This window comes from Microbacterium sp. (assembly GCF_047607465.1).
In the GTDB taxonomy this organism is placed as follows: Bacteria; Actinomycetota; Actinomycetes; order Actinomycetales; family Microbacteriaceae; genus Microbacterium.
On sequence record NZ_JASGCY010000075.1, the window covers coordinates 1 to 95,746 of the forward strand.

The following is a 95,746-nucleotide window of genomic DNA, read 5'->3' on the forward strand; positions in this document are numbered from 1 at the left end:
CGCTGCGGGCGGGCGCGCCGCGCACCGGCGTCGTGCGCCCTGCCGTCTGGCGCACCGCCACCCCGCGCCCCGCCGTCGCGGCGTTCTGGCCGGCGTCCGCCGGATCCTTCCGCCCGTGTGCTCATGCGCCCGCTCGCAGACCCTCGGTGCGCTGGCCGCGCCACCAGTCGACGGCGTTCATCGGCCCCTTGCCCGCCGGCTGCACCCGGGTGACCGCCAGCGGTCCGGTGCCGGTGCCGATGAGGACCGCCGTCTTCGCGGCGGCGATCTCACCCGGCGCCAGCCGTTGCGCGGTGCTGGGCGCCGCCTCGAGCACCTTCACCCGGATGCCGCCGATGCTCGTGTGCGCACCGGGCTCCGGGGTGACGCCGCGGTAGCGGGCGTAGACGCGCTCGAGAGGTTCGCTCCAGTCGAGGCGGCCGTCGTCGAGGGTGAGCTTCGCGGCGATCGTGGGCTCTCCGACCTGCGGCACAGCCTTCGCTGTGCCCGCCGCGATGCCCGCGACGACCTCGGCGGTGAGCTCCGCGCCGTCGACGGCCAGGGTCTCCAGCGCGGCATCGGCGGTCGCATCCGCTCCGACCGCCACGGTGCGCGACGCGAACACGTCGCCGGCGTCCAGCGCCGGCACGAGCTGGAAGACGCTCGCGCCGAGCTGCGGATCGCCGGCGATGAGTGCGCGCTGCACGGGGGCGGCGCCGCGCCACGCAGGCAGGAGGGAGAAGTGCAGGTTGATCCAGCCGTGGGCCGGTGTCGAGAGCAGAGGCTCGCGGACGAGTCCGCCGTAGGCCACGATGACTCCCAGTTCCGCCTCCAGGGCCGCGATCCTCGTCGTCGCCTGATCGTCGAGGCGTGCCGTCTTGAGCACCGCCAGCCCGAGTTCTGCGGCGGCCTGGGCCACCGGCGACGGGGTGAGCACGCGCTTGCGCCCGAGCGGCGCATCCGGTCGCGTGATGACCGCGGCGACATCGTGGTCGGCGGCGAGACGGCGGAGCGTGGGGACGGCGGCCAACGGCGTGCCGGCGAAGACGAGGCGCATGAAGGTTCTCCGGATGGTCAGAGCTCTGGATCGAGGATATCGAGGCGGACCGTGAGCGCGATGCGCGACGTGCGCCCTCTGCCCCGACGCGCGGCGACCGCCTCGGCCACGACCGCGGCCCGCAGCGTCGCCGCCACGGCCGCTCCGATGCCGTACTCGAAGCGGACGAGCGCGCGGACGCGCGGCGGGACGTCGTCGGATTCGACCGGCACCGGGCCGAGGACGGCATCGGAGGGGAGGGAGAGCGCGCCCAGCGCCGTCAGCGCCCGCGCCACCGCCTCGCGGGTCCCTTCGACGAGGGCGACTCGCGCGGCAGGAGGCATATGCAGAGGTGCGCGCTCGGCGAGCTCACTGCGCGCATAAGCGGGATGGCTCCAGGTCGCGAGGGCACGGGCGACGCGGCCGTCGACGCCGACGAGGTGCACCGGCGCGCCAGGGGCGGCCAGCGCCGCCGCATTCGACCACCACCGCAGGCACGACTCGCCCACACGCAGATCGGGCGCCTGCAGCATCCGGGCGCCATCAAGGAGCACTACCGCGCGATAGCCGCCTTCGGCGAGCGGTTCCGCGCCCCGCGTCGCCACGATCAGCGCCGGCTTGTCCGGCACGTGCTCCACCGGGTGCGCACCGTCGGCGACGATGACCCGCACCTTCGGGAATGCGCGGCCGAGTTCGTCGGCGGTGCGCTCGCTGCCCGAGGAGGATAGGCGCAGCTGCGTCGACGAGCAGGCGGGACACGACCACGCCCGCGCGCCCCTGCCGCACCAGCCGCACACGGGGAGGGCACCGCGCTGCTTCGCGCCGAGGGGACCGGCGCAGTGCGCGCATCGGGCCGGGGCACGGCACGAGGCGCAGACCAGCGAGGGCGCGAAGCCGGGCCGCGAGACCTGGATGAGCACCGGCCCCTCGGCAGCCGCCGCCCGCGCCGAGAGGAAGGCCGACGAGGGCAGGCGCTGCGCGGTGGGGTGCTCCATCTCCTGTGGCGTGCTGAGCACCACGCGCGGCAGCACGCGACGCACGGCGGTCACCTCCTGCATCCACCCGATCGCGACGAGCCGCTCGATGTCGGTCGTGCGCGTATGACCGACGAAGAGCAGCGCGGAGTCCTCCTCGCCCTGACGGAGCAGAGCGACGTCGCGCGCATGGACATAGGGGGCGAGGGGTTCACCGAGAAGCGGGTCGCCGTCGTCCCAGATCGCCACGAGGCCCGCGCGCACCGGAGCGTACACAGCCGATCGATTGCCGACGACGATGCACGGCGCCCCCTCCAGCGCCCGCAGGAAGGCGCGGTACCGCTCGGGGTTCGTCTGGCGCGCGTCGAAGCGCACCACGCTCCCCACCGGCGCGATCCCACTGAGCGCGGAGAGCAGGCGGTCCAGGTCACGGTGATCCGGAACGACGAGCACGCTCGAGGTGCCTCTCGCGAGCATCCGCACCGCCGCCGCGGCGAGGAGCCCGGCCCATCCCGGAACGCCCCCGCACGCTTGCGGGATCGCTTCGACGGCTGCGCGGGCTCGTGTGTCGAGCACCTCGGCGAGCCCTTCATACTCGCCGATCGTCTCCTCCGCAGCCGCCGCGCACCCGTCGGCCACCTCCGGCGCGGCGGACTCAGCCGTCCACGTTTTCTCGACACGCACCTGGCGCTTCGGGATCACCAGACGCAAGACGTCGGAGGCCGATCCCGCCGCGCGGTCGGCGACGCGTCGAGCCAGGGTGTATAGGCGGGCCGGAAGGACCGGGACCGGAGAAACCACCGTCTCGACCTCCGACAGAGGGCGATCCGCGTCGTCCTCGTCGTCGATCTCCACGACGTACCCGTCGACGACACGGCCTGCGGTGCGCAACGGCACCTTGACCCGCACGCCGAGCGGCACATCGCCGAGGTGTGCAGGCAGCGCGTAGTCGAAGAGGCGGTCGAGCTGGGGCAGCGACGATTCCAGGAGCACGCGCGCGATGCGCCGGCTCTCGGTGCTCATCAGACCCCGGCGGCGCGGCGCAGCTCTTCGGCGCGGTCGGTGCACTCCCAGGTGAAGTCGGCGAGCTCGCGGCCGAAGTGGCCGTAGGCCGCGGTCTGCGCGTAGATCGGTCGCAGCAGATCGAGCTCCTCGATGATCGCCTGCGGGCGCAGATCGAAGACCTTCTCGATGGCTGCGGTGATCACGTCGTCCGCCACCGCTGCGGTGCCGAAGGTCTCGACGTAGAGCCCGACGGGGCGGGCGACGCCGATCGCGTACGCGACCTGCACCTCCGCGCGGTCGGCGAGCCCCGCGGCGACGACGTTCTTCGCGACCCAGCGCATCGCGTAGGCGCCGGAGCGGTCGACCTTGGACGGATCTTTCCCACTGAAGGCGCCGCCGCCGTGCCGTGCGGCGCCGCCGTAGGTGTCGATGATGATCTTGCGGCCGGTGAGACCCGCATCGCCCTTCGGTCCGCCGATGACGAAGGGACCTGCGGGGTTGATGTAGTAGTCGGCGTCGCTGAGCGCGAGGTCGAGCCCGGTCGTCGCCAGCACCGGGTCGATGACGTGCTCGCGCACCTGGGCACGCAGATCGTCCAGGGCGATGTCGGGGTTGTGCTGGGTGGACAGCACCACCGCGTCGATCGTCTTCGGCGTGAAGCCGTCGTAGCCCAGAGTCACCTGGGTCTTGCCGTCGGGACGGAGGAAATCGAGCAGACCGGAACGGCGGACGTCGGTGAGCCGCTCGGCGAGCCGGTGCGCCGTCCAGGCGGCCATCGGCATGAGCTGCGGCGTCTCATTGGTCGCGAACCCGAACATGATGCCCTGGTCGCCGGCGCCGAGCGCGTCCAGTCGATCGGTCGATGAGCCCTCGCGGTGCTCGTGGGCGTTGTCGACGCCGCTGGCGATGTCGCTGGACTGCTCGCCGACCGACACGCTCACCCCGCACGACGAGCCGTCGAAGCCGGTGTCGCTGGAGGTGTAGCCGATGCGGTTGACGACATCGCGCACGATGGTGGGGATGTCGACGTAGGCCTCGGTGCGGATCTCGCCGGCGACGTGGACGAGGCCCGTGGTGACCAGCGTCTCGACGGCGACGCGCGAGCCGCGGTCTTCGCCGATGAGCCCGTCGAGAATGCTGTCGGAGATCTGGTCGCAGATCTTGTCGGGGTGGCCCTCGGTGACGGACTCGGACGTGAACAGACGCAGCGCGCTCATCGGGGCTCCATGACGGGACGGAAGAAGGTGGTCGCTTGCAGAGTAGACCGCACCTCCGACATCGCGGAGGTGCGGTCCCGGGAGGTCACTCCGCGTGACGCAGGCGCAGCTTGTCCTCGTTGATCTCGTGCAGGGCGATCGTCAGGGGCTTGTCGTCGACGGACGAGTCGACGAGCGGGCCGACGTTGTCGAAGAGGTTGCCCTCGTGGAGGTCGGAGTAGTAGTCGTTGATCTGGCGCGCGCGCTTGGCCGCGTAGATGACGAGCTCGTACTTGGACTCGACGCGGTCGAGCAGGTTGTCGATGGGGGGATCGATGATGCCGTTGGTGTGATGTCCGGCCATGGTGGACCTCCTGAATCAGGCGACGGATGCGTCGCGAAGACAATGCTGGGGGCGCGCGTCAGCGCGCAGAGCCTGTAGACAATCCTACGACCTCCGCGGCGGCGGCGGCGACGTCCTCGTTGACGATGAGGTGATCGAACTCGTTCTGCGCCGCGAGTTCGACTTTCGCCGTGCGCAGGCGCCTGGCGCGCTCCTCCGCGTCCTCGGTGCCCCGGCCGACGAGCCGGTGCACCAGTTCGTCCCAGCTCGGCGGCAGCAGGAAGATGAGGGTGGCGTCAGGTTCGCTCCTTCGGACCTGCCTGGCCCCCTGCAGGTCGATCTCCAGCAGCACCGTCCGCCCCTCCGCGAGGGCGCGGTCGATGGGCGCGCGCGGAGTGCCGTAGCGGGACTTGTTGTGCACGACGGCGTGTTCGAGCAGTTCGCCGTCGGCGATGAGGCGGTCGAACTCGGCGTCGTTGACGAAGTAGTAGTGCACGCCGTCGATCTCGCCGGGGCGCGGCGCCCGGGTGGTCGCCGAGACGGACAGGTGGATCTCGGGGTTGTGCTCACGGATGTAACCTGCGACCGTGCCCTTGCCGACGGCGGTGGGCCCGGCGAGCACCAGCAGGTTGCTGCGTCCGCCGCGGGGTTCGAGCGGCGGGAAGCGCCCGTCGAGCCAGGCCTTCAGCACGGCGCGCTGGCGCACGCCGAGGCCGCCGAGCCGCTTCACCGGCGAGATCTGCAGGTCCGTGAGGATCCGATCGCGCTTGCCCTCGCCGATCGCCGGCAGCGCCAGCAGGAAGTCCGTGATCCGCATCGACCCATCCACCGATTCCGGATCGTCCGTCGCCCGCGCGAGCACGCGCTGCGGGGTGACCACCCTCGTGGTGAGATCGCGCTTGAGCGCGGCGCGCGCCCTGCGGCGCTCCACGGCGCGTCGCGCCGCGGCCACCCGGTCGACCTCGGGAACGGAACGGTGCTCAGGCACTTCTGGCCTCCGAATACTCGGCGACGCGCGCGTCGATGGCGGCGGCGAGGCCGTCGGGGCCCGCCGAGAGGATGCTCCGGCTCTCGCTCGCGATGACGGCCGGCCCCATGGCACCGAAACGGCCGTCGAGGTCGCGGGGCGTCGCGCCCTGCACCCCGAAACCGGGCGCGAGGATCGGCGCGAACGGCGAGAAGGCATCGATGCCGGCCGCAGGCCAGTCGACCGTCGCCCCGATCACGAAGCCGAACGGCGCCCACTCCCCCGGTGCGACGAGGGAGCTGTTGCGGACGGACACCTCGGAGATGATGCCCGCAGACACCGTCTCGCCCGCGGGCGAGAGCGAGCGCTGCAGCCCCGTGGCCTCGGGATTGCTCGTCGACGCAAGGACGAACACGCCCTTGCCCGTCGCCGCCGCGAGGTCGAAGGCGTCGGCGAGGGCGCCGACGCCGAGGAAGGGGTTCACCGTCAGGGCGTCGGCCTCCAGCGGCGCGCCCGGTGTCAGCCAGGCCGCCGCATACGCGTCCATCGTCGTCCCGATGTCGCCCCGCTTGGCGTCGGCGATGACGAGGAGGCCGGCCGCACGCGCTGCGGCCATGACCTCCTCGAGCGCGGCGATGCCCGCCGAGCCGAAGCGCTCGAAGAACGACACCTGCGGCTTGACAACGCCGACGCGATCAGCCGCGGCATCCACCGTGCGCAGCCCGAACTCCCGGACGCCCGCCGCATCCTGCCCAAGGCCCCAGGCATCGAGCAGATCCGCATGCGGGTCGATGCCGACGCACAGCGGGCCCCGCGCGGAGAGCACCGCGCGGACCCGCTCACCGAAGCCTGAGCTCATACCTGGGCCAGCCGATCGATCGCGTACTCCTGCAGGCTCTTCACGTCGAACCCTTCGTGTGCAGCATCCATTCCGCTCACCGCGGCGCCGAGCACCGCCATGGTGGTGAACAGCGCCTTGTCGGCGGCCACCGCCGCCGCGCGGATCTCGTATCCGTCGGCGCGGGCCGCGCCTCCCGACGGGGTGTTCACGATGATATCGATCGCGCCCTCGTCGATGAGGTCGACGACGTTCTTCGCGCCGGACTCCTGGGTGTCGCTGAACTTCTCCACGACCGTGACCGCAATGCCGTTGCGCGAGAGGATCTCGGCGGTGCCCTCGGTCGCGACGATCGTGAAGCCGAGCTGCTGCAGGCGATGCGCCGGGAGGATCACGGCCCGCTTGTCCGAGTCCGCGACCGAGATGAACACCGTTCCCGAGGTCGGCATGCCGCCGTATGCCGCCGCCTGACTCTTCGCGAAGGCGGTCGGGAAGTCGCGGTCTATGCCCATGACCTCGCCCGTCGAGCGCATCTCGGGGCCGAGGATCGAGTCGACCGTCTTGCCGTCGGCGGTACGGAACCGCTTGAACGGCAGCACCGCCTCCTTCACCGACACCGGCGAGCCGAGGGGCACCCGTGAACCGTCCTGCTGCGGGAGCATCCCCTCAGCGCGCAGCTCGGCGATGGTGGAGCCGGCCATGATGCGGCTGGCCGCCTTCGCCAGCGGGATGCCCAGGGCCTTCGATACGAACGGCACCGTGCGGCTCGCCCGAGGATTGGCCTCGATGACGTAGAGCACGCCCGCGCTGATCGCGAACTGCACGTTCAGCAGTCCTCGGACGCCCACACCCTTCGCGATGGCGAGGGTCGCGTCGCGCACCCGGTCGACGTCGGTGCGGCCCAGGGAGACCGGAGGCAGGGTGCAGCTGGAGTCGCCGGAGTGGATGCCGGCCTCCTCCAGGTGCTCCATGACGCCGCCGATGTACAGCTCGGCGCCGTCGTAGAGCGCGTCGACGTCGAGCTCGATGGCATCGTCGAGGAAGCGGTCGACGAGCAGCGGCTTGCCCTCCTCGATGATGACCTCGCCCGCGGTGCGCACGAAGTAGTCGCGCAGCGCCTCGGTGCCGTACACGATCTCCATGCCGCGGCCGCCGAGCACGAAGCTCGGGCGCACGAGCACCGGGTAGCCGATCTCCTCGGCGATGCGCACTGCGCCTTCGACGTCGATCGCGGTGCCGCTGCGCGGGGCGACGAGGCCGGCCTCGTCGAGCAGGCGCGAGAACAGCTCGCGCTCCTCTGCGAGGTCGATCGCCGCGGGGCTCGTGCCGAGCACGGTGTAGCCGGCGGCCTCGATGCCCTTCGCGAGTCCGAGCGGAGTCTGCCCGCCGAGCTGGCAAACGACACCGAGGATCGTGCCGCTGGCCGCCTCCGCGTCGAGCACCTCCAGGACGTCCTCGAGCGTCAGCGGCTCGAAGTACAGGCGGTCGGAGGTGTCGTAGTCGGTCGACACGGTCTCAGGGTTGCAGTTGACCATGACGGTCTCGAAACCGGCATCCGACAGCGCGAAGGACGCGTGCACGCAGGAGTAGTCGAACTCGACGCCCTGGCCGATGCGGTTGGGGCCGGAGCCGATGATGACGACCTTGGTGCGCTCGGAGGGGGCGACCTCGGTCTCGAAGTCGTAGCTCGAGTAGTGGTACGGCGTCAGCGCCGGGAACTCGCCGGCACAGGTGTCGACGGTCTTGTAGACGGGACGGATGCCGAGGCCGTGACGGAGCCCTCTGACCTCCTGCTCGGAGATCCCGCGGAGCTCGGCGAGCTGCGCGTCGGAGAACCCGTGCTCCTTGGCGTAGCGGATGGTGTCGGCATCCAGCTCCGCCGCCGTGCGGAGGGTCTCGGCGACCTCGTTGATGAGCACGATCTGGTCGAGGAACCAGGGGTCGATCGCGGTCGCGTCGAAGGCCTGCTCGATCGTGGCGCCCTTGCGCAGCGCCTGCTGCAGCGTGACGATGCGGCCGTCGGTGGGCGTCTTCGAGATCTCGAGGAGTTCCTCGACCGAACGATCCTCCTGACGCCAATGGAAGCTGGAGCCGCGCTTCTCCAGCGACCGCAGCGCCTTCTGCAGCGCCGTGGCGTAGTTGCGGCCGATGGCCATCGCCTCGCCCACCGACTTCATGGTGGTCGTGAGCGTGGCGTCGGCGGCCGGGAACTTCTCAAAGGCGAACCGCGGCACCTTGACGACGACGTAGTCGAGCGTGGGTTCGAAGCTCGCCGGAGTGACGCCGGTGATGTCGTTCGGGATCTCGTCGAGCCGGTAGCCGAGGGCGAGCTTGGCTGCGAGCTTCGCGATGGGGAAGCCCGTCGCCTTCGAGGCGAGAGCGCTCGAGCGCGAGACGCGCGGGTTCATCTCGATGACGATGATGCGGCCGTTGTCGGGGTTCACGGCGAACTGGATGTTGCAGCCGCCGGTATCCACGCCGACCGCGCGGATGATGTCGATGCCGATGTCGCGCAGCTTCTGGTACTCGCGGTCGGTCAGGGTCAGCGCGGGGGCGACGGTGATGGAATCGCCGGTGTGCACGCCCACCGGGTCGACGTTCTCGATCGAGCAGACGACGACCGTGTTGTCGGCCGTGTCGCGCATGAGCTCGAGCTCGTACTCCTTCCAGCCGAGGATCGACTCCTCCAGGAGCACCTCGTTCGTGGGCGAATCGTGCAGGCCGGCGCCGCCGATGCGGCGAAGATCCGCCTCGTCGTAGGCGAAGCCGGAGCCGAGACCGCCCATCGTGAACGACGGGCGGACGACGAGCGGATAGCCCAGCTGCTCGGCACCGGCGAGCAGCTCGTCCATGGAGTGGCAGATGACGGATGCCGCGACGTCCGCGCCCGCCTCGATGACGAGCTCCTTGAAGATCTGGCGGTCCTCGCCCTTCTTGATGGCGTCCACCTTGGCGCCGATGAGCTCGACGCCGTACTTGGCGAGGATGCCGCGCTCATCGAGAGCCATCGCGGCGTTCAGGGCCGTCTGACCGCCGAGGGTCGGCAGGATCGCGTCCGGCTTCTCCTTGGCGATGATCGTCTCGATGACCTCTGGGGTGATCGGCTCGATGTAGGTGGCGTCGGCGAAGTCCGGGTCGGTCATGATCGTCGCCGGGTTGGAGTTGACGAGGATGACCCGCACACCCTCCTCGCGCAGCACGCGGCATGCCTGGGTTCCGGAGTAGTCGAACTCGCAGGCCTGGCCGATCACGATCGGGCCGGAGCCGATGACGAGGACGGAGGTGATGTCGTCGCGCTTGGGCATTACTTGGCGTCCTTCTGGCTGGCGATGACCAGGTCGCGGAACCGGTCGAAGAGGTAGTTGGCGTCGTGCGGCCCGGCTGCCGCCTCGGGGTGGTACTGCACCGAGAAGGCCGGCAGGTCGAGGGCGCGCAGGCCCTCCACGACGTTGTCGTTGAGGCCGACGTGGCTGACCTCGACGAGGCCGTAGCCGTGCGGGCTCTCGAAGGTCCCCTCGATGGGGGCGTCGACGGCGAAGCCGTGGTTATGCGCGGTGATCTCGACCCGGCCGGTGGCCTTGTCGAGCACCGGCTGGTTGATGCCGCGGTGACCGAAGGTGAGCTTGTAGGTGCCGAGGCCCAGCGCGCGGCCGAAGAGCTGGTTGCCGAAGCAGATGCCGAAGTAGGGCAGCTTCGCGTCGAGCACTTCCCGCAGCACCGCCACCTGTCCGTCGGAGGCCGAGGGGTCGCCGGGGCCGTTGGAGTAGAAGACGGCAACCGGATCAATGGCGAGGATGTCGGCGAAGGTCGACGACTGCGGCAGGACGTGCACCTCGAAGCCGCGGGCGGCGAGGTTGTCGATCGTGGCCTGCTTGACGCCGAGATCGAGCACGGCGAGGTTGCCGATGCGCTCCCCCACGGCCGTCGTGACCGTCGGCACGTCCACCGAGACCTCGGCGGACAGGTTCTGCCCGGTCATCTCCGGGGCCTCGCGCACGAGGCGCAGCTGCTCTTCGGGGTCGAGGCCTGCGGCCTCGCCGGAGAACACGCCGCCGCGCATGGAGCCGGCGGAGCGGATGTGCCGGGTGATCGAGCGCGTGTCGATCGCGCTGATGCCCACGATGCCGTCCCGCACGAGGATCTCGTCGAGAGAGGCGTTCGCGCGCCAGTTCGAGACGACCCGCGAGGGGTCGCGCACGATGTAGCCCGACACCCAGATGCGACGGGACTCGGGGTCCTCGTCGTTCATGCCGGTGTTGCCGATGTGCGGCGCGGTCTGCAGCACGATCTGGCCTGCGTAGGAGGGGTCGGTGAGCGTCTCCTGGTACCCGGACATACCGGTGGCGAAGACCACCTCGCCCAGGGTGGTGCCGCGCGCTCCGTAGGCGCGGCCGACGTGGCGGGTCCCGTCTTCGAGGACGAGTACAGCCTTTTCGAGAGTCATGAAGCGGCTCCTGTGTCATCAGCGACCGGTACCAGCCGCTGCAGTTCTGCGATGAAGTTCTTCGGGTCGCCGCCGGCGACGCGGAGGTACGAGTCGACGACGGCCGTGTCGGATGCGGCCCACGCCACCCGCACGAGCCCGCCGGGCTCGACGGCCTTGTCGATGGTGACGCTCGCGCGGTCGACGCCGACGAGACGGGAGGCGGCGATGAACACCGTCGGGGCGCCGTCGAGGCAGAGCGCGAGACCGCGGTCCGTCACGGCGGCCTCGCCCTTCGCCCGGTACGCGAGCGGCGACAGGGTGAGCCGTTCCAGCGGCTCGTCGTGCCTCGTGGTCGACACGTAGAGCACATCGCGCCGATCCATCACCTCGGCGTGCTCGGGCACACCGAGCGGGGCGGAGAGCGTCGCGTCGCGTCGGAGGCGCGCGCGCCAGGCGAGCAGGATCACGACGAGCACGAGCGCTGCGAGGGCGATCATGACCCCGATGGCGACCTCGCGGCTCACCGCTGCCCGCTCCGGGTCGGACGGTCCAGCTCCGCGACCACCGCGGCGTCGTCGACCGTGAGCACCCCGCCGTGCAGCGTGTACTGCACGCGGCCGGGGAGGTCGCGTCCGAGGTAGGGCGAGTTCACGCTGCGGCCGTGGAGGTCGCCTTCGGTGAACACGCCAGCGACGGAGGCGTCGTAGAGCGCGAGGTGGGCAGGGCGGCCGACCTCGATCGGCGTGCCGTGCCCTGCGAGGCGTCCGATGGCGGCAGGCGCCGCGCTCATCACCCTGGCGACATCCGCCCATCCGAGCAGCCCCGTCTGCACCATCGACTGGTGCACGACCCGCAGCGCGCTCTCCAGGCCCACCATGCCGTTGGCCGCGGCCTGCCACTCGCAGCTCTTGTGCTCGCTCGGATGCGGCGCGTGGTCCGTGGCGACGATGTCGATCGTGCCGTCTGCGAGTCCTTCGCGCACGGCGAGCACGTCCTCCTCGCGGCGCAGCGGCGGGTTGACCTTGAACCGCGCGTCGTAGCCGCGCACGAGCTCGTCGGTCAGCAGCAGATGGTGCGGGGTGACCTCGGCGGTCACCGCGATCCCGCGCTTCTTTGCCCAGCGGATGATGTCCACCGATCCGGCGGTGGACAGGTGGCACACGTGCAGGCGCGAGCCGACGTGCTCGGCGAGCAGCACGTCGCGGGCGATGATCGACTCCTCGGCGACGGCCGGCCACCCGGCGAGGCCGAGTTCGGCAGACACCGTGCCCTCGTTCATCTGGGCGCCCTCGGTGAGACGTGGGTCCTGCGCGTGCTGCGCGATCACCCCGTCGAAGGACTTCACGTACTCGAGCGCGCGGCGCATGATCAGCGGATCCCAGACGCAGGAGCCGTCGTCGCTGAAGACGCGCACCTGCGCGCGGGAGGTCGCCATGGCGCCGAGCTCGGCGAGGCGCTCGCCCTTCTGCCCGACGGTGACGGCTCCGATCGGCTGCACGGTGGCGTAACCGGCCGCCTCGCCGAGCGCGAGCTCCTGCTCGACGACGCCGGCCGTGTCGGCGACCGGCGAGGTGTTCGGCATCGCGAAGACGGCCGTGTAGCCGCCGGATGCTGCGGCGCGGGTTCCGGTGAGGATCGTCTCAGATGCCTCGTAGCCGGGCTCGCGCAGATGCGTGTGCAGGTCGACGAGGCCGGGCAGTGCCACGAGGCCCTCGGCGTTGATGACCCGCGCGCCGGCGCGGCTGAGGCCGGCGCCGATCTCGGCGATGACGCCGTCCTCGATGATGATGTCGGCGCTCTCGGCGCCGAGAAGCTGTGCGCCGGTGATGACGAGAGTCTCGCTCACAGGTCTCCCCCTCGTTCGTCGTCTCGTTCTCCTGCCAGCAGCAGGTACAGCACGGCCATGCGCACGGACACGCCGTTCGCGACCTGTTCGAGCACCGTTGAGCGCTCGGAATCGGCGGCTTCTGAGGAGATCTCGAGCCCCCGGTTCATGGGTCCGGGGTGCATCACAATGCTACCGCTCGGCAGCGACTGCACGCGCAGGGCGTCGAGGCCCCATCGGCGCGAATACTCCCGCTCAGTGGGGAAATACGCGGCGTTCATGCGCTCGAGCTGGATGCGCAGCATCATCACCGCGTCCGGGCCTTCGGCGAGGGCATCGTCGAGGTCGTAGACCACGCGCACCGGCCACAGCGATACGTTCTGCGGCAGGAGCGTGGGTGGGGCCACGAGCGTGACCTCGGCGCCCAGCGTCGTGAGCAGCCAGACGTTCGAGCGCGCCACTCGCGAGTGCAGCACGTCGCCGACGATGACGATGCGCAGGCCCGCAAGATCGCGGCCGCGGCTGTCGGCGCCGAAGAACCGCTTGCGGATCGTGAACGCGTCGAGCAGCGCCTGCGTGGGGTGCTCGTGGGTGCCGTCGCCCGCGTTCACCACGCCGGCGGAGATCCAGCCGCTGGTGGCGAGCGTCTGCGGAGCCCCCGATGCGGAGTGCCGGATCACCACGGCATCCGCCCCCATCGCCTGGAGGGTCTGCGCCGTGTCCTTCAAGCTCTCGCCCTTGGAGACGCTGGAGCCCTTGGCGGCGAAGTTGATGACGTCGGCCGAGAGCCGCTTGGCTGCAGCTTCGAAGGAGATGCGCGTGCGGGTGGAGTCCTCGAAGAAGAGGTTGACAACGGTCTTGCCGCGCAGGGTCGGCAGCTTCTTGACCTCGCGCGACTGCGTGTCGGCCATGTCCTCGGCGACGTCGAGGATGCGCAGCGCCGTGGCGCGGTCCAGGGTGCGGGTATCGAGGAGGTGCCTCATGCCTCGATCGTCACCCCCTCGGCGCCGTCGTCCTCGACGAGGCGCACGTTCACGCGCTCGGCGCGTGCGGACGGGATGTTCTTGCCGACGAAGTCGGGGCGGATCGGCAGTTCGCGATGGCCGCGGTCGACGAGGATCGCCAGGCGCACGATCGCCGGGCGTCCGATCGACTGCAGGGCGTCGAGGGCGGCGCGGATGCTGCGCCCGGAGAACAGCACATCGTCGACGAGGACCACGGTCTTGCCGTCGATGCCCCCGGCGGGGATGTCGGTCGGATGTGGCGAGCGGGTCGGATGCTTGGCGAGGTCGTCGCGGAACAGCGTGACGTCGAGGGCCCCCGCGGGGACGGGCGTCTGCGCGATCTCGCTGACGAGGGCGGCCAGGCGCCGGGCGAGAGTGACGCCGCGGGTCGGAATGCCCAGCAGGACGAGGTTCTCAGCCCCTCGGTTGGATTCGAGGATCTCGTGCGCGATGCGGGTCAGCGCCCGCGACACGTCGGCGTCCTGCAGCACGGTGCGTGCAGCCATTCGCCACTCCCTTCTCCGCCTCACAGGACGGTGTTAAAGGTGGTGTGGATGCGTCCAGTCTAGCCGCCCCGGATCCCGCCCGAGAAACCGCTTCCGTCATGAGTCACCACCCCTGCGGTGGTGTCTGGCGCCGGAAGTGGTTTCTCGACGCCTGGGGTCAGGCTCCGACGACGGCGATGCCCTGCGCCGTGAACTGCGCGAGGAGCTGGGCGTCGAGGCCGGCATTGGCGAGCGGATGCTGATCATCCCGGCATCCGGAGAGAGCGGACCGCAGTGGATCTATCGGGCCGCCCTGCGCACGATCGATCCGGGTCGGCGATGCGGCCCCGAGTTCGATGATCCGTCGCGTGGCGCCTACACCGTCGAGCACGTGCGGCTGGACGACCTGCCTGCGCTGAACTTGCTCCCCGAGGAGGCGAAGCGGTTGCTGCTCAGCATCCGCTCGTGAGAAACCATTCCCGCCATGAGACACCACGTCCGAGGTGGTGTTTGGCGCCGGAAGTGGTTTCTCGGCATCTGGGTCAGGCGCCGACGACGGCGACGCCCCGCTCGCGGGCGGCGTCGGCGAGACGGCGGTCGAAGGTCGCGAGCGTCGCGCCGAGCTCGACGGCCGTTGCGAGGATGTAGGCGTCGGGCAGCTTGAGCCCGGTCCGGGCGCGCAGGCGTGCCACGCGCAGCGGCTCGTCGATCAGCTGACGGTGACGCTCCACACCCAGCCGCGCAAAGTCATCAAGCGCTCGCTGCTCCTCGCCCACCCGCGCGGGTCCCACCAGGGACTCGGCAAGAGTCACCGGATGCAGCATCAGGTCTTCCTCGGTGTCGAGGATGCCGAAGGCGGCCTCGGTATGCGCATCGGATCCGGCCCAATACGAGATCAAGACGCTCGCGTCGAGCACGATCATTCCGGCCAGTCCTTCCGAAGCTCCTCCAGATAGCCCGGAGGGTACGCGTCGGCATACGTGCCCCGGGTCTCCTCCAGCACCTTCCGCCGCGCAGCCCGACGCGCGGCGCGTCTCGCGGCGAGGGCTTCGATGCCGCTCTCGGCGAGACGCGCGACCAGCTCGGAGCGGGACGCGCCCGGCCACTCCTTCGCCGCCAGTTCGAGACCGGCGGCGAGCTCAGGGGTCTGCGTCACCTGGATGCGTGGAAGGGTCGTGGCCATGCATCGAGTGTACCGCCGTATGCCATAGTGGTACAGGTATCAGCATCCGCTCGTGAGAAACCACTTCCATCATGAGTCACCAGGTGAGAGGTGGTGTCTGGCGCCGGAAGTGGTTTCTCGGCGTCAGGAGGCCTCGCGCAGCGCCTCTTCGGTGAGCGGGCAGTGCTCGGCGCGGATCGGATGCCCGGCGGTCGAGAGGCACTTGCCGGTCTTCAGGTCCCACTTCCAGTCGTGCATGGAGCAGGTGAGGATGCCGTCCTCGTCGACCTTGCCGGTTTTGGTGAGGTCGGCGCGCAGGTGCGGGCAGCGCCGCTGCACGACCCAGTCGCCGATCTGCGCGTCTTCGGTCTGGTCGGTCTGCTCGGAGTACCAGTTCTCGACGTACTCGATGCGGTCAACCGACAGGCACTTGAGGAAGGTCGTGAGGAACTCGTTGAACTTGCCGCTGCGCCCGACGGAGAACTGCATCGAGAGGAAGATCGAGTTCGACCAATCGATCTCATGATCGCGGATGTTCGTCGACACGAGATCGGCGGGGATCGTGTACCAGTAGATGCACTCCTCGCCCGCGTACTCGCGGACCTTCGCCCGCGGGAAGTCGACGACCATGTCGAGGTCGCCGATCTTGAAGCGGACGTTGCCGCCGACGCCCAGGCGGATCGTGCGCGACTTCTTCAGCAACGGCTCCCACCACGCCTTGATCGCGGCGAGGATCTCATCGGCGGGCAGGACTTCGGCGCGCGAGGCGATCTCGTTGGTGATCTCCTGCTGACGCGCGGCGCGCTGCTCCTCGAGGTAGTCCCACTTCTCGTCGAAGATGTGCGCGATCTCGGCATCCGTGTACAGGCTCTGCGAAGTGGTGACCTCGCCGCCCTCCACCGTCACGACGGTGCCGGGGATGAAGAGCTGCCCGTCGTACTGCGGGGCGAGCTCCTTCATGTGCGCGAGGAACTGCTTCTGATCGGTGAAGATCGACTCGCCGTTGCGGCCGGTGCCGTTGAAATCGAAGAGGTCGTCACGCAGGAACATCGGAGGGCCCGCCATCGGGAAGACGTGCGGCGCGTCGACCTTCTCGATGTAGAACATCGCACGCTTGTTCTGGGCCTCGCGCTTGAGCTGGGCAAAGTTCTGCTTGGCGTCGAGCGGCAGATCGTAGACCATCGGCCACCAGATGGCCCCCGACACCTGCGTGAAGTAGGCGTCCGGCGTGCCGAACCGGGCGAGCGCGTCGAGATCGAGCGGATGCGAGTCGTTCTGGTTGAGCACGGAGCCCGTGCCGTCGTCGACGCTCAACGAGGAGTCGCCGATGGGGCCGTCGCTTGGTGCACGCAGCGGCGTGATCATGAGCTTCAGCTCGCCGCGCTCGATGATCTCGCCAGCCGGCGCGTTGGTGATGTTCTCGTACCCCAGCGCGCGGATGTCGCGTTCGAGGTCGTCGGTGGGGTACTCCGGCAGCAGGACCTCGATGTCCTTGCGGATGTAGCGCTCGAGCAGTCGCGGGTCGAAGTGGTCGCGATGACGATGCGAGACGTAGAGGAAGTCCGCTTCGCGACCGAAGCGCTCCCAGTCGAGCCCACGGTTGTCGGGGAACGGGAACCAGGAGCCGAAGAACGAGGGGCCGAGCACGGGGTCGCAGATGATGTTGCCACCGAGCGTCTCGATGAACATACCCGCGTGGCCGAGCCCAGTGATCCGCATTGCGCATTCCTCCCGAAGTGGACCACTCGAGTCTACCGGCGGCGCCTGGACGCATCCGGAGACCGGCCGTGACTATCCCGTTGCTATTCCTCGAAGAGGCCCCGGATGTCCTCTGCGGTGAGCGACTGCGCGAAGAGCTCGTCGTCGTCCATCACGGCCGTGAACAGCCGCGCCTTGCGCTGCTGCAGTTCGAGCACCTTCTCCTCGATGGTGCCGGTGGAGATCATCCGGTAGACGAACACCTGACTGGTCTGCCCGATCCGGTGCGTGCGGTCGATCGCCTGAGCCTCTGCGGCCGGGTTCCACCACGGGTCGAGGAGGAAGACGTAATCGGCCTCGGTGAGGGTGAGGCCGAACCCGCCGGCCTTGAGGCTGATGAGGAACACCGGCTGCTCCCCCGTCTTGAACCCGTCGATGACCTCCTGACGTCGGCGTGTCGAGCCGTCGAGGTGGGCGTACGGGATGCCGGCGTCGTCGAGACGCGCCGCGGCCAGGTCGAGGAAGGACGTGAACTGGCTGAACACGAGGGCGCGGTGGCCCTCGGCCTGCAGCTCGACGACCCGTTCAAGCAGGGTGTCGAGCTTGCTCGAGCCGATCTCCGCGTCGTCCTCGTCGATGAGGGCCGGCGCGAGACTGAGCATCCGCAGCAGTGTCAGCGAGCGGAAGACGATGAAGCGGTTCTTGTCGAGGTCATCGATGAGCCCGAGCACCTTCTGCCGCTCGCGCTGCAGCACCACGTCGTACTTCGCACGGTGCGCGGGGCTCAGCTCGACCTCGAGCAGCTGCTCCTGCTTGGGCGGCAGGTCGGCGGCGACGAGCTCCTTCGTGCGGCGGAGCATGAGCGGGCGGATGCGGCGGCGCAACTGCGCGAGGCGACGGGCCCGGTACTCCCCGCCCTCCTCGTTCTCGGGGACCTTGCCCTTCTCGATCGGCTGGATGTACCACTCGCGGAACTTCCGCGCCGACGGGAACAGGCCGGGGGCTGCGAGTTTGAGCAGCGACCACAGCTCGGAGAGGCTGTTCTCCATCGGCGTGCCGGTGACGGCGTAGGTCGCATCCGCCCGGAAGGTCGAGATCGCACGGTGCAGCTTCGTCTTCGGGTTCTTCACGAACTGCGCCTCGTCGAGGATGATGCCTGCCCACTCGATCTCGGCGAAGCGCTTCTCGTCGAGCCGGGCCACCGTGTAGGAGCTCACCACGACGTCGGCGGAGCGCGCGGCATCGCGCACCCCTCCGGCGCGGCGGGAGTCAGTGCTCTCGACGACGGCGACGCGCAGCTCAGGGGTGAACCGTGCGGCCTCTGATCGCCAGGTGCTGAGCACCGACGTCGGCGCGAGCACGAGGAAGGGACGGGTCTCCCCCGCTTCGCGGGTGTGCTGCACGAAGCTCAGCAGCTGCAGCGTCTTGCCGAGTCCCATGTCGTCGGCGAGGATGCCGCCGAGCCGATGGCGCCAGAGGAACGTCAGCCAGTCGTAGCCGGTCTTCTGATAGGGGCGCAGCTGCGCGCGCAGTCCCGTCGGCAGCGCGGTGGCCGGCACTCCGGTCGCCTGGCGGAGCCCCTCGGCGAGCGTGCGCCAGCCCACCGCTGACTCCGACTCGTCGGCGAGGTCCTCGAACTCCTCCCAGAGGTCGATCTGGTAGCGACTGATACGAGGGCCGGTCTCCCACTCGTCGAGTTCCCCCGCCTCATCGATGAGCTCGCGCAGGCGATCGAGCGACGGATGGGCGAGGGAGAAGTAGCCGCCGTCGGAGAGCAGGAGCTTCTTCTTGCCTGTGCTCAGTGCGCTGAACAGCGGACCGAACGGGATACTGCGGCCGTCGATCGTGACGATGATGCCGAGATCGAGCCAGTCGGCGTCGGTCGACTCCACGGTGGTGACCTTCACCTCCGGATCTCCGGTGAGCTCCCGGTACTCCTTGCGCCGCCCGCTGGTCGCGACCGTGACCCCGATCGCCTCGAACGCGGGCACGACGGTGACGACGAAGGCGGCGGCGTCGACGTCGTGGAAGGAGCCGGATGCTCGCAGGCGCGTCGCGCTGTGCTCCTGCCAGACCGTCTCGAGCGCGGCCCGCGCTGCGGCCTCGCCCTCGGCGTCGCGCACGGCGGCCGCGTTCCATTCGAATGGCACGGTGCCGAAGCCCTGGTAATCCCACTCGAATGCGTAGCTGACGACGTCGCCGCGTTCGAACACCACACGCAGCAGCGGGCGCGGCGCCGGGATCGCAGGCAGCTCGACGGACCCGTCGGTGCGCACCGGCGAACTGCGCGCGAGCAGCGGGTAGGCGTCGACGGTGAACGCGCGCTCCTCGTCGGCGGGGACCGCGATGGGCTCTCCCGCAGTCAGCAGCGCGTGCACCGGCGTCGACAGCGCTGCCTCGGCGAGGACGATCTCGATCTCACGCCCGCGGAGGGTCGCCGTGTAGAGCCCGCAGTGGCCGACGGGGTGCACGTCGGACTGCGGGAACCGGACGCCGTCGACGACGGCTTCGGCGGCGACGGACAGCCGCCCGGTCGCATCGCGGCTGATCCGCACCTCGAGCTGCGCCTCGTCGGCGAGGCGCACCGCGGTGTTCTTCTGCACGCTCACCAGCGGGATCCCGAGGGCGGCGCCGGTGCGCAGGTGCGCCCACAGCAGCGTCGACTCGACGCGGTCGAGCGTGAGCCACTCGCCGGCTGCCGTCGACAGCAGCGCGTCGCGCGAGATGCTGAGCAGGTCGCCGAACCAACGGCTCTGGGCGCGGGCGAACGTGCCGGCGTCGCGCCGCACGGCGTCCCATCCGGCGTGCCCCTGGATCCAGGCGCCGGTCTGCGCGCTGCGCATCAGCGGCCGGATCGCGAGCTGCAGCTCGCCCGTGGGCCCTGCCAGATCGCGCGGCGTCGCCGCCCGCACGACGCGGGGCGCCCAGTGGTTGCCGGGGCGGGCCTCACGATGGCGCAGCTCGAAGCCGAGCGCCAGCGCCTGCGCGTGCGAGGCGGGCGCAGCCGCGGTGAGCGACCGCCAGGAGGGCGCCCTGGGCGGCGGAGCCGCGGGCGGGAGCGCGGGGTCGGCTCTCGGTGCTACAGCCCCCTCCTGCCGCCGGTACTCGCGGACGTTCGACGCGAGCAGCGCCGCCACGACGTGCTTGCAACCGGATCCGACCGGACAGCTGCACCGGGTCGAGCGCACCCGGCGCTTGCCGCTGGACGCCGTGAACACGATGACGGTGACGTACTGGGCATTCCCGGATCCCCGGACGTAGGCCTCGAGCTCCTCGCGCTCCTCGTGCCAGACGAGGTCGAGCACATTGCCCTCGCGGAAGTACCCCAAGCCGCGCGTGTATCCGCCCGCATCCGTGATCTGCATGAGATCGCGGAGGTCGACATGGGGAGCGGGCATGCGCACATCCTTCCCGCAGCATCCGACATCGCCGGATCTGCGCCGAGGGGCCGGTCTCAGCTGGCGCGGGCCACCCGGGCCAGCACGCCGTGCACGAAAGCGCCGGAGTCGTCGGTGGAGAACTCCTTGGCGAGCTCCACGGCCTCGTCGATCGCGACAGCGGTGGGCACGGCGTCGTTGTACACGATCTCCCACACGCCGATGCGCAGCAGGGCGCGATCGACGGCGGGCATGCGCTCGAGCTTCCAGTCGCGGCTGTGCGTGGTGATGTGCTCGTCGATCTCGTCGCGGTGGTCGATGACGCCGTCGACGATCTCGCGTGCGTACAGCCACGACGCCTGGCGAGCCGGCTCGCTGGCCGCGCGCTTGGCCTCGGCGGCCAGGGTCGTCGCGAGCTCGTCCCCGCGCACATCGGCGGAGAAGATGATGTCGAGTGCGCGCTTGCGCGCCTTCGTCCGGGCGCTCACGCCTTACTTCTCGCGACCGAGGTAGTCACCCGTGCGGGTGTCGACCTTGACCTTGGTGCCGGTCTCGAGGAACAGCGGGACCTGGATCTCGTAGCCGGTCTCGAGGGTCGCGGGCTTGGTGCCGGCCGAGGAGCGGTCGCCCTGGAGGCCCGGCTCGGTGTAGGTCACCTCGAGGATGACGGATGCCGGCAGGTCGATGTACAGCGGGTTGCCGTTGTTGAGGGCGATCGTGACCTGCTGGTTCTCGAGCAGGAAGTTCTTCGCGTCGCCGACGGTCGCCGCCCCCACCGTGATCTGGTCGAAGTCGGTCTGGTCCATGAAGACGTAGCCGTCGCCGTCGGTGTACAGGTAGGTGTAGTCGCGGCGGTCGACGTTCTCGATCTCGACCTTGGCGCCGGCGTTGAACGTCTTGTCGACGACCTTGCCGGTGAGGACGTTCTTGAGCTTGGTGCGCACGAACGCACCGCCCTTGCCCGGCTTGACGTGCTGGAACTCGACGACGCTCCAGAGCTGGCCCTCGAGGTTGAGGACGACGCCGTTCTTGATGTCTGCGGTAGATGCCATGCGAAGAGGAGTTCCGTTTCTGAGTCTGCGGGGCTCGGAGGAGCCGACAGTCGATTCTACGCGATGAGCGCGGCCAGCTCCCGCACGGCGTCGGCGTAGCCGTCGACGCCCCGCCCGATGATGCGGACCGCCGCGACGTCGTGCAGGTACGAATGGTGCCGGAACTCCTCACGCGCGTACACGTCGGAGATGTGCACCTCGGCGAAGGGCAGTCCGATGCCGGTGAGCGCGTCGCGCAGCGAGACCGAGGTGTGGGTGAGGCCGCCTGGGTTGATCACGACGCCCGCGCAGTCCGCGCGGGCGGCATGGATCGCATCGATCAGCACACCCTCGTGATTACTCTGCACCGCCCGCAGCTCGAACCCGACCGAGGCCGCGGCCTCGGCTGTCAGCCGCTCGACGTCGGCGAGCGTGGCGGACCCGTAGATCCCGGGTTCCCTGGTGCCGAGGAGGTTGAGGTTCGGACCGTTGACGAGCAGAAGGCGGCGAGGGGCTGTCACGTCCCGCACTCTAGCAGCGGCCGCCGCATCACGTGCTCGCGGCCGAATCCCTCGGTGATCACCTCGCCGTCGCGCACGAACCCGTTGCGCGCGTAGACGGCCTCGGCCCGCGCGTTGTCGACGTGGACCTCGAGGACGAGCGCCGAGAGCCCGCGCTCCCGCGCCCACTCGGCCGCAGCCGCGAACAGCGCGTCGATGATGCCGGTGCCGCGGTGGCCGTCGGCGACGTACACGCCCACGACGAGCCCCGCGTCGGCGTGATCGTGGCGCGGCAGGACCGTGACGGTGCCGACCCACTCGCCGGCATCCGTCACCGCGACCAGCTGCGCGGCGGGCGCATCGCCCGATGCGCTCGCCGCGCGCTCCTGCCAGAAGCGGTCGGGCTGGGCCGCGGTGTTCTCCGCGGTGTCGAGGAAGGCGATGGGCGCCGCGTCGTCGGCCAGCGCCCGCAGCCGCAGCGCCTTGACCTCGCGCCAGTCGTCGGCGGTGATCCGCCGGACGGTGAAGCTCACGCGCCCACTTCCTGATAGGCGGCGAACAGCAACGACTCGTCTGGCGCCTGGAGCACGGTGGGCTTGCCGATCTCGTCGAGCACGATGAAGCGCAGCATTCCGCCACGGCTCTTCTTGTCCCGCTGCATGGTCGCCAGCAACTGCTGCCAGGCGCCGGCCCGGTAGGTGGTCGGAAGCCCCAGCGATTCGAAGATGGTGCGGTGCCGCTCCGCGGAGACGTCGGAGAGCCTGCCTGCCAGACGCGACAACTCGGCCGCGTACATCATGCCGACCGAGATCGCGGCGCCATGACGCCACTTGTAGCGCTCGGCGTGCTCGATGGCGTGGCCGAGAGTGTGCCCGTAGTTGAGGATCTCGCGCTGCCCGGCCTCGCGGAAGTCGTCGGAGACGACCTGCGCCTTCATGTCGATGGCGAGCTCGACGGCGCGGCGGAACCCGGGCGTGGTCGTGTCGACGGCCGCTGCGGGGTCGGCTTCGATGATGTCGAGGATCTCCGGGGCCCAGATGAATCCGGCCTTGACGACCTCGGCGAACCCGGCGGTGGCCTCGTTCGCCGAGAGGCTGCCGAGTTCGTCGAGATCGCCGATGACCGCGCGCGGCGCCCAGAAGGCGCCGACGAGGTTCTTGCCCTCGGCGGTGTTCACCCCAGTTTTGCCGCCCACCGAGGCGTCGACGAGGCCGAGCACGGTGGTCGGCACCTGCACGACCTGAACACCCCGCAGCCAGGTCGCCGCGACGAAGCCGGCCAGATCCGTCACCGCGCCCCCGCCGTAGCCGACGACGGCATCGGTGCGGGTGAAGTCGGCCTGCCCCATGACCTGCCAGCAGAAGGCCGCGACCTCGATGCGCTTGCCCTGCTCGGCGTCGGGGATCTCGGCCAGCAGCACCTCGCGCTGGCCGTTCGCGGTATCGGCGAGGAGGCGCTCACGGAGCTCGGCGGCACGAGCGGCCAGCGTCGGCGGGTGCACGACGAGGACCTTGCGCACCGTCGGGGCGAGAGCCTCGGACACCCGGTCGAGGATGCCGCGTCCGATCGTGATGTCGTAGGCATCCGTGCCCGTCACGCTGATGGTCGTCGTGCTCATCGCTGTTCTCTCCTCCATGCCGCGATCTCCTCGGCGATCCGCTGCATCGGGCGGCGGGACGTGTCGAAGGTCACCGTGGCCACCTCGTCGTACAGGTCGCGCCGCTGCGCGAAGATCTCCGTCCAGCGTGCCAGCGGGTCCTCTCCGGCCAGCAGCGGCCTGCCTCCGCCGATGATGCGTTCGGCGACCGCCTCCGGGGTCACCGTCAGGTAGACCACGGGATGCCGCCGCAGCAGCTCGCGCGTGCCGGCATCCGTCACCGCCCCGCCGCCGAGCGAGACGACACCGCCCTCTTCGAGTGCCACCCTGACCGTCTCGCGCTCCAGCGCACGAAAATGAGTCTCGCCGTGCTCGTCGAAGATCGCGGGGATCGGGCCGTGCGTCTGCACGATGCGCTTGTCGGTGTCGATGAACGCGATGCCCAGGAGCCGCGCCACACGTCGTCCGACGCTGGTCTTGCCTGCACCCATCGGGCCGACGAGCACCAGCGTCAGCGGCTCAGCCGCGCTCGTCATGCGCGATGAGCGCTGCCTCGGATGCCGGGGCGGTGCGCAGCTCGGCGGGGATGGCGACGAGGTAGGACTCGAGGTTCCGCTTCGTCTCGCGGATGCTGTCGCCGCCGAACTTCTCGAGCACGGCGTTCGCGATCTCGATCGCCACCATGGCCTCCGCGACCACGCCGGCGGCGGGCACCGCGCAGACGTCAGAGCGCTGGTGGTGGGCGGTGGCGTCCTCGCCGGTGGCGACGTCGATCGTGCGGAGCGCGTGCGGGACGGTCGCGATCGGCTTCATGCCGGCCCGCACCCGCAGCACGGTACCGGTGGACATGCCGCCTTCTGTGCCGCCTGCACGGTCGGAACCGCGCGTGATCCCGCCCTCGGTGGCGAAGAGCTCGTCGTGGGCCGCCGAACCCCGTCGGCGCGTCGTCTCGAAGCCGTCGCCGACCTCCACGCCCTTGATCGCCTGAATGCTCATGAGGGCCTGCGCGAGACGCGCGTCCAGGCGCCGGTCCCACTGCACGTGCGATCCGAGCCCGGGCGGCAGCCCGTAGGCGAGCACCTCGACGATGCCGCCCAACGTGTCGCCGTCCTTCTTCGCGTCGTCGACCTCGGCGACCATGAGCGCGGAGGTCGCCGGGTCGAAGCAGCGCAGCGGATCGGCATCGAGCACGTCGACGTCGTCCGGGGTCGGCACCGGCGAGCCGTACGGCACCTGCACCGGTCCGATCGACAGCGTGTGGCTGACGAGGCGGATGCCAAGCTCGCCGAGGAAGGAGCGCGCGATGGCGCCCAGCGCGACGCGGGCGGCGGTCTCGCGGGCGCTCGCGCGCTCGAGGATGGGACGGGCCTCGTCGAAGTCGTACTTCTGCATGCCGACGAGGTCGGCGTGGCCGGGGCGCGGGCGGGTCAGCGCCGCACTGCGACCGCGCGACTTGTCGGTGAGCTCGACCGGTTCGGGGTTCATGACCTCGATCCACTTCGGCCACTCCGTGTTGCCGATGCGCAGCGCGATGGGGCTGCCGAGGCTCTTGCCGTGACGGACGCCGCCGGAGATCGTCAGCTCGTCCTGCTCGAACTTCATCCGAGAGCCCCGCCCGTAGCCGAGCTTGCGGCGCAGGAGATCGGCCTGGATGGCGGCGGATGACACCGGGACGCCGGAGGGCAGTCCCTCCATGACGGCAATGAGTTCTGGGCCGTGCGATTCGCCGGCCGTGAGCACGCGGAGCATTGCTCCAGTCTCCCATGCGTTCGGAGCTTCCTCGTCTCCGTGACGTTCGACGCGCTACAGTGCGGCACGCATCGCCGCGATCACCGCGGCCTCATCGGCGAGCGGGAGCGACGGATCGCCGTGCGCGAAGATGCGGATCTGGCGCACCGCCTGATGCAGCAGCATCCCGAGCCCTGCGATGGCCTCCCCGCCGGTCCACGATGCCGCCAGCGCCGAGGGCCACGGCGAGTAGGCGACGTCGAACAGCGCCCCGCCGCGAGCGGCGAGCGGGCCGACGACCGCCTCGTCCAGCACCGTGCCGCCGGGGAGCGAGGCGATCGTGAGGTCGACGGCATCCGATGCCGCGTCGAAGGGCGCGATCGTCACGGCGACGCCGAGCCGCTCCCCCAGGGCTGCGAGGCTCCTGGCGCGCTCGGGGCGCCGTGCGCGCACGTCGACGTGCGTTGCTCCCAGATCCGACACCGCCACCAGAGCGGATGCCGAGGTCGCGCCTGCGCCGAGGAGGCGCACCCGCTCGAGCGCGACGATGCGGTGCTCCGCCAGTGCGTCGACGATGCCGCCGACATCGGTGTTGAACGCGGCGATCCGCTCTCCGAGCAGAAGGGTGTTGGCGACGCCGGTGAGCCCGGCGTGGGCGTCGCGGATGTCGGCGATGCGGAACGCCTGCTCCTTCAACGGCATCGTGAGCGACAGCCCGCGCCACGAGTCGTCGAGCGCGCGCACGGTCGAGGCGAAGGCCGCCTCGGTCACCTGACGGCGGTCGTACTGCCAGTCGAAGCCGAGCACCTCGTACGCGGCCGCATGCAGCTGGGGCGACTTCGAGTGGGCGATCGGGTCACCCCACACCGCCAGATGCGACTCAGGCACAGTACGGCTTGTTCTCATCGACCCGGCACCAGGCATCGAGCTGATCGACGGCGTCCAGATGCTGCTCGTAGGTGTCCGAGAACAGCGTCTCTCCGGTGCGCAGATCCACGGCGACGAAATACAGCCACGAGCCGTCGGCAGGGTCGATGGCGGCTTTGAGCGCTTCCTCGCCCGGCAGCGAGATCGGCCCCGCAGGAAGCCCATGATGCACATAGGTGTTGTAGAGGTTCGACGCGTCTTCGCGCTGCTCCGGCGTCGTCCACACGGTGCCGGTGATGCCTGCGCCGTACGCGACCGTGGCGTCCGACTGCAGCAGCATGTCGATGTCGATGCGGTTCAGGAACACACGGGCGATCTTGCGCATGTCCTCCGCCGACGGCCCCGACTCCTTCTGCACGAGAGCTGCGAGCGTGAGGATGCGGAACCGATCCTGTTCGGCGACGCCGAGCGCATCGAGCCGGGTATAGGTCTCGTCGACCATGCGCTGGAGGACGGCCTTCGCCGTCGCATCAGGGTCGAACGTATAGGTGGCCGGGAAGAGATAGCCTTCGATGCTCGGCGCCTCGGCGGGGATGCCGAACTGCGTGTAGTTCGCCGCCTCAGCGGTGAAATCGGCCTCGGGGATGCCTGTGGCGAGTGCGACCGCCGCGATGGCCTGCGCCGCGGTGTATCCCTCGGGGATCGTCACGGAGTTCTCGACGCGATTGGCTTCGTCGGTGATCGCAGCGAGCGCCGCGGCAGAGCTCATCTTCTCCTGCATCCGGTAGACGCCGGGATAGAAGGTCGGGTTGTTCCCGGACGAGATCAGATACTCGTAGAACGCCTCCTTCGTCTTCGTGACTCCGGACTCGTACAGCGTCGTGGAGATCGACTGGCCGTTGTCCCCCTCGGACACGGTCACGAACACCTCGGCGCCGGCCTGCCCCTCTTCCCAGTCCTTCGGTTCTCCCCAGCCCATCGCGTCGCTGATCTTGTCGCCGTAGGTGTTCCACACCCACACGCCACCGGCCGCGATGCCGCCGAGCAGCACGAGGACGATGATCAGGGCGACGACGCATCCGGTGCGGCGCTTCTTCCTGGGCGCGGCCCGATGCTCGTCATGCTCGCTGCGGAAGAGATCGTCCAGTCCCCCGCCGAGCGCGGGAACGCCCGGTTCTGCGGCTCCGGCCACCTCGGGTTGCAGCTCCTGCTGCTCGGTCTCGGAGAGCGCGGAGTCCATCGATGCCGCCGGATCCTCGACCGCCGGATCCTCGGCGGAGCGGGCCTCGGTCGAGAGGGGCTGGTAGCGGGAGGCCGGTGTCGTCGCAGCGGCAGCCGCCTCACGCGCGGCTCGGCGAGATCCAGGTGCCGGCGGGGCATCGTCCACCGTGGGGACCCGATGCGCCGGAGCGGGGAGATTCTCGAACAGGGCGCCGAGGCGGGCGTCCGGATCGTGCTGAGGGGAGGCGCTGTCGCGTTCGGGCATGCTCAGGGGGGCTCCTCATCGAGTGAGACCAGGGCGCCGGGCGGGTTCCCGATGCTCTTCTCGGTGTCGATCGCCTGCTGCAGCAGCACAACCGCGGCGACCTGATCCACAATGCTACGAGAGTTCTTCTGAGTCCTGCCCGAAGCGCGCAGCGCGGCGTGCGCGGTCACGGTGCTCAGCCGCTCGTCCACGAGGCGCACCGCAACGCCCGTGCGGGCCAGCAGCGCCACCGCGAAATCCCTCGCGTCGGCGGTCGAGGCCGTATCGGTTCCGCGCAGGTTCACGGGAAGGCCGACGACGAACTCCATCGGCTCGTACTCGGCGGCGAGCTGCGCGATGCGGTCGATCGACGCCTCGTCGCGCGGCACGGTATCCACGGGAACCGCGAGCAGGCCGTCGGGATCGCAGCGTGCGACCCCGACCCGTGCCCTGCCGACGTCGACGCCCAGACGGACACCGCGACGCCATGCGCTCACGCTGACTGCAGCTCCTGCGAGACGGCGTCGAGGGCGGCGCCGAGGGCGGCTGCATCCGTGCCTCCACCCTGAGCGACATCGTCGCGACCGCCGCCTCCGCCGCCGAGCACGCCTGCCGCGCGCTTGGCGAGCACGCCCGCCTTGGCGCCGGCGGAGCGAGCACCTTCGGTCGTCGCGACGACGACGACCGCCCGGCCGTCGACGACGCCGCCGAGGGCCACGACCGCTGCGGCGGAGCCGAGCCGCTCCCGCACGCCGAGCACGATGTCGCGCACGTCGTCGGCCGAGGCGACCTCTCCGAGCGACGTCGACGCCAGGAGGAAATCGCCCACGCGCACGGCGGCGTCGGCGATCGCCGGCACCTGTCCTGCGCGCTCCTTCGCCTCGAACTGGGCGATCCGCTTCTCCGCCGCCTTCAGGCTCGCGGCGAGATCGGCGATGCGCTCCGGCAGTTGCTCGCGAGGTGTCTTCAGCGACGTGCTCAGCTGCGAGACGAGTGCGCGCTCGGCGGCCAGTGAGCGGAACGCCTCCTGCCCGACGAGAGCCTCGATGCGGCGGTTGGAGGCACCGACCGACGACTCGCCGACGATGCTGACGAGACCGATCTCGGCGCTGTTCGTCACGTGCGTGCCCGCGCAGAGCTCGCGCGACCACGGGCCGCCGATGTCGACCATGCGCACGACGTCTCCGTACTTCTCGCCGAACAGCGCCATGGCGCCTGCTTCCTTGGCCTCGTCCAGCGAGAGGACGCGGGTGGTCACCTCGAGCGCGTCCTGCACCGCGTGGTTCGTGATCTCCTCGATCTCGGTGCGGGTCTGCTCCGACAGGGCCTGCGACCACGAGAAGTCGAAGCGCATGTATCCGGCGCGGTTGAGAGAACCCGCCTGTGTGGCGGTCTTGCCCAGGGTGTCGCGCAGCGCCGCGTGCACGAGATGCGTCGCGGAGTGCGCCTGGCGCGCGGCCCGCCGGTTGGCGGCGTCGACGATCGTGGTCGCCGCATCGTCGACAGCGACGGCGCCGCGGCTGACCTCCACCGTGTGGCTGATGAGGCCGGGGACAGGGCGCTGCACGTCCAGCACTTCGAGCTCGAACCCGGGGCCGACGATGGTTCCCTTGTCGGCGACCTGGCCGCCCGACTCGGCATAGAGCGACGTCTCGGCGAGCACGACCTCGGCGATCTGCCCCTCCACGGCGGTGCGCGCCGGCTGGCCGTCGATGAGGATGCCGAGCACGCGCGATTCGACTTCGAGCGCGGTGTAGCCGTCGAAGCCGGTCTCGCCGAGGGCGCGCAGGTCGCGGTACACCGAAACGTCGGCGAGCTGGCGCTTGCGGCTGCGGGCGTCGGCCTTGGCGCGCTGCCGCTGCTCCTGCATGAGCGCGTCGAATGCGGTGCGGTCGACCTGGAGACCGGCCTCCTCGGCGACCTCGAGCGTGAGATCGATCGGGAAGCCGTAGGTGTCGTGCAGCAGGAAGGCCTCCGAGCCGCTGAGCTGCGAGCCGCCGCTCTTCTTGGTCTCGTCGAGGGCGAGATCGAGGATCGTGGAGCCCTGCGCGAGAGTGCGCCGGAAGGCCTCCTCCTCGGCGAACGCGGCAGCCGAGAGGGTCGACCAATCGGACTCGAGCACGGGATAGGCCGACTTCATCGCATCGCGCGAGGCGGCGAACAGTTCGGGGAACGCCGGGTCGTCGACGCCGAGCAGGCGCATGGCGCGCACGGTGCGGCGCATGAGGCGGCGGAGGATATAGCCCCTGCCCTCGTTCGAGGGGCGCACACCGTCGGAGAGCAGCATGAGAGAGGAGCGCACGTGGTCGGCGATCACGCGGAAGCGCACGTCGTCCTCGTGGACCTTGCCGTAGGTGCGGCCGGAGAGCTCGACCGCGCGGTCGAGCACCGGACGCACCTGGTCGGTCTCGTACATGTTCTCGACGCCCTGCTTGAGGAAGGCGACGCGCTCGAGCCCCATGCCCGTGTCGATGTTCTTCATGGGGAGCTCCCCCACGATGTCGAACTCGGTCTTGCTGCGCACGTCGGCGACGAGCTCCTGCATGAAGACGAGGTTCCAGATCTCCAGGTACCGCGCGTCGTCGACGGCGGGGCCGCCGTCCTTGCCGTAGGCCGGGCCGCGGTCGAAGAAGATCTCGCTGTCCGGTCCACCAGGGCCGGGCTGACCGGTGTTCCAGTAGTTGTCCGCGCGCCCCAGGCGCTGGATGCGCTCCGGCTTCAGGCCGATGATGTCGCGCCAGATGGCCTCGGCCTCGTCGTCGGTCTCGTAGACGGTGACCCAGAGGTCCTTCTCGTCGAAACCCAGGCCCCCGTCGGACTCCGAGGAGGTCAGCAGCTCCCAGGCGTAGCGGATCGCACCCTCTTTGAAGTAGTCGCCGAAGGACCAGTTGCCCAGCATCTGGAAGAACGTGCCGTGGCGAGCGGTGCGGCCCACCTCCTCGATGTCGTTGGTGCGGATGCACTTCTGGACATCGGCGATGCGCGGATGCGGCGCCGGGACGACCCCGGTGAGGTACGGGATCATCGGGACCATGCCGGCGACCGTGAACAGCAGCGATGGATCGTCGCTGACGAGCGAGGCCGAGGGGACGATGAGGTGGTCGTTCTTCTCGAAGTAGTCGAGGTAGCGCTGCGCGATCTCCGCAGTGTTCATAGGTGTGCCGGGTGTCCTTGCGTGTGAACGGTGAAAGGGCTGCGGGTCAGTCGTCGGCGGGCTCGGTGAGCCGGGCCTCCTGCTCGCGGTACGCGTCGCCGACGATCCCCGTGAAGCGGTTGATCCTCGCGTCGAGCTCGGCGAGGAGATCATGGCCGCGCGGGTCCTTGTTCATGAAATGGGCCGCGACGAAACCGCCGATCACGCCGATCAGAAACCAGAGCATGCTCTTCATGCGTTCATCCTTGCCTTTGACCCGCGAGGGCGCGGTGACTCCATCGTATGCGCAAACGACAGGAGGCGTCGGGTCGCCCCGACGCCTCCTGCACTGAACGCTGGATCAGCGAGCTGCGTAGTACTCGACGACGAGCTGCACTTCGCAGGTCACGGGGACCTCGGCGCGCTTCGGGCGACGCACGAGACGCGCCTGGAGCTTGTCGAGCTCGACCTCGAGGTAGCCCGGGACCGGGGGCAGGACCTCGGCGTGACCGCCGGCTGCTGCGACCTGGAACGGCTCGGTGCTCTCGGACTTGGCCTTGACGTGGATGAGCTGGCCCGGCTTCACGCGGAACGACGGGCGGTCGACGAGCTGGCCGTCGACGAGGATGTGACGGTGCACGACGAGCTGACGAGCCTGTGCGGTGGTGCGGGCGAAGCCCGAACGCAGCACGAGGGCGTCGAGACGCATCTCGAGGAGCTCGACGAGGTTCTCACCCGTCAGGCCCTCGGTGCGGCGAGCCTCGTTGAAGGTGTTTCGCATCTGCTTCTCGCGGATGCCGTACTGCTCGCGCAGACGCTGCTTCTCACGCAGACGCACAGCGTAGTCGCTGTCGGCCTTGCGCTTGGTGCGGCCGTGCTCGCCCGGAGCGTAGGGACGCTTCTCGAGGTAGCGGGCGGCCTTCGGGGTGAGAGCGACGCCGAGGGCGCGGCTGAGACGGACCTTGCGGCGGTCCTGGGACTTCGTGGTCACGAAGCTGTCCTTCCGATGACGCGGTCGCGGCTCTCGCGACTCGCGGACGTATCGCCGCGTTCTGCCTCGAGGCGCACGCCGGGGCGCCGTCGAGGTGGGGTGTGAACGAGGAGATGCCCGAAAACTCGGTTTCGAGCCGCTCAAGTCTAACAGACCGGCGAACGGCCCCGCTGTCACCGATCGTCGAGGATGCGGCGGATCTTCTCGAGCCGCACGGTGATGTCGCGCTCGGCGCCGAGGTTCTTCGGCTGGTAGTACCGGCGTCCGTCGAGTTCGTCCGGCAGATACTGCTGCGGGAGGATGCCGTGCTCGCTGTCGTGCGGGTACGCGTAGCCGCGGCCGTGCCCGAGTCGCTTGGCTCCCGGATAGTGCGCATCGCGCAGGTGGATCGGCACCCGGCCGAAGCCGCCGGCGCGGATGTCGGCGATGGCGGCGTCCAGCGCCATGTACGCCGCATTCGACTTCGCCGTCGTCGCGAGGTACACCGTCGCCTCGGCCAGCGGGATGCGCCCCTCCGGCATCCCGATGAACGCGACGGCATCGGCCGCGGCGACGGCGATCGCGAGCGCCTGCGGATCGGCGAGACCGACGTCCTCGGAGGCGGAGATGACGAGGCGCCGCGCGATGAAGCGCGGATCCTCTCCGGCCTCGATCATGCGCGCGAGGTAGTGCAGGGCCGCATCGGGATCGGATCCGCGGATCGACTTGATGAAGGCGCTGATGACGTCGTAGTGCTCGTCGCCCTGCCGGTCGTAGCGCAGCAGCGCCTTGTCGATAGCCTGGGCGACATCGTCGGCGGTCACCTCGGCCGCAGCCGCCTCACCGTCGGTGTCGCTGTCGTCGTCGGGTTCGTCGTCGTCGCCGGCGCCGTTGCGGGAGAGCGCGACCGCGGCGGCGGCCTCGAGCCCAGTCAGCGCCCGGCGCGCGTCGCCGGAGGCGAGGCGGACGAGAGCGGACCGGGCGTCGTCGGCGAGGGCGACGGCGCCGGCGAGTCCGCGGGCGTCGGCGACCGCCCTGTCGACGAGCACGCCGATGTCGTCGTCGGTGAGCGGCTGCAGCGTGAGCAGCAGCGATCGGGACAGCAGCGGCGAGATCACCGAGAACGACGGATTCTCGGTGGTGGCCGCGATGAGGATCACCCAGCCGTTCTCGACGCCGGGCAGCAGCGCATCCTGCTGCGCTTTGGTGAAGCGGTGGATCTCGTCGAGGAAGAGGATCGTGGTCTGACCGTACAGGTCGCGCTGGGTGATCGCCTCCTGCATGACCTCGCGCACGTCCTTGACGCCGGCGGTGATCGCGGAGAGCTCCACGAACCGGCGCCCAGACGAGCGCGCGATCGCCTGCGCGAGCGTCGTCTTGCCGGTACCGGGCGGCCCCCACAGGATGATGGACACAGCGCCGGGCGCGGTCGCCGCGGGATCGGCCAGAGCGACGATCGGGGAGCCTGCGCGCAGGAGGTGCTTCTGCCCGGCGACCTCGGCTAGCGAGACGGGTCGCATGCGCACCGCGAGCGGGGTCTGCCCGGAGAGGAGCGCTGCTGCAGAGGTCATCGCTCCAGGCTAATGCGGAGCACGGACGTCGGCGACGCTAGGCTTTCAGGCGACGTCGCCGTTCACATCCGGTAGGGAGCACTGAGGTATGGCTGCACGCGGTTCCAAAAGCGCACAGCAGGCGCGCGCCCAGGCGGAGCGCGCCCGACTGCACGAGGCGCGAAAGGCCTGGCACGACCGGCAGATCAGCCGCCGGGTGCGCGACAACACGATCGTCGGCATCGCCGGCGCCGTGATCGTCATCGCGGCGTTCGCCAGCCAGGTGGTCCACGCGCAGGTCACCGCACCCGTGCCGTCGCCGACGCCGACCTCGACGGTCACCCCCGATGTGGCGCCAACGCCTTCTCCGACGGATGCCGTCACCCCGGTGCCGTCCGATGAGGCGACGACCCCGCCGGCCGGGTAGCGCGATGCGCACGGCCCTGCCACGACACACGGGCGCCGTCGTACTAGGCTGAGCCTCGTCCTTTCCGCCTCCCGCGGTCGTCCGCGCAAGGAGAATCATCGTGTCTGCCACCGAGCCCTCGAAGCCGACTCCCCCCGTCCCCGCACCACCGGTAGCGCCGCTGCCGCGCAAGCTCCCGGCGCAGCCCGTCGCCCCGGTCGCCGCTGCGGCTCCGGTCGCCCCCACCTCCTCCCCGGAAGAGGTCGCGAAGTGGGGCCGCGTCTCCGATGACGGCACCGTCGAGGTGCTCGAGGGCGAGACCTGGCGCGTCGTCGGGCAGTTCCCGGACGGCACCCCTGATGAGGCTCTCGCTTACTTCGTGCGCAAGTACGACGACATCGCGTTCAAGGTGCACGCTCTCGAGCAGCGCCATCAGGCCGGTGGCGCTTCGGCGAGCGAGCTGGCAACGCAGGCTGGTCACGTGCTCGAGGAGGCGACCGAGGCTGCCGCCGTCGGCGATCTCGCGGGTCTTCGCGAACGCCTGAACGCGCTCATCGGCTCGCTGGCCGAGGCCACCGCCGCCGAAGCCCAGGCGGCGAAGGAGCTCGTCGACGCTGCGATCGCCGAGCGCACCGCGCTCGTCGAGCGCGCAGAGGCTGTGGCCGCTCGCGACCTGTCGAAGGTGCAGTGGAAGCAGGTCACCAGCGAGATGGGCGAGCTGTTCGACGCCTGGCAGACGCACCAGCAGACCGGTCCGCGTCTGCCCAAGGGCGTCGCCCAGCAGCTCTGGAAGCGCTTCCGGGACGCGCGCTCCACGATCGACAAGCACCGCCGTGCGTTCTACTCCGAGCTCGACGACGCGCACAAGGCAGCGCGCGACGCCAAGACCCGCCTCGTCGAGCGCGCCGAGGCCCTGGCCTCGCGAGGCGTCGACGGGATCCCCGCGTACCGCACGCTCCTCGACGAGTGGAAGAATGCCGGCCGTGCAGGCCGCAAGGCCGACGATGCGCTCTGGGCACGGTTCAAGGCCGCCGGCGACGCGCTGTACTCGGCCCGTGCCGAGCAGGCCGCCGCCGAGGAGGCCGACTCCGCTCCGAGGATCGAGGCCCGTCAGGCGCTGCTCGAAGAGGCGAAGGCCGTCGCCGACGAACCGGACATCAAGAGCGCCCGGGCCCTGTTGACCCGTATCCAGCGCCAGTGGGACGAGGTCGGCCGGATCACCCCCCGCGAGAAGGAGCGCGCCCTCGATGATCGCCTCCGCGTCATCGAGCAGGCGCTGAAGGCCCGCGAAGACGTCGACTGGAAGAAGAACAACCCCGAGACGAAGGCACGTGCCAACGACATGAGCGCGCAGCTCGTCGAAGCGATCGAGAAGCTCGAGGCCGAACTCGCCGCGGCCGAGAAGTCCGGGGACAAGAAGGCGGCAAAAGCCGCGGCGGATGCGCTCGAAGCCCGTCGCGCCTGGCTCAGCGCCCTCGGCGGCTGAGCGGTTCTCCACAGATCGCGATGAACGCACCCGGACGCGGGGTGCATCGGCCACACTGGCCTGATGCACCCCGCGTTCCTCTATCTGCCCGGTCGTCGGCTGAGCATCAGCGAGTTGAGCGCCGCCCGCATCGACGGTGACGTCGTCGAGCTCGGCGAGCTCTACGTGCCGGCTGATCTCGTGGAGGGCGCCACCCTCCGCGCGCACGCGGTTCTCCCGATGATGCCCCCTGGCACCGCGGCGGCGGGCCCGACGGCGGCCTGGATCCACGGTGCGGGCGATGCCCCGCCGACCCGCCATCACGTGCAGCGCACCACGCCGCACAGGCCGAGAGTCGCCCGTCACCGGCGCCTCGTGTACCACGACCGGTGTCTGGCCGCGGAGGATGTCGTGATCCTCAGCGGCGTGGCCGTCACCACTCCCGAGCGGACACTGTGCGACATGCTCCTGGCAAGCGGACGCGACCCGGGGCTCGAGCCCTGGATCCGCGGACTGGCGGTGATCGCGCCGTCGACCGTCGAGTACGCCGGCCTGGCACTCAACACGCGTCGGCGGGTGCCGGGTCTGCACGCGGCGCTGCGTGCTCTCGACGCGCTCCGCGACGCGGGGCCGGTCAGGACGACGTGACGCGGTAGACGTCGTAGACGGCGTCGATGCGACGCACGGCGTTCAGCACGCGATCCAGATGCACGGCATCTCCCATCTCGAACACGAACCGGCTGAGCGCCAGGCGCTCGTCGGTCGTCGAGACCGTCGCCGAGAGGATGTTCACGTGGTGCTCGCTGAGCACCCGGGTGACGTCGGAGAGCAGGCCAGAGCGGTCCAGCGCCTCGACCTGGATCTGCACCCGGAACACGCTCTTCGTGGTGGGCGCCCAGGACACCTCCACGAAGCGATCCTGCTGGTCCTCGGTGCTCAGCGCCTTCGCGTTGACGCAATCGGCGCGGTGCACCGACACTCCGCTGCCGCGGGTGACGAATCCGACGATGGGGTCGCCAGGGACGGGGGTGCAGCACTTGGCCAGCTTGACGAGGATGTCGGCCGCCCCGCGCACGAGTACGCCGGAGTCGCCGGATCGCGGCTCGCGCGACGGAATGCGCCCGGGGATCTCGATCGTTCCGGTGGCCGTGTCCTCGGCCGCCACGAGCGCGGTGACCTTCTCGAGCACCGATTGCGTGGAGATGTGGCCTTCGCCGACCGCGGCATACAGCGCGGAGACGTCCTCGTAGCGCAGCTGCCGGGCGACCTCCGCGAACGAGTCCTGGCTCATCAGGCGCTGCAGCGGCAAATTCTGACGGCGCATCGCGCGCGCGATGGCCTCCCTGCCCTGCTCGATCGCCTCCTCGCGGCGCTCCTTGGTGAACCACCCGCGGATCTTGTTGCGCGCACGGGTGCTCTTCACGAATCCGAGCCAGTCCTGGCTGGGACCGGCATCCGGGTTCTTCGAGGTGAAGACCTCGACGACGTCACCGCTCTTGAGCTCCGACTCCAGCGGCACGAGACGCCCGTTCACGCGGGATCCCATCGTGCGATGGCCGATCTCGGTGTGCACGGCATAGGCGAAGTCGACCGGGGTCGCCCCCGCCGGAAGTCCGATGACGCGTCCCTTCGGGGTGAAGACGTAGACCTCCTTCGCGCCGATCTCGAAGCGCAGCGAATCGAGGAACTCGCCGGGATCGGCCGTCTCCGCCTGCCAGTCCGAAATGTGCGCGAGCCAAGCCATGTCGGCGTCGGAGGCCCGGATCTCGGCCTTGCCGCCGTTCATGCGCTCTTTGTACATCCAGTGCGCGGCGACGCCGTACTCGGCCTGCTGATGCATCTCGTGCGTGCGGATCTGGATCTCGACCGTCCGCCCCGACGGGCCGATGACCGTCGTGTGCAGCGACTGGTAGAGGTTGAACTTCGGCGTCGCGATGTAGTCCTTGAACCGACCGGGCAGCGGGGTCCAGCGGGCGTGGATCGCGCCGAGCACGGCGTAGCAGTCGCGGACGGAGGCGACGATGACGCGGATGCCGATGAGATCGTAGATGTCATCGAACTCGCGACCGCGCACGACCATCTTCTGATACACCGAGTACAGCTGCTTGGGCCGGCCGACGACATTGCCGCGGATGCGCAGATCGCGCAGATCGTCATCGATCTCCTCGACCACCTGGCGCAGGTACGTCTCGCGCTGCGGGGTGCGCTGGGCGATGAGGCTCTGGATCTCGTTGTAGATCTTCGGATGCAGCACCGCGAAGGACAGATCCTCCAGCTCCGACTTGATGGCCTGGATGCCGAGCCTGTTCGCCAGCGGCGCGTAGATCTCGAGCGTCTCCTTCGCCTTCTTGGCGGCCTTCTCGGGCGGGACGAATCCCCAGGTGCGGGCGTTGTGCAGGCGATCGGCGAGCTTGATGAGCAGCACGCGGATGTCCTTCGACATCGCGACGATCATCTTGCGGACGGTCTCGGCCTGCGCGCTCTCGCCGTACTTGACCTTGTCGAGCTTCGTCACGCCGTCCACGAGCATGGCGACCTCGTCGCCGAACTCAGCCGTGAGGTCGGTGAGCGCGTAGCCGGTGTCCTCGACCGTGTCGTGCAGCAGGGCCGCGGCGATCGCGCGCGGACCCAGGCCGAGCTCGGCGAGGATCTGCGCGACGGCGAGCGGGTGGGTGATGTAGGGCTCGCCGCTCTGGCGCTTCTGGCCCTCGTGCTTCTCCTTCGCGACGGCGTAAGCGCGCTCGATGACGGCGAAGTCGCCCTTGGGGTGATTGACGCGGACGGTGCGGATCAGGTTGTCGAGATCGTTGATCCTGGGCGCACGCGAGAAGATGCGGGGAACCAGCCGTCGCAGACTCGAACCCTGCGACGTCGAATGCGGTTCCGCCATCCGCTCTCCTTCTCACCGATCAGAACATCTTACGCGCGTCGTGGGGGGGGGGGCCCCGCACGACGACGGGGATCACACGGCGGCGGTAGTGGCCTTCTGGCGTGCCTCGAGGATCTTCGCATCGCGCGCGGCGATCTTCGGCTCTCCCTCGCGGAACAGCGAGTAGAGCGGTGCCGCCACGAACAGCGTGGAATAGGTGGCCACGAGGATGCCGACGAAGATCGACAGCGAGATGTCGGTGAGAGTCTCCGCGCCGAGCCAGAACGCACCGATGAAGAGGATCGCACCGACCGGGAGCGCTGCGACCACCGAGGTGTTGATGGAGCGGATGAGTGTCTGGTTGACGGCGAGGTTGACCGATTCGCCGAAGGTGCGACCGGACTGGTCGCCGTCCTCCGTGGTGTTCTCGCGGATCTTGTCGAACACGACCGTGGTGTCGTACAGCGAGTACGCAAGGATCGTGAGGAACCCGATCACCGCGGCGGGCGAGATCTCGAAGCCGGCCAGCGCGTAGACGCCGATCGTGATCACGAGCACGTCGAGCAGGCCGATGATGGCCGCGGCCGACATCTTCCAGGTGCGGAAGTAGAGCGCGAGGATGAGGAAGGTCAGTGCGAGGAAGATCGCCAGGCCCCAGAGCGACTGCCTGGTGACATTCTCGCCCCAGGCGGGGCCGATGAACGACGAGGTCACCTTCTTGACGTCGACCTCGAAGGCCTCGGCGAGGGCGATCGACACCTGCTCGGTCTCGTTCTCGGTCATCTGGTCGGTCTGGATCCGCAGATCCTGGTTGTTGACCGTCACGACCTTCGCGGTGGCGCCGGGGACGACCGAGTGGACGACGTCGGAGGCCTTCTCCTGGTCCGTGCTCGACGGCGACGAGACTGTGAACTGCGAGCCGCCGGTGAACTCGATGGAGAACTGGATCGGACGCAGCAACGGCACCAGAGCGGATGCCGCGACGAGGGCGATCGCGATGATGAACCACAGCCGACGTTTGCCGACGAACGGGAACGAGGTCTTGCCCGAGTAGAGGTTGTTGCCGAATTCGTTCATGGAGGCCATCAGTTCTCCCCCTCCCCGTTCGTGGTGTCGGTACTGCCGCCGGCGCCGGCCTGCGCCTCTGCGCGCTTGCGCTCGGCGATGGTCTGGCGGCGCTCGGCCTCGCCGCGGGCGCGGGCGTTCTTGGCGCCGCGTCCGCTGGAGGCTGTGACGACGCTGCGGTACTGGGTGCGCGCGCGGTAGACGGCGCCGAGCGACTCGGGGTCGAGGCCGGAGAGCTTGTGCCCCTCGCCGAAGAAGCGCGTGCGGCCGAGCAGCTGCATCACCGGGTGCGTGAAGATCACGAAGATGAACACGTCGATGATGGTCGTGAGTCCGAGGGTGAAGGCGAACCCCTTCACCGTCGCATCCGCGAGGATGTAGAGCACGACGGCGGCGAGGATGTTGATCGACTTCGAGATGTAGATCGTGCGCTTGGCTCGACCCCATCCGTCTTCGACGGCCGCGGTGATCGACTTGCCGTCTCTGAGCTCGTCCCGGATCCTCTCGAAGTACACGATGAACGAGTCCGCGACGAAGCCGATCGACACGATGAGTCCGGCGACACCGGCGAGCGAGAGGCGGAAGCCCATGCGCCAGGCGAGGATGCAGATCACGATGTAGGTGAGCACGCCCATCACGGCGATGGAGGCCACGATCACGGCCCCCAGGGCGCGGTACGCGAACAGCGAGTACACGGCGACGAGCGCGAGGCCGATGAGGCCAGCGATGAGGCCGATCTGCAGCTGCTGGGTTCCCAGCGTCGCCGAGACCGTTCCGGAGCTCTGCACGTCGAAGCTCAGCGGCAGGGCGCCGAACTTGAGCTGGTCGGCGAGAGTCGTGGCGCTCTCCTGGTTGAAGCTGCCCGAGATGCTCGGGCGGCCGTCGAGGATCTGCCCGTTCATCTGCGGGGCGCTGATCACCGAGCCGTCGAGCACGAACGCGAACTGGTCGCGCGGCGAGAGTCCGTCGAGCTTGTTCTGGTACAGGCGGATGCTGACCTTGCCGAAGGCTTCGGCGCCGTCGGCGTTCATGGTGAGATTCACGACCCACGCGCCGGAGGTCTGGTCGCGCCCGGCAGTCGCGTCGGTGATCGCCGTGCCGTCGAGCTCGGCAGGGCCGAGCAGGTACTTGGCCGTCCCTGTGGGGTCGCAGGCGACGATCGGTTCGTCCTTCGGCGCCTGGGCAGCGCCCGTCGACGGATTCGCGCAGTCGTAGGACAGGAACTCGGCCTGCAGCTTGTCGGTGATCCACGACAGGTCGCTCGCGTCGGTCGGCGTCGCCGTCGGCGTCGCGTTCATCGAGGCGTCCGGCGTCGGATACGGCGTCGTGTTGCCGTCCTCTCCGGTGAACGCGGTTGCGGCGGCCGTGGTCGCGAGCACGGCGCGGAACTCGAGCTGCGCGCTGGACTTGATGCGGTTGAGCGTCTCCTCGTCGGCGCGACCGGGGATCTGCACGACGATGTTCTTGCCGCCCTCGGTCGTGATGTCCGCCTCGGCCACACCCGAGGCGTCCACGCGCTGGCGGATGATCGCGGCGGCCTGGTCGAGCTGCTCCTGCGAGGGCGCGGCGCCGTCGGCGCTCTGTGCCTCGAGGATGATCTGCGTTCCGCCCTGCAGGTCGAGCGCGAGCTCCGGCGCCCAGGAGCTGGCGGGCTTGCCTGCGTCGTCCTGGAAGACGTACACGCCGAGGGCGTTGATGCCGAAGAAGACGGCGGTCACCACGAGCAGACCGATGAGAACCCGCCACGCATGACGGACCGGTGAGGAAGAAGCCACGTGCTCAGCTTTCTGACGTGCGTGCGCACCGACGCGGCGCGCACATCATGAGAGGGATTACTTGTCGTCCGCGCCGCGCTCGAGACGCGCCCGCGTCTGCTCGGCGGTCTCGATGGACGGGACCTGGTCCGCTTCTGCCTCGGTGTCCAGGGCATCCGTCACGTCGTCCGCGACCTCTTCGGTGACGGCATCCTTCGGCTCGACGATCCGCAGGATCGCCTGGCTGTGCACCTCGATGACGGTACCGGGAGCGATCTCCACAAGCGCGGGCTCGTCGAGGTCATCGGGGTTGTACGCGACGATCGTGCCGTACAGACCGCCCTGCAGCAGCACCTTGGCACCAGGGACCGTCTTGGTCGCCTTCTCCTCCTGATCGGCCTTCAGCTGCTTCTGCCGCTTGCGGCTGTTGATGAACATGAAGACGATGAGAACACCGAGGACCGGCAGCATGAGCAGTGTGGGATCCACCATGACGGATGCCTTTCATTCGCGCACACGCCAACTGCGGCCTGCACTTCGGGGGATGTGACGGAAGTCTTCAGCGATTATAAGTCATCGAACAGCGCGTCCTCGGCCTGGCGGACCACGCCGAGGTGGGCGTAGGCCTCGGGCATCGCCACGCGGCCGCGCGGGGTGCGCCCGAGGAACCCGATCCGCACGAGGTAGGGTTCGACGACGCTCTCGACGGTCTCCGCCTCTTCGCCGACGGCCACCGCCAGCGTGCTGAGACCGACAGGCCCTCCGCGGAAGCGTTTGACGAGCGCCTCGAGCACGGCGCGGTCAAGACGGTCGAGGCCGATCGGATCCACGTCGTACAGCTCCAGCGCCGCGCGGACACCGGAGAGCGATGCCGCTCCCCCGCTGTGCACCAGCGCGTAGTCGCGCACCCGGCGCAGCAGCCGGTTCGCGATGCGGGGAGTGCCGCGCGAGCGCCGGGCGATCTCGGCGAGAGCGTCCGGCGGAAGGTCGACGCCGAGCACGATCGCCGAACGAGCGATCACCTGCTCCAGCTCGGATTGGTCGTAGAACTCCAGATGGCCGGTGAAGCCGAAGCGATCGCGCAGCGGGTTCGGCAGCAGCCCGGAACGGGTCGTCGCGCCCACGAGGGTGAACGGGGCCAGCTCCAAGGGGATGCTGGTGGCTCCTGCGCCCTTGCCGACCATGATGTCGATGCGGAAGTCCTCCATCGCGAGGTAGAGCATCTCCTCGGCGGATCGCGCCATCCGGTGGATCTCGTCGATGAAGAGCACCTCCCCCGGCATGAGGCTCGACAGGAGGGCTGCGAGGTCGCCGGCGTGCTGGATGGCCGGGCCGCTGGACATGCGCAGCGGTCGGCCGCTCTCGTGGGCGACGATCATCGCGAGCGTCGTCTTGCCGAGCCCTGGAGGCCCTGCCAGCAGGATGTGATCGGCCGTGCGCCCCTGGATCGCCGCTGCCTCCAGCAGGAGCTTCATCTGCCCTCGCACCTTCGACTGCCCGACGAACTCGTCGAGGCTGCTCGGGCGCAGCGCGCCCTCGATCGCGAGCTCGGTCTCGTCGACGGGCTCGGTGGCGTCGCGCGCGTCAGACACGGGCCGGCCCCAGCGCCGCCAGCGCACGGCGCAGCAGCGGGGCGACGGAGGCGCGTTCGGCCTCGGTCGCATCGGATGCCGTCTGCGCGGCCGCTTCCGCGGCGACCCGCTCCGACCAGCCGAGGCCGACGAGGGCTGCGGCCAGCTGGTCGACCACGTCGTTCGCAGCCCCGCCGGAGGCAGTACGCTTCGGCGCCGTCGCCTGCACCTTGCCGGCGAGCTGCACGACGATGAGCTTCGCCGTCTTCGGGCCGATTCCCGAGACGCGCCGGAACGGGGCGTCGTCCTCAGCCGTCACCGCCTCAGCGATCTGGTCGACGGTGAGATGCGAGAGCACGCCGAGGGCGGACTTCGGGCCGACGCCGGTGACGCTGATGAGCAGGCCGAAGATCTCCAGCTCGCTGCGGTCGGCGAAGCCGTAGAGCGACAGGGCGTCCTCGCGCACGATGAGGCTGGTGTGCAGCAGCATCCGCTCGCCGACCGCAGCGGTGTGAGCGACGTCGCCGGGCACGGCGACACAGAAGCCCACCCCGCCCACGTCGAGGACGATCTGATCGGACGTCGCGTGCAGCACGACGCCATGCAGAGAGGAGATCATGCCTTCAGCCTAGACGCGCGCTCGTACATACGTTCGAGCGACACGCTCGGCATCGGCCCAGGCGCGCTGCGCGGGCGTGAGCGCGTCCGTTCCGCCGCCGGCGGGGGCGCCGCGGCGCCAGGCGTGGCACAGCGCGATCGCCAGCGCATCCGCAGCGTCCGCAGGCTGAGGCGGCGCATCCAGGCGCAGAATGCGAGCGATCATCGCCTGCACCTGCCGCTTGTCGGCCGATCCGTAGCCCGTCACGGCCGCCTTCACCTCGCTCGGGGTGTGGGTCGCGGCGGGAAGACCGGCCTCGGCCGCGATGAGCAGCGCGATGCCGCTCGCCTGCGCTGTGCCCATGACGGTGTGGCTGTTCTGCTGCGCGAACACCCGCTCGACGGCGACCGCATCGGGGGCGTGCACTGAGATCGCCTCGCGGATGCCTGCGGCGATCTGTGCGAGCCGTTCGCCGATCGGCTCATCGACCGGGGTGCGGATCACTCCGACGTGCACGAGCGATCCGCGGCGGGCGCGATCGACGTCGACGATGCCGACGCCGCAGCGGGTGAGGCCGGGGTCGATGCCGAGCACGCGCAACGAGGAGGAGGTCACCGCTCCAGGCTAGGCGTCAGCGCCGACACCGCAGGGCAGGCACGCCCTGTTGGCTTAGCCGAGGTGCGGCAACAGCGACCAGGACGCGCTTCTCAATCAGCAGCCGAGGCGCCCCCAGAGGACCGGGCGGCCAATCCTTCGGAGCCACCAACAGGCAATCAAGGCTCTGCCACACCCGGCCTACCACGGCCACACAACAACTTACGGATCGAGGCTTATCTCGCCGCTGTCGAGCGCGAGGCCGATGCCAGTGGCCGACTCGCCGCCATCGGCAGGCTCGGCAGACGCAAGGCCCGCGCCGAGCAAGAACAGCGGCAGCAGGCACTCACCGAACGCGAACGGCGACTCAGCGACCCGACCGGACGCGACCCACACCGCCACGACCCACGACGCGACGGGCCAGCACGCGGCCTATGGGCATCGGCAGCACGTCGCGTCAGCGGGACGTTCACAGCAGCCCCGCAACCCGAGACACAGACGCTCAGGGCGATTATCGGCCGTTGGACGTACACTTGCAGACATGACACCCGACACCCGGGCGCTGATCCGAGACGGCCTCGCGCTCGACGCCGATCAGCGCGCGGTCGTCGCTAACGCCCTGCTCGAAAGCCTCCATGATGCAGGCGACGCGGGCGAGGTCGATGCGGCCTGGCGCGCCGAGGCCACCCGGCGACTGGCCGAGGTACGTGAGGGTGCGGTCGAGCTGATGGATGCTGACGAGCACTACGAGCGTCTGCGGGCCTCGCTCACCGCATGATCCTGCCCCAGCGGGAGCACCCGGAGGCCGTCGCCGAGTTCGACGCCGCCGTGCACTGGTTTGAAGAGCAGGAACCAGGGATCGGCCTTGCGCTGATCGACCGAGCGCGGCAAGCCCGAAAAGACCTCGACCAGTGGCCGAACGCCGCACCGCCATTCACGACCGCTGACGATGGCGCCGTGATCCGCAGCAAGGCTGTTCGCGGATACCCGTACCGCATCGTCTACACGGTGGAGCCGGACACGATCCTGATCCTCGCTTACGCCCACGAGCGCCGAGAGCCGGGCTACTGACTCCACCGACTGAACGACTGAGCAGCACGACGGCGTCGCCGAAGCCAGAGCCTGGGCAAGCGCCACGAGTCACCGACACACTGGAACCGCGCAGACGCGCACGATCACAGGTGAGTGCGTTTGGCGAACCTTGGCTTACTCGTCGTTCTCGAGCTCCGCCTGCACTTCGGCGGTGAGGTCGAAGTTGCTGAAGACGTTCTGCACGTCATCGCTGTCCTCGAGCGCGTCGATGAGGCGGAACACCTTGCGCGCGGTGTCGGCGTCGATCTCGACCTTGAGGTTCGGGACGAACTCGACGTCGGCCGACTCGTACTCGATGCCGGCGTCGACGAGAGCGCTGCGCACGGCGACGAGGTCGGAGGCCTCGGTGATGACCTCGAACCCCTCGGCGTGCGGCTCGATCTCCTCAGCGCCCGCCTCGAGCGCCGCCATCATGACGTCGTCCTCGGTCGTGCCATCGGAGCCGACGACGATGACGCCCTTGCGGCTGAAGTTGTAGGCGACGCTGCCGGGGTCGGCGAGGGTTCCGCCGTTGCGGCTCAGCGCGGTGCGGACCTCCGCGGCGGCACGGTTCTTGTTGTCGGTCAGACACTCGATCATGAGCGCGACGCCGTTGGGGCCGTAGCCCTCGTACATGATCGACGTGTACTCGACGGCCTCGCCACCGATGCCGGCGCCGCGCTTGATCGCGCGATCGATGTTGTCCTTCGGGACCGAGGTCTTCTTCGCCTTGAGAACCGCGTCGAAGAGCGTCGGGTTGCCGGCCTGGTCGGGGCCGCCCAGCTTGGCCGCCACTTCGATGTTCTTGATGAGCTTCGCCCACGACTTCGCACGCCGCGCGTCGATGACGGCCTTCTTGTGCTTGGTCGTGGCCCATTTGGAATGCCCGGACATAGAGTCTCCCGCTCGTGTTCACCCCGGCGGAACGTCCCGCAGGGCATCGTCAAGTCTATCCAATCGGCGCAGACCCTCGCGGCGACCGGGCGGCGCGGGTCGCAGCGGCGCGACTGATCAGTCCTCGCCGGTGAGCGCCTGCAGCTCGCGCACGAGCGGGTGATCCGGGAGCCTCAGCGGAGCATCCGCCTCCGATGTCTGCCGCCAGCTGTCCCACCCCTCGTCGAGCGGCCACGAGCCGTCGGAGAGGAAGCGGGAACCCGCGGCATCCGCCAGAGCGCGCGCTCGGCGGACGGGTCATCTCCGCTGCGACACCGCGCTGAGGAACCGCTCGTGGAACCGGGTCTCCCCCGTGATCTCCGGGTGGAAGCTCAGACCGAGCAGGCCCGCCTGCTCGACAGCGACGACACGACCGTCCCCGAGAGCGGCGAGCACGGATGCCGCAGGTCCCACGCTCTCGACCACAGGGCCCCGGATGAAGGCGGCTCTGACGGGTCCTCCTTCGAGCTCCGGCATCTCGAGCTCCGCCTCGAAGGACTCGGCCTGCCGTCCGAAGGCGTTGCGGCGGACGACGACGTCGAGCCCGCCGAACGACTCCTGCCCCTCGATCGCGTCGACGACACGGTCGGCGAGCATGATGAGCCCGGCGCAGGTGCCGAGCACCGGCATCCCTTCGGCGATCGCGGCGCGGATCGGATGCTGCAGACCGAAGGTCCGCGAGAGCTTGTCGATGACACTCGACTCGCCGCCGGGGATCACGAGGCCTGCGACCTCGGCGAGCTCCTCAGGGCGGCGGACGAGCACGACATCGGCGCCGAGCCCCGCGAGCAGGGCGGCGTGCTCGCGCACGTCGCCCTGCAGCGCGAGGACGCCGACCTTCGGGCTACCAGCCACGCTCGGCGAGGCGGTGCGGGGCGGGGAGATCGGCGACGTTGATGCCCACCATCGCCTCGCCGAGCCCGCGCGAGACCTCGGCGATAACCTTGGGGTCGTCGTAGAACGTCGTCGCCTTGACGATCGCCTTGGCGCGCTCTGCCGGGTTCCCCGACTTGAAGATGCCGGATCCGACGAACACGCCGTCGGCGCCGAGCTGCATCATCATGGCGGCGTCCGCAGGTGTCGCCACTCCCCCGGCGACGAAGAGGACGACGGGGAGCTTGCCGGTCTCGGCGATCTCGGCGACGAGCTCGAACGGGGCCTGCAGCTCCTTGGCGGCCACGTACAGCTCGTCCTTGGGCAGGGCGGTGAGCGCGGCGATCTCGCCGCGGATCTTGCGGATGTGCTTCATCGCCTCCGACACGTCGCCGGTGCCGGCCTCTCCCTTGGAGCGGATCATCGCCGCGCCCTCGTTGATGCGGCGCAGCGCCTCGCCGAGGTTGGTGGCGCCGCACACGAACGGCACCGTGAAGTCGTACTTGTCGATGTGGTTGACGTAGTCGGCGGGCGAGAGCACCTCGGACTCGTCGATGTAGTCGACGCCGAGCTCCTGCAGCACCTGCGCCTCGACGAAGTGGCCGATGCGCGCCTTCGCCATGACGGGGATGGAGACCGCGTCGATGATGCTGTCGATCATGTCGGGGTCGCTCATGCGCGAGACGCCGCCCTGGGCGCGGATGTCGGCGGGCACCCGCTCCAGTGCCATCACTGCGACGGCTCCGGCGTCTTCGGCGATCTTCGCCTGCTCTGCGGTGACGACGTCCATGATGACGCCGCCCTTGAGCATCTCGGCCAGGCCGCGCTTGACGCGCGACGATCCGGTGGTGGTCTGTTCGGTCATGGAAGCTCCTCGGGTGAAACCAAACACATATTGATCTATGCCAAACACTAGCATCGTGCGGAACAACCTAGAATCGTGGCGAGGGCACATGAGCGACGACATCACAGGCACCACCGCGGCGGAGATCGCCGACTGTGTGCGCGGCCTGCGCGATCGGGGCGTCCTGCGCGCCGGCAGCGCCCTGCCCCCGGTGCGCGAGCTCGCAGCGACCCTTGGCGTCAATCGCAACACGGCGGTCGCCGCCTACCGCCAGCTCGCCCAGGCGGGGCTCGTCGTCAGCCGCGGCAGGGCCGGCACGATCGTCGCCGGCATCGAGTCCGTGCCGCAGGAGGGCTACTCCCCCGACACCGTACTGCGCGACATCGCCACCGGCAACCCCGACCCGCGTCTCATCCCCGACCCCTCCCGCGCTCTCGCCACCGTCACGGGTCGTCCGGTGCTGTACGGCGAGCCCGTGATCGACGCGGCACTCGACGCCTGGGCCAGGGAATGGGTCGCTGCCGATCTCACCGCCGACTTCAGGATCACCATCACCAGCGGCGCCGTCGACGCCGTCGAGCGCCTGCTCGCACAGGCACTGATGCGCGACGACGCCGTCGCCCTCGAGGATCCCTGCTTCCTCGCCAGCATCCACACCGTCCGTCTCGGCGGCTACCGTGCGATCCCGGTGCCGGTCGACAACGACGGGATGACGGTCGAGGGCCTGCGCGCCGCCCTCGACGCGGGAGTGCGGGCGGTCATCTGCACGCCGCGGGCGCAGAATCCGACCGGGGCGAGCCTCAGCCCACGCCGCGCCGCCGAGCTGCGGGCGGTGCTCACCGAGCATCCGTACGTCCTCCTCATCGAGGACGATCACTTCTCGATGCTCTCCCAGCGCCGGCACGAGTCGCTGATCGGCCCCGCGCACCGCAGGTTCGCCCTCGTACGCTCGGTGTCGAAGTTCCTGGGCCCCGACATGTGCCTGGCGATCGCCGCCACCGACCCCGAAACCGCCGAACGGCTCGCCATGCGGCTGAGCCCCGGCACCACCTGGGTCAGCCACCTCCTGCAACGGCTCGCCCTCGCCCAGCTCACCGACCCCGAGGTGCGCGCGCAGATCGCCGCCGCGGCCGCGCACTACGCCGACCGCAACGAGGCGTTCGCCGCGCGCCTGCGCGCGCACGGCGTCGATGTACCGGCATCCGACGGTCTGAGCCTCTGGGTGCCGCTGCCCCGCCCCGCCCGCGAGGTCGTCGAACGGCTGATGCGCCGGGGGTGGCTCGCCCGCACCGGCGACGAGTTCGCCCTCGCCGAGCGCAGCGAGCCATCGCGGCATCTGCGCCTCACGGTGCACGACCTCTCCGACGACGACGCCGACGCGCTCGTCGCCGATCTCGTCGCAGCTCTGCGATGATCGCTCAGAGCGGGCAGGCGCCCGCCCCGCCCCCAACGAAAGGATCGAGGAATGAAGGTCCTCTCCATCCAGTCCGCCGTCGCCTACGGCCACGTCGGCAACTCCGCCGCCGTCTTCCCGCTGCAACGCATCGGGGTCGAGGTGCTCCCGGTCTATACGGTGAACTTCTCTAACCACACCGGCTACGGGGCGTGGCGCGGTCCGCTCATCGCTCCGTCCGACGTCGCCGAGGTCATCACCGGCATCGAGGAACGCGGCGTCTTCGGCCAGATCGACGCGGTGCTCAGCGGCTACCAGGGTGGCGAGGGCATCGGCGACGTCATCATCGACGCCGTGGCGCGCGTCAAGGCCGTCAACCCCGACGCCCTCTACGCCTGCGACCCCGTGATGGGGAACGCGAAGAGCGGATGCTTCGTCGCCCCGGCCATCCCGATCCTGCTCCGCGACAAGGTCGTGCCGGTCGCCGACATCATCACGCCGAACCAGTTCGAGCTCGGCTTCCTCACCGAGACCGAGCCCGACACGCTGGAGTCGACCCTCGCCTCCGTGGACCTCGCGATGGCGATGGGGCCGAAGACGGTGCTCGTCACCAGCGTCGAGCGGCCCGACCGCGCGGAGGGCACGATCGAGATGCTCGTCGCGGATGCGTCGGGAGCCTGGATCGTGCAGACCCCGCGACTGCCGATGAAGGCGAACGGCTCGGGAGATGTGACCGCGGCGCTGTTCACGGCGCACTACGTCACCACCGGCAGCGCGAAAACGGCGCTCGAGCGCACCGCGTCGAGCGTCTTCGACCTGCTCTCGCTGACCCTCGAATCGGGCGAGCGCGAGCTGGCGCTCATCGAGGCGCAGGAGTTCTACGCCAACCCGCGCTTGCAGTTCGAAGCGAAGCAGGTGCGCTGACGGGGCGAAGCGCGATCAGACCGCCGGCCAGGCGTTCGCGACGGTCTCCCGCACCTCGCCCAGCAGCTGCGGCAGGGCCTTGGTCTTGGCGATGATCGGGAAGAAGTTCGAGTCCGACTGCCACCGGGGAACGATGTGCTGGTGCAGATGCGCGTCGACGCCCGCACCGGCGATGGCGCCCTGATTCATGCCGAGGTTGAAGCCATCGCACCGCGAGACCCGGCTGAGCACGCGCATGCCCGTCTGCGTCAGTGCGCCGATCTCCGCGACCTCTTCAGCGGTGGCCTGATCGTAGGTCGCGATGTGCCGGTAGGGGCACACGAGCAGGTGACCGGAGTTGTACGGGAACAGGTTCAGCAGCACATAGGCGGTCTTACCGCGCGCGACGATCAGCCGATCGGCATCCGCATGCTTCGGCGCTTCGCAGAAGGGGCATTCCTCGCGCAGGGGCTCCGGCCCCGCCTGGATGTACGCCATCCGATGCGGGGTCCACAGCCGCTGGAACTCGTCGGGGACCCCGACGAGATGCGCGGCGTCCTCCAACGACTCGCGCCGATCGGTCACGCGAGATCGCCCGCCTTCAGCACCAGCGCGTGCGCGGCGATGGCCGCGGTGATCCGCCTGACGGCATCCGCCACGGGCACGCCGTTCTCCTGCGTGCCGTCACGGAAGCGGAAGGAGACGGTGCCGGCGGTGCGGTCCTGCTCGCCGACGATGAGGATCAACGGCACCTTCGCCGTCGTGTGGTTGCGGATCTTCTTCTGCATGCGGTCGTCGGAGTGATCGACCTCCGCCCGCACCCCTGCGGCGCGCAGCTGCCCGATGACCTCGTCGAGGTACTCGCCGTACTGCTCGGCGACAGGGATGCCGACGACCTGGCTCGGGGCGAGCCACAGCGGGAAGTCGCCGGCGTAGTGCTCGAGCAGAATCGCGAAGAAGCGCTCGATCGAGCCGAGCAGGGCGCGGTGGATCATCACCGGGCGGTGCTTCAGTCCGTCAGGGCCCGTGTACTCGAGCTCGAAGCGGTCGGGCTGGTTGAAGTCGAGCTGGATCGTCGACATCTGCCAGGTGCGGCCGATCGCGTCGCGCGCCTGCACCGAGATCTTCGGGCCGTAGAAGGCGGCGCCTCCCGGATCGGCGACGAGTTCGAGACCCGAAGCGATGGCAACCTCGCGCAGCGTGTCGATCGCGGTCGACCACTGCTCCGGCTCACCGAGGAACTTCGGGTTGCCCTCTTCGTTCGTCGACAGCTCGAGGTAGAAGTCGTTCAGACCGTAGTCGCGCAAGAGGTTGAGCACGAGGTTCAAGTTCGTCGTGAGCTCTTCTTTGACCTGGTCCTGCGCGACGTAGACGTGCGCGTCGTCCTGCGTCAGTCCGCGCACACGCGTTAGCCCGGACAGCGTGCCGCTCTTCTCGTAGCGGTACACGGTGCCGAACTCCGCCAGCCGCAGCGGCAGCTCGCGGTAGGAACGTCCGCGCGAGCGGAAGATGAGGTTGTGGAACGGGCAGTTCATGGGCTTCAGGTAGTAGTCCTGCCCCTGACGCGTGACGTTGCCCTCGTCGTCGACGGTCTCGTCGAGGTGCATCGCCGGGAACATCCCGTCGGCATAGGTCTGCAGGTGGCCCGACGTCATGAAGAGGTCCTTCTTCGTGATGTGCGGGCTGTTGACGAGGTCGTAGCCGTTGCGCAGCAGATGCTTGCGCAGGTTCTCCTCGATCTCGTAGCGGATGATGCCGCCCTTGGGGTGGAACACCGCGAGTCCCGACCCGATCTCATCGGGGAACGAGAACAGGTCCATCTCGGCGCCGAGCTTGCGGTGGTCGCGGCGCTCGGCTTCGGCGATGCGCTCCTGGTAGGCGCGCAGCTCCTCCTTTGAGGGCCACGCCGTGCCGTAGATGCGCTGCAGCTGCGGGTTCTTCTCGCTGCCGCGCCAGTAGGCCGCAGCGATGCGAGTGAGATCCCAGCCGTTACCGATCATGCGGGTGTTCGGCAGGTGCGGCCCGCGGCAGAGGTCCTTCCAGACCACCTCGCCGTCGCGCGTGGTGTTGTCGTAGATCGTCAGCTCGCCCTCGCCGACCTCGACCGAAGCGCCCTCGGCGATCTCCGTTTGAATCCCTGCGCCTGCCGAAGGGCTCTTCAGTCCGATGAGCTCGAGCTTGAACGGTTCGTCGGCGAGCTCGGCGCGCGCCTCGTCGTCGGTGACGACGCGGCGCACGAAGCGCTGGCCCTCGCGGACGATGCGCTGCATCTCCTTCGAGATCGCCTTGATGTCCTCGGGGGTGAACGGCGTCTCGACGCCGAAGTCGTAGTAGAAGCCGTCGGTGACGGGAGGACCGATGCCGAGGTTCGCCTGCGGGTTGATCCGCTGCACCGCCTGTGCGAGGACGTGGGCGGTGGAGTGACGGAGGATGCTGAGCCCGTCGGCGCTGTCGATCGTGACCGGCTCGACCTCGTCGGCGTCGGTCACGCTGGCGGCGAGGTCCTTGAGGACGCCGTTCACGCGCATCGCGACGACGGATCGATCGGGGAACAGGGCGAAGCCGTCTTTCGGCTGGGCGTCAACAGGCACAGAATCTCCATCCAGGGTTCGGTTCCAGATTACTCGCTGGAACCGCGGGGCCGATCAGGCGCCGGCTTCGGCGGACGAGGCTGCGGGCGCGAAGATGATGATCGCCGCGCCCACGAGCGCGATGACCGAGCCGATCCAGTCCCAGGCCGTGGGTTTAAAGCCGTCGACGATGATGCCCCAGGCGAGGGAGCCGGCGATGAAGACGCCGCCGTACGAGGCGAGCACGCGGCCGAAGTTCGCGTCCGGCTGCAGCGCCGCGATGAATCCGTACGCGCCGAGCGCCATCACGCCGAGCACGGCGAAGAGCCATCCGCGATCCTCTTTGACCGCTTGCCAGATCAGCCAGGCCCCGCCGATCTCCGCTGCGGCGGCGAGGACGAAGAGGATGCTGATGCGCAGGACAGTCATGACGACAGTGTGTCAGAGGCAGCCGCGCGGCGGCGGTGAGCGGGCGGCCGTCTTTCCGCCGTCGAACGGTGCCCCCCAGACATCTTCAAGGAAACGAAAAGAACCCCCGGCTGAGCCGAGGGTTCTCGTCTGTGCGCGATACTGGGATCGAACCAGTGACCTCTTCCGTGTCAGGGAAGCGCGCTACCGCTGCGCCAATCGCGCCCGAGTGGGCTATTCAGTTTGTGTGAGGTGGCGACGGGATTCGAACCCGTGTAAACGGCTTTGCAGGCCGGTGCCTAGCCGCTCGGCCACGCCACCGTGTGGATTGACCCCACGTGCTGAAGGCCTTCCGAAGAAGGCCCCTGCACTTGAGCGGATGACGAGACTCGAACTCGCGACCCCAACCTTGGCAAGGTTGTGCGCTACCAACTGCGCTACATCCGCGTTGTTCCCGGTGGCTTGCCGCCCCGAGCACTTGATAAACATTAGCCGACGATCGGCCGTTGTCAAAACCAGCGGAGAATCTCGCGCGTGTCCGTCGATCTGGTCATCGGCGGCTCCGAGCGTCGGGTAGTATCGGTTGACGTACCCGCAAGGTACGGGCGATTGGCGCAGTTGGTAGCGCGCTTCCTTCACACGGAAGAGGTCATCGGTTCGAGTCCGGTATCGCCCACCACCCGGAGAGGCCTTCTGTCGCTTGGCAGGAGGCCTTTTCGCTGCCGTCATCCCGCCGCCTCGCCCCCTGTTGTCGCCATCGCGCGCCCCGGCGCACGCTGTGTGATCCCTTCTCCGGTCGCAACACCACCGAGGAGAAGGCCGGGAAGACTCCGCAACGATTCGCCGACATCGCGAAGGCTCGAGGCGTCGGTGGCCTGACCCCGATCGAACTCGAGTCCGCCATGAATCGCGGCCGGCTCTACGGCGCGATGGCCGCCCCGATGTCATCGAGCACTGCCGTCCAGTGCGCGAGCATCTGCTCGCGTTCGGCCGCGTCCGCAAGCCGCTCCTGGTGGAAGGCGATGGTCGTCCCGGTCGCCGCGGGCAGCACCGTGAGCTGCAGTGTCGCGTCGTGCGACCACTCCCCCGGCTTCCAGGTCAACCGGACCCTGCGCCCCTCGCTTCGACTGCGCAGCTCGCCGCGGACGCCTTCGTCGGTGACGTACGCCTCGCCGGGCACTCGCCCGAGTGCGGTGCGACCGAGCCACAGCGACAGCCCGTCGCCCATCAGGAACTCCCAGGCGAACGCGGGAGGGATCGGAAAAGTGCGACGGACGCCCATCTGCCAGCCGGAGTCCTTCGTGAGTCCTGTTGCATCAATCATGAAACTAGTTATAGTGGTTACATGGTCTCCGGTCAATGGTTCGTCGACAGCATCGGCGCGCGCTGGCACTTCGACTCCGGCGCGCTCTGTCTCGACTTCGCCTACACGGGCGACTTCGGCTACGACAACCCCGCATGGGAGCGGCTGCACTCCCCGACCGATCTGAGCGCTTGGCTGGTCGAGCGGTACGGCCCGCTCCAGGACACCGCCGACTCCGACGCCTTGTCGAGGGCGAAGGAGTTGCGGAGCACGATCACGGCGATCGCCCGCGCTCGCGCCGATGACACAGCGCCGGCGCCGTCTCAGGTGGACGCACTGAACTCTTGGGCGGCTCACCCCGATATACCCCCCACCCTTGCCGGAGGCACCGTCGCCCCGGCGCAGGCGACTGTCGCACGGGCTCTCGCGACGATCGCCCGCGATGCCGTCGATGTCTTCGCCCAGGGCCCCAGCCGCATCCGACGATGCGCCTCAGACGACTGCGGCCTCGTGTTCTTCGACGGATCACGCCCGAACTCCCGTCGATGGTGCTCCATGCAGCATTGCGGCAATCGCACCAAAGTCCGCACCCACCGAAACCGCACGAAGGAGATCAGATCATGACCATCGTCACCCACCTCAACCCGGCTGACCTGCACACCTCGCCCGCGTTCTCACAAGGAACGCTCGTCCCGACGGGGCGCACGCTCTACGTCGGAGGGCAGAACGGAACCGCCAGCGATGGTTCGCTCGCCGAGGGAACTGCGGCACAAACCGCACTCGCACTCCGAAACGTCCTCAGCGTTCTCAGCGCCGCGGGTGCAGGCGTCGAGAACGTCGCGAAGCTCACGATCCACCTCGCCGCCGAAGCCGATGTGAGCGAGGCCTTCGCGGCCGCAGCCGAAACCTGGGGGATGCATCCGACGGCGATCACCGTGCTGCGAGTCATCGGATTCGCCCGGCCGGGCGCGCTTGTCGAAATCGACGCCGTAGCCGCGCTCCCCGCCGAAACAGCATGACCGCGTGAAGCCGGGCAGTCAGACGAGGCGACACAGGGAATCATGGGCCAGGCGGCGGGGCTCGGCATCCGATCCCCGCCGCACTCCCCTGCGTTCGGCGTCAGCCAAGGTTGCGCACGAGCAGATCGGTAGCACGGGCCTCTACGCGAAAGCTGCCGGACGAGATCGCCGTCGTGGCCCGCTCCCTATGCTCTGACCATGACGGAGCAGCAGGATCGCGAAGCGTTCGATCACCGCCACGATCCAGGGCAGTTCGAGATCACCGTGCTCGTCGGCGATCACGGCGCGAACGGTTCGAAGTCCCCAGAGGAATCTTTGTGGACAGCGTCGGTCGGGCTGCTCGGATACGTCGACGCCGACGGCGCGGAGATCGTCGAGAAGGGGCGCCTGTCCTGGCTCGTGGCGAAGGACGCGAACGGAGCGAACAGAACGAACAGCACCTGGATCCACGATCTCGCACCGCTGACGCAGTACGTGGTCCGCGTGCGCCGCGCAGCACCCGCCGATCCCGAGAACTATGCGAGATTCGTCAGGCTCGGCATCCCGATCCCCGACCTCACACACCATTTCGCGCTCGACGAGGTGATCGAGCGCGATGTGCACGTCCCCGCCCTCGTCGACCGCCGCGACAACTGGACCAGACCCCTCACGCTCGCGACCGGCCTCGGCTCCTTCGAGCTCGAGCGCTCCTTCGGCTGGTTCTCCGGCGTCGTGGCATGGGCTGGCAGCGATGTGCAGGCGCTGCTGCACGCGGACGACGACTCCGTCACCGGCTCCGAGACCTGCGCCGTCGCCCTGCGCGCGCTGGAGCGGCGCCTGTCGGATGCCGACACGATCGATGCACGCTGGCGCGCCTTCGCCGCCGCGCAGCTCACCGAGCTCGCGAACGACTGGCGGCAGGAAGCGTCCGATGACGAGCCCCTCGCCGAGATCTCCCCCGAGGCCTTCGCCGAGCGCATCCGCCTGAGCGAACTCGCCATCGCCTCGGATGGCTCGATGACGGCGTGCTTCGACGACGACGATCTCTTCTGGGGGCACACGATCGTGCTCGAGACGGATGCGGGCGGGACGCCGCACGACGCGGACATCGCCGGGTGACGACGCGCCGACTGCACGGGCCGCAGCGGCCGCCGAGGTCTGGACCTCAGGCGCTCTTCCAGCCGTACCGCTCCTGCAGCGCCTTCGCTACCCTTCCGTATCGCTTCGCGTCGAGCACCGCCGCCTCCCGGCGCAGGCCCTTCTCGTGCACGCTGTACAGCTGCTCGATGTCGACCCATGACTCGCGGCCCTGAGAATCCCACGCCCCGCTGCCGATCGAGAGGTAGTCGCGGTCGCCATCGTGCGCCTTGCTCGTCATCCGTACGGCGTAGACGCGATCTGCGGATTGCCGTCCGATCACGAGCACCGGCCGGTCCTTGCCGCGGCCGTCGTTCTCCTCGTACGGCACCCAGGTCCAGATGACCTCTCCCGCGTCCGGCGCGCCGTCGCGATCGGGAGCGTAGGCGATGCGCAGATCGCGGATGCCGTCTGGATCGATGCGCACGGTCTGAGAACCCGCATCGCGACCTGCCGTGACCGTTAGACCGGCATCCGTCTCGCCTTCCGCGCTCGTACGAAGGCGCGCCCTGGGGCGCGCTGGCGTCTGCGCCGGTGCGGACGTCTGCCGTTGCGCGCTCACCACGGCGCGCACGACCTGGACAAGAGCGGAGAGGATGCCGTTCGATCTAGCCACCCGCTCACGATAGCGCCGCGCACCGAAGGGGCCCGGCACCCCCGTTGGGATGTCGGGCCCCTGTGGAGCGTGCGAGGTCACTCCGCGAGCGCGTAGCCCTCCTCGCCGTGCACCACAAGGTCAACGCCGGCGATCTCATCCTCGTTCGCGATGCGGAAGCCGATCGTCTTCTCGATCGCGATGCCGATGACGAAGGCGACGACGAAGGAGTAGATGAGAACTCCGAAGGCGGCGATCGCCTGCACCGCCAGCTGACGGAAGTCGCCGCCGACGAACAGACCGCTGCCGGTCGCGAACAGACCCAGGTACAGGGTTCCGAACAGACCGCCGACGAGGTGGATGCCGACCACATCGAGAGAGTCGTCGAAGCCGAGGCGGAACTTCAGCTCGACCGCGAGTGCGCAGATGATGCCGGCGAGAGCGCCGAGCAGCAGCGACCAGCCGGGCGTCAGGTTGGCGCAGGCCGGGGTGATCGCGACCAGGCCAGCCACCGCGCCGGATGCCGCGCCGACCGAGGTCGCCTTGCCGTCCTTGATGCGCTCGATGAGGATCCAGCCGAGAACAGCCGCCGCCGTGGCGCCCAGGGTGTTGAGGCCGATCAGGCCGACGCCGCCCATGTCTTCGGCGAGCCATTCCGCTCCGGCGTTGAATCCGAACCAGCCGAACCACAGCAGAGCTGCGCCCAGGAGCGTCAGCGGCACGTTGTGCGGCTTCAGGATGCCCTTCTGGAAGCCGATGCGCTTGCCGAGGACGATCGCGAGGGCGAGGGCCGCGGCACCCGCGTTGATGTGCACCGCGGTGCCACCGGCGTAGTCGATGACGGCGATGCCGCTCTCCTCACCGAACAGGGCGGTGCCGAGGTTCATGATCCAGCCACCGCCCCAGACCCAGGCCGCGACCGGGAAGTAGCCGAGCGTGGCGAAGACACCGGCGAAGATCAGCCAGGAGCCGAACTTCGCGCGGTCTGCGATGGCGCCGGAGATCAGGGCGACGGTGATGATCGCGAAGGTCGCGCCGTAGGCGACGCCGAGCAGGGCGACGTTCGACCCCTCGCCGCTGGCGAGCGAGCTGAGGCCGAAGTCGGCGAACGGGTTGCCGGCGAAGGCCGTCGGGCTGTCGACCGCGCTCATCGAGAATCCGAACAGGATCCAGAGCACCGCCACCAGTCCGATGGAGCCGAAGCTCATCATCATCATGCTGACGACGCTCTTGGCCTTCACCAGACCGCCGTAGAAGAAGGCGACACCGGGGGTCATCAGCAGCACGAGGGCCGTTGCTGTGATCGCCCAGGAAATGTTGCCGGGTGCGTCCATGGGTAAACCTCACATTCAGGGAACTGTAAGGTTCAGTGTGGCCAGGGCCGATTTCCGGTGATCGTGAAGATTGTTACGGTGAGGTTACACAAAGCCCCGTCATGTGAACATCGCGTTACGAGGCGCGGTGTCAGCGCTCAGCGTGCGTGAGCGCGTTCAAGCGCGAGATCGCCCGCAGGTACTTCTTGCGATAGCCTCCGCCGAGCATCTCCTCGGCGAAGACCTGATCGAGGCCGACGCCGGTGGCGACGATGGGGATCTGGGCGTCGTACACGCGGTCGACGAAGGCCACGAAACGCAGCGCCTCCGACTGGTCCGTGAGCACGTGCACATCGCGCAGTCCGATCCGCTCGACGCCGGCGATCACCCGGAGATAGCGCGAAGGATGCACCAGGGCGAGGTGCGCGATCAGCTCACCGAAGGAGTCGTCGGATGCCGTCGCCCCCTGCGCCGCGATGATCGCCGCCTCGTACTCGTCCGGAGTAGACACGACGGCGTGCCCGTCGATGGCCCGCTGACGGAAGTCGACGCCGTCGATGCGCAGCGTCTGGAAGCTGTCCGACATCGCGTGGATCTCGCGGAGGAAGTCCTGCGCGGCGAACCGCCCCTCCCCCAGCGCGTTCGGCGGCGTGTTGGAGGTGGCGGCGAGCCTGGTACCGGTGGGGACGAGCTCGCCGAGCAGCCGAGTCATCACCATGGTGTCGCCGGGGTCGTCGAGCTCGAACTCATCGATGCACAGCAGATCCGCGCCCTTGAGCAGGTCGACGGTGTTCTTGTAGCCGAGCGCACCGACGAGCGCCGTGTACTCGATGAACGATCCGAAGTACTTCCGCCGCGCCGGCATCGCGTGGTAGATCGAGGCGAGCAGGTGCGTCTTGCCCACGCCGAAGCCGCCGTCGAGGTACACGCCCGGCTTCATCTCGGGTTCCTTCTTCGCCCGGCTGAACAGCCCGCCGCGCTTGACCGGTGCCCCGCGTCCGGCGAAGCGGACCAGCGTCTGCTTCGCCTCCTCCTGCGAGGGATGCGCATCGTCGGCGCGGTAGCTCTCGAACGTGGCGCCGTCGAACTGCGGCGGCGGAACGAGGCTCGCCAGCATCTCGGGACCGGTGACGGTCGGCTGGCGATCGGTCAGGTGCACGACGCGGGTGCTGCTCGCGGAATCGGTCATCGGATTTTCCTGTGTCGAAGTCTTACGAATCCGGTGCCGGGTGCGCAGCGGGGATCTATCGTCGAAGGGACGGCTCCACACTACGCCGTCAGCGCCCGGCATCGCCTGCTCACCGTCTGAGGAGACCCCTGTGACCATCGAGTTCGATTCGTCTTCACCGAAGTTCGCCGAGTACGCGCAGCCCGGCCGCCTCGTCAGCACCGAATGGCTGGCCGCGCACCTGGGCGCGCCGGGTCTCGTGGTCGTCGAATCGGATGAGGACGTGCTCCTCTACGAGACGGGTCATATCCCTGGGGCCGTGAAGGTCGACTGGCACACGGAGCTCAACGACCCGGTCGTGCGCGACTACGTCGACGGCGCCGGCTTCGCGGCTCTGCTCAGCCGCAAGGGCATCGCCCGCGACGACACCGTCGTCATCTACGGAGACAAGAACAACTGGTGGGCGGCCTACGCACTGTGGGTGTTCTCCCTCTTCGGACACGAGGATGTGCGTCTGCTCGACGGCGGCCGCGACCGCTGGATCGCCGAGGGCCGGGAGATCACCCGGGAGCCCACCGACCGCCCCGCGACGGAGTATCCCGTCGTCGAACGCGACGACTCCGCCATCCGCGCCTACAAGGAGGACGTCCTCGCCCACCTCGGCAACCCGCTCATCGACGTGCGCTCCCCCGAGGAGTACAGCGGTGAGCGCACGACGGCGCCCGCCTACCCCGAGGAGGGCGCGCTGCGTGCGGGCCACATTCCCACCGCGCAGTCCGTCCCGTGGGGCCGTGCCGTCGCCGAGGACGGCGGCTTCCGCACCCGCGCCGAGCTCGATGCCATCTACCGCGACGGCGCCGGCCTCACCGACGGCGATGACGTCGTGGCCTACTGCCGCATCGGCGAGCGCTCCAGTCACACGTGGTTCGTGCTGAAGCATCTGCTCGGGTTCGAGAACGTCCGCAACTACGACGGATCGTGGACGGAATGGGGAAGCGCCGTGCGCGTCCCGATCGTCACCGGCACGGAGCCGGGGTCGCTCTGACCGTGTGAGAATGTCGGGGATGAGCACCAGCCACGTTCCCGCTTCCCTCGCCGAGATCCGCGACGCGTTCCTCGACACCGCCGAGGCCGATCGGCTCCTCCTCCTGCTCGAGTTCGCCGACGAGCTTCCGGCGACACCCGACGAGGTCGCCGCGCACCCGGAGAGGTACGAACGCGTCGCCGAGTGCCAGTCGCCCGTGTTCATCCACCTCGAGGTGCACGACGACCTCGTGACGATGCACGCCACCGCGCCGGCCGAAGCTCCGACGACCCGCGGCTTCGCCAGCATCCTCGTCCAGGGGATCACCGGTCTCACGGCCGACGAGGTCCTCGCGATCCCCTCCGACTACCCGCAGACCCTCGGACTCACCCGGGCGGTGTCGCCGTTGCGCCTCGGCGGGATGACCGGGATGCTGATGCGCGCCAAGAACCAGGTCACGCAGAAGCGCTGAGGCCCTGCTCGCGCAGCCAGCCGTCGATCGCCGCGGACCATCCCGCTTCGTCGTAGTTCCAGAGCTTGGTGTGGCGGGCCCCCGTGAAATGCGGCATCGTCACGAGATCGGGTCTCGCCGCTTGCAGCGCGTGCGACGCGTCGGCCGGCACGAAGCCGTCGTCGTCGCTGTGCAGGATGAGGATCGGCACGTCCAGTTCCTCGGCCCTGGCGACCATGTCGAGCCGGTCGAAGGAGATCGCGTCGTCGGCACCGCTGAGCCGGGCCGTCAGCGGGACCTGGAGCGCGCCCATCGCCAGGTCGGGCAGCGGCGCCCGCAGACCCGACTCCCGCGCCTGGAACCGCAGCACGGTCCGCCAGTCCACAACCGGGGACTCCAGGATCAGCCCCGCGATCCGGTCGCGCGAGCCCGAGTTCACTGCGACCTGCAGCGAGATGGCGCCGCCCATCGACCATCCCATCAGGATGACCCTCTCGGCGCCGTGGCGAAGCGCGTAGGAGATCGCCGCATCGATGTCGCGCCATTCAGCGCTCCCCAGCGCGTAGGCACCCGCACGGCTGCGCGGCGCTTCGCCGTCGTTGCGGTACGAGACGACGAGGTTCGGCAGACCCGCCGCGTGCAGCACAGGAACGGCCCGCAGGCACTCGGCGCGCATGCCGCCTCGGCCGTGCACCTGGATGACCCAGGTCGAGGACTCAGCAGGGAAGAACCACGCCGGGCAGGGGCCGGACGCCGACCCGATCAGCACGTTCTCCCATGGCAGGTGCAGCTCACTCGGCGCCGAGTAGTACCAACCGCTGAAGGCGGCTTCGCGGTCGACCTTGGCGCCCGGCTCGATCTGCGTCAGCAGCTTGCGGCGCACCGTCGTGGCGTCGGCGCTCAGCACGGCGCCGAGCTTGACATAGCCGTGGGTGCCGGTGGTGAACAGCCCGTAGCGTCCCGGCAGCTCGGTGTCGGCCGTCCGCTGCAGTTCGATGGTCTGCGCCCCTGTGTCGACCGCGCGGATCACGACGTCCGGCGTGCGACGGCCGATGCTCACGACCCGACGGGCGGTGCCGAGCACCACCAGGGCGCTCGCCGCTGCGAGGGCCAGGAGCGCAGGGACAACGAGCGCAACGGCGTGCCTGAGACTCTTCATCGTTTCCTGACTCTAGCCTGTTGCCGTGACAGGACAGTCCAGCGCCGGGAGCGACTTCGAAGCCGCCGTGGCAGAACTGCGAGCCACCGCGTTCCGCGCGGACATCACCGTCCGGGAGATCCCGGCGCCGCAGAGCCTCGCGCCCCGCGCGATCGCCCTCGCCGCCGACGTGCGACCCGACGAGTCCGGCGATTCCGTCTACGGCACCGGACGCTTCGTGCTGCTGCACGACCCGGAGGAACCAGCCGCCTGGGACGGCGCCTGGCGCATCGTGCTGTTCGCCCAGGCGCCGCTGGAGACCGAGATCGGTACCGACCCGCTGCTGGCCGATGTCACCTGGTCATGGCTCATGGACGCGCTGGAGTCACGTCGCGCCCGCCACCGCGCGGCATCCGGCACCTCGACGAAGACCCTGTCGAAGGGTTTCGGAGGCCTTGCCTCCGAGGGCGACGGCGCACAGATAGAATTGCGGGCGTCCTGGACCCCGTCCGGCCCGTTCCGTCCGCATGTCGAAGCATGGGCCGAACTGGTCGGAATGCTGGCGGGTCTTCCGCCTGGTTCCGAGGGCATCGCCGTGCTCGGTGCGCGAAAGGCCGTACGTGACTGAATACTCCGTGATCTCCGACCGCGAGGAGTTCCTCGCGGCCTGCGCGGCGCTCGCCGCCGGCACGGGCCCCGTGGCCGTCGACGTCGAACGGGCGTCCGGCTTCCGCTATTCGCAGCGCGCCTACCTCGTGCAGGTCTTCCGACGCGACGCCGGCGTCTTCCTGTTCGATCCTCCCGCGCTCGGCGGCTTCGCCGCGCTGCAGGACGCGATCGGCGATGCGCAGTGGGTGTTCCACGCCGCGAGCCAGGACCTGCCGTCGCTGCGCGAGCTGGAGTTGGAGCCGGCGACGATCTTCGACACCGAGCTCGCCTCGCGTCTGCTCGGCCACACGAGGGTGGGTCTCGCCGCCGTGGTCGAGGACACGCTGGGGATCACTCTGAAGAAGGAGCACTCGGCGGCCGACTGGTCGACCCGGCCGCTGCCTTCTGCGTGGCTGGACTACGCTGCTCTCGATGTGCTGCACCTCATCGACGTGCAGGACGTGCTGCTCGCCGAACTCGCAGAACAGGGCAAGACGGAGATCGCCGCCGAGGAGTTCGCGGCCACCCTGAGCCGCCCGCCGAAGCCTCCGCGCGAGGATCCATGGCGCCGCCTCAGCGGGCTGCACCAGGTGCGCGGCGCCCGCAACCTCGCCGTCGCGCGGGAGCTGTGGCGCGCTCGGGAGTCGTTCGCGCAGGAGCAGGACATCTCCCCCGGGCGTCTGGTGCCCGATCGGTCGCTCGTCGCCGCTGTGCTGGCCGACCCGCAGAGCAAGGCGGCGCTGGCAGGGCTCAAGGACTTCCAGGGCCGTGCGAGCCGATCGCAGATCGACCGCTGGTGGCAGGCCATCGTCGACGGCCGTGCGAGCGATGACCTGCCCCGCGAGCGCGTCCCCAGCGACGCGCTGCCGCCGCCGCGCGCATGGGCCGACCGCAATCCAGAGGCTGACGCCCGCTTGAAGGCCGCGCGTCCCGTGGTGGAGGCGGTGGCTGAGGAGCTGGGGATGCCGACGGAGAACCTCCTGACGCCGGAGCACCTGCGCCGGGTGGCCTGGGAGCCGCGCGGCCTCTCTGCCGAGGAGATCGGCGACGCGCTGAGCGCTCTCGGCGCCCGCCGTTGGCAGATTGCACATACTGCACAGAAGATCGCAGACGCTTTTGTAGCCTCCACGCAGTCGTCCCACAACCCCTCCGCGCCGGATTCGTAGATTCAGTCCAACCGATTCCGCCGCCGCCCCGGCCATTCTTAAGCTGAGTTCATCGCAATTAACTTGGAGGCAGAGTGGCCGAGATCTCGGACGTCTACTTCGTCGATGGAGTGCGCACCCCGTTCGGGCGCGCCGGCGAAAAGGGCATGTACTGGAACACCCGCGCTGATGACCTCGCCGTGAAGGCGACCATCGGCCTGATGGAGCGGAACCCGGCGGTCCCCGCCGACCGCATCGACGACGTCGCGATCGCCGCGACCAGTCAGACCGGCGACCAGGGGCTCACCCTCGGACGCTCGGTGGCCATCCTCGCCGGCCTCCCGCAGACCGTGCCGGGACTCGCGATCGAGCGCATGTGCGCCGGCGCGATGACGAGCGTGACCACGATGGCCGCGTCCATCGGCATCGGCATGTACGACTTCGCCCTCGCCGGCGGTGTCGAGCACATGGGCCACCACCCGATCGGCGGCAACGCCGACCCCAACCCGCGCTTCGTCGCCGAGAAGATGGTCGACCCCGGAGCCCTGAACATGGGCGTCACCGCCGAGCGCATCTTCGACCGCTTCCCGCACCTCACCAAGGAGCGCTCTGACCGCTACGGCATGCTGAGCCAGCACAAGGTGCAGGCCGCATACGATGCAGGCAAGATCCAGCCGGATCTCGTCCCGGTCGCCGTGAAGGATGCCGAGGGCGCCTGGGCGCTGGCGTCCGAGGACGAGGGGCGTCGCCCGCAGACCACGATGGAGGACCTCGCTGGACTGAAGACGCCGTTCCGCCCGCACGGACGCGTCACCGCCGGCACCTCGTCACCGCTCACCGACGGCGCGACGATGTCACTGCTCGCCGGCGGCGGCGCCGTCAAGGAGTTCGGCCTCGCCCCGAAGATGCGCCTGGTGTCGTTCGCCTTCGCCGGTGTACAGCCCGAGATCATGGGCATCGGCCCGATCCCGTCCACCGAGAAGGCTCTGAAGAAGGCCGGTCTCACCATCGCCGACATCGGCCTCTTCGAGCTGAACGAGGCGTTCGCCGTCCAGGTGATCTCCTTGCTCGACCACTTCGGCATCGCCGACGACGACCCCCGCGTGAATCAGTGGGGCGGCGCCATCGCGCTGGGCCACCCGCTCGCGGCATCCGGCGTTCGTCTGATGATCCAGCTCGCCGCGCAGTTCGCCGAGCGCCCTGACGTCCGCTACGGCCTGACCGCGATGTGCGTCGGTCTCGGCCAGGGCGGCTCTGTCATCTGGGAGAACCCGCACTACGACGGAAAGAAGAAGAAGTGAGCTACGAAGACGTCGACTTCTCACCCATCCAGGCGCTCACCGAGGGCGAGGTGGTCACGCACTCCCCCGTGCGCGACATCCGCCTCCCCTCCGGCAAGGTGCTGGCGCTGATCACCCTCGACAACGGCCGCGACCACACGCGACCGAACACCCTGGGGCCGGCGACCCTCACCGAGCTCGGAACGACCCTCGATGGCCTGAAGTCCCGTGCCGCCGCGGGAGAGATCCACGCCGTCGGCATCACCGGCAAGCAGTACATCCTCGCCGCAGGCGCGGACCTGTCCGACATCACGAAGGTCGGCTCGCGCGACGACGCCAAGCTCATCGCGCAACTCGGACACAAGGTGCTCGGCGGACTCGGCGAACTCGGGGTGCCCTCCTTCGCCTTCGTGAACGGTCTGGCGCTCGGCGGCGGCCTCGAGATCGCCCTGAACTCGACCTACCGCACCGTCGACGCGTCCGCGGCGGCGATCGCACTGCCCGAGGTGTTCCTCGGGATCATCCCGGGCTGGGGCGGCGCCTACCTCCTGCCGAACCTCATCGGCATCGAGAACGCGCTCGAGGTCGTCATCTCGAACCCCCTGAAGCAGAACCGGATGCTGAAGCCGCAGCAGGCGTTCGACCTGGGCATCGTCGACGCGATCTTCCCGGCGGCGAACTTCCTCGAGAACTCGCTCGCCTGGGCCGATGCGGTCCTCGGCGGCAAGAAGGTGGAGCGCAAGAACGAGCCGGGCAAGATCGAGCGCCTCACGAAGTGGCCCATCGCCGTCAAGGTCGCGCGCGGCATGCTCGAATCGAAGATCGGCACCGTCCCGAAGGCGCCGTACGTCGCGCTCGACCTCCTCGACAAGGCGAAGAGCGGCAGCAGGGCCGAGGGCTTCGCCCGTGAGGACGACGCGCTCGCCGACCTCGTCACGGGCGACCAGTTCGCGGCGTCCATGTACGCGTTCGACCTCGTGCAGAAGCGAGCGAAGCGTCCGGTCGGCGCGCCCGACAAGGCCCTCGCGAAGAAGGTCGCCAAGGTCGGCATCATCGGCGCCGGTCTCATGGCGAGCCAGTTCGCGCTGCTGTTCGTGCGCAAACTGCAGGTGCCGGTGCTCATCACCGACATCGACCAGGCGCGCGTCGACAAGGGCGTGTCGTACATCCACGAGGAGATCGGCAAGCTCGAGGAGAAGGGGCGCCTGGACGCCGACACCGCCAACAAGCTGCGCGCGCTCGTCACCGGGACAACCGACAAGTCGCTCTACGCCGACTGCGACTTCGTGATCGAGGCCGTCTTCGAAGAGGTCGGCGTCAAGCAGCAGGTGTTCGGCGAGATCGAGAAGATCGTCGCCGAGGACGCGATCCTCGCCACCAACACCTCGTCCCTGTCGGTTGAGGAGATCGGCTCGAAGCTCGAGCATCCGGAGCGCCTCGTCGGCTTCCACTTCTTCAATCCGGTCGCGGCCATGCCGCTCATCGAGATCGTGAAGACGCCGTCGACGTCGGATGCGGCGCTGTCGACCGCCTTCGTCGTCGCGAAGGGGCTCGGCAAGAACGCGGTGCTCACCGCCGACGCTCCTGGTTTCGTCGTCAACCGCCTGCTCGCCAAGGTCATGGGCGAGGCGGCCCGCGCGGTGTACGAGGGAACGCCGGTGGCCGATGTCGAGAAGGCTTTCGCGCCGCTCGGCCTGCCGATGGGTCCCTTCCAGCTGATCGACCTGGTGGGCTGGAAGGTCGCCGCTCACGTGCAGGACACGATGGTGCGCGCCTTCCCCGACCGCTTCTACGCGAACGAGAACTTCCACGCTCTCGCCGAGCTGGACGCCGTCGTGGAGAAGGACAAGAGCGGGCGCGTCGTCGGCTGGACGAAGGCCGCGGAGAAGGTGCTGAAGTCCGCTGTTGGTTCCTCACCGGCATCCGCTGCGACGATCCTCGAGCGCGTGCAGATCGGGCTCGCCCAGGAGATCAAGCTGATGCTCGACGAGGGTGTCGTCCCCGAGGTCGAGGACATCGATCTCTGCCTCATCCTCGGCGCAGGCTGGCCCTTCATCGACGGCGGCGCCTCGCCGTACCTGGACCGTGAGGGTGCGTCAGAGCGCGCCTTCGGCGGGTCATTCCACACCCCGCAGATCCGCGGCATCGCCAACCGCTGATCCGCAACCGCCGAAAGCCTCGTCCGCCCAGCACCCTGTGCGGACGAGGCTTTCGACATCGCGCGAGCCAGAGCACGGCGGCGACCCGAACGAAGAACGAACAGTGCATGAACTCGCGCGTGTGGAGCAGAACTCGACGCGCGCGAGCGGGCACAGTGGTGACATGGACATGCTCTTCACCATGCTCGGCGGCAGGGGGGTGTCGGGCCTTCTGAAGACCGGCACCGCCGTCCTCACCACGCTGCTGGTCCTGCCGGCGCTCCTGAAGCTGTTCGTCGTCACCGTCGACGAGGGCTGGGCGGCGATCCGCACCCGCAACGGCAAGCCGATCATCCGCACCCGTCCTGCGCGGCGTCCGCAGGCAGGACGGGGCGCCGTCGGCGAGGTCGTCGTGCTCGATCCCGGCTCGCACGGCGCGTTCCCGCTGTTCTACTGGTACAAGCTCGTCGACGTGCGCTGCCGCGCCACCGACCTGCCCGCGCGCGAGCTCTCCGGCGCGAACGGCAGACAGCACAGGGTGCACGCGTCGTTCGAATGGCGTCCCCTCCCCACGGGGCGGGACCTGCGCGTGTTCGAGCTCGATGTCGTGAACGTCGCCGAGCGGGCCGCGAACATCGTCGGCGCCGCCCTGCGCGACGCCGTCCGCACCATCAACGGCGTCGGGCTTCCGCACAACGACGAGATCAACGATCGCGTCCTCGCGGCCTGCGCCGACGACGTCCGGCGCGCGTGCGGCGTCGAGCTCGTGCGTGTCATGATCACCGGCGACGCGCTCACCGACGGATACCTGCTCTCAGAGGCGCTGCGCGACGGCGATCGGGGCGCGCCGGCGGTCGCAGCCCTGCATGCGCTGAACTGAATCGTCAGCGGCGCTCGTGCAGCGGCAGGTCGATCGCTCCGGTCTCGCCGGCGTGCCTGGCGACCGGGATGCGCGTCCCGAGTACCTGCGCGACGACGTCCTGCGCGATCTTCGACACCGTCAGGCCGGCATCCGCCAGCACCTGCTCGCGGGACGCGTGGTCGATGAACTCGTCGGGAAGCCCGAGCTCGTCCACCGCGGTGTCGATGCCCGCCTCCCGCAGTACCTGGCGCACGCGCGTGCCGATGCCGCCGACACGGATGCCGTCTTCGAGGGTGATGACCAGCCGGTGCGTGCGGGCCAGGGCGAGGACGGATGGCTGCACAGGGATGGCCCAGCGCGGATCGATCACCGTGGCGCCGATCCCCTGCGCACGCAGGCGCGCAGCGACGTCCAAGCCGAGCGCGGCGAAGGGGCCGATCCCAACGATGAGAACATCGGAGCTCTCGCCGCGGGCGAGCACGTCGACCCCGTCTTCCAGCCGCTCGAGGGCTGGCAAGTCCGGTGCGACCTCGCCCTTGGGGAAGCGGATGACGGTCGGCGCGTCATCGACGAGGACCGCTTCCTCCAGCGCCTCGGTGAGACGCGCGCCGTCGCGGGGGGCGGCGATGCGGATGTGCGGAACGATCTGCAGCATCGCGAGATCCCACATGCCGTGGTGGCTGGGCCCGTCCGGTCCGGTGACGCCGGCCCGATCGAGCACGAAGGTCACGCCAGCACGGTGCAGCGCCACGTCCATCAGCACCTGGTCGAACGCACGGCCCATGAACGTCGCGTACACCGCGACCACGGGGTGCAGTCCGCCGTAGGCCAGACCCGCGGCGGATGCCACAGCGTGCTGCTCGGCGATGCCGACGTCGTACACGCGGTCGGGGAAGCGCTCGGCGAACGGCGCGAGACCTGTGGGGCGCAGCATCGCCGCCGTCATCGCGATGACGTCGGTGCGGCGCTCCCCGATCTCGACGAGCGCGTCGGAGAACACGTCCGTCCAGCCCTGGCCGCTCGTGGACAGCGGCTCGCCCGTCACGGGATCGATCTTGTTGACCGCGTGGAACTGGTCGGCCTCGTCGTCGCGCGCCGGCTGATATCCCCGGCCCTTCTCGGTGATGGCGTGCACGATCACCGGCGCGCCGTAGGACTTCGCGAGCTCCAGCGTCTCGATGAGAGCCGCCAGGTCGTGCCCGTCCACGGGACCGAGGTACTTGATATCGAGGTTCGAGTAGAGGGCCTCGTTATTCGTGAACCGCGAGAGGAACCCGTGCGTGCCTCCGCGGACGCCGCGGAACAGCGCGCGGCCGACCGGGCCGAAGGAGCGGAAGAACCGGTCGGACTTGCGGTGCAGGTCCCGGTAGGCGGCGGCCGTGCGCACCCGGTTGAGGTAGCGCGACATGCCGCCGATCGTTGGGGCGTACGAGCGGCCGTTGTCGTTGACGACGATCACCAGGTTGCGGTCGTTGTCGTCGGAGATGTTGTTCAAGGCTTCCCACGTCATGCCGCCGGTGAGCGCGCCGTCACCGACGACCGCGATGACGTGCCGGTCGCCGCGCCCGGTGGCGGTGAGCGCGCGGGAGATGCCGTCGGCCCAGCTCAGCGAGCTCGAGGCGTGCGAGGACTCGACGACGTCGTGCGGGCTTTCCGAGCGCTGCGGGTAGCCGGCCAGTCCCCCGCGCACCCGCAGCTGCGAGAAGTCCTTGCGGCCGGTGAGGAGCTTGTGCACGTAGGACTGGTGCCCGGTGTCGAAGATGAACGGATCGTCGGGAGAGGAGAAGACCCGGTGCAGGGCGATCGTGAGCTCGACGACGCCGAGGTTCGGACCGAGGTGGCCTCCCGTTCGGGAGACGTTCTCGACAAGGAACTCGCGGATCTCGCCGGCGAGCTCGACGAGTTCGTCAACGGACAGGGCGTCCAGGTCACGGGGTCCTGAGATGCTCGGAAGAATCGGCATCTGCACCTCCTCACAGGCTCCGTCGAGGCATCCGACCCTCCGGTTCGGGCGCCTCTGAGATCCTATCGCGCGCACCAGGGGAAGAGCCTGGCGCCGGGCAGGCGATCCGTGCGAAGCTCGTGCTCATGAACCACACGCAGAAGATCGAGGCAGGAGACATCGGCATCCTGCGCCAGATGTTCGCCTAGTGACGAGCGCTGGACCTGCTCCTGCACGCAGCAGCGCCCCACCCGGCCGAGGCCGGATGGGGCGCTGCGATGCGTCGGGTCAGACCAGCGAGCGCAGCACGTACTGCAGGATGCCGCCGTTGCGGTAGTAGTCGGCCTCACCGGGGGTGTCAATGCGGACGACCGCGTCGAACTCGACGGTCTGCTTGCCCTCGGGAGAGTGCTCGCTCGGGGCCGCGGTCACGCGGACGGTCTTCGGCGTGACGCCGTCGTTGAGCGCCTCGAGGCCGGTGATCGAGACGATCTCGGTGCCGTCGAGGCCCAGCGACTCCCAGCTCTCGCCGGCTGGGAACTGCAGCGGGACGACGCCCATGCCGATGAGGTTGGAGCGATGGATGCGCTCGAAGCTCTCGGTGATGACCGCCTTGACGCCCAGCAGGCTCGTGCCTTTGGCCGCCCAGTCGCGCGAAGAGCCGGAGCCGTACTCCTTGCCGCCGAACACCACGAGCGGGGTGCCCTGCTCCGCATAGTTCATGCACGCGTCGTAGATGTACGACTGCGGGCCGTCGGGCTTCGTGAAGTCGCGCGTGAACCCGCCCTCGACGATCTGGCCGTCGTTGACGGCCGAGACAAGCAGGTTCTTCAGGCGGATGTTCGCGAAGGTACCGCGGATCATCACCTCGTGGTTTCCTCGACGCGAGCCGAAGGAGTTGAAGTCCTTCCGGTCGACGCCGTGCTCCTCGAGGTACTTCGCAGCCGGCGTGCCCGGCTTGATGTTGCCGGCCGGGGAGATGTGGTCGGTGGTGACCGAGTCGCCGAGGGTCGCCATGACGCGCGCGCCGGTGATGTCCTTGACCGGGGTCAGCTCCATCGTCATGCCGTCGAAGTACGGCGCCCGGCGCACGTACGTCGAGTTCTCGTCCCACTGGAACTTGTCGGCATCGGGCGTCGGCAGATTCCGCCAGCGCTCGTCGCCGTCGAAGACGGTGGCATACTGCTTGATGAACTGGTCGCGCGAGATGGCCGAGTCGACGATCTCCTGCACCTCGTCGGGCGAGGGCCAGATGTCCTTGAGGAACACGTCGTTGCCCTCGGTGTCCTTGCCGAGCGGGTCGGTCTCGAAGTCGAAGTGCATGGAGCCTGCCAGCGCATAGGCGATGACCAGCGGCGGGCTCGCCAGGTAGTTCATCTTCACGTCGGGGCTGATCCTGCCCTCGAAGTTGCGGTTGCCCGAGAGCACCGCGGTCACGGCGAGGTCGTGCGAGTTGATCGCGGTCGAGACCTCTTCGATGAGCGGTCCGGAGTTGCCGATGCAGATGGTGCAGCCGTAGCCGACGGTGTAGAAGCCGAGGCCCTGGAGATCCTTGTCGAGGCCGGACTTCTCGTAGTAGTCGGTGACGACCTTGGAGCCGGGGCCCAGGGTGGTCTTGACCCAGGGCTTCTGCTTGAGGCCCTTCTGCAGGGCCTTGCGGGCGACGAGGCCGGCGGCGATCATCACCGACGGGTTCGAGGTGTTCGTGCACGAGGTGATCGCCGCGAGGGTGACCGCGCCGTTGTCGAGAATGTACTTCTCCCCCGCCGGCGTCGTCACCGGCACGGGCTTGGAGGCGTTGGCCGGGGCGCCGCTGGAGATGTGCACGGGGCGCGTGGTCGGCTCCTCCTCGCCGGGGACCTGGCCGGGGTCGGATGCCGGGAAGGAGTGCTTCGACTCGAGATCGACGATGTCGTCGCTGGTGGACGGCGTGGCGTAGCCCAGGATGTCCTTCTCGAACTGCGACTTCGCCTCGGAGAGCAGGATGCGGTCCTGCGGACGCTTCGGACCGGCGATCGACGGCACCACGGTGCCGAGGTCGAGCTCGAGGTACTCGCTGAAGACGGGCTCGTGCGAGGCGTCGTGCCAGAGCTTCTGCTCCTTGGCGTACGCCTCGACGAGCGCGACGGTCTCGTCGGGACGACCGGTCAGACGCAGGTAGTCGAGCGTGACGTCGTCGATGGGGAAGATCGCGGCGGTCGAGCCGAACTCCGGGGACATGTTGCCGATGGTGGCGCGGTTCGCGAGCGGTACCGAGGCGACGCCGGCGCCGTAGAACTCGACGAACTTGCCGACGACGCCGTGCTTGCGGAGCATGTCGGTGATGGTGAGCACGACGTCGGTCGCGGTGACGCCTGCGGGGATCTCGCCGGTGAGCTTGAAGCCGACGACGCGCGGGATGAGCATCGAGACGGGCTGGCCGAGCATGGCGGCCTCGGCCTCGATGCCGCCGACGCCCCAGCCGAGCACGCCGAGTCCGTTGACCATCGTGGTGTGCGAGTCGGTGCCGACGCAGGTGTCGGGGTAGGCGCGCAGCACGCCGTTGACGGTGCGGTCGTAGATGACCTTGGCCAGGTGCTCGATGTTCACCTGGTGCACGATGCCGGTCCCTGGCGGGACGACCTTGAAGTCCTGGAACGCGGTCTGGCCCCAGCGCAGGAACTGGTAGCGCTCGCCGTTGCGCTCGTACTCGATCTCGACGTTGCGCTCGAGGGCGTTCTCGGAGCCGAACAGGTCGGCGATGACGGAGTGGTCGATGACCATCTCTGCGGGCGAGAGCGGGTTGATCTTGTTCGCGTCGCCGCCCAGCGCCGTCACGGCCTCGCGCATGGTGGCGAGGTCGACGATGCAGGGCACGCCGGTGAAGTCCTGCATGACCACGCGCGCCGGCGTGAACTGGATCTCGGTGTTGGGCTCCGCTGCGGGATCCCACGATCCGAGAGCCTCGATCTGCGCCTTGGTGACGTTCGCGCCGTCCTCTGTGCGCAGCAGGTTCTCCAGGAGCACTTTCAGGCTGAAGGGGAGCTTGTCGAAACCGGGCACCGTGTCGATGCGGAAGATCTCGTAGTCGGTGCTGCCGACCGTCAGGGTGCTCTTGGCACCGAAGCTGTTCACCGTGGACACGATTCCGTCTCCTTCTGTTCTGATGGGAGCGACAGGCGCCTCCATCTTGCTCGCCCTCGAGCCCGGTCGGCTAGCAAGGCAGACCTAACCAGTCTGCTCCCCCGGAGCCGTGAGCGGAAGCGCACAATTTATCTTGATGTCAAGATAAATCTATCACGCCGGAGCGTCGCCTCCGGCATCCTGCGCTGGTGGCTGGAGCCGGCGTGCGACGATCCACGTCAACGCGAGCAGGACGGCGAAGAACGGGATGCCCATGACGATCTTGACGGTGCCGAGCGAGGCGACATCGCCCGAGAAGTAGAACGGCAGCTGCACGGCGAGACGGGCGAAGAACAGCCCCGCCCACGCGACCGACAGCCAGAAGAACGTGCGGCGCTTGCGCGGATCCTGACGCCAGGCGACACCTTCGCCAGTGAGGAAGCCGACGATCACGCCGATCAACGGCCACCGCACGAGCGCCGAGATGAAGAACACCGACCCGTAGGCGATGTTGGTGATGAACCCGATGACGAACTGATCCTCGGCGCGCCCGGTGAACAGCGGGAGCCCGGCGGCGACGACGGCCGCGACGAGTCCCGAGAGCGCGGCGACGGGCGGTGACTTCGACAGCAGCCGGATGACGGTGAAGACGGCCGCCGCCCCCACCGAGAGCACGAGGGCGAGGACGAGATCCTTCGTGACGGTGAAAGCGATGATGAAGGCGAGCAGCGGCAGCACCGACTCGACGATGCCCCGCCAGCCCCCGATGACGCCCCAGACCATCTGCCCGGTGGTGACATCGGCCTCCGGGTCGATGCCGGCGCGGCGCGCCGCGCCTCCGAGCGCGGCGCTGAGGATCTCGGATGCCGACGGCTCGCGCTCGGCGTCGGGCTCCGGCGCGCTCACGCTGAGCCCGGCGTCGCCGGCATCTTCAGCGGGATGAGGTCGCGCGGCGGCATCGGCGCGCTGCCACGCACGACGACGATCGAGCGGAAGAGATCCTCGACCTTCGCTGCGGCGTCGAGATCGGATGCCGCGGCGCCGCCGATCACTCCGCGCAGGAACCAGCGTGGGCCGTCGACGCCGACGAAGCGCGCGAGACGCAGCCCAGAGCCCTCGTTGGCCGCGGCGGGAACCTCGGCGAGGAGCTCCTTGCCGAGCGGGCCATCGCGCTCCTCGACGCGCCCGCCCTGGGCCTTCACTTGATCGCGCAGCTGCACGCGGGTCTCGTCCCACAGGCCTCCCGAGCGCGCAGCGGCGAAGGGCTGCACCTGCAACGAGGAGTCGGCATAGTCGAGGCCGACGGCCACGATGCGCTTGGACTGCTCCTCGACCTCGAGACGGAGGTTGAGCCCCTCACGCGGGAGGATCTTGATTCCTCCGAGATCGATGTACGGGCGCACCGGGTTCGCCTCGGAGTCATCGAGGGGGCCCTCGGTCGCGCGGTTCTCCGGCGCGGACTTCGACGGGGTGGCGTTGTTGAGAGTCATCAGCCTGTCCTGCTTCGTTACTGGGGGGGTGCTGCCTGATAGCCGGTGGAACCGAAGCCGCCCTCACCGCGAGTGCTGTCCGGCAGCTCCTCGACGGGGATGAAGGCGGCGCGGGTCACCGGCATGATGATCAGCTGAGCGATGCGATCGCCGACGGCGACATCGTACGCGCTGCGGATGTCGGTGTTGATCAGACTCACCTTGATCTCACCCCGATACCCCGCATCGACGGTGCCCGGAGCGTTGACGATCGAGATCCCGTGCTTCGCGGCCAGACCGCTGCGCGGCACGACGAAGGCGGCGAAGCCGTCGGGGAGGGCGATGCGCACGCCCGTTCCGACCAGCGCGCGCTCACCGGGCTCGAGGCGCACGGCCTCCGCGGCGACGAGATCGGCACCGGCGTCGCCGGGATGCGCGTACCCTGGCACGACGGCGGATCCGTCCAGCACGGGGGCGATAATGGGAACATCCACCGAATCAGTCACCCCATGAGGCTAATGCAGAAGCGCGCCCCCCACACACGCCCGTCGTACCGGGAGCGGCTCTCGCCGAGCCTGCGCCTGCTGGCCGCGGTGGCGCTGATGGGCCCCATGGTCTCCCTCGTCTTCGTGCCGGTGGGTTCGACGTTCGCCCTGATCATCGGCGGCACCGTCTCCGCAGCGCTGGTGGCGCTGTTCATCTGGCTCGCCCCAGTGGTCTCGGTGGAGGGCTCCGTGCTGCGCGCCGGCCGTGCCCGTATCGACACCCGTCACCTCGGAGCGCCGGTGGCGCTCACCGGCGACGAGGCCAAACAGGCCCGCGGCCCCTCGCTTCCCGCACGCGGGTGGCATCTCATCCGCGGCGGCATCGACGGTCTCGTCGTGATCCCCAACATCGACGCCGACGACCCCGTGACGACGTGGACGATCTCGTCGCGCACGCCCGACCGGCTCTGCGCCGCGATCGACGCCGCCCGCTGAGCATCGATCGGCGGGCCGTTCGCCTCGGCTCCCCGAAGACGACGACGCGCCCGGAACCTGACGGTTCCCGAGCGCGTGACGTACGGATGCTGCCGTGATCAGGCAGCGCACTCCTTGCAGATCGGACCGGACGCGTCTTCGTGGTCGAGCTGCGAGCGGTGCTTCACGAGGAAGCAGCCCATGCAGGTGAACTCGTCGTCCTGAGGAGGCAGCACGACGACATCGAGCTCGAGGTCCGACAGATCGGCCCCCGGCAGGTCGAAGCTGGACGGATTGTCCGAGTCCTCGTCGCCCGTCGAGCTCGACAGCTTGTCGGGCACACGCTCCTTGAGTGCTTCGATCGACTCGGAGTCGTCTTCGCTCTTGCGTGGAGCGTCGTAATCGGTTGCCATGGGGTGAATCTCCACTTTCATGGTGCGAGTGGCTGGGATCTTGCCGCAGGGTTCGGCGGGCATAGTTTGCACGACCGCGAGCGATTTAGCAAATGGTCCCGCCTGCGCCCGAGCAAACCGGCGGCGCGCCCAGAGTATTCCCTGCCAGGGCGCGTGCAGCGTGACACCATGAATGCACACCCATCCTTGAGGGGCATTCGCATGGAAAACGTCACCATCGTCGGCACGGAAGCCGGAGTCCTCGTACTCGCGACCGAATCCGGTGAGCGGTTCGCCCTGCCCATCGACGCCGTCCTGCACCGCGAGATCCGCCGCGCCACGACCGCCGCAGAACCGGCCGTCCAGAAGCTCGCCGCGAGCCCGCGCGACATCCAGGCGCAGATCCGAGCGGGTCTCACCGCCGCAGAGACGGCGGAGCTCCTCGGCATCGAGGTCGCCGACGTCGAACGCTTCGAGGGGCCGGTGCTCGCGGAGCGCGAGCACATCATCGGCCAGGCCCTCGCTGTGCCCGTGCTCATCGGCAGCGAGGTCGAGCCCGACGCGCAGCCCACCTTCGGCACGGCCATCCGGGCCAAGCTCGCAGATCTCGCGGCGACCGCGGAGCGCTGGGCGAGCTGGAAGGAGGAGTCGGGCTGGATCGTGAAGCTCGAGTTCACCGCCGACGAGGTCGAGCACGACGCGCGCTGGAGCTTCGATCCCCGTCGCAGTGCCCTCGCGCCCCTCAACGCCGACGCCACGCAGCTCTCCCGGCAGGGTTATCTCCCTGAGGGCCTCATCCCTCGTCTGCGCGCCGTCGAGGCGGATCGTCCCGCCTCCCCGTACAAGGACGACAGCCGCTTCGACTCCGGCGCCTTCGGGCCGCGTCTCGTCCCCTCCCCCGAGGCGGATGCCGAGGATCCCGCCGTCGCCGAGCGCTCCGGCGCCGCCGTGCAGAATGCGGCGATCAAGCGCGCACCGGAGGAGACGACGACGAGCCCCGAGACCGCTGATCTCCTCGAGGCGCTGCGCCGCCGTCGCGGTCAGCGCGAGTCCGCACCGCTGATCGACGACGACGCGGAGAGCGACGCGAATCCGATCGCGCTCTTCGAGAGCCTGGAGCTCGACGACGAGGCCGACGGCCCCGACGAAGGTGCGCCTGCGGCGTCAGGATCTGCGCCGGAGAGCAACCGACGGCGTCGGCGCAACGCCCTGCCGTCGTGGGACGAGATCGTCTTCGGAGCACGCACCGACGAGTGATCCGCGCCGTCAGAGCGCGAACGCACCACGGCGCAGCAACGGCACCAGACGCTCTTCTGCCGTGAGCGCTCCGTGCTGTCCGATCATGCCGCGGCTGCGCTGGTCGGCGGCCGTGCCGTCATAGAGCGCACGGTTCCCGCGCGCCACGACGAGGATGTCGCCGATGCGACCGGCCGCCGCCGAGGACACCTCCGGCCCGAAGAGGCCGGAAGTGATCGCTTCGTCCCGGCTGCCGACGTCGGCGGATCCCTCCAGCCTCTCCCGCCAGCCGGCGAGAACCGCATCCGCATCGGCATCGGGCTCGAGGTAGAGGTGCAGCATCCGCGGCTCTCCCCCGACGTGCGCGATGCCCTGCAGGTCGTCGGCGTCGAGGACGAGCTGACGATGGGCTGGCACGTCGATCATGCCGTGGTCGGAGGTGATGAGCACGCCCACCCCCGGGGGGATCCGCGTCGCGAGGGCGGCGTCGACGTCTTCGAGGGCCGCCACCCAGGCGAGGGAGTCGACGCCGTGCTTGTGCCCGGCCTTGTCGACCTCGGGCAGGTAGCAGTAGACCAGCGCCCCCGGATGCCGATGGGCGAGGTCGTAGGCGAGGGCGACGCGCTGCGCCGGCGAGGGCGCCGGAACGAAGTCAGCACCGCGCAGCGTCGCCTGGCTGAATCCGCTTCCGGCGTAGGCGGCGACGCCGACGGCGAACACCGGTCGGCCCTCGTCGCGGCCCGTTTCGAACACCGTCGGGGCGACCTGCCAGGATGCCGGGTCGATCGCCGCCTCGTTCCACCCCGAGAGCTGATTGACGAGCCGGTCGCCGGCGCGGTCGAGGACGCTGTATCCGACGAGTCCGTGCGCTCCGGGCCAGACGCCGGTGAGGATGCTCGTGAGCGCCGCCGCTGTCGTCGACGGGAACACCGAGGTGGCGACGTCCTTCTTGCCCATCCCGGCCGTCAGTGCCCGCGCGTGCCCGGCGTGGGCGCGCAGGTCGATCGCTCCGAGCCCGTCGACGACGACGAGCACCGCCGACTCCGCGCGGGGCAGGAGCCCCTGCTCGCCCCGCAGCGCGGCGAGCAGGTCGTGCGCCACCCCGACGATGCTCCAGGCTGACGCAGACTCGGGAGGTAGCATGAGGGACATCCGAGCCAGTCTGTCACAGGCTCCCGTTTGCCCTCAGGAACTCCATGCCGAAAACCCCGCCGCCCGAGCTCGCCCCGGAACGGATTCAGGACATCGACCTCGAGAGCGAGATGCAGGGCTCGTTCCTCGAGTACGCCTACTCCGTCATCTACTCCCGCGCGCTGCCCGATGCCCGCGACGGGCTCAAGCCCGTGCAGCGCCGCATCCTCTACCAGATGGCGGAGATGGGCCTGCGGCCCGACCGCGGGCACGTCAAGAGCGCCCGCGTCGTCGGCGAGGTGATGGGAAAGCTGCACCCCCACGGCGACTCGGCGATCTACGACGCCCTCGTCCGCCTCGCCCAGGACTTCGCGCTGCGCGTGCCGCTCGTCGACGGACACGGCAACTTCGGCTCTCTCGACGACGGCCCCGCCGCCGCTCGCTACACCGAGGCCCGACTCGCCGCTCCCGCGATGGCGCTCACCGAGAACCTCGACGAGGACGTCGTCGACTTCGTGCCGAACTACGACGGCCAGTTCCAGCAGCCGGCCGTGCTGCCTGCGGCCTTCCCGAACCTGCTCGTCAACGGAGCCAGCGGCATCGCCGTCGGCATGGCGACGAACATGGCTCCGCACAACCTCATCGAGGTCGTCGCCGCCGCGACGCACCTCCTCGAGCATCCGGATGCCACCACCGAGGAGCTCATGGAGTTCGTGCCCGGCCCGGATTTCCCCTCCGGGGGCATCCTCATGGGTCTCGACGGCGTGAAGGACGCCTACACGACGGGACGCGGAGCGCTCAAGGTGCGCGGCAAGGTCTCGGTCGAGCAGATCGCGCCGCGGCGCACGGGCATCATCGTCTCCGAGCTGCCGTACATGGTCGGCCCCGAGCGCCTCATCGAGAAGATCCGCGATGCGGTGCAGGCGAAGAAGCTCCAGGGCATCAGCGACGTCACCGACCTCACCGACCGCAACCACGGCCTGCGCGTCTCGATCGGCATCAAGACCGGGTTCGATCCGAACGCCGTGCTCGAGCAGCTGTACCGGCTGACGCCGCTGGAGGACTCCTTCAGCATCAACAACGTCGCCCTCGTCGAGGGTCAGCCCCGCACGCTCGGCCTCAAGGAGATGCTCAGCGTCTACGTGATGCACCGCCTCGAGGTGATCACGCGTCGCAGCCGTTACCGTCTCGCCCGCCGCGAGGAGCGCCTGCACCTCGTCGAGGGTCTGCTCATCGCCATCCTCGACATCGACGAGGTCATCCAGGTCATCCGCTCCTCCGACGACTCCGAGCAGGCCCGCACGCGCCTGCGCTCGGTGTTCGACCTCAGCGAGCTGCAGGCCGAGTACATCCTCGAGCTGCGCCTTCGGCGCCTCACGAAGTTCTCCCGCATCGAGCTGGAGACCGAGCGCGATGCGCTCCTCGCCGACATCGCCTCTCTCAAAGAACTGCTGGGCAGCCCGGCTCTGCTGCGCACCGCCGTTGCGCGCGAGCTGGATGCGGTCGCCGACGCCTACGGCACGCCTCGGCGCACGCTGCTGATGAACGCCGCTCCCCCCAAGCCCCGTGCGGCGAAGGACGCGGCGGACCTGCAGATCGCGGACGCCCCCACTGTGCTCGTGCTGTCGTCGACCGGCCGCGCCGTGCGCGTCGACATCGCCGAGGGGCAGGAGCTCACCGCCCCCGCGCGGCGCAGCAAGCACGACGCGATCCTCGCGACCGTCGAGACGACCGTCCGCGCCGAGCTCGGCGCCCTCACCAGCGCCGGTCGCGTGCTGCGGTTCTCGCCGGTCGATCTGCCCTCGGTACCGGCGACCTCCGTGCAGCTGGCCGCCGGCACCCCGCTGCGCGACTACCTCGGCATCACGGCCAAGGGCGAGCGCGTGGTCGGCTTCGTGCGGTTCGACAGCGAGACGCCGATCGCCCTCGGCACCGCGCAGGGAACGGTCAAGCGCGTCGTCCCCAGCGCTCTCCCGGCGCGAGCGGACGTCGAGGTCATCGGGTTGAAGCCGGGCGACGTCGTCGTCGGCGCCGCCGAGGCCGGTGACGACGCCGAGCTCGTCTTCGTCACCACGGATGCGCAGCTGCTGCGGTTCTCCGCCTCTGCGGTGCGCCCTCAGGGCGCCCCTGCGGCAGGCATGGCCGGTATCAAACTCGGCGCCGGCGCGTCGGTGCTGTTCTTCGGTGCGGTCGCACCGGACTCGGATGCCGTCGTGGCGACGGTCTCCGGCAGTGAGAGCGTGCTGCCGGGAACCGACCCAGGGCGAGCCAAGGTGTCAGCGTTCGGAGAGTACCCCGCCAAGGGCCGCGCCACCGGTGGGGTTCGCGCGCACGCGTTCCTGAAGGGCGAGGATCGGTTGACCGTCGCCTGGGTTGGCCCCGCTCCCGCCCTCGCCGTCGACCCGACCGGCGCCGTGCGCAAGCTCCCCGAGCCGGGTGCGCGCCGCGACGCCTCCGGTCAGAGCATCGAGGGCGTCATCGGCTCGATCGGGCGCACGCTGGGGAACTGAGAGGAGCGCGCGTCAGCCGCCTACCCCCGGTCGAAGGCCACCAGGCGGGCATCCGCTGCCCCGGCGCGCCTGTCCAGGGCTTCGGCGAGCAGCGCGTATTCCGGCGTGATCGTCGTGCCGGGCGCCCCCAGCGCGAACCGGCGGGAGGAGCCCTGCCGCGGTACGATCCTCAGCTCCGGCCCCTGGCGCCCCGGTGGGGAGAGCCAGATCCGTTCCAGCCCGGTGTAGGCGAACGGCGCATCGTCGACACGCAGCTGCTGTGCACCGACGACGATCTCCCGCGACACGCGCCGCAGCACCGCGGCGCTGGCCAGCCCGGCGACGAGAGCACCCAGCCCGGCCAGCGCGATGATCAGCAGCCCGAGTGCGACGAGGAGGTCGATCAGGTCCGGGAGCATCATCCCGGCGACGCCGCCGGCGATCCCCGCCACCGCGGCCACGGCGCCGGCGATGACGAGCCGCCGCACGCGGGTACGGCTCGCCGCGCTGTCGATGCGGAAGGCGAGGTCCCCTCGATCGACCGGGCTCCCGGCCGGATCGGCCGGCTCCGGCGACTGCAGGACCGCGAGCAGGTCGTTGAAGTCCGACCGGCTGAACCCGGGGAGGACGATCCGTTCGGAGCGGTCCCCGACGACCGCGACGAGCTCGCGCGTCGTGGCCGAGCGGAAGCCGTTGCTGTAGTGGGCCGTCACCTGCGAGCCGAACGCCGTCCGCGCGCGATCCCAGGAGCGGATCGTCAGCCACGGCCTGCGGACCTCGACCCGCGCGGCGGTGACATGAACGGAGAGATTGCGCATCCACAGCACCGCGAACGCCGCCGCGAGCAGCGCCACCACGAGTCCGGCCACCAGCACGAGCGCCCGGGTCTGCTGCGGCCAGGTCCGCGGCAGGAAGTTCCGGCCGGCGACCAGGACGACGACCCAGAGCGCACAGGTCGACACGAGACCGGTCAGCAGCACACGCCACAGCGGCACCCGGAAGACCCGCTCGGTGCTCGCCTCGCCACGGCCCGAGGATTCCGACTGCCGCATGGCCACATCATGCCACGCCGGGCAGGGCCCCGGCGATGGGCAGCTCAGGCGTCGATCGACTCGCGGGAGAGGTGACCTGCGGAGTCGATGATGAACTCGCGGCGCGGCGCGACCTCGTTGCCCATGAGCAACTCGAAGACGCGTCCAGCGGCCTCGGCGTCCTCCATGCGCACTCGGCGCAGCAGACGCCCGCCCCGGTCCATCGTCGTCGAGGCGAGCTGCTCGGCATCCATCTCGCCGAGACCCTTGTAGCGCTGGATCGGCTCGTGCCAGCGCTTGCCGGACTTGCGCAGCTTCGCCAGCAGCGCGTGCATCTCCTGCTCGCTGTACGTGTAGATCGTCTCGTTGGGCTTGGAGCCCGGGTTCATCACGATCACCCGGTGCAGCGGTGGCACGGCGGCGAACACGCGGCCCTGCTCGATCAGCGGTCGCATGTACCGGAAGAAGAGCGTGAGCAGCAGCGTGCGGATGTGCGCGCCGTCGACGTCTGCGTCGCTCATCAGGATGATCTTGCCGTAACGCGCCGCGTCGATGTCGAAGCTGCGGCCTGATCCCGCACCGATCACCTGGATGATCGAGGCGCACTCGGTGTTCGACAGCATGTCGCCCACGGACGCCTTCTGGACGTTGAGGATCTTGCCGCGGATGGGCAGCAGCGCCTGGAACTCACTGTTGCGCGCGTTCTTGGCGGTGCCGAGGGCCGAATCCCCCTCGACGATGAACAGCTCGCTGCGCTCGACATCGTTGGTGCGGCAGTCGACGAGCTTGGTCGGCAGCGTAGAGGACTCCAGAGCGTTCTTGCGTCGCTGGGTCTCCTTGTGGGCGCGGGCGGAGACCCTGGCCTTCATCTCGGCGACGATCTTGTCGAGCAGCTGGTTCGCCTGGCTCTTGTCGTCGCGCTTGGTGGAGCCGAAGCGCTCGGCCAGTTCCTTGCGCAGCACCTGGGCGACGATCTGGCGCACGGCCGGGGTGCCGAGCACCTCCTTCGTCTGCCCCTCGAACTGCGGCTCGGGGACGTTCACGGTGAGCACGGCGGTGAGGCCGGCGAGCACGTCGTCCTTCTCGAGCTTGTCATTGCCGACCTTGAGCCGGCGGGAGTTCTGCTCGACCTGGGCGCGCAGCACCTTCAGCAGCTCCTGCTCGAAGCCCTGCTGGTGCGTTCCCCCCTTGGGCGTGGCGATGATGTTCACGAACGAACGGATCGCCGTGTCGTAGCCGGTCCCCCAGCGCATCGCGATGTCGACCGCGCAGACCCGCTCCACCTCGGTGGCGACCATGTGGCCGTCGGGCTGGAGCACCGGCACGGTCTCCTTGAACGTGCCCTCACCCTGGACGCGCCAGGTGTCGGTGACGGGGGCATCGGTGGCGAGGTAGTCCACGAACTCCGAGATGCCGCCCTCGTAGAGGTACGAGGTCTCGTTCGTCTGCTCGGCGCGCTCGTCTCGGACGACGAGCTCGAGCCCTGGCACGAGGAAGGCCGTCTGCCGTGCCCTCGTCTCCAGGTCGCCGAGTTGGAAGGCGGCGTCCTTCGTGAAGATCTGGCGATCAGCCCAGTAGCGGATACGGGTGCCGGTGACCCCGCGGGGGGCCTTGCCGATGACGCGCAGCTCGCTCTTGTCCTGGAAGGGCGTGAACGGCGCATCCGGGCGCTTCTCGCCGCCGGCGTCGTCGAAGACCCCCGGCTCGCCCCGGCGGAACGACATGGCGTAGGTCTTGCCGCCGCGGTCGACCTCCACATCGAGGCGCTCGGAGAGCGCGTTGACCACGGAGGCGCCCACACCGTGCAGACCGCCGGATGCCGCGTACGAGCCGCCGCCGAACTTGCCGCCGGCGTGCAGCTTCGTGAAGACGACCTCGACGCCCGTGAGACCGGTGCGTGGCTCGACATCGACGGGGATGCCGCGTCCGCGGTCATGCACCTCGACGCTGCCGTCCGCGTGCAGGATGACGTCGATCTTCGTGCCGTTGCCTGCGACGGCCTCGTCGACGGCGTTGTCGATGATCTCCCAGAGGCAGTGCATGAGCCCTGGCGACCCGTTCGACCCGATGTACATGCCAGGGCGCTTGCGGACGGCCTCGAGGCCTTCGAGCACCTGGAGATGATGGGCGGAATACTCGGCGGTCACAATCTCCGAGTCTATTCGCGCCTGCGCCCCGCGCCCCGCAGACACTCCCCTGCGGGACGCACCTGGTACCGTGCCCGTACGCGGTGAGCGAAACACGCCGCCATCCGGGCATCCATCCAGCATCGGCGTGGTTGTATTGAACACGGCCCGCCGGCGAACCCGATACTCAAGGAGGCACCGAGATGAATGCAACGACCGACCACCTGGCCTCCGCCGTCGATTTCCGGCTGACCGCCGTGGATCGCTGCGATTCCTGCGGCGCACAGGCGTACATCGCCGCCGTCGTCAACGATTCCGAACTGCTCTTCTGCGCCCACCACGGCCGCAAGTACGAGGAGAAGCTCCGCAGCGTCGCCACCAGCTGGCACGACGAGACCGCGCGCCTCATCGAGGCCTGAGTCCTTCGACAGACGCAGGGATCCGGGCCGATCGGCTCAGGGTTTCCAGATCCTGCGGATCAGCGGGCGACCACGCGTCGCACGCGTGAGGTGAGCCGGGTGAGGATCTCCTCCCCGACCGTGCCGATACGCTCCGCGAGCGTCGTCGCGTCGGCCTCTCCGTGCGCGCCGCGGCCGAAGATCCAGACCGTGTCGCCCTGTACCAGACGAGCGCCGGTGACGACGGAGGTCGTGTGCCTGATCGAGCTCAGCGCCGCCACGCCGTGCGCGGTGCCCACCGGCAGCCCCGCGAGCGTCGATGGCAGGCCGTCGAACGAGCCGATGCCGATCACGGCCGCGGCGCCGTCGACGGCGACGACGGTTGCGGTCAGTTCGGCAATCGGCTCCACGCCCTCCAGAACCGGTCCATCCGCCGAGCGGATGCCGTAGCAGAAGGCGCCGATGCGCGAGAGGGATCCGCGCAGTTCCGGACGCCACCACGAGGCGGCGGACGCGGTGAGATGCTGCCACTGCGCAGCGGCGCCGGTGCGGTTCGTGAGGGCGATCGCGTCGAGGAACACCCGGCGGGCGTCGTCGTCCTCGGCATCGCTCGCCTCGGCGAGGTGGCTCCAGACGCCGACGAGCTCGACCGCACCGGCCGCTTCGGCGGCACGGGCATCCTCGACGAAGGCGCTCCAGTCCTCGAGACGCACGCCGTTGCGGTGCAGGCCCGTGTCGATCTTCAGGTGCACGCGGGCGCGCGCGCCGAGCACGGTCGCCCGCTGCACGACGCGGGAGAGGTACTCGGCCGTGCCGACGCCGAGGTCGACGTGCTGCAGGAGTGCCGCATCGATCTCGGTATCCGTCGAGGTCGCCCAGGCGAACACCCGCGCCGGGCGCTCGAGCACGCTGCGGATCTCGAGCGCACCCTTGATGTCGTAACCGCCGTACCAGCCCACACCGGCATCCTCGGCCGCCTCCACCGCCCAGGTGAGCCCGTGCCCGTAGGCGTCGTCCTTCATGACGAGCATGAGCTCGGACGGCGCGATGCGCGCGCGCACGGCGGCGAGGTTCGCGACGAAGCGCTCGCCGTCGATTCTCAGCTCGGGACGGCTCATTCTTCCCACTCCCGCTGCGCGTGCGCACCCGCGACCGCGACGAGCTCGGCGACGGTGAGGCCGGTGACGGCGCTCCAGCGCGCCAGCGCGGGAGCTGCGGGGCCGGTCCCGCCGAAGTAGGTGACCTCGGTGCCCACCGGCACCTCCTCGCCCTGCAGGTCGACGACGCACACGTCCATCGCGACGCGACCGATGATGGGCCGCGCGACGCGGTCGACCTCGACGTGCGCGGCGTTACCGAGAGCGCGGACGATGCCCTGCGCGTAGCCGCCGGTGACGAGTGCCACCACGGTGTGCTCGGTCGCGCGGTGGATGTATCCGTAGGAGACCGCGTCCCCGGGCTTGAGCCGCTTCGTCGACATCACCCGTCCTGCCAGCCGCAGCACCGGCCGACTCGAGAGGACGCCGTCGGCGTCTGGGAGCCCGTACAGCAGCGATGCGTCGATGTCGGCGTCGCCGTCGACGGTCGCGTCGATGCCCTCGAAACGCAGCGCCTCGACCTCGCTGGCCGAATCGACCAGCACGGTCTCGGCACCCGCGATGTGCGCGGCGTGCGCGACGGCCAGTATCCCGTGCCCCCACGCATCGTGTCGGAGGTCTGCGACCCGACCGCCCGCGGCCACGGCCGCTGCGGTCGACGCCGTGAGCGCGGACCGGGAGATGATCGCACGGGGTAGAGCGCTGCTGGAGAGCATCAGAGTCCGATCGTGCGGAAGTCCTTGCTGTGGACGAGGTGCTCGATCGCAGCCCGAGCCCCCTCCGCATACTCGTCCAGCTTCTCGTGCGCCGCGCCGAGCCGCCAGGAGATGCCGCGCCGAGCCGTCGTGGCGCCGAGGATCGCATCGGTCCAGCGCGGGTTCAGCGGCAGCGCGGGCCCCTGCACGTTCGAGGCGTAGGCTTCGCCGCGACGCACGATCTCGCCCGCCCCGTCGCCGCGGGCGAAGCTGCCCTTGCCTGCCACGACCTCGCCGACCGCGACGGCATCCGGTCCGAGCGTCCAGCGCGATGCGTGGTCCTCGAAGCCGATGACGCGACCCCCTGGGGTGTCGGCGATGATGTAGCCGACGTTGCGCTCGCGGGTGCGCGCGACGCGAAACGGGAACAGACCGAGTCCCTCAAGCTTCTCGCCGTCGAGCAGGTCGACCCCCTCGCTGAGCAGCTCGGCCGATGCCCCGATCGAGAACAGCGAGCGGCCGGACTCGACGAACACCTCGAGCTCGGCGGCACGGGAGCGCAGATCGCCGGCGACGATGCGCATGGCGGAGAGCGGGCCGTTGCCGAAGACGAGGATGTCGGAATCCGCCGGGATCGGATCGCCGATGCCGACGCGGAAGACCTCGACGGGGACGCCGGCCCGTTCGAGACGCACCTGCAGGGAGCGGACGTTGCCGCGATCCCCGGTGATGCCGAGCTCGACGGGGTAGAACTGGACGATGCGCACGGTGTCGGTCATCGGCGGGCGATCTCCTGGTCTCCATGGCCGAGCAGTCGACGCCCGATCATCATCAGCTCGTAGTTGACGAACCAGGTCTGACGCCCCGACGACGAAGGCTCGAGCGCGCGCATGAGCGCAACGGCCTTCTCCATGTCGGGCTCGACGACGCCGATCTCGACGCCGGCGTGCTCGAGGCTGAGCGCCAGCTGGTACGCCTTCTCGCCCGTGACGACGTCGATGCGCGCCAGCGCGTCGAAGTCGACGTCGTAGAGCCAGGAGACGTCGGGCGTCCCCTCGTCGATCGCGATGAGAGCGCGTTCGGGAGTGCTCTCGAGCGCGTCCAGGTTCATCTGCAGGCTCGGCGCGTTCTTGAACATCACGAACTCGACCTGCTCGCCCGCCGGATCCCGGCGCAGCGGAATGACCTCGCCGCGTCCGTAGGCCGGTGCCATCTGCGCGAAGCCCTTCGCCGCCTTGTCGACGGAGAACTCCGCGCCGAGCACGCGGGAGGCCACGGTGAGGGCTGCAGCGGCGTCGGCCGCGTAGTGCAGCCCGCGCGCGGGCAGCGTGATCTCGGCATCCTCACCGTCCACGCGCACGACGACCTTGCGGCCCGAGGCGCTGACGACCTCGGCGTACGCCTCGCGCTCGAGGATGCCTGCGTTGCCGCTGCGGGTGTCCGCCGCGTTGGCGAGGCCGTGTGCGGATGCCGCGACGAGCTCGCTGGAGACGCCGAAGAACGACACCTCGCCGCGCATCGCGGAGGCGTCGATCTTACTGAGGTAGGGGTCATCGCGGTTCACCACGACGTGCGCCGATGCGCGCTTCGAAGCCTCGAGCATCATGTCGGCGACGCGTTCGGTCTCGTAGAAGCGGTACAGCTGGTCGACCTGGACGTTCAGCGACAGGATCACAGCGGGCGAGAGCCGGTCGGCGAGATCGGCGGCGTATCCCTCGTCGATCTCGAGCACCGCGACGTCGGCCTTGATGCGGCCGGTGAGGGTGGCATCGGCGAGCAGCGCGCTCGTCACGCCCTGAGGGAGGTTCGCGCCCGTCGGGTTCGTGAAGACCTTGAGTCCGTGCGAGCGCAGCACCTCGCTGATCATGTGCGTCGTCGTCGTCTTGCCGTTGGAGCCGAGCACGAAGATGACGCCGTAACGGAACTGGTCGGCGAGCGTGGGCAGCAGGGTCGGCGCGAGCCGGTTCGTCAGGTACCCGGGGAACGCCGAGCCGCCGCCGCGCAGACGCGTGGCGAATCGCGCGAGCTTGCCCGCGAGGACGGGGAAGACGTAGCGGATGCCTGCCGAGCGCGCCTGAGGTGCGCCCGCCATCATTCGAGGTAGTCCCGCAGCGACCGCGAACGGCTCGGGTGACGCAGCTTCGCCATCGTCTTCGACTCGATCTGGCGGATGCGCTCGCGGGTCACCCCGAACGTGTCGCCGATCTGGTCGAGGGTCTTCGGCTGACCGTCGCCGAGGCCGAAGCGCATGCGGATCACGCCCGCCTCGCGCTCCGACAGCGAGTCGAGCAGCTGCTCGAGCTGGCGCTGCAGCATGGTGAAGCCGACGGCATCCGCCGGAACGACCGCCTCGGTGTCCTCGATGAGGTCGCCGAACTCGCTGTCGCCGTCCTCGCCGAGAGGCGTGTGCAGCGAGATCGGCTCGCGACCGTACTTCTGCACCTCGACGACCTTCTCGGGCGTCATGTCGAGTTCGCGGCTGAGCTCTTCCGGGGTGGGTTCGCGACCGAGGTCCTGCAGCATCTGGCGCTGCACCCGGGCGAGCTTGTTGATGACCTCGACCATGTGCACGGGGATGCGGATGGTGCGGGCCTGGTCGGCCATGGCGCGGGTGATCGCCTGACGGATCCACCACGTGGCGTAGGTCGAGAACTTGAAGCCCTTGGTGTAGTCGAACTTCTCGACGGCGCGGATGAGGCCGAGGTTGCCCTCCTGGATCAGGTCGAGGAACTGCATGCCGCGGCCGGTGTAGCGCTTGGCGAGGGAGACCACCAGGCGGAGGTTGGCGCCGAGCAGGTGGCTCTTGGCGCGCTGACCGTCGCGGGCGACCCACTGCAGGTCGAGGCCCAGCTGGCTGGTCTTCTCGGCCGCCGTCATGGTCGACAGCTTCTCCTCGGCGAACAGACCAGCCTCGATGCGCATCGCGAGCTCGACCTCTTCGGCCGCGTTCAGCAGCGCGACCTTTCCGATCTGCTTCAGGTAGTCCTTCACAGGATCGGCAGTGGCGCCGGTGATCTGCGTGGAGTACACCGGGACGTCTTCGTCGTCGTTGGAGGAGATGACGATGGCACCGGTCGGAAGCGGCTCGGTGAACTTGGGCTTCGCGTCGTCTTCGTCGTCGTCATCCGCCTCGTCGGCGGCGGCGACGGGGGCATCGTCGTCTTCGACGATGTCGTCGGACTTCTTCTTCTTGACGGGAGCACGCTTGGCGGCCGCGCGCTGCGCGGCTGTCTTGGGCGCCGGCTTCTCTTCGACCTCTTCGATCTTGACGTCGGTCTCGGGAGCCTCGGCGGTCTTCTTCGTCCGGGTCTTCTTGGTCGTGGCAGGAGTCACGTTTTGCCTTTCACGGAGCGCTTGCGACGCCCCGGCACTTTCGGACACTAGTAAGACCCTTGTCAAGTTCGAGCTCCGAGAAGAACGGTTGACAACGGGTCAGACAACTAGTATCGCACACGTATCACCCCACGGATGCACCACGAAAGATCGATCAACTCCGACCGTGCTTGTCGTCGTCCGCCGACGGGCGCGTAGCGAGATAGCGTTCGAGCTCGGCGGCCAGCTCATCGGCGCTGGGCAGGTCGCGTTCGTTGAAGCCGCCCTCGTCGTAGCTGCCGTCCTCCGGGTTGCGACCCGCCATGTACGCGTCGTGCCGGCGCTCGAGACCGTGCACCATCTGCTGCAGCTCGTCGTTGGCGAGGACCTGCTCGTCCACCCGGGCGACGTACGCCTCACGGCTCTCGCGCACGTCGTCGAGCATGAGCACGAGACCGGTCGCGGCCATGACTCGTTCGGCGGCCGTGATCACGGCGTCGGGATTCTCGGTCTCGGCGAGGTAGTGCGGAACGAGCAGCACGAAGCCGACGACGCGGTCGCCGCGTTCGGCGAAGCGGAACTCGAGCAGGTGGCCGGCGGTCGCGGGGACCTGGGTGCGGGGCCGCCAGACCGAATGGGCGGCAGTGAGGTCGCGGCGGTTGCCGCTGACCGTGGTTCCGATCGGGCGGGTGTGCGGCACGGGCATCGCGATCGAGTGCACCCAGCTCACGCCGGACACCTCGGCCTCGGCGGCGAGCTCGAGCACGACGCGGGCGAAGCGGTTCCACTGGAAATCGGGTTCGTATCCGGCCAGCAGCAGGAACTTCTGTCCGAGGGCGTCAACGCCCAGCGACAGCTCGAGACGCGGAGCGCGGAACTCGGTGAGGTGGTCCTGGTCGAACGAGATGATCGGACGGCGCGCGCGGTAGTCGAGCAGCTCGTCGTTGTCGAAGACGACGATCGGCTGGAGGTCGGCCGTCTCACGGAGGTGGTCGATGAGGCCGGAGACGGCGCTGCCCGCATCGGTGAACCCGGTGAGCAGTATCACCAGCGGAAGGCCCCGCGGCACGACCGGGGCGTTCGCCACGCGTTCAAAGATCTCGGCGGAATGGGGCATGCCTCCATGCTACGAGTCGCATCGCGGTCAGGGGGCGCGGCGGTGCCGCTCACAGCGAACACGCCAGCGGTGCACCCGAGGAGGTTGCGCGCGCCCTCTCTAGGATGGAGACCATGACGCTTCCCGCGCTCTCGCGCACCTCAGATCCGTTCCCCGGAAGCTCTGCCGACGCCGCAGTGCTCGTCGTGCCCGACATCAGCGAGTCGGCCGAAGCCATCGAGAGCCACCCTGGACTCGCCGACAGCCTCAACGCCATCGGGTTCACCGGTTCGGCATCCGCTTTCGCCCGTGTCTACGCCCCGGAGGTCACCGCCCTCCCGCTCGCCGTCGTCGGCGTCGGCAAAACCCCGACCGCCGGCGCCGTGCGCGCCGCCGTCGGCACGGCGCTGCGCAGCCTCACCGGGTTCGAGACGGTCGCCGTTGGGCTGACCGCCGGGCTCGAGCAGTTCGCGGATGCCGCAGCCGAGGGCGCACTGCTGGGCGGTCACCGATTCGCGGGGTACAAGGCCGACCCGCCCAAGCCCAGGGCGCAGGCCGTCGTGCTGCACGCCGCCCTCTCCGACGAGGCGATCGCCCGCGCCGCCGCCGTTGGCGAGGCCGTCGCCCTCGTGAAGGACCTCGTCCAGGTGCCGGCGGAATGGCAGAGTCCGGCGGATCTCGCCCAGAGCGCCGTGGACAGCGTCTCCGGCCTCGATGTCGCGGTCGAGGTGCTCGACGAGACAGCCCTCGCAGAGCAGGGCTTCGGCGGCATCCTCGGCGTCGGTCAGGGCTCGGACCGCCCGCCGCGCCTGGTGCGTCTCGACTACGCCCCCGCCGATGCGCATCGCCACATCGCGCTCGTCGGCAAGGGCATCACCTTCGACACCGGCGGTCTCTCGCTGAAGCCGGCGACGTCGATGCACGGCATGAAGTTCGACATGGCCGGCGCCGCCACGGTGCTCGCCGCGCTGCGGGCCATCGCGACCCTCGGGATGCCGGTGCGGGTGACGGCGTGGCTCAGCATCACCGACAACATGCCCTCTGGACGCGCGATCCGCCCCGGCGACGTCCTCCGGATCCTCGACGGGACCACCGTCGAGGTCACGAACACCGACGCGGAGGGCCGCCTGGTCCTGGCCGACGCGCTCGTGGCCGCGAGCCGCGAGCATCCGGACGTCATCATCGACGTCGCCACCCTGACCGGGGCGATCGTCGCCGCGCTGGGCCACCGCTACACGGGCGTGTTCGGCGACGACGAGACGGTCGCCGAGTTCCTGGCAGCGGCCGACGCGGTCGACGAGCCGGCATGGCACATGCCGCTGCCGGCGCACATGGAGGACATGATGGACTCCCCCATCGCCGACCTCCAGAACGCGAACCTCAGCGACCGGATGGGCGGCGCCTCCTACGCAGGCCTCTTCCTGCAGCGCTTCGTCGGTCGCACGACGGATGCCGAAGACGCTCCGCGCATCCCCTGGGTGCACCTCGACATCGCCGGCTCCAGCGAGCACAACGGCGCACCGTACGGCTTCATCGAGAAGGGCCCGACGGGGGCGATGGTCCGATCGATCATCGCCTTCGCCGACGCATCCCACCCGGAGGCATGACCATGACAACCCACACCTTCGACATCGTCGTCCTCGGTGGCGGCAGCGGCGGATACGCGGCTGCCCTGCGCGCCAGCGAGCTCGGCAAGTCGGTCGCGCTGATCGAGAAGGACAAGGTCGGCGGCACCTGCCTGCACCGCGGCTGCATCCCCACCAAGGCGCTGCTGCACGCGGCGGAGGTTGCCGAACATGTGCGCGGCGCCGCCCATGTCGGCATCTCGGCGACCCTCGACGGGATCGACGCGGCCGGTGTCCGCGCCTATCGCGAGGGCATCGTCGCCAAGAAGTTCAAGGGGCTCGAGGGCCTTGTGAAGGCGCGCGGCATCACCACCGTGTCCGGCCTCGGCCGCCTCAACCCCGATCGATCGGTGAGCGTCGGCGACGACGTCTACGTCGGCTCCGACGTGATCCTCGCCACCGGTTCCTACAGCCGCACGCTGCCGGGTCTGGAGATCGGCGGGCGCATCCTCACGAGCGAGCAGGCGCTCGCTCTCGACGTCATCCCCGAGCGCGTGCTGGTCCTCGGCGGCGGCGTCATCGGCGTCGAGTTCGCGAGCGTCTGGCGCTCCTTCGGCGCCGAGGTCACGATCATCGAGGCCCTGCCGCATCTCGTCCCCAACGAGGACGTCGCACTCAGCAAGGGCCTCGAGCGCGCCTTCCGGCGTCGCGGCATCCAGTACTCGCTCGGCACCAGATTCGCCTCCGCCGCCCAGGGCGATGCCGCGGTCACCGTCACGCTCGAGGACGGCAAGGAGTTCACCGCCGACTACCTGCTCGTCGCCGTCGGGCGCGGGCCCGCCACGGCCGACCTCGGGTTCGAGGAGGCAGGCGTCGCGCTCGAGCGCGGCTTCGTCGTCGTCGACGCCGAACTGCGCACCGGCGCGCCCGGCGTCTGGGCCGTCGGCGACATCGTGCCAGGACTCCAGCTCGCCCACCGCGGCTTCCAGCAGGGCATCGCGGTCGCCGAGCGCATCGCCGGGCTCTCCCCGGTCGACATCCCCGACGCGCAGATCCCGAAGGTCACCTATTCCAGCCCCGAGGTCGCCTCGGTGGGCCTGTCCGAGGAGGCTGCCGTCACGGCACACGGAGCGGATGCGGTGACCTCCTACGAATACAACCTCGCCGGAAACGGCAAGAGCGAGATCATCGGAACGGGCGGTCTGGTAAAGGTCGTCCGCCTGAAGGACGGCCCCGTTCTCGGCGTGCACCTGCTCGGCGACCGGGTGGGCGAACTCATCACCGAAGGCCAGCTGGCCGTCGTGTGGGAAGCGCACCCTGAGGACATCGCCCCGCTGATCCACGCCCACCCCACGCAGAGCGAAGCACTCGGCGAAGCCTTCCTGGCACTCGCCGGAAAGCCATTGCACGCGCTGTGAACGCCGATCGGCAAACAGTTCACTAAGCTAGGCACGCGTCATACAACTTCTTGAAGGAGACTCCGTCATGAGCACATCCGTGGTCCTCCCCGCTCTCGGTGAGAGCGTCACAGAGGGTACGGTCACCCGTTGGCTGAAGCAGGTCGGCGACACCGTACAGGAGGACGAGGGCCTGCTCGAGATCTCGACCGACAAGGTCGACACCGAGATACCCTCCCCCGTGACCGGCGTCATCGAGGAGATCCTCGTCGCCGAGGACGAGACCGTCGAGGTCGGCGCACTGCTGGCCCGCATCGGCGACGGCAGCGGGGTCGCCCCTGCATCCGACGCGCCGGCGGCCGCCGAACCCCAGGCCGACGTCGCACCTGCCGAGGCCGCGCCTGCCGCTCCTGCACCGGCTCCCGCCGAGGTCCCCGCTGCTCCCGTCGCGGCCCCCGCGGCCGCCGCCGGCGACGCGACGGACATCGTGCTCCCCGAGCTCGGCGAGAGCGTCACCGAGGGAACCGTCACCCGCTGGCTGAAGCAGGTGGGCGACACCGTCGCCGTCGACGAGGCACTGCTGGAGATCTCGACCGACAAGGTCGACACCGAGATCCCGTCGCCCGTCGCCGGCATCCTGCAGGAGATCGTCGCCGCCGAGGACGAGACCATCGCCGTCGGCTCCGTGCTCGCCCGCGTCGGCTCCGGAGCCGCACCCGCAGCGGCTCCGGCTGCTCCCGCCGAGCCCGCACCCGTCGCGGCTCCGGCTCCGGCTCCCGCTGTCGCAGCTCCCGCTGCTCCGGCTCCCGCCGCCCCTGTCCCGGTCCCGGCTGCTCCGGCTCCGGCTCCGGCTCCGGTCAGCGAGGCTCCCGCTCCGGCTCCCGCGGCTTCTGCGACTCCTGCCGCCGGTGACAGCGACAACCTCTACGTGACGCCGCTGGTGCGCCGCCTCGCCTCGCAGCAGGGCGTCGACCTCGTATCTGTCAAGGGCACCGGCGTCGGCGGTCGGATCCGCAAGGAGGACGTCCTCAACGCGGCTGCCGCACCCGACGCCGCTCCGGCCGCTCCTTCGGCTCCGGCCGCGCCCGCGCTCGAGGTCTCCCCGCTGCGCGGCACGACCCAGAAGATGTCGCGTCTGCGCAAGGTCGTCGCCGAACGCGCTGTCGCGTCGATGCAGCAGACCGCTCAGCTGACCACCTTCGTCGAGGTCGATGTCACGGCGCTCGCGAAGTACCGCGACAGCGTGAAGACGTCGTTCCTGCAGAAGACCGGCGACAAGCTGTCGTTCCTGCCGTTCTTCACGCTCGCCGCCGCCGAGGCGCTGCAGGCGTTCCCGATCATCAACGCGACGGTCGACGGCGACAGCATCGCCTATCCGGCCTCCGAGAACATCTCGATCGCGGTCGACACCGAGCGGGGCCTTCTCACCCCGGTCGTCCGCGACGCGGCGAGCAAGAACCTCGCGCAGCTGGCGCACGAGATCGCCGATCTCGCCGCCCGCACGCGCGACAACAAGCTCAAGCCCGACGAGCTCGCCGGTGGCACCTTCACCGTGACCAACACGGGCTCGCGCGGCGCGCTGTTCGACACGCCGCTCGTGTTCCTCCCGCAGTCCGCGATCCTCGGCACCGGCACGGTGTTCAAGCGTCCGGGCGTGGTCACGGTCGACGGCGTCGACGCGATCGCCGTGCGCTCGTACGTCTATCTCGCGATCTCGTACGACCACCGCATCATCGACGGCGCCGACGCGGCACGCTTCCTCGGCGCCATCAAGGCCCGCCTGGAGGCTGCGGACTTCGCTGCCGTCCTCGGAGCCTGATCGCACGATCATCCCGGCTGGTCCGCGACGCCGTAGACGTCGCGGACCAGCCATTTCTCTTCGAGGCGCACGAGCACGAGCATGAACTCGTCCGGGTTCTCGGCGTCGGCGTCGGCGGATCCGCGGGACAGCCGGACCACGGCGACATCTCCGTACGAGTCGACCAGATCCACCGTCGTCTTCTTCTCGTCGAACGCGCCGAGCGCATCGACGACGCCCGCTGAGCCCTCGGCAACCGCCTCAGGGCAGACCGCGTCCTCGTCGCGTCGGCACTGAGCGAGACGGGAGAGCAGGGCTTCCGCCGCCTTCACCGGATCCTCCTCAGCCCCGACCGTCGCCTCGTCGGCAGCCCGCTCGGGAGCGGATGTCGGGTCAGCAGGGGCCGCGCCGGGATCGGCAACCACGTCGGACTCCGGCGGACCGTCCGCGTCGGACGGGGCCGTGGCCGACGGGGCCGTCTCCGATGAAGCCTCCTGTTGGGACGACGACGTCGGGGCGACTGTCGCAGACGACGCCCCCGGCGTCTGTCCCGTCTCCCCTCCCGGCCAGAGCACGCCGCCGACCACGACGGCGCCGGCGGCTAGCCCGGCGACGAGCAGCTTCGGCACGCGCCTGCCCGTCGTCGCCGCCGCCGTCGCCTGGTTCGGCACCGAGTTCGGCACCAGGCGCTCACGTCGGCGCCGACCATCGCGCACGGCGACGATGGCGAGGCGCGTGCGCTCGAGCACGTCGGCGATGCGCTCGAGCGCGGACCGCAGCGCACGCCTGCCCGGAGCGCCGTGCGGCACCCTGGCACGCGCGGCGCGTCTCGACGACG

At 69.4% G+C, this 95,746-nt stretch carries 89 protein-coding genes, 4 tRNA genes and 1 pseudogene; 26 read left to right on the plus strand and 68 right to left on the minus strand.

Annotation, left to right across the window (positions count from 1 at the left end; translation table 11 throughout):
• Positions 1-121: 121 nt before the first annotated feature.
• From fmt to pyrR, 12 genes are all read right to left on the minus strand, one after another.
• Positions 122-1,036 carry a methionyl-tRNA formyltransferase gene (gene fmt / locus QM568_RS10785; RefSeq protein WP_415138665.1) on the minus strand — a complete coding sequence of 305 codons (915 nt, stop codon included), beginning with the start codon at positions 1,034-1,036 and terminating at the stop codon, positions 122-124.
• A gap of 17 nt (positions 1,037-1,053) precedes the next feature.
• Positions 1,054-3,012 (minus strand): primosomal protein N', encoded by a 1,959-nt coding sequence (locus QM568_RS10790; RefSeq protein WP_415138667.1) that lies wholly within the window; start codon positions 3,010-3,012, stop codon positions 1,054-1,056.
• Entirely contained in the window at positions 3,012-4,211 is a 1,200-nt protein-coding gene (metK, locus tag QM568_RS10795; protein ID WP_415138669.1) for a methionine adenosyltransferase, read from the minus strand. Before metK ends, QM568_RS10790 begins: the two co-directional genes overlap by 1 nt.
• 85 nt (positions 4,212-4,296) lie before the next feature.
• A complete protein-coding gene (gene rpoZ / locus QM568_RS10800) occupies positions 4,297-4,554 on the minus strand; it encodes a DNA-directed RNA polymerase subunit omega (RefSeq protein WP_415138671.1) in 258 nt (85 codons plus the stop codon).
• A 58-nt stretch (positions 4,555-4,612) separates the two neighbouring features.
• Positions 4,613-5,521: a guanylate kinase gene (gene gmk / locus QM568_RS10805; RefSeq protein WP_415138673.1), complete on the minus strand. Its 909-nt coding sequence runs from the start codon at positions 5,519-5,521 to the stop codon at positions 4,613-4,615.
• On the minus strand, positions 5,514-6,359 hold the full coding sequence (gene pyrF / locus QM568_RS10810) for an orotidine-5'-phosphate decarboxylase (protein ID WP_415138675.1): 846 nt from the start codon (positions 6,357-6,359) through the stop codon (positions 5,514-5,516). The genes gmk and pyrF overlap by 8 nt, the downstream gene beginning before the upstream one ends.
• A complete protein-coding gene (carB, locus tag QM568_RS10815) occupies positions 6,356-9,643 on the minus strand; it encodes a carbamoyl-phosphate synthase large subunit (RefSeq protein WP_415138677.1) in 3,288 nt (1,095 codons plus the stop codon). Before carB ends, pyrF begins: the two co-directional genes overlap by 4 nt.
• Positions 9,643-10,782, minus strand: a complete 1,140-nt coding sequence (gene carA / locus QM568_RS10820) for a glutamine-hydrolyzing carbamoyl-phosphate synthase small subunit (protein WP_415138679.1) — start codon at positions 10,780-10,782, stop codon at positions 9,643-9,645. The genes carB and carA overlap by 1 nt, the downstream gene beginning before the upstream one ends.
• Positions 10,779-11,288: a hypothetical protein gene (locus QM568_RS10825; protein WP_415138681.1), complete on the minus strand. Its 510-nt coding sequence runs from the start codon at positions 11,286-11,288 to the stop codon at positions 10,779-10,781. Before QM568_RS10825 ends, carA begins: the two co-directional genes overlap by 4 nt.
• A complete protein-coding gene (locus QM568_RS10830; protein ID WP_415138683.1) occupies positions 11,285-12,610 on the minus strand; it encodes a dihydroorotase in 1,326 nt (441 codons plus the stop codon). The genes QM568_RS10825 and QM568_RS10830 overlap by 4 nt, the downstream gene beginning before the upstream one ends.
• Positions 12,607-13,572, minus strand: coding sequence for an aspartate carbamoyltransferase catalytic subunit (locus QM568_RS10835; RefSeq protein ID WP_415138685.1), 966 nt, complete (start codon positions 13,570-13,572; stop codon positions 12,607-12,609). Before QM568_RS10835 ends, QM568_RS10830 begins: the two co-directional genes overlap by 4 nt.
• Positions 13,569-14,099: a bifunctional pyr operon transcriptional regulator/uracil phosphoribosyltransferase PyrR gene (gene pyrR, locus QM568_RS10840; RefSeq protein ID WP_415138687.1), complete on the minus strand. Its 531-nt coding sequence runs from the start codon at positions 14,097-14,099 to the stop codon at positions 13,569-13,571. The genes QM568_RS10835 and pyrR overlap by 4 nt, the downstream gene beginning before the upstream one ends.
• 136 nt (positions 14,100-14,235) lie before the next feature.
• Here pyrR and QM568_RS10845 point away from each other — a divergent pair, with 136 nt between their 5' ends.
• Positions 14,236-14,547 (plus strand): hypothetical protein, encoded by a 312-nt coding sequence (locus QM568_RS10845; RefSeq protein ID WP_415138689.1) that lies wholly within the window; start codon positions 14,236-14,238, stop codon positions 14,545-14,547.
• Positions 14,548-14,620: 73 nt separating this feature from the next.
• On the opposite strand, the gene QM568_RS10850 is transcribed toward QM568_RS10845, so the two are convergent.
• From QM568_RS10850 to QM568_RS10935, 18 genes are all read right to left on the minus strand, one after another.
• Positions 14,621-15,001 (minus strand): type II toxin-antitoxin system VapC family toxin, encoded by a 381-nt coding sequence (locus tag QM568_RS10850; protein WP_415138691.1) that lies wholly within the window; start codon positions 14,999-15,001, stop codon positions 14,621-14,623.
• Positions 14,998-15,261 carry a hypothetical protein gene (locus tag QM568_RS10855; RefSeq protein ID WP_415138693.1) on the minus strand — a complete coding sequence of 88 codons (264 nt, stop codon included), beginning with the start codon at positions 15,259-15,261 and terminating at the stop codon, positions 14,998-15,000. The genes QM568_RS10850 and QM568_RS10855 overlap by 4 nt, the downstream gene beginning before the upstream one ends.
• Before the next feature lie 123 nt (positions 15,262-15,384).
• Positions 15,385-16,959, minus strand: a complete 1,575-nt coding sequence (locus QM568_RS10860; RefSeq protein WP_415138695.1) for a Rieske 2Fe-2S domain-containing protein — start codon at positions 16,957-16,959, stop codon at positions 15,385-15,387.
• Positions 16,960-17,042: 83 nt separating this feature from the next.
• Positions 17,043-20,336: an SNF2-related protein gene (locus QM568_RS10865; RefSeq protein ID WP_415138697.1), complete on the minus strand. Its 3,294-nt coding sequence runs from the start codon at positions 20,334-20,336 to the stop codon at positions 17,043-17,045.
• A gap of 56 nt (positions 20,337-20,392) precedes the next feature.
• Positions 20,393-20,803, minus strand: a complete 411-nt coding sequence (gene nusB, locus QM568_RS10870) for a transcription antitermination factor NusB (RefSeq protein ID WP_415138699.1) — start codon at positions 20,801-20,803, stop codon at positions 20,393-20,395.
• Between the two features lie 3 nt (positions 20,804-20,806).
• The gene (efp, locus tag QM568_RS10875; RefSeq protein WP_045258534.1) at positions 20,807-21,367 is read right to left on the minus strand and encodes an elongation factor P; all 561 of its coding nucleotides are present in this window, start codon (positions 21,365-21,367) and stop codon (positions 20,807-20,809) included.
• Positions 21,368-21,423: 56 nt separating this feature from the next.
• Positions 21,424-21,867, minus strand: a complete 444-nt coding sequence (locus QM568_RS10880) for a type II 3-dehydroquinate dehydratase (protein WP_415138702.1) — start codon at positions 21,865-21,867, stop codon at positions 21,424-21,426.
• A complete protein-coding gene (locus QM568_RS10885) occupies positions 21,864-22,379 on the minus strand; it encodes a GNAT family N-acetyltransferase (protein ID WP_415138704.1) in 516 nt (171 codons plus the stop codon). Before QM568_RS10885 ends, QM568_RS10880 begins: the two co-directional genes overlap by 4 nt.
• A complete protein-coding gene (aroB, locus tag QM568_RS10890) occupies positions 22,376-23,464 on the minus strand; it encodes a 3-dehydroquinate synthase (RefSeq protein ID WP_415138706.1) in 1,089 nt (362 codons plus the stop codon). Before aroB ends, QM568_RS10885 begins: the two co-directional genes overlap by 4 nt.
• Complete coding sequence (locus QM568_RS10895; RefSeq protein ID WP_415138708.1) at positions 23,461-23,979, minus strand: shikimate kinase; 519 nt, start codon at positions 23,977-23,979, stop codon at positions 23,461-23,463. Before QM568_RS10895 ends, aroB begins: the two co-directional genes overlap by 4 nt.
• Positions 23,963-25,192 carry a chorismate synthase gene (aroC, locus tag QM568_RS10900; RefSeq protein WP_415138710.1) on the minus strand — a complete coding sequence of 410 codons (1,230 nt, stop codon included), beginning with the start codon at positions 25,190-25,192 and terminating at the stop codon, positions 23,963-23,965. The genes QM568_RS10895 and aroC overlap by 17 nt, the downstream gene beginning before the upstream one ends.
• Positions 25,193-25,246: 54 nt before the next feature.
• On the minus strand, positions 25,247-26,059 hold the full coding sequence (locus tag QM568_RS10905; protein ID WP_415138712.1) for a shikimate dehydrogenase: 813 nt from the start codon (positions 26,057-26,059) through the stop codon (positions 25,247-25,249).
• A complete protein-coding gene (mltG, locus tag QM568_RS10910) occupies positions 26,052-27,524 on the minus strand; it encodes an endolytic transglycosylase MltG (protein ID WP_415138713.1) in 1,473 nt (490 codons plus the stop codon). Before mltG ends, QM568_RS10905 begins: the two co-directional genes overlap by 8 nt.
• 2 nt (positions 27,525-27,526) lie before the next feature.
• The gene (ruvX, locus tag QM568_RS10915) at positions 27,527-28,000 is read right to left on the minus strand and encodes a Holliday junction resolvase RuvX (protein ID WP_415138714.1); all 474 of its coding nucleotides are present in this window, start codon (positions 27,998-28,000) and stop codon (positions 27,527-27,529) included.
• Entirely contained in the window at positions 27,997-30,657 is a 2,661-nt protein-coding gene (gene alaS / locus QM568_RS10920; protein ID WP_415138716.1) for an alanine--tRNA ligase, read from the minus strand. The genes ruvX and alaS overlap by 4 nt, the downstream gene beginning before the upstream one ends.
• Before the next feature lie 46 nt (positions 30,658-30,703).
• Positions 30,704-30,892 (minus strand): hypothetical protein, encoded by a 189-nt coding sequence (locus tag QM568_RS10925; RefSeq protein WP_415138718.1) that lies wholly within the window; start codon positions 30,890-30,892, stop codon positions 30,704-30,706.
• A 105-nt stretch (positions 30,893-30,997) separates the two neighbouring features.
• Positions 30,998-31,627: a 30S ribosomal protein S4 gene (rpsD, locus tag QM568_RS10930; RefSeq protein WP_415138720.1), complete on the minus strand. Its 630-nt coding sequence runs from the start codon at positions 31,625-31,627 to the stop codon at positions 30,998-31,000.
• 173 nt (positions 31,628-31,800) lie between these two features.
• On the minus strand, positions 31,801-33,177 hold the full coding sequence (locus QM568_RS10935) for a replication-associated recombination protein A (RefSeq protein WP_415138722.1): 1,377 nt from the start codon (positions 33,175-33,177) through the stop codon (positions 31,801-31,803).
• An 88-nt stretch (positions 33,178-33,265) separates the two neighbouring features.
• On the opposite strand from QM568_RS10935, the gene QM568_RS10940 reads away from it, so the two are divergent.
• The 3 genes from QM568_RS10940 to QM568_RS10950 all read left to right on the plus strand — a co-directional run bounded on the left by QM568_RS10940 (position 33,266) and on the right by QM568_RS10950 (position 35,675).
• On the plus strand, positions 33,266-33,583 hold the full coding sequence (locus QM568_RS10940) for a hypothetical protein (protein ID WP_415138724.1): 318 nt from the start codon (positions 33,266-33,268) through the stop codon (positions 33,581-33,583).
• Positions 33,584-33,683: 100 nt separating this feature from the next.
• Positions 33,684-35,048 (plus strand): DUF349 domain-containing protein, encoded by a 1,365-nt coding sequence (locus QM568_RS10945; protein ID WP_415138726.1) that lies wholly within the window; start codon positions 33,684-33,686, stop codon positions 35,046-35,048.
• A gap of 63 nt (positions 35,049-35,111) precedes the next feature.
• Positions 35,112-35,675 (plus strand): hypothetical protein, encoded by a 564-nt coding sequence (locus QM568_RS10950; protein ID WP_415138728.1) that lies wholly within the window; start codon positions 35,112-35,114, stop codon positions 35,673-35,675.
• On the opposite strand, the gene QM568_RS10955 is transcribed toward QM568_RS10950, so the two are convergent.
• From QM568_RS10955 to QM568_RS10990, 8 genes are all read right to left on the minus strand, one after another.
• Positions 35,662-37,917 (minus strand): RelA/SpoT family protein, encoded by a 2,256-nt coding sequence (locus QM568_RS10955; protein ID WP_415138730.1) that lies wholly within the window; start codon positions 37,915-37,917, stop codon positions 35,662-35,664. The two genes, QM568_RS10950 and QM568_RS10955, sit on opposite strands and share 14 nt — an antisense overlap.
• A gap of 72 nt (positions 37,918-37,989) precedes the next feature.
• The gene (secF, locus tag QM568_RS10960) at positions 37,990-38,982 is read right to left on the minus strand and encodes a protein translocase subunit SecF (RefSeq protein ID WP_415138732.1); all 993 of its coding nucleotides are present in this window, start codon (positions 38,980-38,982) and stop codon (positions 37,990-37,992) included.
• Positions 38,982-40,736: a protein translocase subunit SecD gene (gene secD, locus QM568_RS10965; RefSeq protein WP_415138734.1), complete on the minus strand. Its 1,755-nt coding sequence runs from the start codon at positions 40,734-40,736 to the stop codon at positions 38,982-38,984. The genes secF and secD overlap by 1 nt, the downstream gene beginning before the upstream one ends.
• A gap of 57 nt (positions 40,737-40,793) precedes the next feature.
• Entirely contained in the window at positions 40,794-41,207 is a 414-nt protein-coding gene (locus QM568_RS10970) for a preprotein translocase subunit YajC (protein WP_415138736.1), read from the minus strand.
• Between the two features lie 74 nt (positions 41,208-41,281).
• Positions 41,282-42,307 (minus strand): Holliday junction branch migration DNA helicase RuvB, encoded by a 1,026-nt coding sequence (ruvB, locus tag QM568_RS10975; RefSeq protein ID WP_415138738.1) that lies wholly within the window; start codon positions 42,305-42,307, stop codon positions 41,282-41,284.
• Entirely contained in the window at positions 42,300-42,905 is a 606-nt protein-coding gene (gene ruvA / locus QM568_RS10980) for a Holliday junction branch migration protein RuvA (RefSeq protein WP_415138740.1), read from the minus strand. The genes ruvB and ruvA overlap by 8 nt, the downstream gene beginning before the upstream one ends.
• A 9-nt stretch (positions 42,906-42,914) precedes the next feature.
• Positions 42,915-43,499 carry a crossover junction endodeoxyribonuclease RuvC gene (gene ruvC, locus QM568_RS10985; protein ID WP_415138742.1) on the minus strand — a complete coding sequence of 195 codons (585 nt, stop codon included), beginning with the start codon at positions 43,497-43,499 and terminating at the stop codon, positions 42,915-42,917.
• 201 nt (positions 43,500-43,700) lie between these two features.
• Positions 43,701-43,880 (minus strand): hypothetical protein, encoded by a 180-nt coding sequence (locus QM568_RS10990; RefSeq protein WP_415138744.1) that lies wholly within the window; start codon positions 43,878-43,880, stop codon positions 43,701-43,703.
• A gap of 139 nt (positions 43,881-44,019) precedes the next feature.
• Here QM568_RS10990 and QM568_RS10995 point away from each other — a divergent pair, with 139 nt between their 5' ends.
• Together QM568_RS10995 and QM568_RS11000 are read left to right on the plus strand one after the other, a co-directional pair.
• Positions 44,020-44,256 carry an addiction module protein gene (locus QM568_RS10995; RefSeq protein WP_415138746.1) on the plus strand — a complete coding sequence of 79 codons (237 nt, stop codon included), beginning with the start codon at positions 44,020-44,022 and terminating at the stop codon, positions 44,254-44,256.
• On the plus strand, positions 44,253-44,549 hold the full coding sequence (locus QM568_RS11000) for a hypothetical protein (RefSeq protein WP_415138748.1): 297 nt from the start codon (positions 44,253-44,255) through the stop codon (positions 44,547-44,549). The genes QM568_RS10995 and QM568_RS11000 overlap by 4 nt, the downstream gene beginning before the upstream one ends.
• 135 nt (positions 44,550-44,684) lie before the next feature.
• Here the strand turns inward: QM568_RS11000 and QM568_RS11005 are convergent, their stop codons facing one another.
• The 3 genes from QM568_RS11005 to pdxS form a co-directional block, all read right to left on the minus strand.
• Positions 44,685-45,443, minus strand: coding sequence for a YebC/PmpR family DNA-binding transcriptional regulator (locus tag QM568_RS11005; protein WP_415138750.1), 759 nt, complete (start codon positions 45,441-45,443; stop codon positions 44,685-44,687).
• A 297-nt stretch (positions 45,444-45,740) separates the two neighbouring features.
• Entirely contained in the window at positions 45,741-46,337 is a 597-nt protein-coding gene (gene pdxT, locus QM568_RS11010; RefSeq protein ID WP_415138752.1) for a pyridoxal 5'-phosphate synthase glutaminase subunit PdxT, read from the minus strand.
• Positions 46,327-47,220: a pyridoxal 5'-phosphate synthase lyase subunit PdxS gene (gene pdxS / locus QM568_RS11015; protein ID WP_415138754.1), complete on the minus strand. Its 894-nt coding sequence runs from the start codon at positions 47,218-47,220 to the stop codon at positions 46,327-46,329. Before pdxS ends, pdxT begins: the two co-directional genes overlap by 11 nt.
• An 88-nt stretch (positions 47,221-47,308) precedes the next feature.
• Here pdxS and QM568_RS11020 point away from each other — a divergent pair, with 88 nt between their 5' ends.
• A complete protein-coding gene (locus QM568_RS11020) occupies positions 47,309-48,613 on the plus strand; it encodes an aminotransferase class I/II-fold pyridoxal phosphate-dependent enzyme (protein ID WP_415138756.1) in 1,305 nt (434 codons plus the stop codon).
• Positions 48,614-48,664: 51 nt separating this feature from the next.
• Positions 48,665-49,516 carry a pyridoxal kinase PdxY gene (pdxY, locus tag QM568_RS11025; protein ID WP_415138758.1) on the plus strand — a complete coding sequence of 284 codons (852 nt, stop codon included), beginning with the start codon at positions 48,665-48,667 and terminating at the stop codon, positions 49,514-49,516.
• A 15-nt stretch (positions 49,517-49,531) separates the two neighbouring features.
• On the opposite strand, the gene QM568_RS11030 is transcribed toward pdxY, so the two are convergent.
• The 6 genes from QM568_RS11030 to QM568_RS11055 all read right to left on the minus strand — a co-directional run bounded on the left by QM568_RS11030 (position 49,532) and on the right by QM568_RS11055 (position 52,920).
• A complete protein-coding gene (locus tag QM568_RS11030) occupies positions 49,532-50,080 on the minus strand; it encodes an HIT family protein (protein ID WP_415138760.1) in 549 nt (182 codons plus the stop codon).
• Positions 50,077-52,023 carry a threonine--tRNA ligase gene (thrS, locus tag QM568_RS11035; RefSeq protein ID WP_415138835.1) on the minus strand — a complete coding sequence of 649 codons (1,947 nt, stop codon included), beginning with the start codon at positions 52,021-52,023 and terminating at the stop codon, positions 50,077-50,079. Before thrS ends, QM568_RS11030 begins: the two co-directional genes overlap by 4 nt.
• Before the next feature lie 117 nt (positions 52,024-52,140).
• Entirely contained in the window at positions 52,141-52,494 is a 354-nt protein-coding gene (locus QM568_RS11040; protein WP_415138762.1) for a YnfA family protein, read from the minus strand.
• Positions 52,495-52,626: 132 nt separating this feature from the next.
• Positions 52,627-52,698 (minus strand) — tRNA-Val (locus QM568_RS11045).
• Between the two features lie 25 nt (positions 52,699-52,723).
• Positions 52,724-52,794: transfer RNA gene (locus QM568_RS11050), tRNA-Cys, on the minus strand.
• Between the two features lie 53 nt (positions 52,795-52,847).
• A tRNA-Gly gene (locus QM568_RS11055) sits at positions 52,848-52,920 on the minus strand.
• Between the two features lie 156 nt (positions 52,921-53,076).
• Here QM568_RS11055 and QM568_RS11060 point away from each other — a divergent pair.
• Positions 53,077-53,152 (plus strand) — tRNA-Val (locus QM568_RS11060).
• 240 nt (positions 53,153-53,392) lie between these two features.
• On the opposite strand, the gene QM568_RS11065 is transcribed toward QM568_RS11060, so the two are convergent.
• Entirely contained in the window at positions 53,393-53,797 is a 405-nt protein-coding gene (locus QM568_RS11065; RefSeq protein ID WP_415138764.1) for an SRPBCC domain-containing protein, read from the minus strand.
• 21 nt (positions 53,798-53,818) lie between these two features.
• Between QM568_RS11065 and QM568_RS11070 the strand changes: the two genes are divergently transcribed.
• From QM568_RS11070 to QM568_RS11080, 3 genes are all read left to right on the plus strand, one after another.
• Positions 53,819-54,400, plus strand: a complete 582-nt coding sequence (locus QM568_RS11070; RefSeq protein WP_415138766.1) for a CGNR zinc finger domain-containing protein — start codon at positions 53,819-53,821, stop codon at positions 54,398-54,400.
• Complete coding sequence (locus QM568_RS11075) at positions 54,397-54,795, plus strand: RidA family protein (RefSeq protein ID WP_415138768.1); 399 nt, start codon at positions 54,397-54,399, stop codon at positions 54,793-54,795. Before QM568_RS11070 ends, QM568_RS11075 begins: the two co-directional genes overlap by 4 nt.
• Before the next feature lie 198 nt (positions 54,796-54,993).
• Positions 54,994-55,893: a DUF2262 domain-containing protein gene (locus QM568_RS11080; protein ID WP_415138770.1), complete on the plus strand. Its 900-nt coding sequence runs from the start codon at positions 54,994-54,996 to the stop codon at positions 55,891-55,893.
• 46 nt (positions 55,894-55,939) lie between these two features.
• Here QM568_RS11080 and QM568_RS11085 read toward each other — a convergent pair whose 3' ends face one another.
• The 3 genes from QM568_RS11085 to zapE all read right to left on the minus strand — a co-directional run bounded on the left by QM568_RS11085 (position 55,940) and on the right by zapE (position 59,008).
• Positions 55,940-56,527, minus strand: coding sequence for a type II toxin-antitoxin system PemK/MazF family toxin (locus tag QM568_RS11085; protein ID WP_415138772.1), 588 nt, complete (start codon positions 56,525-56,527; stop codon positions 55,940-55,942).
• Between the two features lie 77 nt (positions 56,528-56,604).
• Complete coding sequence (locus QM568_RS11090) at positions 56,605-57,840, minus strand: ammonium transporter (protein WP_415138774.1); 1,236 nt, start codon at positions 57,838-57,840, stop codon at positions 56,605-56,607.
• A gap of 130 nt (positions 57,841-57,970) precedes the next feature.
• Positions 57,971-59,008 carry a cell division protein ZapE gene (zapE, locus tag QM568_RS11095; protein ID WP_415138776.1) on the minus strand — a complete coding sequence of 346 codons (1,038 nt, stop codon included), beginning with the start codon at positions 59,006-59,008 and terminating at the stop codon, positions 57,971-57,973.
• Between the two features lie 130 nt (positions 59,009-59,138).
• Here zapE and QM568_RS11100 point away from each other — a divergent pair, with 130 nt between their 5' ends.
• Both QM568_RS11100 and QM568_RS11105 read left to right on the plus strand, forming a co-directional pair.
• A complete protein-coding gene (locus QM568_RS11100; RefSeq protein WP_415138778.1) occupies positions 59,139-60,032 on the plus strand; it encodes a sulfurtransferase in 894 nt (297 codons plus the stop codon).
• A 19-nt stretch (positions 60,033-60,051) separates the two neighbouring features.
• Positions 60,052-60,483 carry a SufE family protein gene (locus QM568_RS11105; protein WP_415138780.1) on the plus strand — a complete coding sequence of 144 codons (432 nt, stop codon included), beginning with the start codon at positions 60,052-60,054 and terminating at the stop codon, positions 60,481-60,483.
• Here the strand turns inward: QM568_RS11105 and QM568_RS11110 are convergent.
• Positions 60,467-61,621, minus strand: coding sequence for an alpha/beta hydrolase (locus QM568_RS11110; protein ID WP_415138782.1), 1,155 nt, complete (start codon positions 61,619-61,621; stop codon positions 60,467-60,469). The genes QM568_RS11105 and QM568_RS11110 overlap by 17 nt on opposite strands.
• A gap of 25 nt (positions 61,622-61,646) precedes the next feature.
• On the opposite strand from QM568_RS11110, the gene QM568_RS11115 reads away from it, so the two are divergent.
• The 5 genes from QM568_RS11115 (at position 61,647) to QM568_RS11135 (ending at position 67,691) form a co-directional block, all read left to right on the plus strand.
• Positions 61,647-62,228: a DUF3000 domain-containing protein gene (locus tag QM568_RS11115; protein WP_415138784.1), complete on the plus strand. Its 582-nt coding sequence runs from the start codon at positions 61,647-61,649 to the stop codon at positions 62,226-62,228.
• Complete coding sequence (locus QM568_RS11120; protein WP_415138786.1) at positions 62,221-63,414, plus strand: ribonuclease D; 1,194 nt, start codon at positions 62,221-62,223, stop codon at positions 63,412-63,414. The genes QM568_RS11115 and QM568_RS11120 overlap by 8 nt, the downstream gene beginning before the upstream one ends.
• A gap of 74 nt (positions 63,415-63,488) precedes the next feature.
• Entirely contained in the window at positions 63,489-64,694 is a 1,206-nt protein-coding gene (locus tag QM568_RS11125; protein WP_415138788.1) for a thiolase family protein, read from the plus strand.
• Complete coding sequence (locus tag QM568_RS11130) at positions 64,691-66,832, plus strand: 3-hydroxyacyl-CoA dehydrogenase NAD-binding domain-containing protein (RefSeq protein ID WP_415138790.1); 2,142 nt, start codon at positions 64,691-64,693, stop codon at positions 66,830-66,832. The genes QM568_RS11125 and QM568_RS11130 overlap by 4 nt, the downstream gene beginning before the upstream one ends.
• A gap of 163 nt (positions 66,833-66,995) precedes the next feature.
• The gene (locus QM568_RS11135; RefSeq protein WP_415138792.1) at positions 66,996-67,691 is read left to right on the plus strand and encodes an SPFH domain-containing protein; all 696 of its coding nucleotides are present in this window, start codon (positions 66,996-66,998) and stop codon (positions 67,689-67,691) included.
• Positions 67,692-67,695: 4 nt separating this feature from the next.
• Here the strand turns inward: QM568_RS11135 and dxs are convergent, their stop codons facing one another.
• The 5 genes from dxs to dut all read right to left on the minus strand — a co-directional run bounded on the left by dxs (position 67,696) and on the right by dut (position 74,692).
• Positions 67,696-69,636: a 1-deoxy-D-xylulose-5-phosphate synthase gene (dxs, locus tag QM568_RS11140; RefSeq protein ID WP_415138794.1), complete on the minus strand. Its 1,941-nt coding sequence runs from the start codon at positions 69,634-69,636 to the stop codon at positions 67,696-67,698.
• Positions 69,637-69,903: 267 nt separating this feature from the next.
• On the minus strand, positions 69,904-72,738 hold the full coding sequence (locus QM568_RS11145) for an aconitate hydratase (RefSeq protein WP_415138796.1): 2,835 nt from the start codon (positions 72,736-72,738) through the stop codon (positions 69,904-69,906).
• Between the two features lie 153 nt (positions 72,739-72,891).
• Entirely contained in the window at positions 72,892-73,623 is a 732-nt protein-coding gene (locus tag QM568_RS11150; RefSeq protein ID WP_415138798.1) for a DUF3159 domain-containing protein, read from the minus strand.
• Entirely contained in the window at positions 73,620-74,207 is a 588-nt protein-coding gene (locus QM568_RS11155) for a DUF3710 domain-containing protein (RefSeq protein WP_415138799.1), read from the minus strand. Before QM568_RS11155 ends, QM568_RS11150 begins: the two co-directional genes overlap by 4 nt.
• A 17-nt stretch (positions 74,208-74,224) precedes the next feature.
• Positions 74,225-74,692: a dUTP diphosphatase gene (dut, locus tag QM568_RS11160; RefSeq protein WP_415138800.1), complete on the minus strand. Its 468-nt coding sequence runs from the start codon at positions 74,690-74,692 to the stop codon at positions 74,225-74,227.
• Positions 74,693-74,695: 3 nt separating this feature from the next.
• Between dut and QM568_RS11165 the strand changes: the two genes are divergently transcribed.
• Positions 74,696-75,166 (plus strand): DUF3093 domain-containing protein, encoded by a 471-nt coding sequence (locus QM568_RS11165; RefSeq protein WP_415138801.1) that lies wholly within the window; start codon positions 74,696-74,698, stop codon positions 75,164-75,166.
• 98 nt (positions 75,167-75,264) lie between these two features.
• On the opposite strand, the gene QM568_RS11170 is transcribed toward QM568_RS11165, so the two are convergent.
• Entirely contained in the window at positions 75,265-75,558 is a 294-nt protein-coding gene (locus tag QM568_RS11170) for a DUF4193 domain-containing protein (protein ID WP_415138803.1), read from the minus strand.
• A 201-nt stretch (positions 75,559-75,759) separates the two neighbouring features.
• On the opposite strand from QM568_RS11170, the gene sepH reads away from it, so the two are divergent.
• Positions 75,760-76,794 carry a septation protein SepH gene (gene sepH / locus QM568_RS11175; RefSeq protein ID WP_415138805.1) on the plus strand — a complete coding sequence of 345 codons (1,035 nt, stop codon included), beginning with the start codon at positions 75,760-75,762 and terminating at the stop codon, positions 76,792-76,794.
• A 9-nt stretch (positions 76,795-76,803) separates the two neighbouring features.
• On the opposite strand, the gene QM568_RS11180 is transcribed toward sepH, so the two are convergent.
• Positions 76,804-77,925, minus strand: a complete 1,122-nt coding sequence (locus QM568_RS11180; protein ID WP_415138807.1) for an alkaline phosphatase family protein — start codon at positions 77,923-77,925, stop codon at positions 76,804-76,806.
• 44 nt (positions 77,926-77,969) lie between these two features.
• Here QM568_RS11180 and QM568_RS11185 point away from each other — a divergent pair, with 44 nt between their 5' ends.
• Positions 77,970-80,414 carry a DNA gyrase/topoisomerase IV subunit A gene (locus tag QM568_RS11185; RefSeq protein ID WP_415138809.1) on the plus strand — a complete coding sequence of 815 codons (2,445 nt, stop codon included), beginning with the start codon at positions 77,970-77,972 and terminating at the stop codon, positions 80,412-80,414.
• A gap of 20 nt (positions 80,415-80,434) precedes the next feature.
• On the opposite strand, the gene QM568_RS11190 is transcribed toward QM568_RS11185, so the two are convergent.
• The gene (locus QM568_RS11190; RefSeq protein ID WP_415138811.1) at positions 80,435-81,445 is read right to left on the minus strand and encodes a hypothetical protein; all 1,011 of its coding nucleotides are present in this window, start codon (positions 81,443-81,445) and stop codon (positions 80,435-80,437) included.
• Between the two features lie 44 nt (positions 81,446-81,489).
• Positions 81,490-83,571, minus strand: a complete 2,082-nt coding sequence (locus QM568_RS11195) for a DNA gyrase/topoisomerase IV subunit B (protein WP_415138813.1) — start codon at positions 83,569-83,571, stop codon at positions 81,490-81,492.
• 182 nt (positions 83,572-83,753) lie between these two features.
• Between QM568_RS11195 and QM568_RS11200 the strand changes: the two genes are divergently transcribed.
• Positions 83,754-83,969 (plus strand): hypothetical protein, encoded by a 216-nt coding sequence (locus QM568_RS11200; protein ID WP_415138815.1) that lies wholly within the window; start codon positions 83,754-83,756, stop codon positions 83,967-83,969.
• 59 nt (positions 83,970-84,028) lie between these two features.
• On the opposite strand, the gene QM568_RS11205 is transcribed toward QM568_RS11200, so the two are convergent.
• From QM568_RS11205 to QM568_RS11230, 6 genes are all read right to left on the minus strand, one after another.
• On the minus strand, positions 84,029-85,066 hold the full coding sequence (locus QM568_RS11205) for an alanine racemase (RefSeq protein ID WP_415138817.1): 1,038 nt from the start codon (positions 85,064-85,066) through the stop codon (positions 84,029-84,031).
• Positions 85,063-85,761: an alanine racemase gene (locus QM568_RS11210; protein WP_415138819.1), complete on the minus strand. Its 699-nt coding sequence runs from the start codon at positions 85,759-85,761 to the stop codon at positions 85,063-85,065. Before QM568_RS11210 ends, QM568_RS11205 begins: the two co-directional genes overlap by 4 nt.
• Entirely contained in the window at positions 85,761-86,519 is a 759-nt protein-coding gene (locus QM568_RS11215) for a type 1 glutamine amidotransferase (RefSeq protein WP_415138821.1), read from the minus strand. The genes QM568_RS11210 and QM568_RS11215 overlap by 1 nt, the downstream gene beginning before the upstream one ends.
• Positions 86,516-87,832, minus strand: coding sequence for a MurT ligase domain-containing protein (locus QM568_RS11220; RefSeq protein WP_415138823.1), 1,317 nt, complete (start codon positions 87,830-87,832; stop codon positions 86,516-86,518). The genes QM568_RS11215 and QM568_RS11220 overlap by 4 nt, the downstream gene beginning before the upstream one ends.
• Entirely contained in the window at positions 87,832-89,121 is a 1,290-nt protein-coding gene (locus tag QM568_RS11225) for an RNA polymerase sigma factor (protein ID WP_415138825.1), read from the minus strand. Before QM568_RS11225 ends, QM568_RS11220 begins: the two co-directional genes overlap by 1 nt.
• A 106-nt stretch (positions 89,122-89,227) precedes the next feature.
• Complete coding sequence (locus tag QM568_RS11230; protein WP_415138827.1) at positions 89,228-90,169, minus strand: proteasome assembly chaperone family protein; 942 nt, start codon at positions 90,167-90,169, stop codon at positions 89,228-89,230.
• Positions 90,170-90,282: 113 nt separating this feature from the next.
• Between QM568_RS11230 and QM568_RS11235 the strand changes: the two genes are divergently transcribed.
• The 3 genes from QM568_RS11235 (at position 90,283) to sucB (ending at position 94,929) form a co-directional block, all read left to right on the plus strand.
• The gene (locus QM568_RS11235; RefSeq protein ID WP_415138829.1) at positions 90,283-91,755 is read left to right on the plus strand and encodes a leucyl aminopeptidase; all 1,473 of its coding nucleotides are present in this window, start codon (positions 90,283-90,285) and stop codon (positions 91,753-91,755) included.
• Positions 91,756-91,757: 2 nt separating this feature from the next.
• Positions 91,758-93,131 carry a dihydrolipoyl dehydrogenase gene (gene lpdA, locus QM568_RS11240; protein ID WP_415138831.1) on the plus strand — a complete coding sequence of 458 codons (1,374 nt, stop codon included), beginning with the start codon at positions 91,758-91,760 and terminating at the stop codon, positions 93,129-93,131.
• Between the two features lie 67 nt (positions 93,132-93,198).
• Positions 93,199-94,929, plus strand: a complete 1,731-nt coding sequence (sucB, locus tag QM568_RS11245; RefSeq protein WP_415138833.1) for a 2-oxoglutarate dehydrogenase, E2 component, dihydrolipoamide succinyltransferase — start codon at positions 93,199-93,201, stop codon at positions 94,927-94,929.
• Between the two features lie 8 nt (positions 94,930-94,937).
• Here sucB and QM568_RS11250 read toward each other — a convergent pair.
• Positions 94,938-95,746 (minus strand): annotated as a pseudogene (locus QM568_RS11250) (hypothetical protein); the annotation flags it as partial.

What these genes read in the sequence shown, in the direction of transcription:
- fmt (WP_415138665.1), bottom strand. Translation starts at nt 1,036, where the DNA reads ATGCGCCTCGTCTTCGCCGGCACGCCGTTGGCCGCCGTCCCCACGCTC.
- QM568_RS10790 (WP_415138667.1), bottom strand. Translation starts at nt 3,012, where the DNA reads ATGAGCACCGAGAGCCGGCGCATCGCGCGCGTGCTCCTGGAATCGTCG.
- metK (WP_415138669.1), bottom strand. Translation starts at nt 4,211, where the DNA reads ATGAGCGCGCTGCGTCTGTTCACGTCCGAGTCCGTCACCGAGGGCCAC.
- rpoZ (WP_415138671.1), bottom strand. Translation starts at nt 4,554, where the DNA reads ATGGCCGGACATCACACCAACGGCATCATCGATCCCCCCATCGACAAC.
- pyrF (WP_415138675.1), bottom strand. Translation starts at nt 6,359, where the DNA reads ATGAGCTCAGGCTTCGGTGAGCGGGTCCGCGCGGTGCTCTCCGCGCGG.
- carB (WP_415138677.1), bottom strand. Translation starts at nt 9,643, where the DNA reads ATGCCCAAGCGCGACGACATCACCTCCGTCCTCGTCATCGGCTCCGGC.
- carA (WP_415138679.1), bottom strand. Translation starts at nt 10,782, where the DNA reads ATGACTCTCGAAAAGGCTGTACTCGTCCTCGAAGACGGGACCCGCCAC.
- QM568_RS10835 (WP_415138685.1), bottom strand. Translation starts at nt 13,572, where the DNA reads ATGAGGCACCTCCTCGATACCCGCACCCTGGACCGCGCCACGGCGCTG.
- pyrR (WP_415138687.1), bottom strand. Translation starts at nt 14,099, where the DNA reads ATGGCTGCACGCACCGTGCTGCAGGACGCCGACGTGTCGCGGGCGCTG.
- QM568_RS10850 (WP_415138691.1), bottom strand. Translation starts at nt 15,001, where the DNA reads ATGATCGTGCTCGACGCGAGCGTCTTGATCTCGTATTGGGCCGGATCC.
- QM568_RS10855 (WP_415138693.1), bottom strand. Translation starts at nt 15,261, where the DNA reads ATGGCCACGACCCTTCCACGCATCCAGGTGACGCAGACCCCTGAGCTC.
- QM568_RS10860 (WP_415138695.1), bottom strand. Translation starts at nt 16,959, where the DNA reads ATGCGGATCACTGGGCTCGGCCACGCGGGTATGTTCATCGAGACGCTC.
- QM568_RS10865 (WP_415138697.1), bottom strand. Translation starts at nt 20,336, where the DNA reads ATGCCCGCTCCCCATGTCGACCTCCGCGATCTCATGCAGATCACGGAT.
- efp (WP_045258534.1), bottom strand. Translation starts at nt 21,367, where the DNA reads ATGGCATCTACCGCAGACATCAAGAACGGCGTCGTCCTCAACCTCGAG.
- aroB (WP_415138706.1), bottom strand. Translation starts at nt 23,464, where the DNA reads ATGAGCACGACGACCATCAGCGTGACGGGCACGGATGCCTACGACATC.
- QM568_RS10895 (WP_415138708.1), bottom strand. Translation starts at nt 23,979, where the DNA reads ATGACGAGCGCGGCTGAGCCGCTGACGCTGGTGCTCGTCGGCCCGATG.
- aroC (WP_415138710.1), bottom strand. Translation starts at nt 25,192, where the DNA reads ATGCTCCGCGTGCTCACGGCCGGCGAATCGCACGGCCCAGAACTCATT.
- mltG (WP_415138713.1), bottom strand. Translation starts at nt 27,524, where the DNA reads ATGCCCGAACGCGACAGCGCCTCCCCTCAGCACGATCCGGACGCCCGC.
- alaS (WP_415138716.1), bottom strand. Translation starts at nt 30,657, where the DNA reads ATGAACACTGCGGAGATCGCGCAGCGCTACCTCGACTACTTCGAGAAG.
- QM568_RS10925 (WP_415138718.1), bottom strand. Translation starts at nt 30,892, where the DNA reads ATGAAGAGCATGCTCTGGTTTCTGATCGGCGTGATCGGCGGTTTCGTC.
- QM568_RS10935 (WP_415138722.1), bottom strand. Translation starts at nt 33,177, where the DNA reads ATGACCTCTGCAGCAGCGCTCCTCTCCGGGCAGACCCCGCTCGCGGTG.
- QM568_RS10940 (WP_415138724.1), top strand. Translation starts at nt 33,266, where the DNA reads ATGGCTGCACGCGGTTCCAAAAGCGCACAGCAGGCGCGCGCCCAGGCG.
- QM568_RS10950 (WP_415138728.1), top strand. Translation starts at nt 35,112, where the DNA reads ATGCACCCCGCGTTCCTCTATCTGCCCGGTCGTCGGCTGAGCATCAGC.
- QM568_RS10955 (WP_415138730.1), bottom strand. Translation starts at nt 37,917, where the DNA reads ATGGCGGAACCGCATTCGACGTCGCAGGGTTCGAGTCTGCGACGGCTG.
- secF (WP_415138732.1), bottom strand. Translation starts at nt 38,982, where the DNA reads ATGGCCTCCATGAACGAATTCGGCAACAACCTCTACTCGGGCAAGACC.
- QM568_RS10970 (WP_415138736.1), bottom strand. Translation starts at nt 41,207, where the DNA reads ATGGTGGATCCCACACTGCTCATGCTGCCGGTCCTCGGTGTTCTCATC.
- ruvA (WP_415138740.1), bottom strand. Translation starts at nt 42,905, where the DNA reads ATGATCTCCTCTCTGCATGGCGTCGTGCTGCACGCGACGTCCGATCAG.
- QM568_RS10995 (WP_415138746.1), top strand. Translation starts at nt 44,020, where the DNA reads ATGACACCCGACACCCGGGCGCTGATCCGAGACGGCCTCGCGCTCGAC.
- QM568_RS11000 (WP_415138748.1), top strand. Translation starts at nt 44,253, where the DNA reads ATGATCCTGCCCCAGCGGGAGCACCCGGAGGCCGTCGCCGAGTTCGAC.
- QM568_RS11005 (WP_415138750.1), bottom strand. Translation starts at nt 45,443, where the DNA reads ATGTCCGGGCATTCCAAATGGGCCACGACCAAGCACAAGAAGGCCGTC.
- pdxS (WP_415138754.1), bottom strand. Translation starts at nt 47,220, where the DNA reads ATGACCGAACAGACCACCACCGGATCGTCGCGCGTCAAGCGCGGCCTG.
- QM568_RS11020 (WP_415138756.1), top strand. Translation starts at nt 47,309, where the DNA reads ATGAGCGACGACATCACAGGCACCACCGCGGCGGAGATCGCCGACTGT.
- pdxY (WP_415138758.1), top strand. Translation starts at nt 48,665, where the DNA reads ATGAAGGTCCTCTCCATCCAGTCCGCCGTCGCCTACGGCCACGTCGGC.
- thrS (WP_415138835.1), bottom strand. Translation starts at nt 52,023, where the DNA reads ATGCGCGTGAACGGCGTCCTCAAGGACCTCGCCGCCAGCGTGACCGAC.
- QM568_RS11040 (WP_415138762.1), bottom strand. Translation starts at nt 52,494, where the DNA reads ATGACTGTCCTGCGCATCAGCATCCTCTTCGTCCTCGCCGCCGCAGCG.
- QM568_RS11065 (WP_415138764.1), bottom strand. Translation starts at nt 53,797, where the DNA reads ATGATTGATGCAACAGGACTCACGAAGGACTCCGGCTGGCAGATGGGC.
- QM568_RS11070 (WP_415138766.1), top strand. Translation starts at nt 53,819, where the DNA reads ATGGTCTCCGGTCAATGGTTCGTCGACAGCATCGGCGCGCGCTGGCAC.
- QM568_RS11075 (WP_415138768.1), top strand. Translation starts at nt 54,397, where the DNA reads ATGACCATCGTCACCCACCTCAACCCGGCTGACCTGCACACCTCGCCC.
- QM568_RS11080 (WP_415138770.1), top strand. Translation starts at nt 54,994, where the DNA reads ATGACGGAGCAGCAGGATCGCGAAGCGTTCGATCACCGCCACGATCCA.
- QM568_RS11090 (WP_415138774.1), bottom strand. Translation starts at nt 57,840, where the DNA reads ATGGACGCACCCGGCAACATTTCCTGGGCGATCACAGCAACGGCCCTC.
- zapE (WP_415138776.1), bottom strand. Translation starts at nt 59,008, where the DNA reads ATGACCGATTCCGCGAGCAGCACCCGCGTCGTGCACCTGACCGATCGC.
- QM568_RS11105 (WP_415138780.1), top strand. Translation starts at nt 60,052, where the DNA reads ATGAGCACCAGCCACGTTCCCGCTTCCCTCGCCGAGATCCGCGACGCG.
- QM568_RS11110 (WP_415138782.1), bottom strand. Translation starts at nt 61,621, where the DNA reads ATGAAGAGTCTCAGGCACGCCGTTGCGCTCGTTGTCCCTGCGCTCCTG.
- QM568_RS11135 (WP_415138792.1), top strand. Translation starts at nt 66,996, where the DNA reads ATGGACATGCTCTTCACCATGCTCGGCGGCAGGGGGGTGTCGGGCCTT.
- dxs (WP_415138794.1), bottom strand. Translation starts at nt 69,636, where the DNA reads ATGCCGATTCTTCCGAGCATCTCAGGACCCCGTGACCTGGACGCCCTG.
- QM568_RS11155 (WP_415138799.1), bottom strand. Translation starts at nt 74,207, where the DNA reads ATGACTCTCAACAACGCCACCCCGTCGAAGTCCGCGCCGGAGAACCGC.
- QM568_RS11165 (WP_415138801.1), top strand. Translation starts at nt 74,696, where the DNA reads ATGAGGCTAATGCAGAAGCGCGCCCCCCACACACGCCCGTCGTACCGG.
- QM568_RS11170 (WP_415138803.1), bottom strand. Translation starts at nt 75,558, where the DNA reads ATGGCAACCGATTACGACGCTCCACGCAAGAGCGAAGACGACTCCGAG.
- sepH (WP_415138805.1), top strand. Translation starts at nt 75,760, where the DNA reads ATGGAAAACGTCACCATCGTCGGCACGGAAGCCGGAGTCCTCGTACTC.
- QM568_RS11180 (WP_415138807.1), bottom strand. Translation starts at nt 77,925, where the DNA reads ATGTCCCTCATGCTACCTCCCGAGTCTGCGTCAGCCTGGAGCATCGTC.
- QM568_RS11185 (WP_415138809.1), top strand. Translation starts at nt 77,970, where the DNA reads ATGCCGAAAACCCCGCCGCCCGAGCTCGCCCCGGAACGGATTCAGGAC.
- QM568_RS11190 (WP_415138811.1), bottom strand. Translation starts at nt 81,445, where the DNA reads ATGCGGCAGTCGGAATCCTCGGGCCGTGGCGAGGCGAGCACCGAGCGG.
- QM568_RS11200 (WP_415138815.1), top strand. Translation starts at nt 83,754, where the DNA reads ATGAATGCAACGACCGACCACCTGGCCTCCGCCGTCGATTTCCGGCTG.
- QM568_RS11205 (WP_415138817.1), bottom strand. Translation starts at nt 85,066, where the DNA reads ATGAGCCGTCCCGAGCTGAGAATCGACGGCGAGCGCTTCGTCGCGAAC.
- QM568_RS11210 (WP_415138819.1), bottom strand. Translation starts at nt 85,761, where the DNA reads ATGCTCTCCAGCAGCGCTCTACCCCGTGCGATCATCTCCCGGTCCGCG.
- QM568_RS11215 (WP_415138821.1), bottom strand. Translation starts at nt 86,519, where the DNA reads ATGACCGACACCGTGCGCATCGTCCAGTTCTACCCCGTCGAGCTCGGC.
- QM568_RS11220 (WP_415138823.1), bottom strand. Translation starts at nt 87,832, where the DNA reads ATGGCGGGCGCACCTCAGGCGCGCTCGGCAGGCATCCGCTACGTCTTC.
- QM568_RS11230 (WP_415138827.1), bottom strand. Translation starts at nt 90,169, where the DNA reads ATGCCCCATTCCGCCGAGATCTTTGAACGCGTGGCGAACGCCCCGGTC.
- QM568_RS11235 (WP_415138829.1), top strand. Translation starts at nt 90,283, where the DNA reads ATGACGCTTCCCGCGCTCTCGCGCACCTCAGATCCGTTCCCCGGAAGC.
- lpdA (WP_415138831.1), top strand. Translation starts at nt 91,758, where the DNA reads ATGACAACCCACACCTTCGACATCGTCGTCCTCGGTGGCGGCAGCGGC.
- sucB (WP_415138833.1), top strand. Translation starts at nt 93,199, where the DNA reads ATGAGCACATCCGTGGTCCTCCCCGCTCTCGGTGAGAGCGTCACAGAG.